This is a genomic window from Lysinibacillus sp. GW823-FHT06C08 (assembly GCF_058795135.1).
This window is the reverse complement of record NZ_JBXAHN010000007.1, coordinates 1-115,343: the sequence shown is the minus strand read 5'-3', so window position 1 is coordinate 115,343 and position 115,343 is coordinate 1. Positions and strand designations below refer to the sequence as shown.

Annotated in this window: 114 protein-coding genes, 8 tRNA genes and 1 other annotated feature (1 of these 123 running past the window's edge); of the genes, 32 read left to right on the top strand and 90 right to left on the bottom strand. The window is 37.8% G+C overall.

Annotated features, from left to right (window positions below):
- The 3 genes from AC1Q6O_RS16405 to AC1Q6O_RS16395 all read right to left on the bottom strand — a co-directional run.
- Positions 1-781, bottom strand: partial view of a S9 family peptidase gene (locus tag AC1Q6O_RS16405; RefSeq protein ID WP_342530693.1) — the 5' portion only. It extends 1,490 nt beyond the left edge of the window; the window shows 781 of its 2,271 coding nt (coding positions 1-781); the start codon lies at positions 779-781; its stop codon lies beyond the left edge, outside the window.
- A gap of 130 nt (positions 782-911) precedes the next feature.
- The gene (locus tag AC1Q6O_RS16400; protein WP_427422422.1) at positions 912-1,661 is read right to left on the bottom strand and encodes a TPM domain-containing protein; all 750 of its coding nucleotides are present in this window, start codon (positions 1,659-1,661) and stop codon (positions 912-914) included.
- The gene (locus AC1Q6O_RS16395; RefSeq protein ID WP_089986252.1) at positions 1,661-2,242 is read right to left on the bottom strand and encodes a LemA family protein; all 582 of its coding nucleotides are present in this window, start codon (positions 2,240-2,242) and stop codon (positions 1,661-1,663) included. The genes AC1Q6O_RS16400 and AC1Q6O_RS16395 overlap by 1 nt, the downstream gene beginning before the upstream one ends.
- 132 nt (positions 2,243-2,374) lie before the next feature.
- Between AC1Q6O_RS16395 and AC1Q6O_RS16390 the strand changes: the two genes are divergently transcribed.
- Positions 2,375-2,992: a spore coat protein gene (locus AC1Q6O_RS16390; RefSeq protein ID WP_008173231.1), complete on the top strand. Its 618-nt coding sequence runs from the start codon at positions 2,375-2,377 to the stop codon at positions 2,990-2,992.
- A gap of 54 nt (positions 2,993-3,046) precedes the next feature.
- On the opposite strand, the gene AC1Q6O_RS16385 is transcribed toward AC1Q6O_RS16390, so the two are convergent.
- The 4 genes from AC1Q6O_RS16385 to AC1Q6O_RS16370 all read right to left on the bottom strand — a co-directional run bounded on the left by AC1Q6O_RS16385 (position 3,047) and on the right by AC1Q6O_RS16370 (position 5,918).
- Entirely contained in the window at positions 3,047-3,769 is a 723-nt protein-coding gene (locus AC1Q6O_RS16385; protein ID WP_008173232.1) for an amino acid ABC transporter ATP-binding protein, read from the bottom strand.
- Positions 3,766-4,470, bottom strand: a complete 705-nt coding sequence (locus AC1Q6O_RS16380) for an amino acid ABC transporter permease (protein WP_036120219.1) — start codon at positions 4,468-4,470, stop codon at positions 3,766-3,768. The genes AC1Q6O_RS16385 and AC1Q6O_RS16380 overlap by 4 nt, the downstream gene beginning before the upstream one ends.
- A gap of 80 nt (positions 4,471-4,550) precedes the next feature.
- A complete protein-coding gene (locus AC1Q6O_RS16375) occupies positions 4,551-5,345 on the bottom strand; it encodes a basic amino acid ABC transporter substrate-binding protein (RefSeq protein WP_089986253.1) in 795 nt (264 codons plus the stop codon).
- Positions 5,346-5,843: 498 nt separating this feature from the next.
- Positions 5,844-5,918 (bottom strand) — tRNA-Arg (locus AC1Q6O_RS16370).
- Between the two features lie 317 nt (positions 5,919-6,235).
- On the opposite strand from AC1Q6O_RS16370, the gene clpP reads away from it, so the two are divergent.
- Positions 6,236-6,829, top strand: coding sequence for an ATP-dependent Clp endopeptidase proteolytic subunit ClpP (gene clpP, locus AC1Q6O_RS16365; RefSeq protein ID WP_008173241.1), 594 nt, complete (start codon positions 6,236-6,238; stop codon positions 6,827-6,829).
- A gap of 51 nt (positions 6,830-6,880) precedes the next feature.
- On the opposite strand, the gene AC1Q6O_RS16360 is transcribed toward clpP, so the two are convergent.
- The 14 genes from AC1Q6O_RS16360 to AC1Q6O_RS16295 all read right to left on the bottom strand — a co-directional run bounded on the left by AC1Q6O_RS16360 (position 6,881) and on the right by AC1Q6O_RS16295 (position 19,468).
- The gene (locus AC1Q6O_RS16360; RefSeq protein WP_008173242.1) at positions 6,881-7,138 is read right to left on the bottom strand and encodes an HPr family phosphocarrier protein; all 258 of its coding nucleotides are present in this window, start codon (positions 7,136-7,138) and stop codon (positions 6,881-6,883) included.
- Between the two features lie 113 nt (positions 7,139-7,251).
- A complete protein-coding gene (gene whiA, locus AC1Q6O_RS16355; protein ID WP_008173244.1) occupies positions 7,252-8,199 on the bottom strand; it encodes a DNA-binding protein WhiA in 948 nt (315 codons plus the stop codon).
- Positions 8,200-8,287: 88 nt separating this feature from the next.
- Positions 8,288-9,256 (bottom strand): gluconeogenesis factor YvcK family protein, encoded by a 969-nt coding sequence (locus tag AC1Q6O_RS16350; RefSeq protein ID WP_008173246.1) that lies wholly within the window; start codon positions 9,254-9,256, stop codon positions 8,288-8,290.
- 4 nt (positions 9,257-9,260) lie between these two features.
- Positions 9,261-10,154: an RNase adapter RapZ gene (rapZ, locus tag AC1Q6O_RS16345; RefSeq protein WP_008173248.1), complete on the bottom strand. Its 894-nt coding sequence runs from the start codon at positions 10,152-10,154 to the stop codon at positions 9,261-9,263.
- A gap of 9 nt (positions 10,155-10,163) precedes the next feature.
- The gene (locus AC1Q6O_RS16340) at positions 10,164-10,631 is read right to left on the bottom strand and encodes an NUDIX hydrolase (protein ID WP_008173251.1); all 468 of its coding nucleotides are present in this window, start codon (positions 10,629-10,631) and stop codon (positions 10,164-10,166) included.
- Positions 10,632-10,959: 328 nt separating this feature from the next.
- Positions 10,960-11,904 (bottom strand): thioredoxin-disulfide reductase, encoded by a 945-nt coding sequence (trxB, locus tag AC1Q6O_RS16335; protein WP_008173253.1) that lies wholly within the window; start codon positions 11,902-11,904, stop codon positions 10,960-10,962.
- Positions 11,905-12,135: 231 nt separating this feature from the next.
- Positions 12,136-13,659 carry a tetratricopeptide repeat protein gene (locus AC1Q6O_RS16330; protein ID WP_008173255.1) on the bottom strand — a complete coding sequence of 508 codons (1,524 nt, stop codon included), beginning with the start codon at positions 13,657-13,659 and terminating at the stop codon, positions 12,136-12,138.
- A gap of 90 nt (positions 13,660-13,749) precedes the next feature.
- Positions 13,750-14,367: a bifunctional phosphoribosyl-AMP cyclohydrolase/phosphoribosyl-ATP diphosphatase HisIE gene (gene hisIE, locus AC1Q6O_RS16325; RefSeq protein WP_089986254.1), complete on the bottom strand. Its 618-nt coding sequence runs from the start codon at positions 14,365-14,367 to the stop codon at positions 13,750-13,752.
- Positions 14,364-15,125 (bottom strand): imidazole glycerol phosphate synthase subunit HisF, encoded by a 762-nt coding sequence (gene hisF, locus AC1Q6O_RS16320; protein ID WP_090003048.1) that lies wholly within the window; start codon positions 15,123-15,125, stop codon positions 14,364-14,366. Before hisF ends, hisIE begins: the two co-directional genes overlap by 4 nt.
- On the bottom strand, positions 15,119-15,751 hold the full coding sequence (hisH, locus tag AC1Q6O_RS16315) for an imidazole glycerol phosphate synthase subunit HisH (protein WP_492401713.1): 633 nt from the start codon (positions 15,749-15,751) through the stop codon (positions 15,119-15,121). The genes hisF and hisH overlap by 7 nt, the downstream gene beginning before the upstream one ends.
- Positions 15,748-16,347, bottom strand: a complete 600-nt coding sequence (gene hisB, locus AC1Q6O_RS16310) for an imidazoleglycerol-phosphate dehydratase HisB (RefSeq protein ID WP_008173261.1) — start codon at positions 16,345-16,347, stop codon at positions 15,748-15,750. Before hisB ends, hisH begins: the two co-directional genes overlap by 4 nt.
- Before the next feature lie 4 nt (positions 16,348-16,351).
- On the bottom strand, positions 16,352-17,626 hold the full coding sequence (gene hisD / locus AC1Q6O_RS16305) for a histidinol dehydrogenase (RefSeq protein ID WP_492401710.1): 1,275 nt from the start codon (positions 17,624-17,626) through the stop codon (positions 16,352-16,354).
- 47 nt (positions 17,627-17,673) lie between these two features.
- Positions 17,674-18,303, bottom strand: a complete 630-nt coding sequence (gene hisG / locus AC1Q6O_RS16300) for an ATP phosphoribosyltransferase (RefSeq protein ID WP_036120252.1) — start codon at positions 18,301-18,303, stop codon at positions 17,674-17,676.
- On the bottom strand, positions 18,296-19,468 hold the full coding sequence (locus tag AC1Q6O_RS16295; protein ID WP_096364814.1) for an ATP phosphoribosyltransferase regulatory subunit: 1,173 nt from the start codon (positions 19,466-19,468) through the stop codon (positions 18,296-18,298). Before AC1Q6O_RS16295 ends, hisG begins: the two co-directional genes overlap by 8 nt.
- Positions 19,469-19,991: 523 nt before the next feature.
- Here AC1Q6O_RS16295 and AC1Q6O_RS16290 point away from each other — a divergent pair.
- Entirely contained in the window at positions 19,992-20,198 is a 207-nt protein-coding gene (locus AC1Q6O_RS16290; protein ID WP_492401708.1) for a hypothetical protein, read from the top strand.
- Between the two features lie 75 nt (positions 20,199-20,273).
- On the opposite strand, the gene AC1Q6O_RS16285 is transcribed toward AC1Q6O_RS16290, so the two are convergent.
- From AC1Q6O_RS16285 to lplA, 15 genes are all read right to left on the bottom strand, one after another.
- Positions 20,274-20,819, bottom strand: coding sequence for an acyltransferase (locus tag AC1Q6O_RS16285; RefSeq protein ID WP_008173273.1), 546 nt, complete (start codon positions 20,817-20,819; stop codon positions 20,274-20,276).
- 5 nt (positions 20,820-20,824) lie between these two features.
- Complete coding sequence (gene ppaX / locus AC1Q6O_RS16280) at positions 20,825-21,466, bottom strand: pyrophosphatase PpaX (protein ID WP_008173275.1); 642 nt, start codon at positions 21,464-21,466, stop codon at positions 20,825-20,827.
- Between the two features lie 13 nt (positions 21,467-21,479).
- The gene (lgt, locus tag AC1Q6O_RS16275) at positions 21,480-22,301 is read right to left on the bottom strand and encodes a prolipoprotein diacylglyceryl transferase (protein WP_008173278.1); all 822 of its coding nucleotides are present in this window, start codon (positions 22,299-22,301) and stop codon (positions 21,480-21,482) included.
- A gap of 45 nt (positions 22,302-22,346) precedes the next feature.
- Complete coding sequence (gene hprK, locus AC1Q6O_RS16270; protein WP_025116542.1) at positions 22,347-23,282, bottom strand: HPr(Ser) kinase/phosphatase; 936 nt, start codon at positions 23,280-23,282, stop codon at positions 22,347-22,349.
- A 122-nt stretch (positions 23,283-23,404) separates the two neighbouring features.
- Complete coding sequence (cccB, locus tag AC1Q6O_RS16265; RefSeq protein ID WP_008173280.1) at positions 23,405-23,722, bottom strand: cytochrome c551; 318 nt, start codon at positions 23,720-23,722, stop codon at positions 23,405-23,407.
- A gap of 51 nt (positions 23,723-23,773) precedes the next feature.
- Positions 23,774-24,616, bottom strand: coding sequence for a YitT family protein (locus AC1Q6O_RS16260; RefSeq protein ID WP_036120271.1), 843 nt, complete (start codon positions 24,614-24,616; stop codon positions 23,774-23,776).
- A 172-nt stretch (positions 24,617-24,788) separates the two neighbouring features.
- The gene (locus tag AC1Q6O_RS16255) at positions 24,789-26,018 is read right to left on the bottom strand and encodes an EAL and HDOD domain-containing protein (RefSeq protein ID WP_043989566.1); all 1,230 of its coding nucleotides are present in this window, start codon (positions 26,016-26,018) and stop codon (positions 24,789-24,791) included.
- A gap of 171 nt (positions 26,019-26,189) precedes the next feature.
- On the bottom strand, positions 26,190-26,834 hold the full coding sequence (locus AC1Q6O_RS16250; RefSeq protein ID WP_225316111.1) for a VTT domain-containing protein: 645 nt from the start codon (positions 26,832-26,834) through the stop codon (positions 26,190-26,192).
- 255 nt (positions 26,835-27,089) lie between these two features.
- The gene (locus AC1Q6O_RS16245) at positions 27,090-28,637 is read right to left on the bottom strand and encodes a fatty acid--CoA ligase family protein (protein WP_342530715.1); all 1,548 of its coding nucleotides are present in this window, start codon (positions 28,635-28,637) and stop codon (positions 27,090-27,092) included.
- A gap of 142 nt (positions 28,638-28,779) precedes the next feature.
- Positions 28,780-30,714: an FtsX-like permease family protein gene (locus AC1Q6O_RS16240; RefSeq protein WP_342530717.1), complete on the bottom strand. Its 1,935-nt coding sequence runs from the start codon at positions 30,712-30,714 to the stop codon at positions 28,780-28,782.
- Positions 30,686-31,462, bottom strand: coding sequence for an ABC transporter ATP-binding protein (locus AC1Q6O_RS16235; protein ID WP_008173288.1), 777 nt, complete (start codon positions 31,460-31,462; stop codon positions 30,686-30,688). The genes AC1Q6O_RS16240 and AC1Q6O_RS16235 overlap by 29 nt, the downstream gene beginning before the upstream one ends.
- A 12-nt stretch (positions 31,463-31,474) precedes the next feature.
- On the bottom strand, positions 31,475-31,900 hold the full coding sequence (locus AC1Q6O_RS16230; RefSeq protein ID WP_342530718.1) for a hypothetical protein: 426 nt from the start codon (positions 31,898-31,900) through the stop codon (positions 31,475-31,477).
- Between the two features lie 11 nt (positions 31,901-31,911).
- Positions 31,912-32,895 carry a sensor histidine kinase gene (locus tag AC1Q6O_RS16225; protein ID WP_008173291.1) on the bottom strand — a complete coding sequence of 328 codons (984 nt, stop codon included), beginning with the start codon at positions 32,893-32,895 and terminating at the stop codon, positions 31,912-31,914.
- Positions 32,895-33,599 carry a response regulator transcription factor gene (locus tag AC1Q6O_RS16220; RefSeq protein ID WP_008173292.1) on the bottom strand — a complete coding sequence of 235 codons (705 nt, stop codon included), beginning with the start codon at positions 33,597-33,599 and terminating at the stop codon, positions 32,895-32,897. Before AC1Q6O_RS16220 ends, AC1Q6O_RS16225 begins: the two co-directional genes overlap by 1 nt.
- Positions 33,600-33,699: 100 nt before the next feature.
- Positions 33,700-34,692: a lipoate--protein ligase gene (gene lplA / locus AC1Q6O_RS16215; RefSeq protein WP_342530721.1), complete on the bottom strand. Its 993-nt coding sequence runs from the start codon at positions 34,690-34,692 to the stop codon at positions 33,700-33,702.
- A gap of 144 nt (positions 34,693-34,836) precedes the next feature.
- On the opposite strand from lplA, the gene yhfH reads away from it, so the two are divergent.
- On the top strand, positions 34,837-34,962 hold the full coding sequence (yhfH, locus tag AC1Q6O_RS16210; protein ID WP_008173294.1) for a protein YhfH: 126 nt from the start codon (positions 34,837-34,839) through the stop codon (positions 34,960-34,962).
- 200 nt (positions 34,963-35,162) lie between these two features.
- On the opposite strand, the gene AC1Q6O_RS16205 is transcribed toward yhfH, so the two are convergent.
- From AC1Q6O_RS16205 to AC1Q6O_RS16180, 6 genes are all read right to left on the bottom strand, one after another.
- Positions 35,163-37,352, bottom strand: a complete 2,190-nt coding sequence (locus AC1Q6O_RS16205) for a YhgE/Pip domain-containing protein (RefSeq protein ID WP_090003043.1) — start codon at positions 37,350-37,352, stop codon at positions 35,163-35,165.
- A 130-nt stretch (positions 37,353-37,482) separates the two neighbouring features.
- Complete coding sequence (locus AC1Q6O_RS16200; RefSeq protein ID WP_008173298.1) at positions 37,483-38,055, bottom strand: TetR/AcrR family transcriptional regulator; 573 nt, start codon at positions 38,053-38,055, stop codon at positions 37,483-37,485.
- A gap of 121 nt (positions 38,056-38,176) precedes the next feature.
- Positions 38,177-38,704 carry a FixH family protein gene (locus tag AC1Q6O_RS16195; RefSeq protein WP_239355236.1) on the bottom strand — a complete coding sequence of 176 codons (528 nt, stop codon included), beginning with the start codon at positions 38,702-38,704 and terminating at the stop codon, positions 38,177-38,179.
- A 3-nt stretch (positions 38,705-38,707) separates the two neighbouring features.
- A complete protein-coding gene (locus tag AC1Q6O_RS16190; protein ID WP_008173302.1) occupies positions 38,708-40,096 on the bottom strand; it encodes a sensor histidine kinase in 1,389 nt (462 codons plus the stop codon).
- Positions 40,093-40,776 (bottom strand): response regulator transcription factor, encoded by a 684-nt coding sequence (locus tag AC1Q6O_RS16185; protein WP_008173305.1) that lies wholly within the window; start codon positions 40,774-40,776, stop codon positions 40,093-40,095. Before AC1Q6O_RS16185 ends, AC1Q6O_RS16190 begins: the two co-directional genes overlap by 4 nt.
- Complete coding sequence (locus tag AC1Q6O_RS16180) at positions 40,773-41,744, bottom strand: YncE family protein (protein WP_233301547.1); 972 nt, start codon at positions 41,742-41,744, stop codon at positions 40,773-40,775. The genes AC1Q6O_RS16185 and AC1Q6O_RS16180 overlap by 4 nt, the downstream gene beginning before the upstream one ends.
- Positions 41,745-41,908: 164 nt before the next feature.
- Between AC1Q6O_RS16180 and AC1Q6O_RS16175 the strand changes: the two genes are divergently transcribed.
- Positions 41,909-42,997, top strand: coding sequence for a glycosyltransferase family 2 protein (locus AC1Q6O_RS16175; protein WP_043989571.1), 1,089 nt, complete (start codon positions 41,909-41,911; stop codon positions 42,995-42,997).
- Between the two features lie 170 nt (positions 42,998-43,167).
- Positions 43,168-47,286, top strand: coding sequence for a collagen-like protein (locus AC1Q6O_RS16170; protein ID WP_492401704.1), 4,119 nt, complete (start codon positions 43,168-43,170; stop codon positions 47,284-47,286).
- 140 nt (positions 47,287-47,426) lie between these two features.
- Here AC1Q6O_RS16170 and hemY read toward each other — a convergent pair whose 3' ends face one another.
- The 3 genes from hemY to hemE form a co-directional block, all read right to left on the bottom strand.
- On the bottom strand, positions 47,427-48,848 hold the full coding sequence (gene hemY / locus AC1Q6O_RS16165) for a protoporphyrinogen oxidase (RefSeq protein WP_427422427.1): 1,422 nt from the start codon (positions 48,846-48,848) through the stop codon (positions 47,427-47,429).
- A 14-nt stretch (positions 48,849-48,862) separates the two neighbouring features.
- The gene (hemH, locus tag AC1Q6O_RS16160) at positions 48,863-49,783 is read right to left on the bottom strand and encodes a ferrochelatase (RefSeq protein ID WP_107922682.1); all 921 of its coding nucleotides are present in this window, start codon (positions 49,781-49,783) and stop codon (positions 48,863-48,865) included.
- A 148-nt stretch (positions 49,784-49,931) separates the two neighbouring features.
- Positions 49,932-50,981: a uroporphyrinogen decarboxylase gene (gene hemE, locus AC1Q6O_RS16155; RefSeq protein WP_096364806.1), complete on the bottom strand. Its 1,050-nt coding sequence runs from the start codon at positions 50,979-50,981 to the stop codon at positions 49,932-49,934.
- A gap of 413 nt (positions 50,982-51,394) precedes the next feature.
- On the opposite strand from hemE, the gene AC1Q6O_RS16150 reads away from it, so the two are divergent.
- Complete coding sequence (locus tag AC1Q6O_RS16150; RefSeq protein ID WP_008173317.1) at positions 51,395-51,910, top strand: antibiotic biosynthesis monooxygenase family protein; 516 nt, start codon at positions 51,395-51,397, stop codon at positions 51,908-51,910.
- A 57-nt stretch (positions 51,911-51,967) separates the two neighbouring features.
- Here AC1Q6O_RS16150 and AC1Q6O_RS16145 read toward each other — a convergent pair whose 3' ends face one another.
- Both AC1Q6O_RS16145 and AC1Q6O_RS16140 read right to left on the bottom strand, forming a co-directional pair.
- Positions 51,968-53,149, bottom strand: a complete 1,182-nt coding sequence (locus AC1Q6O_RS16145; RefSeq protein WP_008173319.1) for an ABC transporter permease — start codon at positions 53,147-53,149, stop codon at positions 51,968-51,970.
- The gene (locus AC1Q6O_RS16140; RefSeq protein ID WP_008173321.1) at positions 53,133-53,882 is read right to left on the bottom strand and encodes an ABC transporter ATP-binding protein; all 750 of its coding nucleotides are present in this window, start codon (positions 53,880-53,882) and stop codon (positions 53,133-53,135) included. The genes AC1Q6O_RS16145 and AC1Q6O_RS16140 overlap by 17 nt, the downstream gene beginning before the upstream one ends.
- A 104-nt stretch (positions 53,883-53,986) precedes the next feature.
- Between AC1Q6O_RS16140 and AC1Q6O_RS16135 the strand changes: the two genes are divergently transcribed.
- The 6 genes from AC1Q6O_RS16135 to AC1Q6O_RS16110 all read left to right on the top strand — a co-directional run bounded on the left by AC1Q6O_RS16135 (position 53,987) and on the right by AC1Q6O_RS16110 (position 57,311).
- Complete coding sequence (locus tag AC1Q6O_RS16135; protein WP_089987027.1) at positions 53,987-54,400, top strand: HIT family protein; 414 nt, start codon at positions 53,987-53,989, stop codon at positions 54,398-54,400.
- 149 nt (positions 54,401-54,549) lie between these two features.
- Positions 54,550-55,086 carry a tryptophan transporter gene (locus AC1Q6O_RS16130; protein ID WP_036120328.1) on the top strand — a complete coding sequence of 179 codons (537 nt, stop codon included), beginning with the start codon at positions 54,550-54,552 and terminating at the stop codon, positions 55,084-55,086.
- A gap of 133 nt (positions 55,087-55,219) precedes the next feature.
- The gene (locus AC1Q6O_RS16125) at positions 55,220-55,615 is read left to right on the top strand and encodes a YtxH domain-containing protein (RefSeq protein WP_036120331.1); all 396 of its coding nucleotides are present in this window, start codon (positions 55,220-55,222) and stop codon (positions 55,613-55,615) included.
- 157 nt (positions 55,616-55,772) lie between these two features.
- Positions 55,773-56,333: an HTH-type transcriptional regulator Hpr gene (locus AC1Q6O_RS16120; RefSeq protein WP_008173331.1), complete on the top strand. Its 561-nt coding sequence runs from the start codon at positions 55,773-55,775 to the stop codon at positions 56,331-56,333.
- A 176-nt stretch (positions 56,334-56,509) separates the two neighbouring features.
- Positions 56,510-57,055, top strand: coding sequence for a DUF3267 domain-containing protein (locus AC1Q6O_RS16115; RefSeq protein WP_008173333.1), 546 nt, complete (start codon positions 56,510-56,512; stop codon positions 57,053-57,055).
- A 70-nt stretch (positions 57,056-57,125) separates the two neighbouring features.
- Positions 57,126-57,311, top strand: coding sequence for a hypothetical protein (locus tag AC1Q6O_RS16110; RefSeq protein ID WP_008173337.1), 186 nt, complete (start codon positions 57,126-57,128; stop codon positions 57,309-57,311).
- 178 nt (positions 57,312-57,489) lie between these two features.
- Here AC1Q6O_RS16110 and AC1Q6O_RS16105 read toward each other — a convergent pair whose 3' ends face one another.
- Entirely contained in the window at positions 57,490-57,594 is a 105-nt protein-coding gene (locus tag AC1Q6O_RS16105) for a YjcZ family sporulation protein (RefSeq protein ID WP_004230765.1), read from the bottom strand.
- A gap of 143 nt (positions 57,595-57,737) precedes the next feature.
- On the opposite strand from AC1Q6O_RS16105, the gene AC1Q6O_RS16100 reads away from it, so the two are divergent.
- On the top strand, positions 57,738-58,715 hold the full coding sequence (locus tag AC1Q6O_RS16100; RefSeq protein WP_427071303.1) for a peptidylprolyl isomerase: 978 nt from the start codon (positions 57,738-57,740) through the stop codon (positions 58,713-58,715).
- Between the two features lie 87 nt (positions 58,716-58,802).
- Here AC1Q6O_RS16100 and AC1Q6O_RS16095 read toward each other — a convergent pair whose 3' ends face one another.
- The 4 genes from AC1Q6O_RS16095 to AC1Q6O_RS16080 all read right to left on the bottom strand — a co-directional run bounded on the left by AC1Q6O_RS16095 (position 58,803) and on the right by AC1Q6O_RS16080 (position 65,312).
- Positions 58,803-60,107, bottom strand: a complete 1,305-nt coding sequence (locus AC1Q6O_RS16095) for a methyl-accepting chemotaxis protein (RefSeq protein WP_090003267.1) — start codon at positions 60,105-60,107, stop codon at positions 58,803-58,805.
- A gap of 164 nt (positions 60,108-60,271) precedes the next feature.
- Complete coding sequence (gene yhaM, locus AC1Q6O_RS16090; protein WP_008173348.1) at positions 60,272-61,207, bottom strand: 3'-5' exoribonuclease YhaM; 936 nt, start codon at positions 61,205-61,207, stop codon at positions 60,272-60,274.
- A complete protein-coding gene (locus AC1Q6O_RS16085) occupies positions 61,204-64,092 on the bottom strand; it encodes an ATP-binding protein (protein ID WP_239355385.1) in 2,889 nt (962 codons plus the stop codon). The genes yhaM and AC1Q6O_RS16085 overlap by 4 nt, the downstream gene beginning before the upstream one ends.
- Before the next feature lie 5 nt (positions 64,093-64,097).
- On the bottom strand, positions 64,098-65,312 hold the full coding sequence (locus AC1Q6O_RS16080; RefSeq protein WP_239355384.1) for a metallophosphoesterase family protein: 1,215 nt from the start codon (positions 65,310-65,312) through the stop codon (positions 64,098-64,100).
- Between the two features lie 265 nt (positions 65,313-65,577).
- Here AC1Q6O_RS16080 and AC1Q6O_RS16075 point away from each other — a divergent pair, with 265 nt between their 5' ends.
- Positions 65,578-65,763, top strand: a complete 186-nt coding sequence (locus AC1Q6O_RS16075) for a YhzD family protein (RefSeq protein WP_008173354.1) — start codon at positions 65,578-65,580, stop codon at positions 65,761-65,763.
- A 46-nt stretch (positions 65,764-65,809) separates the two neighbouring features.
- Here AC1Q6O_RS16075 and AC1Q6O_RS16070 read toward each other — a convergent pair whose 3' ends face one another.
- Positions 65,810-66,592 carry an enoyl-CoA hydratase gene (locus AC1Q6O_RS16070; RefSeq protein WP_025117262.1) on the bottom strand — a complete coding sequence of 261 codons (783 nt, stop codon included), beginning with the start codon at positions 66,590-66,592 and terminating at the stop codon, positions 65,810-65,812.
- A gap of 139 nt (positions 66,593-66,731) precedes the next feature.
- Between AC1Q6O_RS16070 and trhO the strand changes: the two genes are divergently transcribed.
- Entirely contained in the window at positions 66,732-67,703 is a 972-nt protein-coding gene (gene trhO, locus AC1Q6O_RS16065; protein WP_239355383.1) for an oxygen-dependent tRNA uridine(34) hydroxylase TrhO, read from the top strand.
- A gap of 67 nt (positions 67,704-67,770) precedes the next feature.
- Here the strand turns inward: trhO and AC1Q6O_RS16060 are convergent, their stop codons facing one another.
- Positions 67,771-69,420: an FAD-binding dehydrogenase gene (locus AC1Q6O_RS16060; RefSeq protein ID WP_090003264.1), complete on the bottom strand. Its 1,650-nt coding sequence runs from the start codon at positions 69,418-69,420 to the stop codon at positions 67,771-67,773.
- A 403-nt stretch (positions 69,421-69,823) separates the two neighbouring features.
- Positions 69,824-70,063 (top strand) — a binding site (T-box leader).
- A gap of 159 nt (positions 70,064-70,222) precedes the next feature.
- On the opposite strand from AC1Q6O_RS16060, the gene serA reads away from it, so the two are divergent.
- Positions 70,223-71,830 (top strand): phosphoglycerate dehydrogenase, encoded by a 1,608-nt coding sequence (gene serA / locus AC1Q6O_RS16055; RefSeq protein WP_008173368.1) that lies wholly within the window; start codon positions 70,223-70,225, stop codon positions 71,828-71,830.
- A gap of 177 nt (positions 71,831-72,007) precedes the next feature.
- Here the strand turns inward: serA and AC1Q6O_RS16050 are convergent, their stop codons facing one another.
- From AC1Q6O_RS16050 to AC1Q6O_RS16030, 5 genes are all read right to left on the bottom strand, one after another.
- Positions 72,008-72,796, bottom strand: coding sequence for an HAD family hydrolase (locus tag AC1Q6O_RS16050; RefSeq protein WP_090003263.1), 789 nt, complete (start codon positions 72,794-72,796; stop codon positions 72,008-72,010).
- A 174-nt stretch (positions 72,797-72,970) separates the two neighbouring features.
- Positions 72,971-73,219, bottom strand: a complete 249-nt coding sequence (locus AC1Q6O_RS16045) for a DUF3006 domain-containing protein (RefSeq protein ID WP_043989579.1) — start codon at positions 73,217-73,219, stop codon at positions 72,971-72,973.
- Complete coding sequence (locus AC1Q6O_RS16040; RefSeq protein WP_008173373.1) at positions 73,206-74,393, bottom strand: MBL fold metallo-hydrolase; 1,188 nt, start codon at positions 74,391-74,393, stop codon at positions 73,206-73,208. Before AC1Q6O_RS16040 ends, AC1Q6O_RS16045 begins: the two co-directional genes overlap by 14 nt.
- 71 nt (positions 74,394-74,464) lie before the next feature.
- The gene (locus tag AC1Q6O_RS16035; RefSeq protein ID WP_239355382.1) at positions 74,465-75,811 is read right to left on the bottom strand and encodes a GntP family permease; all 1,347 of its coding nucleotides are present in this window, start codon (positions 75,809-75,811) and stop codon (positions 74,465-74,467) included.
- Positions 75,812-76,951: a glycerate kinase gene (locus AC1Q6O_RS16030; RefSeq protein WP_089987037.1), complete on the bottom strand. Its 1,140-nt coding sequence runs from the start codon at positions 76,949-76,951 to the stop codon at positions 75,812-75,814.
- 164 nt (positions 76,952-77,115) lie between these two features.
- Between AC1Q6O_RS16030 and AC1Q6O_RS16025 the strand changes: the two genes are divergently transcribed.
- The gene (locus AC1Q6O_RS16025; protein ID WP_492401694.1) at positions 77,116-78,195 is read left to right on the top strand and encodes a CdaR family transcriptional regulator; all 1,080 of its coding nucleotides are present in this window, start codon (positions 77,116-77,118) and stop codon (positions 78,193-78,195) included.
- A 39-nt stretch (positions 78,196-78,234) separates the two neighbouring features.
- Here the strand turns inward: AC1Q6O_RS16025 and AC1Q6O_RS16020 are convergent, their stop codons facing one another.
- The gene (locus AC1Q6O_RS16020; protein WP_008173379.1) at positions 78,235-79,740 is read right to left on the bottom strand and encodes a coproporphyrinogen III oxidase; all 1,506 of its coding nucleotides are present in this window, start codon (positions 79,738-79,740) and stop codon (positions 78,235-78,237) included.
- A 176-nt stretch (positions 79,741-79,916) separates the two neighbouring features.
- On the opposite strand from AC1Q6O_RS16020, the gene AC1Q6O_RS16015 reads away from it, so the two are divergent.
- Positions 79,917-80,285, top strand: coding sequence for a hypothetical protein (locus AC1Q6O_RS16015; protein ID WP_008173382.1), 369 nt, complete (start codon positions 79,917-79,919; stop codon positions 80,283-80,285).
- A 46-nt stretch (positions 80,286-80,331) separates the two neighbouring features.
- Here the strand turns inward: AC1Q6O_RS16015 and AC1Q6O_RS16010 are convergent, their stop codons facing one another.
- From AC1Q6O_RS16010 to AC1Q6O_RS15995, 4 genes are all read right to left on the bottom strand, one after another.
- A complete protein-coding gene (locus AC1Q6O_RS16010) occupies positions 80,332-81,240 on the bottom strand; it encodes a copper amine oxidase N-terminal domain-containing protein (protein ID WP_089987039.1) in 909 nt (302 codons plus the stop codon).
- A 119-nt stretch (positions 81,241-81,359) separates the two neighbouring features.
- Complete coding sequence (locus AC1Q6O_RS16005) at positions 81,360-82,022, bottom strand: ribonuclease H family protein (RefSeq protein ID WP_239355380.1); 663 nt, start codon at positions 82,020-82,022, stop codon at positions 81,360-81,362.
- Positions 82,023-82,152: 130 nt separating this feature from the next.
- Complete coding sequence (locus AC1Q6O_RS16000) at positions 82,153-82,500, bottom strand: YlbF family regulator (RefSeq protein ID WP_008173388.1); 348 nt, start codon at positions 82,498-82,500, stop codon at positions 82,153-82,155.
- 16 nt (positions 82,501-82,516) lie between these two features.
- A complete protein-coding gene (locus AC1Q6O_RS15995; RefSeq protein ID WP_089987041.1) occupies positions 82,517-83,659 on the bottom strand; it encodes a DUF445 domain-containing protein in 1,143 nt (380 codons plus the stop codon).
- A 189-nt stretch (positions 83,660-83,848) separates the two neighbouring features.
- Between AC1Q6O_RS15995 and AC1Q6O_RS15990 the strand changes: the two genes are divergently transcribed.
- The 4 genes from AC1Q6O_RS15990 (at position 83,849) to AC1Q6O_RS15975 (ending at position 87,460) form a co-directional block, all read left to right on the top strand.
- Entirely contained in the window at positions 83,849-84,052 is a 204-nt protein-coding gene (locus AC1Q6O_RS15990; RefSeq protein WP_043989580.1) for a YheE family protein, read from the top strand.
- 171 nt (positions 84,053-84,223) lie between these two features.
- Complete coding sequence (locus tag AC1Q6O_RS15985; protein ID WP_107922672.1) at positions 84,224-84,640, top strand: hypothetical protein; 417 nt, start codon at positions 84,224-84,226, stop codon at positions 84,638-84,640.
- Between the two features lie 458 nt (positions 84,641-85,098).
- Entirely contained in the window at positions 85,099-86,418 is a 1,320-nt protein-coding gene (locus tag AC1Q6O_RS15980; RefSeq protein ID WP_170844181.1) for a hemolysin family protein, read from the top strand.
- A gap of 133 nt (positions 86,419-86,551) precedes the next feature.
- Positions 86,552-87,460 (top strand): cation diffusion facilitator family transporter, encoded by a 909-nt coding sequence (locus AC1Q6O_RS15975; RefSeq protein ID WP_096364792.1) that lies wholly within the window; start codon positions 86,552-86,554, stop codon positions 87,458-87,460.
- 18 nt (positions 87,461-87,478) lie between these two features.
- Here AC1Q6O_RS15975 and AC1Q6O_RS15970 read toward each other — a convergent pair whose 3' ends face one another.
- Positions 87,479-88,219 (bottom strand): zinc ribbon domain-containing protein, encoded by a 741-nt coding sequence (locus tag AC1Q6O_RS15970; protein ID WP_237068884.1) that lies wholly within the window; start codon positions 88,217-88,219, stop codon positions 87,479-87,481.
- A gap of 63 nt (positions 88,220-88,282) precedes the next feature.
- Positions 88,283-89,212, bottom strand: coding sequence for a helix-turn-helix transcriptional regulator (locus AC1Q6O_RS15965; RefSeq protein ID WP_008173399.1), 930 nt, complete (start codon positions 89,210-89,212; stop codon positions 88,283-88,285).
- Positions 89,213-89,783: 571 nt separating this feature from the next.
- Between AC1Q6O_RS15965 and AC1Q6O_RS15960 the strand changes: the two genes are divergently transcribed.
- Positions 89,784-90,905, top strand: a complete 1,122-nt coding sequence (locus AC1Q6O_RS15960; protein WP_089987044.1) for a response regulator — start codon at positions 89,784-89,786, stop codon at positions 90,903-90,905.
- 53 nt (positions 90,906-90,958) lie between these two features.
- Here the strand turns inward: AC1Q6O_RS15960 and AC1Q6O_RS15955 are convergent, their stop codons facing one another.
- On the bottom strand, positions 90,959-91,606 hold the full coding sequence (locus tag AC1Q6O_RS15955) for a response regulator (protein WP_008173403.1): 648 nt from the start codon (positions 91,604-91,606) through the stop codon (positions 90,959-90,961).
- Between the two features lie 12 nt (positions 91,607-91,618).
- Positions 91,619-92,734, bottom strand: coding sequence for a GAF domain-containing sensor histidine kinase (locus tag AC1Q6O_RS15950; protein WP_239355379.1), 1,116 nt, complete (start codon positions 92,732-92,734; stop codon positions 91,619-91,621).
- A 183-nt stretch (positions 92,735-92,917) separates the two neighbouring features.
- On the opposite strand from AC1Q6O_RS15950, the gene AC1Q6O_RS15945 reads away from it, so the two are divergent.
- Both AC1Q6O_RS15945 and AC1Q6O_RS15940 read left to right on the top strand, forming a co-directional pair.
- Positions 92,918-93,343, top strand: coding sequence for a disulfide formation protein C (locus tag AC1Q6O_RS15945; protein WP_008173406.1), 426 nt, complete (start codon positions 92,918-92,920; stop codon positions 93,341-93,343).
- Between the two features lie 54 nt (positions 93,344-93,397).
- Positions 93,398-94,237 carry an RluA family pseudouridine synthase gene (locus tag AC1Q6O_RS15940; protein ID WP_036120414.1) on the top strand — a complete coding sequence of 280 codons (840 nt, stop codon included), beginning with the start codon at positions 93,398-93,400 and terminating at the stop codon, positions 94,235-94,237.
- Between the two features lie 48 nt (positions 94,238-94,285).
- Here AC1Q6O_RS15940 and AC1Q6O_RS15935 read toward each other — a convergent pair whose 3' ends face one another.
- Both AC1Q6O_RS15935 and AC1Q6O_RS15930 read right to left on the bottom strand, forming a co-directional pair.
- The gene (locus AC1Q6O_RS15935; protein WP_090003250.1) at positions 94,286-95,116 is read right to left on the bottom strand and encodes an aldo/keto reductase; all 831 of its coding nucleotides are present in this window, start codon (positions 95,114-95,116) and stop codon (positions 94,286-94,288) included.
- Between the two features lie 84 nt (positions 95,117-95,200).
- On the bottom strand, positions 95,201-95,371 hold the full coding sequence (locus AC1Q6O_RS15930) for a hypothetical protein (RefSeq protein ID WP_008173412.1): 171 nt from the start codon (positions 95,369-95,371) through the stop codon (positions 95,201-95,203).
- A gap of 394 nt (positions 95,372-95,765) precedes the next feature.
- On the opposite strand from AC1Q6O_RS15930, the gene AC1Q6O_RS15925 reads away from it, so the two are divergent.
- Positions 95,766-96,611, top strand: a complete 846-nt coding sequence (locus tag AC1Q6O_RS15925; protein WP_239355378.1) for a VOC family protein — start codon at positions 95,766-95,768, stop codon at positions 96,609-96,611.
- A gap of 36 nt (positions 96,612-96,647) precedes the next feature.
- On the opposite strand, the gene trmL is transcribed toward AC1Q6O_RS15925, so the two are convergent.
- Positions 96,648-97,121, bottom strand: coding sequence for a tRNA (uridine(34)/cytosine(34)/5-carboxymethylaminomethyluridine(34)-2'-O)-methyltransferase TrmL (gene trmL / locus AC1Q6O_RS15920; RefSeq protein WP_239355377.1), 474 nt, complete (start codon positions 97,119-97,121; stop codon positions 96,648-96,650).
- A 66-nt stretch (positions 97,122-97,187) separates the two neighbouring features.
- Positions 97,188-98,324, bottom strand: coding sequence for a tRNA epoxyqueuosine(34) reductase QueG (gene queG / locus AC1Q6O_RS15915; protein WP_089987047.1), 1,137 nt, complete (start codon positions 98,322-98,324; stop codon positions 97,188-97,190).
- Positions 98,325-98,383: 59 nt separating this feature from the next.
- Here queG and AC1Q6O_RS15910 point away from each other — a divergent pair, with 59 nt between their 5' ends.
- From AC1Q6O_RS15910 to AC1Q6O_RS15900, 3 genes are all read left to right on the top strand, one after another.
- Positions 98,384-99,073, top strand: a complete 690-nt coding sequence (locus AC1Q6O_RS15910) for a B3/B4 domain-containing protein (protein WP_090003248.1) — start codon at positions 98,384-98,386, stop codon at positions 99,071-99,073.
- 15 nt (positions 99,074-99,088) lie between these two features.
- Complete coding sequence (locus AC1Q6O_RS15905; protein ID WP_008173424.1) at positions 99,089-99,598, top strand: hypothetical protein; 510 nt, start codon at positions 99,089-99,091, stop codon at positions 99,596-99,598.
- 297 nt (positions 99,599-99,895) lie between these two features.
- A complete protein-coding gene (locus AC1Q6O_RS15900; RefSeq protein WP_008173426.1) occupies positions 99,896-101,482 on the top strand; it encodes a catalase in 1,587 nt (528 codons plus the stop codon).
- Positions 101,483-101,527: 45 nt separating this feature from the next.
- On the opposite strand, the gene AC1Q6O_RS15895 is transcribed toward AC1Q6O_RS15900, so the two are convergent.
- The 3 genes from AC1Q6O_RS15895 to nagB form a co-directional block, all read right to left on the bottom strand.
- Positions 101,528-101,929 carry a cytidine deaminase gene (locus AC1Q6O_RS15895; protein ID WP_036127356.1) on the bottom strand — a complete coding sequence of 134 codons (402 nt, stop codon included), beginning with the start codon at positions 101,927-101,929 and terminating at the stop codon, positions 101,528-101,530.
- An 18-nt stretch (positions 101,930-101,947) separates the two neighbouring features.
- A complete protein-coding gene (locus tag AC1Q6O_RS15890; RefSeq protein WP_008173429.1) occupies positions 101,948-102,856 on the bottom strand; it encodes a S66 peptidase family protein in 909 nt (302 codons plus the stop codon).
- Between the two features lie 282 nt (positions 102,857-103,138).
- Positions 103,139-103,852: a glucosamine-6-phosphate deaminase gene (gene nagB / locus AC1Q6O_RS15885; protein ID WP_239355376.1), complete on the bottom strand. Its 714-nt coding sequence runs from the start codon at positions 103,850-103,852 to the stop codon at positions 103,139-103,141.
- 186 nt (positions 103,853-104,038) lie between these two features.
- Here nagB and AC1Q6O_RS15880 point away from each other — a divergent pair, with 186 nt between their 5' ends.
- Entirely contained in the window at positions 104,039-104,785 is a 747-nt protein-coding gene (locus AC1Q6O_RS15880; RefSeq protein WP_008173431.1) for an arylamine N-acetyltransferase family protein, read from the top strand.
- Between the two features lie 40 nt (positions 104,786-104,825).
- Here AC1Q6O_RS15880 and AC1Q6O_RS15875 read toward each other — a convergent pair whose 3' ends face one another.
- The 6 genes from AC1Q6O_RS15875 to AC1Q6O_RS15850 all read right to left on the bottom strand — a co-directional run bounded on the left by AC1Q6O_RS15875 (position 104,826) and on the right by AC1Q6O_RS15850 (position 112,180).
- Positions 104,826-105,911, bottom strand: coding sequence for an S-layer homology domain-containing protein (locus tag AC1Q6O_RS15875; RefSeq protein WP_239355375.1), 1,086 nt, complete (start codon positions 105,909-105,911; stop codon positions 104,826-104,828).
- A 576-nt stretch (positions 105,912-106,487) separates the two neighbouring features.
- Positions 106,488-107,162 carry an ABC transporter ATP-binding protein gene (locus AC1Q6O_RS15870; RefSeq protein ID WP_089987053.1) on the bottom strand — a complete coding sequence of 225 codons (675 nt, stop codon included), beginning with the start codon at positions 107,160-107,162 and terminating at the stop codon, positions 106,488-106,490.
- A 2-nt stretch (positions 107,163-107,164) separates the two neighbouring features.
- Entirely contained in the window at positions 107,165-108,196 is a 1,032-nt protein-coding gene (locus AC1Q6O_RS15865; RefSeq protein WP_239355374.1) for an ABC transporter permease, read from the bottom strand.
- Between the two features lie 146 nt (positions 108,197-108,342).
- The gene (locus AC1Q6O_RS15860) at positions 108,343-109,149 is read right to left on the bottom strand and encodes a phosphotransferase family protein (protein WP_239355373.1); all 807 of its coding nucleotides are present in this window, start codon (positions 109,147-109,149) and stop codon (positions 108,343-108,345) included.
- Between the two features lie 113 nt (positions 109,150-109,262).
- Positions 109,263-109,655, bottom strand: a complete 393-nt coding sequence (locus tag AC1Q6O_RS15855) for a hypothetical protein (protein WP_008173440.1) — start codon at positions 109,653-109,655, stop codon at positions 109,263-109,265.
- A 1,304-nt stretch (positions 109,656-110,959) separates the two neighbouring features.
- Positions 110,960-112,180: a helix-turn-helix domain-containing protein gene (locus tag AC1Q6O_RS15850; protein WP_237068882.1), complete on the bottom strand. Its 1,221-nt coding sequence runs from the start codon at positions 112,178-112,180 to the stop codon at positions 110,960-110,962.
- Positions 112,181-112,315: 135 nt separating this feature from the next.
- On the opposite strand from AC1Q6O_RS15850, the gene AC1Q6O_RS15845 reads away from it, so the two are divergent.
- On the top strand, positions 112,316-113,611 hold the full coding sequence (locus AC1Q6O_RS15845) for a S8 family peptidase (RefSeq protein WP_089987056.1): 1,296 nt from the start codon (positions 112,316-112,318) through the stop codon (positions 113,609-113,611).
- A 401-nt stretch (positions 113,612-114,012) separates the two neighbouring features.
- Here the strand turns inward: AC1Q6O_RS15845 and AC1Q6O_RS15840 are convergent, their stop codons facing one another.
- From AC1Q6O_RS15840 to AC1Q6O_RS15800, 9 genes are all read right to left on the bottom strand, one after another.
- Complete coding sequence (locus tag AC1Q6O_RS15840) at positions 114,013-114,306, bottom strand: hypothetical protein (protein ID WP_089987057.1); 294 nt, start codon at positions 114,304-114,306, stop codon at positions 114,013-114,015.
- Positions 114,307-114,342: 36 nt separating this feature from the next.
- Positions 114,343-114,477: a hypothetical protein gene (locus tag AC1Q6O_RS15835; RefSeq protein WP_255319032.1), complete on the bottom strand. Its 135-nt coding sequence runs from the start codon at positions 114,475-114,477 to the stop codon at positions 114,343-114,345.
- 116 nt (positions 114,478-114,593) lie between these two features.
- A tRNA-Leu gene (locus AC1Q6O_RS15830) sits at positions 114,594-114,674 on the bottom strand.
- A gap of 47 nt (positions 114,675-114,721) precedes the next feature.
- Positions 114,722-114,795 (bottom strand) — tRNA-Cys (locus tag AC1Q6O_RS15825).
- An 8-nt stretch (positions 114,796-114,803) separates the two neighbouring features.
- Positions 114,804-114,878, bottom strand: a tRNA-Gly gene (locus tag AC1Q6O_RS15820).
- Positions 114,879-114,884: 6 nt separating this feature from the next.
- Positions 114,885-114,959, bottom strand: a tRNA-Gln gene (locus AC1Q6O_RS15815).
- 26 nt (positions 114,960-114,985) lie between these two features.
- A tRNA-His gene (locus tag AC1Q6O_RS15810) sits at positions 114,986-115,058 on the bottom strand.
- Between the two features lie 37 nt (positions 115,059-115,095).
- Positions 115,096-115,171, bottom strand: a tRNA-His gene (locus tag AC1Q6O_RS15805).
- A 13-nt stretch (positions 115,172-115,184) separates the two neighbouring features.
- Positions 115,185-115,258 (bottom strand) — tRNA-Trp (locus AC1Q6O_RS15800).
- Positions 115,259-115,343: the final 85 nt, after the last annotated feature.

Sequence of the window (115,343 nt, the reverse complement as noted above, 5' to 3'; positions counted from 1 at the left end):
CTACCGTTACGTTAGGATATGGCGTTAAATCTTTTTCCACAGAACCGTTAAAGGTTGTAGAATAAATATGGAAGTTTTCATCTCCACCTTTATCTTTCAAATAAAGTAAAGCATCATCCTTCCAAAAAAAACCTGCAATATCTCGATCCTTTGAGCTTGATACACGAACAGGCTCACTATTATCATTCATTTTTTTCACGAATACATTCGAGCGGTTCTCCCATTCAGAGGCAAATGTAATATAATTACCATCAGGGGAAAGTTCGTAGCCAAAATTCCCTGGATTTTTCATAAAATCTTCCACAGAAATTTCTTTTACTCCTTTATTATTGGAACCATTTTTTATATGTTTAACATTGTTAAGGAGTTTGCCAGCATCTTGTTTCGTAATAAAATCTGTACTTGAAGATACTCCCTTAAAGAAACCAAGCTTATTGGCCTTCTTTAAATACTCTGGTAGTGACTTTTCTTTTCCTTCTTTATTGGCAGCTCTAACTAAAATCCTAGCTGCTTGATCACGTTTAATAATAGCGCTTAAGTCTGAAATCTCTCCAGCCTTTACCCATTGATCCTTAATTTGTTGACGCATTGAATCAGAGCCATGCTGGAATGTTAAAGCTGTTACTGCTAAATCCAGAAATTCCTGTGCTGAAAGATGTTCCTCTTGTGCTAATACAACATTTGTTTCATTGGCAGCACGTACTTCTTGCAATGTTGCAGGAATAACCGTAGCAGTTGTTAAAATAATTGCTAATGATGCAGTTAAAAATCTTTTTTTCAAAATGATTCCTCCCTATATCAGTTTACGTTATATCGATAGTCGATATATTCAAATTATACCATTATTTGTATTTTTGTCAATATTTTCATATTAAAAGCGAACTAAATAATTAGCTCGCTTGTCGTTAGTATTAAAATTTTCGGCTTGCCCCTCCACCTGCTGAAGAGCCGCCACCAAACCCTCCAAAACCGCCACCACCTGAACGTCCGCCACCAAAGCCACCAGGATAACCGCCGTAGCCTCTCCCACGAGGTCCGCCTCTTCCGCCTTTTGAAAAAGAAGAAAAAATGAGGACTATTATAACGATGACAATAATGAGCCAGATGGGCATTCCTTCCTCCTCCTTTGCACCTGCAGGTAATTCACCATTCCAATTATGCTCTTCAGCTACAGTACGAAAGACCTCCGCATATGTAGCTAGAAAGGCTTGATCATTATCACCTTCACTTGCAAAGGGATAAAATGCATTATCTAAAATACGCCCTAATTTACCGTCTGGTAATGCTCCTTCTAAGCCTTGACCTACAGCTATCACCACATCATTTTGGCCTTCGCCCTGTCCAAATGTAGCGAGTATAAGGACACCATTATTTTTCTCTTTGTCCCCAATGCCCCAGGAACGAATCATCTTTGTCGCATACATTTTCGCCTCCTGCCCATGAAGGCTATCAACGGTTACGACCATGATTTCAGCACCTGTCCCTTTATCTAATTGCTCTGAATAATGGTTTAGCTCCTGTTTTACATCTAAAGATAAGACATTTGCAAAATCATGGATATACGTATTTTTCATTGGTGAAGGTATTGCTGCTTTCGTCATAGTCATGCTAAAAAGAAGCACTGAGCAAACGATAAGCAGCTGTATAATACAACGCTTCATCACTGTGTACCCGATTGACTAAAATCAATAGACGGTGCTTGTTCGGCACCCGCAGCGGCTTTAAAGTATTCTTTTTGTTCAAATCCAAACATCCCTGCCATTAAATTGCCAGGAAAGCGTTTAACATGCTTATTAAATTGTTGTACTTCATTATTATAATCCTCGCGCGCAACTGCCAAGCGATTTTCTGTGCCAGCAAGCTCATCCATTAACTGACGAAAATTTGCATCTGCCTTTAAGTTCGGGTAGTTTTCCACGACTACTAGTAAACGACTAAGCGCACCAGATAAAGCATCATTCGCAACAGCTTGCTGTTCAGGAGTATTAGCATTGCCCATTTGAGCACGTGCGTTAGTAATATCCGCAATGATCTGTTGCTCGTGATTCGCATACCCTTTCACAGATTCAACCAAATTGGGAATTAAATCGTAGCGGCGTTGGAGCTGGTTTTCAACTTGCGCCCATTTGGAATCTACATTTTCCTCAGCTGTTACTAAACTGTTATATTTAGGAATCAATACTAAGGCTAACACGATAAGAATGATAACAATTATCCCAATTGGTCCAAACCATTTCTTCATTTTCTAAAACCTCCTTGACTTGCATTTCCTTTTGTTAGTCTACATTTTTGCCTTTGCATTTATACCGTATGAAAATCATTTGGCTTGACATACTAAATACTGCATCAAAAATTATATGAGGAGGCGTTTTTTTTGTCACAATCGTTTTACAATGAATCATCATCCAATCAAACAAATTTCAATCAACAACATAGTCTAAATCATGGTGGACACGAAATGATGGACATGCATGAAGCAATTGGTGAAATTATCGCTGGTATGAACCAAGCGATCATTTTACGTCCACAAGTAAAGGATCAAGAATTACTCAGCATTTTGGATCGCCAATATAATTTTACATTGGGTATGTATAATACGATTGTTGAGTCCTTTAAAACAGGTCATGATCCATCTGTTCCTACGGGACGTTACCAAATGGAAACAGGCAATGACTTTAAATATGGCTTAACTCCAGGCCAACCAAAAAAACCAATGCAAAACGCTAATGAAATTAATGATGAAGCCATTTCTGGTTTCTTACTAGGCGCTCAAAAGGGAGCAGCAAAATGTATGACGGCTGCTGCAACAGAAACGACAAACCCTGTTGTTCGTCGTGTTGTTGCTGATAGTATTCCCAACTGCATTGAAATGGCCTATGAATTATCCATTTACCAAAATAAACATGGCTATTATCAAGTGCCTCAGTACTCTCAACAAGATATGCAAACGATGCTTAATGCATACGATACAACCTCTAATCCCCTTCATTAAAAATCAAAAGGCAGTCCATGGTGATGAATTCTCATCATGGACTGCCTTTTCTCATTATAATACTTTTCCTAAAAATGCTTTCGTACGTTCACTTTGTGGGTTTCCGAATAATTCCTCAGGCAACCCCTCTTCCACAATATAGCCACCATCCATAAAGACTACTCGATCACCAACCTCACGAGCAAAGCCCATTTCATGTGTGACTACAATCATTGTCATCCCTTCAGCCGCTAGATTTTTCATTACATCTAACACCTCTTTTACCATTTCAGGATCAAGAGCTGAAGTAGGCTCATCAAATAGAATGGCCTTTGGCTTCATTGCTAATGCACGTGCAATAGCTACACGCTGCTGTTGTCCACCTGATAGCTGTTCAGGATAATTATAGGCTTTACTGTCGAGACCCACCTTTTTTAACAGCTCATGCCCAAGCTCTTCAGCTTCTGGACGACTCATTTTACGAATTTGCATGGGAGCCATCGTGACATTATCGATGACGTTCATATGAGGGAATAAGTTAAATTGTTGAAACACCATTCCCACCTCTGCTCGAATCTCATTGATATTCGTTTTCGGATCATTGATCTTCACATCTTCAATATAAATAGCACCGTCCGTTACTTCTTCTAGCATATTAATGCAACGTAAAAAAGTACTTTTTCCTGAACCAGAAGGCCCAATGACACATACAACTTGTTTTTCTTGGATTTCATAATCAATCCCTTTTAATACTTCTAGCTTACCAAAATATTTGTGTAGGTTCTCAATTCTTATCATCTTGCTTCCCGCCCTTCTGCCTTACGAGGGACATAACTATTGCTAAATCGTTTCTCAATAAATGCAACAATCTTCGTTACACCATACGTTAATATTAAATATAGTAATGCAGCAACAATATACGGTTCCCAGAAACGGAAGCTTGCACCTGCAACAACTTTACTAGCATATAGAATATCTGGTGCAGCGATGACTGTTACTAGTGAGGAATCCTTTAATAATGCTATGAATTCATTCCCTAATGGCGGGATCATGCGTCTAAAGGCCTGCGGTAAAATAACCTTACGCATCGCTTGGTTATGTGTAAGACCAAGAGAACGAGCGGCCTCCATTTGCCCCTTTGCAATACTTTGGATACCTGCACGGAAAATTTCTGCATTGTAAGCAGCACAGTTTAAAATAAGCGCGGTAATCCCTGAAACCATATACCCTAAAGAATGTCCAAAAATGGTTGGAATAACGGCTAAGTGTATTAATAAAATTTGAACAAGCATTGGTGTTCCGCGGAATAAATCAACATATAATTTTGATGGCCAATATATCCATTTTTTACTTGATAATTTCCCTAGTCCTAAAAACAGTCCTAAAAGAATACCGCCAAAATAACCACTAAGTGTCAAAATAAGTGTTACGCCAATACCTCGTATAAACATATCTCGGTAGTTCCAGACAATGTCCCAGCGTAGGTCAAAGATGTCCATCCGAAAACCCCATTTCCCCTTTAAAGTTACATCAATTAAATGAGTCGCTAGCATACTGCTTGGCGAGTGGCATTACCATATTATTCGAAATCAGTACCTGTAATTTCTTTTAATTTACCGTTTTCTTTAATCTTTTTCAGACCTTCATTTAATTTATCTAAAAGCTCTTTATTCCCCTTTTGAACCATAAAGCCATAATATTCTTTTTCGAATGCGTCATCTTGAATGACTTTAATTTTTTGATCTGGATGCGCTTTAATATATTCGTATACTACCGCATTGTCTCCAATAGCTGCATCAACATTACCATTTAGCATTTCTTGAATTGCGATTGGCTGACTTTCAAAAGCCATAATATTTGTACTTGCTTCACCTTGTAGCTTTTTAGCTGCCATATGGCCAGTAGCATTAATTTGTACGGACACCTTTTTGTCTTTTAATTCATCTAATGATTTAATCTTTGAATCTTCTTTCACAACAATTAATAATTGAGATTCATAGTATGGCTCAGTAAAATCGAATGATTCTTTGCGCTCATCTGTAATTGTAATCCCTGAAGCACCAATATGTGTTTCACCGTTTTTAATTGTTTGGAAAACGGGTTCCCAACCAATATTATTCCACTCTACTTCGAAATTCATTTCATCAGCAATTGCTTTTAAAATATCGACATCAATCCCCACAATTTTCCCTTTATCGTCAACAGATTCAAACGGTGCAAAAGTTGCTTCTGTACCTACTTTATATACTTTCTTGCCATCCGCACCTTCTGAAGGTGTGCTACCAGAAGAGGCATTGTCCTTTGTGCCACATCCTGCAAGTGCTAAAGTTAGCGCTGCTATCATCATAAGTAACATCCAAGCTGTTTTTTTCATTGCATTTCCCCCTATTTCGATAATTTTCCATCCTGCGTATTATTTTTCGCAATTCGGAAATGTTAGACTATTAGGTCAATTATATTAATATTATAGTATTTGCACAACAACTTTTCGCATAAAACTAAATATTTTTTCATATTAATTAATGGTAAAACCATTTATATAGAAAAAATAAGCATTAATAACAAGATATCGAACCTAAAACTAATATATATACAATAGAAGCGATGTCAAATTTCGATAAATTTAAACAAAAAAAAAGAATCCCCTCAGAAAGGATTCTTTTTTCGGCTATTACTAGCCTTCACGGACAGTATGTTCACTAAAAAATAATTTGGAGTTGTTGCTTTCTTGAAGGTTTGAAAGGCATAAATAGGGGAATAATGCCAACTAGGACAGTATTCCCATTACTTTTCCTCTCTATCCCCACTAAGCAGGCTGCTAAACTACTTATTAGGAGATTGAGCTATTACAGTATATCAATATTCAGTAAAATGGCGCCCTCGGAGGGAATCGAACCCCCAGTGCAAGAACCGGAATCTTACGTGTTATCCATTACACCACGAGGGCAAAAAACACAAAAAAAAAGTACTCACCCTAGGCTTACGAAAAGCATGATGTAGATAATCCTCTTTTGAAGCATACCTGCAAAATAGTGTCCTGTACTTTCAAACTTATAACCTTACCTATTATACAAACGTATCACATATAATTCAACCATAGAATGCAAAAAGAATTTATTTTTTTTATTTTAATTAATTTCACTTTAGCAGGGTTAATATTTGACCTTCCCTGACTATAATGTGTATGATAAGGTTACAGCTGAAATAAACAATGTAGATTTCAGCAAAGGTAATCGAATTTAGTTTTTTGAAGGAGGATTTAACATGAATTTAATTCCTACAGTTATTGAACAAACAAGCCGTGGTGAGCGTGCATATGACATTTATTCACGTCTACTTAAAGACCGCATTATCCTTTTAGGAAGTGCTATCGATGACAATGTGGCGAACTCCATTGTCGCACAGCTACTTTTCCTACAAGCAGAAGATCCAGACAAAGACATTTCTCTTTACATTAATTCGCCAGGTGGATCAATTACGGCTGGTATGGCTATTTATGACACAATGCAAATTATTAAGCCAAAAGTTCAAACGATTTGTATTGGTATGGCTGCATCAATGGGAGCTTTCTTACTTGCTGCGGGTGAACCTGGTAAACGTTTTGCATTACCAAATGCGGAAGTAATGATTCACCAACCACTAGGTGGCGCACAAGGTCAAGCGACAGAAATTGAAATTGCTGCTAAACGTATTTTATTCTTACGTGAAAAATTAAACGGCATTTTATCTGAACGCACTGGTCAACCACTTGAAGTCATTGCAAGAGACACAGATCGTGATAACTTCATGACAGCTGAACGTGCAAAAGAATATGGTTTAATCGATCACATTATGCACCGTAGTACGGATAATAAATAATACTAAAAAGCCTCCCAGAAAATTACTCTGAGAGGCATTTTTATTTGTTTGTTAATCTTCATTTTCAATAATTGCAGCTAATGCTGTAACCGCTTGCTCGGCATCATTGCCTTCACTACTTAACGTTACTTCGGTACCTTTCGCAACCGCTAAGCTCATGACACCCATTATCGATTTGGCATTCACTTTTTTTTCATCTTTTTCTAGAAAGATATCCGCACTGAAACGATTGGCCTCCTGCACAAATAGTGCCGCTTGTCTAGCTTGTAGTCCTAATTTTAATTTAACCTGGACTCTTCTCTCGATCATTCTCAAAACTCCCCTTCACTACCGTTCATCTATTAGTTTTATCTTACCTTACTTACTAGCAAAAGAACAATAAGCGATTACGCATGACATTCATACCTGAAAAGTATGAAAACTTAACCACCTATTTTTTCACCGCGTCTTAATGCATCTGCTATTTCGTCTATTTTTCTTAAACGATGGTTGACACCTGATTTGCTGACGGTACCACTGGATACCATTTCACCAAGTTCTTTTAACGTAACATCTTGATACTCTACTCGTAATCGTGCAATTTCACGAAGCTTTTCTGGTAGTTGGTCAAGTCCAATAGAATTTTCAATAAATCGAATATTCTCTACCTGCCGTAATGCTGCTCCAATTGTTTTGTTTAGATTGGCTGTTTCACAGTTCACAATACGATTGACACTATTGCGCATGTCTCGCAATATCCGAACATCCTCAAATTTCATCATTGCCTGATGGGCGCCTACAATATTAAGGAAATCAGAAATTTTTTCCGCTTCCTTTAAATAAGTAACAAAGCCTTTTTTGCGTTCAATTGTTTTGGCATTGAGTTCAAATTCATTCATTAAATCCATCAATGCTTCACCATGTTCTTTATATAAAGAATAAATTTCTAAATGGTAGGCGGACGTTTCTGGGTTATTGACAGAGCCTCCTGCCAAAAATGCACCTCTTAAATAGGCTCTTTTTTGACCATTTTTTTTAATGAGCTTTCTTGAGATCGTATGATTAAATTGAAAGTCGTCTGAGATGATTTCTAAATCAATTAACAGCTCGCGCGCTCCTTCTCTTACACGGCAAATATATACGTTATTTTTTTTCAATCGCATTTTCTTACGAACTAGTAATTCCACATTGTACGGATACAATTTTTTCATAATCGTATATAGTCTTCTTGCAATTGCAGCGTTTTCAGTTTGCACGTCCAAGCTTAGTTGTTTATTCGCAAAGGATAATGAACCATTCATACGAATTAGGGCAGAAACTTCTGCTTTCATACAATGATTGTCCGCTTCTATTTGGGTTAATTCCTTTTTCGTTTCAGAAGCAAAAGACATATCACGCCCCCCTTTCAATCATAATTTCTATGTATATGTTCATCTTACCATATACAATAAACACTTTATGTTTCTATTATCGGTTCTCTTACCGATCATAAATACCGGCATAATCTACCAGCCACTCTGCAACATTCGTAGCATTATGTCGAACCGTACCATCTGATCGAATTGTAGCAATATCGCGTCTTATAACCTCTAATCCCATACTTTCAAGCTTTGCCACATCAAATGTCACTGGCTCTGCTCTTTCTTCTTTATACAATTCTTTTACTGGATTCGGCAATTCTTCATCATTAACTAAAATCGAATCAATAAAGGATGCGCCAACATGCTTATGTATGGCCGATACATGATCACCTGCTGTATAAGAAATGGTTTCACCTTTTTGTGTCATTAAATTACAAACATATATTTTTCTTCCTTTTGCTTTCACAACAGCTTCCCCAATCTCTTTGACAAGGAGATTTGGAATAATACTTGTGTATAAGCTTCCTGGGCCAATTAATATATAGTCTGCACGCTGAATTGCCCGAATAGCTTCTGGTAACGGTTGCACGTTTTCGGGTACTAAAAAAACGCGATCAATGCGTTTTGTCGCTGTCGGGACTTTTGATTCACCTTCAATGATTGAACCATCCTCTAACACAGCATGTAAGTTAATTTTTTTATTGGCTGCTGGTATTACACGGCCATGTACTTTTAATACCTTCCCCATCTCACTTATAGCATGGTTAAAATCACCAGTAATATCAGTAAGTGCTGTTAGCATTAAGTTCCCTAAGGAATGGCCACGTAAATCCTCTGACGCTGAAAAACGGTATTGAAACATTTGCTCCACTAGCGGTTCAATATCTGATAATGCCGCAATGACATTACGAACATCACCTGGTGGTGGAATATCATAATCATCTCGTAAACGCCCTGAAGAGCCGCCATCGTCTGCTACCGTCACAATAGCAGTAATATCAAATGGATGGTGCTTGAGCCCACGAAGTAATGTAGATAGTCCTGTTCCACCACCAATTACCACAAGCTTTGTTTGCTTTTTCCCCATTCACTCATTCCTTTCTACGATTAATATCACGATGCGTAATAACCGTATTCTCTTTGTTGGCTAAATAAGCCCCAAAAAACTCTGCTAAAGTTACTGAACGATGCTGACCACCTGTACAACCAAAAGCGATAACGAGTTGTGATTTACCTTCTTGTCGATAAAGAGGAATCATAAAGTCGAACAAATCCGTTAGTTTTTGTATAAGTATTTGCGTATCTTCCAAGGCTAAAACATAGGAGGAAACTTCTGTTTGAAGTCCCGTCTTTGGGCGTAGCTCTTCTACATAATACGGATTTTTAAGAAAACGAACATCGAACACTAAGTCTGCATCAATTGGCATACCATGCTTGAAGCCAAAAGACATAATGTTTACGGTAAAAATAGTATCTGCTTCACTGGCAAATTCTTTAACGATCTTTTCACGTAATTGCTTTGGTTTCATGTTAGATGTGTTATAAACAAAATTAGCACGGCCTTTTACTTCCGATAAAAGCGCTCGCTCTTGCTTTATACCATCTAAAGGTAAGCCACTTACTGCCAATGGATGGGCTCTTCTTGTTTCTTTATAGCGTCTTACTAATGTGGCATCATCTGCATCTAAAAATAAAATACGAGCTACAATGTCGCCTTCTTTTAGTATATGGTCTAACGCCCCAATAAGCGCATCAAAAAAGTTACCTCCACGCATATCCATCACTGCCGCAATACGTGTACTATTCTTTCCAGAATCTCTTAGCAGAGTTAAAAAAGTTGTAAGTAACGCAGGTGGTAAATTATCAATACAGTAATACCCTAAATCTTCAAAGCTTTGAATAGCTACTGTCTTCCCAGCTCCAGACATTCCTGTAATAATAACCAATTCATGTGTACTTTGTTGGCCTTCAACCACCACTGTCATGCAACTCCTTTATTGTTCTTTTGATATTTGTATTTTCTGATGAAGTAATTCAAAATTCGTTGTATAGTCAAACGTGCCATACTGAATACCTGATTGCGAAATAGCAAATTGTAAATTAGTGCGATCTCCTTCAGCCATTGGCAAATGTGCTAAATCCTCTACTGGGTGCCATGCAAGTTTACCTTCTCTAGTTTCTACAAACGGTATACCGTCTACATCCTTAGCAACAAATGTATAAAGCATCCATTCATCTACAACTTCATCATTTTCTTTAATGACCATCGTATAAACACCCTTTAGGTGTACATGTAAAGGTATAACATTTGTCTCTTCCTGAAATTCACGAATAGCAGCCTCAAAGATGGACTCACCGCTTTCCATTTTTCCACCCGGAGCAACGTACCAACCTCGTCTTGGTTTCTGAAGTAATAATACTTTACCGTCTTTTACGGCAATTAAATTTGCAATTCTTTGCATAGGCACACCTCTAATCACTTTTGCATTCTACTCTCCATTATAGCAAGACACAGCAAGATTTGTCCTCATTTACAACTCTCATACGTAGACATTTAACAATTTAGTTTTATCGAAGAATTTATTGAAAAAAAGCTCATGCTCTTTTCATGATCTATACAAATAAAAAAGTAGGTTGTTCCCACCTAATTGAGGCGGAAACAACCTACTAAACAAAATAAAAGGGGGATTGCTAATTACACTTTTAATCATACACCTTTTATATGTCATTCAAGTTACAACAATATTAAAACCACATTAAAATTGTATTTTTTTCCTTAAAATAGCCAAGTTATGCATTAATTTTCTCTAATAGCTCTTCTACATAATGCTGTACAGCTTGAGCTGCAATACTGCCATCACCAGTTGCTGTAACAATTTGACGTAGTGATTTTTCACGTACATCTCCAGCTGCAAAGATTCCTGGAATTGTTGTTTCCATATTATCATTTGTCAAAATATAACCAGCATCATTTAAAATACCTAAAGATTCAAATGGCTTTGTTAAAGGTAGCATACCGATATACACAAACACACCATCTGTTGTAAACTCTGATTCAGTTCCATCCACAGTTGATTGTAGTGTAACACTACCCACTTTACCATTAGCTTCATTAATTTCTTTTACTGTAGCATTCCAAATGAAATCAATTTTGTCATTTGCAAATGCACGATCTTGGAGGATTTTTTGTGCACGTAATTTATCACGACGGTGGACAATTGTTACTTTATCAGCAAAGCGTGTTAAATATACGCCCTCTTCTACAGCTGAATCTCCTCCGCCAACAACTACAAGATTTTTTTGTTTAAAGAACGCGCCATCACAAACTGCACAGTAGCTGACACCACGGCCGCCAAGTTCTTTTTCACCAGGCACACCCATTTTTTTATACTCTGCACCAGTTGTAATAATAATAGCACGTGTTTTATATTCTTTTGTACCTGATTTAATTGTTTTAAATTCTTCCCCGTCGATGATTTCTGTTACATCGCCATAGGCATATTCAGCACCGAATTTTTTAGCATGGTCAAACATTTTTGTAGAAAGCTCAGGTCCTAAAATTGTATCGAAACCAGGATAGTTTTCTACTTCTTCAGTGTTGGCCATTTGTCCACCAGGGATTCCTCGTTCAATCATAAGCGTTGCCAAATTAGCACGTGATGTATAAACAGCAGCAGTCATCCCCGCAGGACCTGCACCAATAATGACCACATCATAAATTTTTTCTTCCGACATAAATACTTCCCCCTAAACAGAATACTTTTTATCTTCATTCAACAAATAGTAGTGAAAGTGTAACGTCACCTACATATGATCCCAACTTACAATAGAGGGGATGAAGATAAACCATTGGCAACTAGCAAGGAGTAACACTCAAACGCAATGTTGCCAGGGCAAATTCTTGATAACGTTAGTATGTTCATCGTATGTGAAAGTATAAAGTTATTCAACTATGTTGCTCACACACTAATTATGACTGTCTGGTAAAAAAGCTAAAATTTCTTCAATATACTTCGATAAAGTGGCAACAGATACTCCATATTGTTGAGCTATTTCTTTTTTTGTCACCTTAAGCATTTGAGAAGATCTAAATAAATAATCATTTGCTCCTGCAATCGCTACAGGATTTGTAAAACGATAATTTTGAATTAAAGCTTGTTCACACAGGACAAACCACATTTGAAACATAGGTACAATCAATGATGATAATTTGCCATACTGCTCTAATAAAATTTCCGGCACATTTACAGCACGTAAAAAGCTGGCCTCTACTTTGTTTTTCTTATCAAATTCATGACCAAGTGCATAGGCTAAAAACAATTTCTCAAACGCACCGAATTGCTCGATATTGACCCATTTAGGATGGGCGATTATTTCTTGCTTATGAGCCGTATCCTTCAATAAAAATAAGCCAAAGATACGCTCACTTGAATAGCTACTTTCTAATTTTTCAACAATAAAATTTCGATCATGTTCCAACGCATCCAGTGCAAATTCGTTGTCTTGTTGGCGCCAAGGTTCAAAGCCCTCTTTATCTGGGTCTACCTCTAGCAGTTGACCCCAAGCACTTTTAGAAACTTCCTCATGCCCTGAAAAATAAGCAGCATGGGATAACCAGAAATAAAAACCTGCGTCGCCTACATAGCCTCTTTTTTGCATACTGCGCAACCATTTATAGGCTAATTCATATTGCCCTATTAAAGCTAATGTAGCACCTAGTTTATAACGATGCTCCCATGTATATGGCTGAATTTTAACAAGGATATTTAATAGCTCTTGCAAATCTTCTTCATTCTTTTCGTAATACGCAATCACCGTTAAGTTACAAAGTGCATGTAAGTTTCCCTTATTTTCACGTAGTACTGTATGTAAGAGAGCCTTCGCCTGTTCCTCTTCTCCAACATAAAAATAAGCAAGTGCAAGATTATTATAGGCCGACCAAAAGGCTGGTCGATCTTCAATTAAATCTTCTAAAATAGTAATAGCTTCAGGAAAGTCGCCCTTCTCCATATGTCGGCGAGCCTGTTCCTGACGATATAAATCCTCACCAGATCCTTCAAGCTCCTCAAATTCATCCTGCTCGAATGCGACAAATTCTAAAATTTCTGCTGCTTCATCTGCATATGCACCTTCAGGCTCTAGCTGCAAATACTCTTCAGCAAAGCGTTTTGCATCCTGCATGATGCCTACACAACCCGACACTTCCGCCATGTAAAAAATAATTTCCGGATTATCGGGGTCAATTTGATAGGAACGACGAAGCAGATCATACGCTTCTTCAAAACGTTGACCTTCTAACTCTACAATAGCAAGCTGCAAGATTATCATAGGATCATCTGGGCTAAGATCAACTGCACGCTGCAAATATTTATAGGCTTTATTCATTTGTCCACTGTTCATAGCTTGAATTGATTTTTTATAATAATAGTCGCCTGTTGGAATGAACGACACTATATTTGATTGGTTCTTATTTTGACGTTTCTTTTCCAATATATTTCCTCCGAAACAAGAAATAAGGAACGTATTAAACGTTCCTTTACACAGTAAACCCTATTATACCATACAATTAATAATATGCTGTTATTTCTCCTCGTGACGTTTTTTCAACACATGAAGAACATCATATATACTTACCTTTTGTTCTTGCAGTAATACTAGTAGGTGATAAATTAAATCAGCAGCCTCCCACTTTACTTCTTCTGCATCCCGATTTTTGGCCCCAATAACAACCTCTGTCGCTTCCTCCCCAACCTTTTTACAGATTTTATCGATACCCTTGTCAAATAGATATGTAGTATAAGCTCCTACAGGCATTTCCTGTTCTCGCTTTTCAATAACACTTACAAGTTTTGCAATCATTTCTACAGAGCCGACTTCAGCATTTTGCTGTACCACCTCTGTAAAGCAAGAAGTTGTACCATTATGACAGGCTGGACCATCTGGTAAAACCTCCACAACTAATGCATCTTGATCGCAGTCTGTTTTAATGGTGACAACCTTTTGTGTATGACCACTTGTCGCGCCCTTATGCCAAAGCTCTTGACGTGAACGAGAATAAAACCAAGTTTCACCTGATTCTATCGTTTTAACTAATGACTCTTTATTCATATAAGCCACTGTTAGTACTTCTTTCGTATTGGCATCCTGTACAACTGCCGGTACAAGACCTTTCTCATCAAATCGAATACGTTCTATCATCGTACTGCCACTCCTTTTTCCCGTAAGTATTCTTTCACTTGGGCTACGCTTGTTTCTTTATAATGGAAGATGGAAGCTGCAAGTGCTGCATCTGCATCAACTTCTTCTGCTAATACTTCGTAAAAATGTTCGGCATTTCCTGCCCCACCACTTGCAATAACAGGGACTGTCACAGCCTCTCGTACCGCTTTTGTTAATCCCAAATCAAAGCCAGATTTTTCTCCATCTTGATTCATACTAGTTAATAAAATCTCACCTGCTCCTAAGCGCACCGCTTCCTTTGCCCAGTCAATAGCTGACCAAGTAGTTTTGTTGCGCCCACCATGGGTATAAACCATCCATGTACCGTCCTCTTCACTATAGCGAGCATCGATGGCCACAACGATGCATTGGGCACCAAAGAAATCGGAGCCTTCTTGAATAAGGGCAGGACGCTCTAAAGCGGAAGTATTAACAGAAACTTTATCCGCACCAGCGCGTAAAATACGCTTCATATCATCCAACGTCCGAATACCTCCACCAACTGTAAAAGGAATCGCTAATGTGGCTGCACTTTGTCGAACTACATCTATCATTGTTTCGCGACCTTCATGTGAAGCAGATATATCTAAAAATACGAGCTCATCTGCCCCTTGTTCATCATAGAATTTTGCTAGTTCCACTGGGTCACCAGCATCACGAATGGATACAAATTGTATCCCTTTTACAACACGGCCCTCCTTGACATCTAGACAGGGAATAATTCGTTTCGTTAGCATGCTTTCACACCTTTCAGCCATTGCTCCAATAAATATACGCCCAGCTCACCTGATTTTTCAGGGTGAAATTGCATCCCTGTCACGGAACCTTTCGTTACAATACCGGGAACTCGTACGCCACAATAGTCTGCATAAGCAACAAGCTCAGACTCCTCAATATGAGTGGCATAAAACGAATGAACGAAATAGACATGCTTTGCAGGGGCACTATTTTCTAACCAAGCAGGACGATTCGCCATCACCAATTGGTTCCAGCCCATATGTGGCACTCGATATGCCCGCCCCTCATTTGTTCCACTAAATCGCTTAATTTGTCCTTTAAAGAAACCTAAGCCATTTGTTGATGTGACCTCATCACTTTGTTCAAATAATAATTGCATCCCTAAACAAATGCCTAAAAGAGGGCGATTTTGGCTTTGGGCTTTTATTAGATAACGATCTAATTTAGTCTCTGCTAAACGCTTTCTAGCATCCGGGAATGCCCCAACTCCTGGTAATAGTAATGCATCTGTAGCATCTAGCTTCTGTTCATCAGCTGTCACAACCACCTCACAGCCCAGTCGATTTAATGCTTGTAACACGCTAAATAAATTCCCCATACCATAATCAATCACACCTATTTTCACGTTAACAGCCCCTTAGTCGATGGTACTCCTTTAACACGTGGATCAATTTCTACGGCAGCATCAATCGCTCTAGCTAATGCTTTAAAAATCGCCTCAATGATATGGTGCGTATTATGTCCATAGGGTACAATCACATGTACATTCATTCGTGCTTCCAAGGCAAATTTCCACAAAAACTCATGCACTAATTCTGTATCAAAAGTTCCCACCTTTTCTTTTAAAGCGGGCACACGGTATTCTAAGTGTGGACGATTCGAGCAATCAACCACCACCTGCGCAAGTGCATCATCCATTGGCACAAATGCCGTTCCATAGCGTTTAATGCCCTTCTTATCGCCAAGTGCTTCTCGAATTGCTTGCCCTAACACAATGCCAAGATCCTCCGTAGTATGGTGATCATCGATATAGGTATCCCCATTCGCATGGATGGTCCCGTCAAAAAGACCATGCTTGATAAATAAATCCAGCATATGGTCCATAAAACCTACGCCTGTTTTAATGTTTGCCTTCCCTTCACCATCTAAATTGATAGCTATTGAAATTTGCGTTTCATTAGTTGTTCGCTCTACTTGTGCAAATCGTTTCTTTTCCGTCATTGTATTATTCCTTCTTCCATCCGCGAGATTCCACCGCACGTGCATGCCCCTCTAAACCTTCCATACGTGCGAGACGGGCAATTTTTGGTGCATTGTCTTGCCAAGTTTTTTCACTGTAATAAACAATACTTGATTTTTTCACAAAATCATCTACGTTTAAGCCACTAGCAAAACGTGCTGTACTATTGGTTGGTAACACATGATTGGTCCCCGCAAAATAATCACCAACAGGCTCTGAACTATAACGACCAATAAAAATACCACCTGCATGCCTTATTTGTTCAGCGATCGCCTCAGCATTATTTGTCATAATCTCTAAATGCTCCGGTGCTAATGAATTAATCGCTTCCACTGCATCTGATACTGTTTCAGCTACATAAATGACCCCAAAATTTTCGATTGAAGCACGGGCCACTTCTTGACGCGGTAAAATCTCCAATTGCTTTTCAACTTCTTCAGCTACCTTTTTGGCCAATTGCTCTGAGGTCGTGACGAGAATAGCACAAGCTAAAGGGTCATGTTCTGCTTGTGATAATAGATCTGCAGCAATTTCGTCTGGAAACGCAGTGTCATCAGCTAGTACTGCAATTTCGCTTGGTCCCGCAATCATATCAATTGCAACCTCTCCAAATACCTCCCGTTTAGCAAGGGCTACAAAAATATTTCCTGGGCCTGTAATTTTATCGACTGGGGCGATGGTCTCTGTGCCATATGCAAGAGCAGCAATCGCTTGTGCCCCACCTATTTTATAGATTTCATCAATCCCTAAAAACTGAGCCGCCACTAGGACACCTGCTGGTAGTCTTCCATCGCGGCCTGCTGGTGAAGCAATCACGATTCGCTTCACACCAGCTACCTGTGCTGGAATCACATTCATTAGCACGGATGATGGGTATGCTGCTGTACCGCCAGGAACATATAACCCTACTGCATCTAGAGCTGTTACACGTTGTCCTAGCCAAGAACCGTCTCCAAGCTCTAAGCGATAGCCGTGTCGTGACTGTTGTTCATGATAAAGGCGAATATTCTTGGCCGCTTCTGCCAAATCCTGATAGAGTTGTTGGTCAAGATCATTTACGGCTTTTTGTATTTCTTCCTTTGTGACCTGCAAGCTTGTAGGCATATATCCGTCCCACCGCTCTGTATAGGCACGTAATGCTATGTCTCCCTGTGTCCTGACATCTGCTAGCACCTGTCTTACAACTGTTAACTGTTCCTCATTTCCTCCTTCAAGTGGTCTTTTTAAGGAAATACCCTTTGCTAGTTTTGCTATTTTCATACAATTAAACCCCTTCAGTTACTCATATGTAGCGAGATATGATTACTTTATTGTTCATTCACACACTTCTTTAGTCGCCTTACAAGGTCAATAATACGCTCACCTTTCATGCGATAACTGACTGGATTGGCAATTAACCGAGATGAGACAGCCGAAATAAATTCATATTCCACTAAGCCGTTCTCTTTTAATGTGCGTCCTGTAGAAACAATATCGACAATTCGATCAGCTAAGCCAATCATAGGAGCTAATTCAATAGATCCATTAAGCTCAATGATTTCGACTTGCTCCCCAATGCCTTTATAATATTTCATCGCAATATTCGGATATTTCGTTGCAATTCTAGGAGCAATCTCATTCATCTCTGTATGGGGTAAACCCGCTGATGCGATATAGCAATTACTAATTTTTAAATCCAGTAATTCATGTACCTCTCTCTGCTGCTCTAACAAAACATCCTTCCCAGCAATACCGATATCCGCTACACCATGTTCAACGTAAACAGGTACATCCATTGGCTTTGATAAAATAAAACGAATTTTCTCTTCTGGTATTTCAATCATTAATTTACGCGACATTTCGACCTCTTCTGGTAAATTAAATCCTGCCTCTAATAGCATTTGGTAGGCTTCTTCAAAGATTCGCCCCTTTGGCATTGCAATTGTTAATTCATTCACCGCCAACTTCCTCCTGTCCAACTACAACTACTTCAGTAAAGTGTGCTAAAAAGGCTTCTTCATCGACTAGGCTACTACGCAACTGTAAGGTAGCAAATTTTCCTGCTCCTCGTAATGTGTTTACCTGTAATAAAGCTGCCTCAAATTGTTCTTCCTCAAACAGCACAACAGTTGCTTCTTGCTGCCCCTCTGATTGTCCATTTAATGTTTCCAATAAACGATCGACACGAATGCTAAAGCCTGTCGCACCAGCTTTTGATCCAAACACCTCTAACAATCCATCGTAACGGCCACCATTTCCTAATGGAAAACCACTGCCTAAGGCAAATATTTCAAAAAGCATACCTGTGTAGTAACTCATATGACTCGAAAGTGTAAAATCAAACGTAACATAATCAGCTAAGTCAGCCATCTCCAATAGCTGAGCAAGCTGTTGCATATATACTAATGCATCATTTTTGCGAACATATTGTTCAATATCACGAATATCCTTCACATCCATTGCTTCTTCAATAAACTGGAGAAGAGCATCCGCTTTAGCTTTCGGTAAATTAAATGACTCTACCGCTTCTTCAAATCCAACATAATTTCGCTGGACAAGTAAAGTTCTGAGTGTAGCTTGCTGTTCAATACTCTCTGTGTAATCTTGTAAAATGCAGTTTAGGATTCCTGCATGCCCAATCGTCACTTTAAACGCTACTAATTGTAAGTGTTTCAAAAGCTCCATTGCTGTCACTATGACTTCTGCATCAGCAAATACGGATTGGTCGCCTATTAATTCAATGCCCATTTGATCGAATTCTGCTGGTCTCCCACCTTCTGCTTCTTGTGCACGAAAAACACTTGCGAAGTACGCTAAACGTTGAGGAATCATTTCTTTCAATAATTTTGAAGTGGCCACCCGAGCAATGGGGGTCGTCATATCCGGTCGTAGCACTAATGTATTTCCTTGACTATCCACAAGTTTAAATAAATGAGTATCAGCGATCGCGGAAGCTTTTCCGACTGTATCAAAATATTCAACAGCTGGCGTTTTGATAAACTCATATCCTCTTTTACATAAGAAATCTTTGCCAGTCTGTCTTACTGCTTCAACTTTTTCAAAGATCTGCGGAAATGTATCACGCATTCCAAGTGGTTTTTCAAACATTTTTATTGACGACATATGAACACTTCCTCACATTCACTTTAATTCACTAGAGTATTAGAGAATTAGATTATGAAAGAATTCTAACTTATTTCTTTTCAACAGTCAACGCAATTCCCCTTAATTATCTAAATCTTTAATTTACTTTTCATTTGAATAATATAGAGAGGCAAGAGGCAAGTTGAAGAAAATCTACAAACTTAAAGATTGAGAATGAGAATATGTCTAAAATGTGACAAGCAAATCATGGACGCTGTTAACTTGTCTGTAAAAAATTGATAATGATTCTCGAGTGGACTGAAATATCGACAACTCCATCATCTATTCTCAATACGACCCATTATAAAATTATATCAATATAACTTAATAGCCATGTAAAATTAAAATGATTCTCAATCTCATTATCAATAAAATTACTATACTATCAGTATTTACGATGATTATTACTCTCATTCTACTTTTACTTTTACAATTCAAAATCCTTCATATAGAATAGCATTAATAAATAAAACAACAGTTATAATACACATTGGAGGGATTTATGATGGCATGTCCATTCATACAACTTAGTGAGCAAATGATCGTTAGTATTTGTAAGGGAGATTTTTATCCTGGTGATAAAATTACACTGCATACAACAGAAGATATTGATGGTACTGCAATCAAATCAACTTTCGTTGAATCAACTTGCTTAGGCGATCATAGTAATTGTGAATTCAAATCAGAATATGATGCTGTACACGCATAAATCGGCTTCATAATACTAAAAACAAAAGCTACTCCCAAAAATTGTTGGGAGTAGCTTTTTAAACTTATTGAACGTTTATTGTTTTTTAGGTGTACACCATTGCACAATTTCATGACGCTTACGCTCTGCCATTTGCTCTGCTGTATAAATAATTTGCATCGGGTTTCCTCCTGCTAGGCAACCAGCCGGCACATCCTTATGTACAAGAGTAGCGGCCGAAACAATGGCGCCATCTCCAATTGTCACACCAGGTAAAATGGTAGAATTCGCACCAACCATTACTTCATGACCAATATGAACATCCCCTAAACGATATTCCTCTATTAAATATTCATGGGCTAAAATGGTCGTATTAAAGCCAATCACTGTATTATCTCCAATAAAAATACGTTCAGGATACATAGTGTCTGGCATAACCATTAAGGCTAATGATGTTTTTTCACCAATGGTCATTCTTAAAAATGTTCGATAAAGCCAGTTTTTCACACGTAAAAATGGTGTGAAGCGTCCAATTTGAATGATAATGAAACACTTCATCACCTTCCAAAAGGACACCGTATCGTAGATTTTCCAAAGAGAATTCGCCCCTTCGACACGGTAACGTTCTGTTTTACGCGCCATCTAACTTACCCCTCTTTCACAATATCCAATAAATCCGTCATATGATGCAAAATAAATTCCGGTTGATACTGCTGTAAGTACGCCTCGCCTTTAATCGCCCAAGCGACACCAGCTGCTCTGACTCCTGCACGATGTCCGGCTTCTATATCATGCGAATTATCTCCAATCATAATGGCATCAGCTTTGTCGACACCTAGACGTTCCAATGCAAGTAATACTGGTTCAGGATCGGGTTTCACATTTTTCACATTATCTGTTCCAATACGCACATCAAATAGGTGAGTTGCTCCAAGGATAGATAGCCCGCGATCAATCGTATCATTCCGTTTTGTCGAAACAATCGCCAATAATATTCCTTGCGCTTTTAATTGCTCTAATGTCGAAACAACATCAGGGTATTGACTAACAAGTTCATCATGATGCTCTAAATTCCAAGCTCGATATTTGGCTATTAAAGCTTCCTCTTCACCTGGTGCAATGTCATTAAATGTCTGCTTGAGGGATGGACCAATGAATTTCAAGCAATCTTTTGGCGAAAATTGCCCGGGAAATCTCTCATTTAAAACATGCATAAATGTTTGAATGATTAATTCATTTGTATTCAGTAAAGTTCCATCAAAATCAAATAGTAGTGCCTTTACAGCCATATGTTACATCCCCTTATTTATTATCTAAGTATTTCATGGCTGGTTTAACCTTTATTCTACGATAAATAATGGCCCCAAGACCTACTACAATACTTATAATAGATACAATCTGTGCTGAGCGTAAATCACCAACTAGGTAAAGACTATCTGTACGCATGCCTTCAATGAAGAAACGACCAATAGAATACCAAATTAAATAACTGAAGAAAATTTCCCCACGATTTAAATTTACCTTACGTAATACTAGTAAGATAATGAGCCCTATTAGATTCCACACGGATTCATACAAAAACGTAGGATGTACATAAGTACCTAATTCTTCAATATACATTTGATTGATAATCCAATCTGGTAACATTAAATTTTCTAAAAATTCCTTTGATACAGGACCACCATAAGCCTCTTGATTCATAAAGTTGCCCCAGCGACCGATAATTTGTCCAATTAAAATACTAGGCGCTGCAATATCCGCTACTCGTAAAAAGCTTACATTTTTAATACGAGTAAATATGTAAGCCGTCACAAATGCACCTATTAACGCACCGTGTATAGCAATACCGCCATTCCATATCTCAATGATTTTACCTGGATTTTCACTATAGTAATCCCAGCGCATTGATACATAATAAATGCGCGCACAAATGATGGAAATCGGAACCGCCCACAATAATAAGTCTGCCAAAAAATCTTCAGGCAATCCTCGTTTTACAGCCTCTCGTTGGCCCACCACATACGCTAAAATAATACCCGATACGATGAGCAATCCATACCAACGGACTGGAATTGGCCCTAAGTGAAAGGCAATCGGGTTAATTTGTAAAAGTAATAAATCCATCTTTTGCTCCTCTCCAACTATCTGTTACCAAAGAACGGTTAACTTTTAATCATCTAATACATCGTTTGACGAAATAACTTCATCTAAACGTCTTGAAAATTCTTCAGCCGCATTTACACCCATTTTCTTCAATCGATAATTCATCGCTGCCACTTCGATAATTACAGATACATTTCGTCCTGGCCTTACAGGAATTGTTAATTTCGTCAATTCCGTATCAATGATTTTCATCTTTTCTTCTTCTAAGCCTAATCGATCATACACTTTTTGAGGGTCCCAAATTTCCAGCTCAATAATAAGTGTAATACGTTTATACGGGCGGACTGCACTTGCACCAAATAGTGTCATAATATCAATAATGCCGATGCCTCGTATTTCCAGTAAATGCTCTAAAAGAGGAGGTGGACTACCAATTAATAAATTTTCTGATTCTTGTCGAATCTCAACACAATCGTCGGCTACTAAACGGTGACCTTTTTTGACAAGCTCAAGAGCTGTTTCACTTTTACCTACGCCACTTTTACCAATAATCAGTATACCAATGCCATACACATCAACAAGGACACCATGTGCAGCTGTCATTGGTGCTAAACGACCCTCTAAATAGTTCGTCAATCTACTTGAAAACTTGGTTGTTGTCATATGTGTTTTAAAAACTGGAACATGCTTTTCGTTGGAAGCTTGAATCAGCTCCTCAGGTACTTCTAAATCCCGAGAAATTATAATTGCAGGTGTATCCTGAGAACAAAGTAAGCGCATCCGCTCAAGCTTGATATCTGTTGGTAACATTTCAAAAAACGACAGCTCTGTTTTGCCAAGCAATTGTACTCTATTGGCTGGATAATGTGTAAAATACCCTGCCATTTCAAGTCCTGGTCTTGAAATATCACTTGTCACAATTGTTCTGCCGATTCCTTCCTCACCTGCTAATAACTCTAACTTAAATTTCTCCATAACATCTCTCGTTAATACTACGACCAATGAAAAAGCCTCCAATCAATGGATAAGGTTCTCCTTATTTTAGCATGTCTATGTATAAAAGAAATGTATTTACTCTTCACAAAAAAAACTAGCGGCTCTCCAGTCCGCTAGTTTTTGAAGTATTATTTTTTAGTAGCTAACCATTTAGCAACTGCTTCAGCATCTGCGCCTTTTACAATTCCTCCAGGCATGCCACCTTTACCATTATTAATAATATCTAAAATTTCCGATTCTGATAAACGAGAACCTACATCGTTTAATGCTGGTCCATTGGCACCTTGTAGCTCGCCACCATGACATGTCACACATGATTTCATTGCGATAGCTTCTCCATCTGGAGCAGTGGCACCTTCATTGTTAGTTGCCTCTTTATCTCCGCCTCCACAAGCTGCTAAGAAAATTGCTGAACCGAACACTAATGTTAACATTGCTTTTTTCATTAGTACCCCTCCTCATAATAGATAATACCTTACGCCGCCATTATACCAAAATTATGCACGTTTGAAACCTTCTCCTAATACCTCATAGGCATCCGAAACGATGACAAACGCTGATGGGTCAACGCTTTTAATGAGTTGTTTCAGCTTTGTGAATTCTGTCTGATAAACAACAACCATAAGAACTGGTCGTGCCTCTCCTGTATAGCCCCCAAATGCTTGTAACTTAGTTACACCCCGATTGACTTCTGCATAAATGGCTTCACGTACTTCATCTTGTTTCAACGTAATAATATAGACCATTTTGGATTGGCTAAAACCTAGCTGAATAATATCAATCGTTTTGGTTGTTACATAAAGTCCAATTAGGGCATACAAACCTTTCTCTAAATCAAAAACAACTGCTGCACTAATCGCTATGATTCCATCTATTAACAGTACACTTGTACCAAGCGTTAATCCAGTATACTTCGTAATGATTTGCGCTAGTAAATCAGTGCCACCAGTAGAAGCATTCCCTTTAAAGACCAGTCCTATTCCTAATCCCACTACAATTCCGCCAAAAAGAGCTCCAAGCAAAGGATTGTCCGTCCATGGCTCCCAGCTATTTGTTAGCAAGACAATAAACGGTAATGTAATCGTACCAATAAATGATTTAATGCCAAATTTTTTGCCGAGTAATAAAACACCAGCAATAAATAGTGGAATATTAAAGGCATATTGTACAATACCCGGATTCCAGCCAAATAACCCATGCAAAATCGTACTAATTCCACTTACCCCTCCGGAGGCAACCTGATTTGGTAATAAAAAGACATTAAAACCAATAGCAATTACTGCTGCTCCTACAATAACATACACATAGTCCACAATGTTTTCCCTAACATCATGTTTCATTTCCCCACGCCCACTTCAACTATCAGAATTTTTTTAAGACGAGATGATTATAGCAAATACTTTATACATTGAGAACTTCATCTTGATGAAGAGATTAGCTATTGTAGAGGATAAAAATAAGCTATCTTATACGAATGTAAGATAGCTTTTTGTACGAAATATTGGCACTTACTTAAAATGATTTTTCTGCCCATTCCATTGCCTCATAATATAGAAGATCCATATCATTAAGCGGGATATTTAATTGAGCACCTAGCTCCTCTAATCGGGGCCAATCCAATTTGCCTAGAGCGATACTAAATTCTAGAAATGGTGTCATCTCTGTTTCATGCCCTAAAATTGTATTTGTAATATCTTCTGAAAATGGTAGCTGATGTAATATGCTGCTCATAGGTCTTTGCAGTAATGTGTCAATGAGCGAAAACATACCTACAAGGAAATATTCCGAAAAATTCTTTTTGTAAGACAGCTTCGCTAACTTCTCACAAACTTTTGCTCGAAACAAGGACATACACATCACTTCTTTGAAAAGATCTGAATCCGCATCAATATCAATTTCTCGCATCGCTAATAGATAAATCCATTTTCGTAAATTGGATATACCTAATAACACGATTGCTTGTTTAATGGAGCGTACTTTAGATTTTGAACGCTTAGAAGAATTATTGATCATTTGTAATAATTTATACGTCAAAGAAATATCTCGTTCGATATTTTCTGCTAATAATTGAATATTTGGTTCTTCTTCTTTTAGCAAGGAGATGATATGAATATACTGAATCGTATTAGCAGGTATATCTGTTGCTTTTATAATTTGAGGTTGTTCAAAGAAATAGCCTTGAAATAAGACGTATCCAGAAGACTTAGCCACTTCAAATTGATGACGAGTCTCTACTTTTTCAGCGAGCAATTGAATATGTGGATAATTTCCCTTTACTTTATTTTCAATCTCCATTCTTTTAACCATCGATGTTGCTAGAAAATCTACTTTTATATAATCAACTTGTTCAAATAATTCATCATAGATTTCAACATGTTCATCCATAATAAAATCATCTAACGCAATTTGAAATCCATATTTTTTTAGCTCCACCACCCGTTTCACTAATTGTGATGTCAGTGGAACATCCTCTAAAATTTCAATGACAACTTGTGAAGGATTTAAAAATTCATGAATGGAGCTCATTAATAAGTTATCAGTAAAATTAACAAAACCTGGCTTACCTTTTGTTACTTCTTCAAAACCAATTGAAAGAAATGAGTTCACCAGTACATCAATAGTTGCTGCATCTGAATCAACCATTGGAAAGGCATTAACGTTTTTGCCACGATATAATAATTCATATGCAACGACCTGTTCGTGAAGATTAAAAATAGGCTGCCTGCCAATAAATACTTCCATTTCGTTGCCCCCATTTCTCCACATTCTAGTAATTAATAGTATAGCATTTTTTACGACCTGATGCTTATACTTCAATATAATTTATCATCATCATTATAGATTTACTAGTTCTTTTTTCTACCTAAAAAAAGACAGTCCCAGTGATGTGGCATCACGTTAGGACTGTCCAAATTATTTGCTAACTTTGGCTTTTATCGCACCAATTACTGCTGGAACGACAGAGATAAAAATAATCAATATAAGCACAACTGAGAAGTTATCTTTAATAATAGGAATATTACCAAAGAAATAACCAAGTAATGTACAGCTGAATACCCATAAAATAGCACCTAAAATATTATAAAGTAAGAAGTAGCTATAATTCATTTTACTTGCTCCCGCTACGAATGGGATAAATGTACGAATAAACGGCATAAAACGGGCTATTACAATTGTTTTTCCACCATGTGTATTGAAGAATTTTTCAGCTGCTTCCATACGTTCTTTTTTTACAACTCTTCCGAGAAGGCTCTTTGGAGGAATCGACGTTCCAACTTTATGACCAATATGATAATTCATTGTATCACCTAAAATGGCCGCTGCTAAAAATACTGGTATTAATATCCACATATCAAAGGCTCCCATTGCAGCAGCCAATGTACCACTTGCGAATAGTAATGAATCACCTGGTAAGAATGGGAAAATAACGACGCCTGTTTCTACAAAAACAATGGCAAATAAAATAAGATAACTCCAATTACCAAAATCACGAATGATTTCTTCTAAATGCACATCGATATGCACAATAAAGCTTATTAACTCCTGAATGAGTTCTATCATGTTTTTGTATGCTCTCTTTCAATAGTATTTTTACCTAAAAGCTTTGACGTAGCCTTACATCAAAGGGTTCCAGTTTTGTACGTCTTTTTACATTACTTCCTCACTATATGACAAGCTATTGAAAAGTATGTAGAAGATTTCACAAGTTTGATTTTATCACTTACAGATAACTTACCTCAACTGATTTTACTATTATACGAATAATGTACACAAAAAAAGAGCTACCATTTTTCAATAGTAGCTTTTTTCGCTTTATACTTTTTCTTTTAAGGAACGGCGAAGTATTTTTCCAGTCGTATTTTTAGGTAATTCATCCATAATTTCAATGACCTTAGGCACCTTATATTTCACCATATGCTTACCACAATACGATAGAAGATCTTCCGTCGTAGTGGCCGCCACTTCTTTTAATACCACATATGCATGAACTGCCTCTCCTAAGTTAGGATCAGGGAATCCAACTACCGCTGCCTCTACAATGTTATTATGGGCAAACAATACTTCCTCGACCTCTCTAGGATAGACATTAAAGCCTCCTACAATGATCATATCCTTTTTACGATCGACAATATAAAAATAGCCTTCGTCATCCACTCTTGCTAAATCGCCTGTATAGAGCCAGCCATCACGGATTGTCATTGCCGTTTCCTCTGGCATTTTATAATACCCCTTCATTACGTTAGGGCCACGTACTATTAACTCTCCAACCTCCCCAACAGGTACTTCCTGACCGTTTACATCGACAACTCTATTTTCCACATTGCTAATCGATGTACCAATAGATCCAGCTTTACGGTCACGATCCAAAGGATTAAAACACGTCACAGGTGATGCCTCTGATAAGCCATATCCTTCTGATACACGCACATTAAATTTCTGCTCGAAATTATGTAATAGTGCAACTGGTAAAGATGCTCCTCCTGAAATAGCTAAACGAATTGTCGAAAAATCTTCAGGATTGCCTTCAGGTAATTGGTATAAGAAATTATACATAGTTGGTACCCCAGCAAAGACTGTTGCTTTTTGCTCTCGCGCTAAAGCAAAAATTTCTGTAGGGCTAAATCTAGGTGCTAGTAAAACTGTTGCTCCACTTAATAATGGCGCGTTTACAACAACTGTTAAAGCAAAGACATGGAATACAGGTAATGTGGCAATGACACGATCCTTTTCTTGGATATCTAAATAATGGGCAACATCACGCGCATTTGAATAGACATTTTCATGCGTAAGCATCGCTCCTTTTGGAGTGCCAGTAGTGCCCGAAGTATATAAAATAATAGCATTGTCATCATCTGCCACTTTAACAGGTTGTAAAGATTGAGAAGTATTCGCGATGATTTGTGTAAATAAATGAGTTTTTTCTTGCGCACTTGGTGATAAAGCTGCTACTTTTTCCGCTATATCTGCCGTTGTTTCACAAACTACAAATGCTTTAACCTGTGGAAATGCTTGTACACCTTTCTCCACCAATGGTAGTAAAAGATCCAGCGCAATAACTGCTTTTACATCGCCATTATGCAAAATATAAGAAATTTCATCTGGTGTATAAATAGGGTTAACAGGAATTGCCGTTGCCCCTAAACGCATTGTTGCATACAAAGCAATTAAATAATGTGGTGTATTGCCGAGTAAAAACGCCACATGATCCCCTTTTTCAACACCCAAATCTTGTAATCCCTTTGCAAAACGACCAACTGTTTGCTCGAATTCTCCGTATGTCGTATCTTTCCCCATAAAATGATACGCAACTTTTTCCGGCTGTTCTGTTGCCTGTTGACGAACACGTGAAACTAAATTCAATTACACCATCCCCTTATCGTATAAAATGAATCGTTATTCAGTAATATTATATAAGAAATATATGTAAAAAACAATCAGTCTTTTTATTTCATGTCATAAATTACGTTAAATAATTCATTTTTTTCTCTTTTAAACAAATACATTACGAACGAATATGAGAAATGTATCGCCAACGAATTAAATAAAAATACACTACTTGAATTAATACAAAAAAGCCAAAAGCAAAGAATACTTCTTTTACAATAGAAATATTCGCGATATCTTTCAAAATGCCCTGTACCATTAGAAACGCAAAGGCACTGTGCATCATAGCAACGCCCCATGGCAAGAAAAATTGAGGAAATAAATGGCGGTTAACAAGCTTCTTTAACTCTATCTCCGTTAAACCCATACGCATTAAAACATCAAATTTACGCTTTTCTCTCTCTAGTGATGTATGCAATTTGAAATAGATAAAGCTTCCTGCAGCCAGTAAGAATACGGTAGCTACTAGAACTCCCACTAATGTAAATAATGAGTAGGTAGCTAATATATAAGAATAATTTAAACCGGCATTTTCAAAGTAGAATGGACTGAATTTATCCTTTTTAAGAAAATATAAATTGGATTCTAAATAATCGATGTCCTTACCGACTTCCTTCGTTTCCATCCACTGTGGAATAACAAATGTAAATAAATGATAGCTTGGTTGAATAATGTTTTTCTCAGAAATAGGAAGAATAAGCTTTGCAAAATCCTCATCACTAATAACGATCGAGTTTACGCTTACAATTGAACCAGGAAACACAATCTTAGGATAAACACTATCAATTGTAATTGGTATCGAATTTTCTTCAAGCACTGTATGCACAACTCTATTTTTTAATTTTTTTAGTGAATCCTCTGAATAAGGAATAAATACCGCTTCACCGGGACCAAGATTTAGAAGTGGATAACTATAGGAAGATAGCAAGACATTCATATCGGACTCACGAAAAACCTCTACTTCATTTTGCGTGAAAGAAGATGTTTGCTTAACAACAACAAAGCGGGACAGCTGATAGGATAACCCCTTCTCTTCTAATTGCAGACGCAAAGAATTTATATGCTCTCGCTCAAAAGGATTATCAATATCCCCCTTATAAACTAAGCCCAATGGATTTAAACGATCATATTGGGTTGTGTAAGAAGACATTGTCGCTAATACACCTACAGATAAAAATGCGAGTGTGGACACCATAGTAACGACAAAAAACATTTTCACATTATCCATCATAATATGAGTTTGCTCAGCTAGTGAGAGCAGACGATAGCGTTGCCAATGAAATTTACGTTTACCACGTGCTAAGTCTAAAAAACACGGGACAGAATCGCTGAAAAAATAATAAGTACCAAATGTTGCTGAAAATGGTATTAATAGCGTTAGTCCTATTAAAGACGTATGTCCTACAACAAACGCGAGAATATAAGTCCCTAAAATTAAAGTAATACCGTATATAGCCCGAATTTTGGAATAAGTTGTTAAACTATTTAAATAATCGCTACCTTTAATTAGATCTCGTAATTTCCTCTCTCGTGTAAAATATACACTAATAAAAGAAATGACGACAAAGGCACTTGTGAATACGCCTATTGTGAGTAGGAATGGCTGCCAGGAAACATACAATGGTAATTCATCCAAATGTAAAATTTCTCGCACAATCATGAAAAAGAATTTTGAAAAAGAAAAGCCAAAAACAATTCCTACAATGATGGAGCCTGCCCCAATAATCATTGTCTCAAGAAAGACAAGTTTATTCATCTGACGCTTTTCCATTCCTAGATGCAATAACATCGCAAATTCATGTGATCTAGCCTCTAAAAAGGCACTCATAGAATAATATAAAAAGAATAATGTAAAAAGGACGAGTACAATTTCAGCACCCACCATGCCAATAAGTGATACTTCTCCTAATATTCCGCGTTCAATATCAGGATGAAACATCAGCATTGAATAGATAAAAAATACAGCCACAGAAAAAAAGCTCGCCATGAAAAAGGCACCATATATCCGGCTGTTCCGTACGACATTACGGTAAGCGAATTGTCGAAAGGTCACCTACTTGCCCTCCTCCTAGTAAGCTCAAAACATTTAATATACGTTGGAAAAACATTTGACGACGGTCATCTCGATAAATTTCATTGAAAAATTCGCCATCTTTTATGAATAGCACTCGATCACAGTAACTTGCTGCAATTGGATCATGCGTTACCATCACAATCGTCGTGCGTTTATCTTTATTTACTTTCGTTAAAAGTTCAAGTACATCTCGTGAAGAATTCGAATCTAAATTACCTGTTGGCTCATCTGCTAAAATGAGACTCGGATTATGAATAAGTGCTCGACCTATGGCGGTTCTCTGTGCTTGTCCACCCGAAATTTCATTTGGACGCTTATGTAAGAAGGGCGTCAAATCTAACTTATCGACAATATTAGCCAGCCGTTCCTCCATTACCTCTAACGGTTGCTGGTCCAATGTTAACGGCAACACAATATTCTCCTCAACTGTTAGCATATGCAGAAGATTGAAGTCCTGAAAGACAAAGCCTAGCTGCCTTCTTCTAAAGTAGGCAAGCTCTGTTGCATTAAGCTTATGAGGGTTCATGCCATCTAAAATTATCTCTCCACTTGTTGGTTCATCAATAGTAGAAATAATATTCAATAATGTTGTTTTACCACTTCCGGAAGGGCCCATAACTGCTAAAAATTCGCCTTCTTCCACGTCAAAGCTCAATTGATTTAAGGCACGATGTGTGACCTTGCCTTCATAAACTTTTGTCACATCTTTAATTTGTAATATAGGCATGCTAAATTCACCTTATTTCTTCATTAATTCTAATGATTGCGGTAAAAGCCACTGTAATACAATTTCAAAGCCGATTTGAAAATGGGGCTCTGTTAATTCTAAAACGGACTCTTCCGCTACCAAACTAAAACAATGCTCTCCTATAATGACATCCCAGGCATCCATTTCTCCCTCTAGAATTTCACCATATACAGTGTAATGTCCACTATACATAATCTGTTGACCATCGACAGGAAACGCATTTAATAATGTTGGTTGTTGTAAGTTTAACCCAAGGATATTTGAAAAATGCAGTAGTTCTTCATTTAGCACTTCATTTGCCATGACGAAATTTTGATAAGATACTTGATCGCCCTCTTGCAAATGTGTCATAAAAAGAGACTTTGTTTTCTCTTTATCGATATTTAATAGCCAACCTTCAATGCTTACTTCTGTCATCCTAGCTCCCCCTAATTTGTAAAAGTCACTGTAACAATCGTCCCTTTTCCTACCTCTGATGAAATAGCCAATTCATGTCCAAGCTTCTCGCAAATTTCCTTGGCTAAATAAAGGCCCATCCCAGTAGACTCCCCTGTTTTCCGTCCATTTTCACCAGTAAAAAAGGCCTTCGTAACACGTGAAAGGTCAGAAGCTGGAATACCGATTCCCTCATCGCAAATGGCTAGCTGTACATAATCATCCTTTTTAATAGCAGAAATGACTATTTTTTTATTGGCTTCAAATGTGTATTTCACTGCATTGGTTACAAACTGACCGAGAATGAAGCGAAGCCATTTCGAATCACTCGCCACAATAAGATCATCTTCAATATGAATTTCAGGGAATACTCTTTTCGTAATAAATAAACGTTTATTCTCATTAACAGTTGCAGTCACTATGGACTTTAATGCAACCTGTTCTACTTGCATATCATCTTCGAAGTTTTCTAATCGTGCATTTACAAGCACCATGTCTAAGCCTCTACGTAAACGATCAATTTCCTCCTGCACATTTTTCTTATCCAGCGGACGATCATCCTGCAGCAATAACTCAATGACAGATATGGGTGTTTTCATCTGATGCACCCACTGATTCATAAATTGATCATGACGTTTTTGACTAGCGTATAATGAATGCAGCTCATGTTGATAGAGTCGATATAGCTCATGCATATATTTCTCTGTTTGCATTGCTTCTGGCGTTTTGGCGTTTTTTTGTAACACATCCTCCATTGCTGTTGGTAGCTGGGATATTTTCAACAAATAACGTTGCCGCATTAAATAGCGAACAAGTAAAAATGAACAGAGCAGTACAAGACTGATACAGAAGGAATATATAGCTGTATCGATATTTCTGAATCCATCTAGTCCATATAAGACCATGATGAAGCCAACTAATAAGAGCTGAAATACAATAAATGATGCATAATCACGTAAAAATAATTTCCAGCCCACTATAATTCACCCGCACTCAATATGAATCGATAGCCTGCGCCACGCACAGTTTCAATAGTTGATGCAATTTGATAATCAGCTAATTTTTTACGGACGCGAGTCATATTAACATTCAACGTATTTTCATCGACAAATGCTTGATCATCCCAGAGTTCCTCTAATAGTTGCTCCCGTGTTACTACTTTCGGGGCATTCCCCATAAGCAATTCTAAAATAATGCACTCTTTTTTCTGGAGTGGGATTTCTAATTCATTTTTATGCAGCTCCATCCTCTCTAAATGAAGAATAAGCTGCCCTTGCTTAATTGTCCGCTCCTCTTGCCTTGTAGCATACTCCCCATATGTACGACGCAAATGACTACGAATTTTAGCCAAGACAATTTCATAATTAAAGGGCTTTGTAATAAAATCATCGCCCCCATTTTCAAGTGCAAAAATTTGGTCCATTTCCCCTGAGCGAGCAGAAATAAAAATAATTGGACACGTTGTATGTTGACGTAGCTGACGGCACCAATAGTAGCCATCATATGAAGGTAAATTTATATCAAGCAGCACCATATGTGGATTAAATGCTGTAAATTCTTCTATAAGATGATCAAATTCTTGAATGGTTTCAACCTCGTATTGATATTTTCTAAGCGTTTCCGCTAGTAATGATGCAATCTTCACATCATCTTCAACTATGAATATTCGATGCTTTTCCATATCAACACTCCTTTCTAACTATATTGTATCAAAAAAAGGTTCGACGACATAATTGTCAGCGAACCTTTAGGCTAAATCATTACATGAAATCGAACTTTTCTTAATAAATTAATTGTAAAAAGTCTTCTGTTGAAATTCCACCAAAATATGTAGGAATATCAATATCTGCTAATGCTTCTGCTATAGCCGTTCTATCATGGTTTGTCCCAACTAGGCGTTGTTCTATATCAGTCATATCCCCTACACCAAAGAAATCACCAAAAATATGTGCCTCTTCGATGACACCATGATTAACTTCAAGGCGAATATCAATGCCTCCTGTTGGGAAACGGTGCGTCTTTTGAATATTAAAGCGCGGTGATTTACCATAATTCCATTCCCATGTTTGATAACGTTCTGCTGAAAGCTTATGAATATTTTCCCAATCTTGATCCGTCAGTTCATAATAACGAATGTTTGCTTCGCCACCGAAAATGGATTTTAAAATTTCAAGACGAAATTCTTCTATCGTCATCTTCTCTTTTAAAAACTCAGAAATGTTTGCTACTCGGGAGCGAATGGATTTAATTCCTTTAGATTCAATCTTATCCTTTTTGACTTTTAAGGCTGACACAACGGCATCTATTTCAGTATCAAACATCAACGTACCATGACTGAACATACGGCCTCGTGTAGAAAACTGGGCATTTCCAGAAACTTTACGACCCTCTGCAAGAATATCATTACGTCCTGAAAGCTCTGCATTCACACCCATTTTTGCCAAAGCATCTACTACTGGCTGCGTGAATTTTTTATAATTCATAAAGCTATCGCCATCATCGTTTGTAATAAAACTGAAATTAAGATTTCCTAAATCATGATACACGGCTCCACCGCCAGACAAACGGCGAACAACAATAATGTCATTATCTTCTACATAATCCGTATTAATTTCTTCAATGGTATTTTGATTTTTACCAATAATGATGGACGGCTGGTTAATATAGAAAAGTAGCACTGGCTCCTTTTCAACATCCATTGTTTTAAGTAAATACTCCTCAATAGCAAGGTTAACACGCGGATCATGGATCACTTTATTATCAACGAAAATCATAGTTTACGTTTCCTCCTTCACAAAATATCCATATTTATTTTAACGCAAATTAGGCGTTTTGTGTTGACGAAAAGCATCTGTTATAATACACTAGTAAATATCAGAACAGTAATAGTACAGATGAACTTAAAGGAGGAGTCCACAATGTTAGAAAACGTAGTTGAATTTTTCAAGAATTTGCCTGCTAAGCAATGTACAGAGTGCGGTGAAAAAATTGAAGAACAAAGTGAATGCTACTGCAACACTTGTGAAAAATGTAACCACCTATAAGCATTTGCCTATTCTGTAATTGTCATTTACGTGCCCCACACGTAGTCATAATGATAACTTCATCATATTTTATGATGAACCTTTAATTAAATCTCTTACACTTACAAAACAACAGCTGATACGCTCATATCAGCTGTTGTTTTTTGGCGTTTAAAGACAAAATAAAGCACCCACCTCAGTTGGTGAGTGCTTCAACTATTTTAGTTTTCCTCAGCTATTTTAGAGTAACGTTTGTTATGCAGTAGCATGAAATAACCGAATGTGATGGCTAAGAATGCTACTAAGAAGCCAGCTAAAACTCCATAGTTTTGCATTAAGAATGACGTATCGCCAGTAGAAATGCTTGTTTTAAATGCTTGAACCGTATAAGTCATCGGTAATAGTTTGTTAAATACTTGTAATGGTGATGGAATTAATTCAAGTGGGAAAGTACCTGCACTTGTTGTTAATTGCAAAATCAATACAACAATTGCCATGAAACGTCCTGGATCACCAAAGATCGAAACTAGCATCTGGATTAATGCTAAAAATACATAGCTTGTTAATAATGCTGTTAATATAAAGTGGCCCATGTTATTTACTTCAAGTCCTAGACCCCATTTAACAATAACTACTGTTAGTACTGTTTGCACTAAACCTACGACTGCTAAAACAGTCACTTTACTTGTGAACCAAGATGCACCATTTTTTGGACGAATAGCTGGTTCAACAAGTGGGAACACAATTGAAATTAATAATGCACCTACGAATAAACCTAGAGAAATAAAGTATGGTGCAAAACCTGTACCATAGTTAGGAACATGGTTGACTGATTCTTTTTCAACTTCAACTGGACTACCTACCATGTCGTAAGTGTCTTGATTAGCTTTTACTTCATTTGCTTTTTCACTTGCCTCACCTAATTTGCCTGATAATGTAGACGTACCGTCAGCAAGTTCTGTAGAACCATCTGCAAGTGTTGCTGAACCTTGTGCTAGCTCACCAGATTTTGAAGCAAGGGTAGATGTACCTTGATTTAATGTCGTTGTACCATTCGCTAATTCATTTAAACCAGATGCCAATGTTTTAGAGCCTGTTACAGCTGTATTCACACCCGCATTTAGTTCCCCTAATTTTGCAGCTAATGTTGCATTACCTGCTTGTAGACCTTTGGCACCTTCCACTAAAGCATTACTTTTTGCTGTTAGTGCATTAGCACCTGCTAGCACCTCAGCTTGCCCTGCTGCAATTTGACCTGCACCTGAGCTTACTTGATTAGCACCAGCTTGTAATTTTTCTGTACCTGCAGATAATGATGTTAAACCGTTGTGCACACTAGCACTACCTGCTTGTAGCTCTGCTAATGTTTGCTTTAATGCCGCTGCTTGTTCCTCTGGCATTGAAGCCATCATTGTTTGTAACTGGTTGGATAACGCTGTAATACCTGCTTCTACCTTAGCAGAACCAGCAGTTAATTGGTTCGCTGCACCATTTAATGCACCTGCATTTTCAGCAATAGAAGCTGCACCTGCACTAATTTGTTGCTGTTTATCATTTAAAGTGTTTAAACCTGCCCCAACTTTAGCAACACCTTGTGTATATTGTGATAATCCTTGCTCAAGGCTAGTTGCACCATTGGCAGCTTGCTGTGCACCTTGTTGTAATTGTACTGTACCATCTTGAAGTTTAACTAAACCACTAGATAAATCATTCGCACCTTTTGCAGCATCTCCAGCACCTTTTGTTAATTTATCTGTACCATTTGATAGTTCAACTGTACTTGATGCTAGCTGTTCAAGATAACCTTTTAAATCTTTTGCACCGTTCGCAACTTTTTGGGCACCTTCATCAAGCTTATTAGAGCCATCTGCGGCTTCTGTAAAGCCATCACCAAGCGTTGCAATAGAATCAAATAATTTTTCAGCGTAAGTTGCTGAAACTTGTGAATTTACTTCTGCACGGACACGATCCATTGCAGTCTCACCAATTTGTGCACCAAGGAAGTTTAGCCCTTCGTTTGGAATGTAGTTCATAACCAATTTTGATGGTTTGTCATCTAATAATGTTGTAGCATGCTCAGAGAAATTTGTTGGAATTTCTAGAATCATATAATAATCACGGCTATTTAAACCTTTTTCGGCTTCTTCTTTTGAGACCTCTATAAAGTTAAACTGCTCGCTATCTATCAACTTATCAACTAAGGTGTCCCCTAAGTCTAATTTTACGTCATCCATCTCAGCACCAGTATCCTCATTAACAACAGCTACTGGAAGATTAGGAAGCCCTGCATAAGGATCCCAAAACGCCCATAAAAACATACCCGCATACATTACTGGAATAAATAATACAGCAATAATGGAAACAAGCATTTTTCTTGTTTTAAAGATCTTCAGCCACTCAGCTTTAATCATATAATATCCTCACTCCTAAACTATTTGACCGAAAACGTCATTCGGTCATTTTTGTTCAAAAAAATATAAACCCTTCAACCTTTGCAAAAAGAACACTTGATTCGACACTTTTGTGAGTATCCAAATCGAATCAAGTTAGAATTAAACCTCGAAAGATTGTCTCCTTGAAAAGATTAAGAATCTTCTCTTCAGGGATCACATCACCGTGTAACTCATGCCAATCGACAACAAATGCAAGATAGGCCTTTAATAGTAAGTAACTAACCAGCTCTGCATCACAATCTCTAATTTCACCTTTATTTATACGTCGCTGAATTAACTCTGCAACATACGATAAAATTTCTGTCTCGATGCGTAGGAGCACCTGTTTAACAGCTGGTGTACGTAGTTCTTTTTCTTCCTCTATTAACTTCGCAAATAAAAGATGTTTTTCACGGAACTGTAGCATTTTCATTAAAGCATTATGTGCATTATCCATAAAGCTTGCTGATGCATCCAACACTGCATCCGCTTCACCCTTCATCTCTCGAACTAGTGACATAGCAATTTCCTGAAATAAAATCTCTTTATTTGCAAAGAATGTATAAATCGTACCTTTACCGACATTAGCTATCTTTGCCACTTGCTCCATTGTTGTTGCTTTGTAGCCAAACAATGTGAAAGATTTTGCAGCTGCTTCAAGAATTTCCTGCCTACGATCCATTAGTAACACCCTTTCTTGTTAGGTTATGTACATCAAAAGTACACTTTCATAAAAATGACCAGAAAACCATTCCGGTCATCTGGTCATTATCATATTCCTATTTTAAAAAAATTGCAAGTGTTTAATGATGATTTTCTTCATCTTTTTTTTCTTCAGTCTGATCAGTGTCGTCAGAAGTGCCATTATCATGGTTCATCATGTTATTATCCATACTGTTATTGCTCTTTTCATCTTCTGGCAAAACTTGTGTCATATCGGGACTTCCTGCAAGAATTTCTTGCTTAGGCATGTTATGAACACCATTTGCTGTTGTATGCGCATACATATAATAAACCCCATCATGATCAAATGTAGTTGCCGCTTTATATACACCATCTTTGTCTAATTTTCCATCAATCATTTGACCTTCATCACGTTTCCCTGATTCCCACACTTCAAACTCTACTACTGCGTCATCGACATTTTTACCACCCTGCTCAACATGTGCTGCTAGCTCAATTGTTTCATTAAGTGGTACTTCTTTTGGTGTTAAAATTTCAACTTCTGGTATTTGTGGAACTTCTGGCTCCGGTAAAGCCTCTTCTTTTTTTTCTCCACAGCCTACCAATAAGGCAGGAACCGCAATTAGTGCAAATAACCATTTTTTCATTTTTTAATCCTCCATTAATGGCAATGTAATCTTAACGATTGTGCCTTTTTCAATAATACTTTTTATTTCCAATCTTCCCTGTAGCTGTTTTAATAATTGCTCTACAATCGATAAACCTAGTCCACTACCGCCATCTGCTCGACTCCGCGCCTTGTTAACACGGTAGAATCGCTCTGTTACGTGTGATATATCCTCTTGTGGGATGCCGATTCCATAATCTTTGATGGTGATTTGTGCACTTCCATTCTTTTCAAGAGCAACCATTTCAACCTTCGAATTTTCATACGAGTAATTAATAGCATTTTCAATAATATTTATGAAAATTTGTTTAAGCTTTACCTCATCCGCTTGAATAATTAAGGCATCGTCCACATCTAAATGTAATGTTATGTTCTTTTTATCAGCTTGATGTGTTAAGATTTTTTGAACCTCTCGTAAAGTCTCTCCCAGAGGAATTGGATACACTACTATGTCTGTTTGTTCATTTTCAGTTCTGGCAAGTTGAAGTAATTCGTTCGTCAACCTCTCCATTCGATTAGCCTCACGAACAATAAGCTGAATCGTTTCCTCTTTTTGATTTTCTGTGATGATGCCATTTTGCATTGCTTCACTATAGCCCTTTACATAGCTAATTGGTGTTCGTAACTCATGAGAAACAGTCGCTAAAAATGTTTTTTGTGCTTCATCCTCTTGCTGGATTGCCTCTGCCATTTTATTAAAGGTGCTTGATAATTTACCGATTTCATCTCGTGAATTTACAGGTACACGTGTCTCATAATTCCCGTAGGACATCTGTTCCACCGCAAGTTGCAAATCGTTTAATGGTCGCATAATATGCCGAATACCTTTATAAATTAAATAGCTTACAACCACTAAAAAAATGAAAGCACTAATAAATAACAGAATCACCCCACTATTAGCTAATTCACTAATTTTGGCTAGAGGGAAATAAATGTAAATGATTCCTTCTAATCTATTTTGATCGACAAGGGGCAAGACGACAGAAATTAGCTGTCGATCGAAACGAGGTTCATAGCCAATTTTTTGCACATAACTACCAGAAAGTAATTTCTGTCTTTCTTCAGGTCCAATTAATGTTTCATAATCTATATCAAATGGAACACAGGCACTTAATTCACGTGGATTTCTTACCGCAAATATATTTAAATTTGAATAATCGTTAAAACGTTCAATGTCTGCAATAAATTCATCCGTTACCTTTCCATTGTTATACATTGTCTGTAGCTTTAGGCCAACCTCAACCATTGTATCTTCCGTATCTTGTACATATAAGCGTTGGTATAAAAAATTCGTGAGGACATACATAAAAACAACAGTAATAATTAAAAATGCAAAAATTAACAACCAAATACGTGTGGCTATCTTTTTCATTCGCCAGGATCAAAGCGGTAGCCGACTCCCCAGACCGTTTGAATATGTGCAGCCGCTTCCTTTCCAAGCTTGATGCGTAAGGTTTTTATATGAGTGTCGACAGTTCGAGTCCCACCTACATAATCAATATCCCAAATGCGTTCTAATAATTGCTCACGTGTATAGGCATTTCCAGGATTTTTCATAAATAAATGGAGTAGTTCAAATTCTTTTAAAGTAAGGGGGATACTTTTTCCATCGACCGATACTTTACGTGCTATTTCATCTATTTTAATGGGACCAAATACAACATATTTTTGTTGTAGCTCTGCAATATTTGCACCACTTCTTCTTAATACTGCGTAAATTCTAGCGACTAGTTCATCATGTGTAAATGGTTTAACAATATAATCATCACCACCAAGTGTAAGACCCTTCACTTTGTCATCATTGGCGTCACGTGCTGTCAGGAATATAATCGGAACATTGGACATAGCCCGTATACTTTGACACACAACAAAGCCATCCTCATGCGGCATCATTACATCAAGCAGCACTAAATCAATTTTCTCACGTACAATTATATCGTATGCCTCAGTACCACTTGCAGCAGTAAATGTTTCAATATCAGAGTTATTGAGCATCATTTCTATTAGGTTCCGCATATCTTGCTCATCATCAACTATTAATACAGTTGTCATTGTTTTTCCTCCCTTACTAACAGCTGAAAAGCACCTTTCCCGACATCAACTGTTTTTTCTTTCTGGCCATCTTTTATAAAGTGTAATTTGTGATCGTCATAGCCAGCGACAACAATATAGTCTTTAAATTGATTGACCACAAAAGGGTTTGCCCCTACTTCCTGCTGCCATTTTATATGACCATCAAAGTCAGCAACATATAACTCATTATGACCATGACTTACAACAAGTACAGCATCCTTTGTCTTTTTTAACCCTACTGGCATCAATGGCATGTTTATTTCACCATGCAATTGACCACTGCTCAAATCATATTTTTTAACCGAACTATTTGGCTTACTTCCTTCTCCATGGCCACCTATCCAAAGTTCATGTGTCTCGTCTACAATGGCTATTCCATGTGAAGATTTTTGTATCGGCCACTCCTGTTCAATTTGTAAATCTTTCATATTTAAAACAGATAATTTTGTATCTTTAAAATTTATCACATACAGCTTATCCTTATACGATGCCATTGACATAGGATAATTACCTATCCGCTTGGAGGCCAACACGTTTCCTTCATGATCAAAGCTTGTCACTGTATTAGTTTTACTATTCGTTATAAAAAATTGCTTGATATTGTCATCATAATACACATTCGTTGTACCAACCTCTACTTTTTGAGAATAGAGCTTTTCTCCAGTTGATAGTGTATAGACATCAATGGTATTTAATTGGTGTCCGTATAAGAGAACTTGATCATCTCCTAGTAATGTTGCCCCTGAATAAGCTCTATCAAATAACCACTTCGCTAATACATGGCCATTTTCATCAATAAAGTCTAATGATGGCTCTTGAATATTTAATGAAGCTATAAAATTTCGATCACGCTCAATCGATTCATAAGATTTTTCAGTACAACCCGCTAACCAAACTATTTGTAGTAAAGAAAAAATGAAGAATGCCCATTTTTTCAACGTTATCACCTCTGCCCCTTTACTATACTTCACAATTGTGAAATTCGGGTGAAACTTGAAAGGTAAATTTATGACAAACCATAAAAATACATTTCACAATTTAATTGTATTCATCCAGCCAATACTTCCTTCTATACATATACTACAAGGATAATGGTAAGGAGGAATAAAATGTGGTTTCCATCAGCTTATGTATGATTGTGAAAAATGAAGAAGATGTCATCGGTAGATGTCTTGAATCTGTTAAAGGTTTAGTAGATGAAATCAATATTGTAGATACAGGTTCAACAGATCGTACAAAACAAATTGTTGCTCAATTTACAGATAGAATTTTTGATTTTGAATGGATCCATCATTTTGCCGCTGCCAGAAACTATTCCTTTCAGCAAGCAACGATGGATTACATTCTTTGGTTAGATGCAGACGATGTTTTTTTAGAAGAAGATCAAGAAAAATTTAAGGCGTTAAAGAGTTCTCTTTCCCCTACTATTGATGCCGTTTCAATGAATTACAATCTCAGCTTCGATAGTGAAGGAAATGTAGATGCTTTAATAAGAAGAAACCGACTAGTAAAGAAAGAAAAAAGCTTCCAATGGATTGGTGCTGTTCACGAATATTTGGAAGTAGGTGGCGAATTAATAGAAAGCGATATAGCGGTTAGTCACTTACCATTAACTCATGACCATTCACGTAATATTACGATTTATAAGACATTAGTTGAATCTGGTGAAATATTATCACCACGAGATACATTTTATTTTGCCAATGAGTTATTAGATCACAGTCAATTTGAAGAAGCCATTTACTATTACGAATTATTTTTAACGTCAAAGCTAGGCTGGGTGGAAGATAATATTCGTGCTTGCTTTAAATTAGCGGATTGCTATTCGAATTTAAATGATCCAGAAAACAATTTTAGTGCAATATTAAGAAGCTTTGAATACGATGTACCCCGCCCTGAGGCCTGTTGTCGACTAGGTTATCATTTCATGGAGCAATATAAGAATTATGAAGCTATTTTCTGGTATGAACAAGCACTTATCATTAAACAAAATCCTAACGCTCCTTTTCAAAATAAAAGCTTCTCAACTTGGCTTCCTCACCTACAGCTTTGTGTTCTATTTGACCGTCTACAACAATACGAACTCGCAAACGCACACAATGAATTAGCCGGCTCCTTTATCCCAAACGACGCAAAGGTTTTACACAATAAAAAGTATTTCGAGCAAACTTTAAAGTCTAATCAGACTGATTCCCAGTAATTCTAATCGCTAGAATAAATAGGACAAAAAATTACCCATTAGTATTTAGCAGGTCATTATGAATCTTCAAGTTTTATTAACAAACCTACTATTTACTATTAGTAAATAGTTATGTGTCTACCTCCTCTATCAATTCTCGGAATACGATATTTGAGAGAGGAGGTGAGACTTTGCATTTTGGAAATTATTTAAAACGAGTATGTAGTAAATGTAATTCTTTTCCTTGTTGTTGTAGAACTGGGCCTATTCCAAGTTGTCCAGTTTGGCCTGTAAAACCTACCGGAACTACTGGTGGTATTACAGGGGCTACGGGTGTTACCGGTGCTACGGGTGTTACCGGTGCTACGGGTGTTACCGGTGCTACGGGTGTAACTGGAGCTACTGGGGCTACTGGTGTAACTGGAACCACTGGTGCTACTGGCGCTACGGGTGTAACTGGTGTAACTGGAACCACGGGTGTAACTGGGGCTACGGGTGTAACTGGGGCTACTGGTGTTACCGGAGCTACGGGTGTAACTGGAGCTACCGGTTCTACTGGAACTACTGGTTCTACTGGCGCTACGGGTGTAACTGGAACCACTGGTTCTACTGGTGTTACCGGAACTACTGGGGCTACTGGTTCTACTGGTTCTACTGGCGCTACCGGTTCTACTGGAACTACAGGCTCTACTGGTGTTACCGGAGCTGCGGGTGTAACTGGAACTACTGGGGCTACTGGCGCTACTGGCGCTACAGGTGTAACTGGAACCACTGGTGTAACTGGGGCTACGGGTGATATCGGAGCTACAGGCTCTACTGGTGTTACCGGAGCTACGGGTGTAACTGGAGCTACCGGTTCTACTGGAACTACTGGTGTAACTGGAACTACTGGCGCTACTGGTTCTACTGGCGCTACCGGTTCTACTGGCGCTACCGGTTCTACTGGTTCTACTGGTTCTACTGGCGCTACGGGTGTAACTGGAACCACTGGTTCTACTGGTGTTACCGGAACTACTGGTTCTACTGGTTCTACTGGTTCTACTGGCGCTACCGGTTCTACTGGAACTACAGGCTCTACTGGTGTTACCGGAGCTACTGGTGTAACTGGAACTACTGGCGCTACTGGTGTAACTGGGGCTACCGGTTCTACTGGAACTACTGGCTCTACGGGTGTAACTGGAACTACTGGCGCTACTGGAGTTATCGGAGCTACAGGTGCTACTGGCGTTACCGGAACTACTGGAACTACTGGTTTTACTGGTTTTACTGGCGCTACAGGTGTAACTGGAACCACTGGTGTAACTGGAACCACAGGTTCTACTGGCGCTACTGGTGTAACTGGGGCTACCGGTTCTACTGGAACTACAGGCTCTACTGGTGTTACCGGAGCTACGGGTGTTACCGGAGCTACGGGTGTAACTGGAACTACAGGCTCTACTGGCGCTACTGGTGTAACTGGGGCTACCGGTTCTACTGGAACTACTGGCTCTACTGGTGTTACCGGAGCTACGGGTGTAACTGGAACTACTGGCTCTACTGGCGCTACTGGTGTAACTGGGGCTACCGGTTCTACTGGAACTACAGGCTCTACTGGCTCTACTGGTGTTACCGGAGCTACGGGTGTAACTGGCGCTACTGGCGCTACTGGGGCTGCCGGTTCTACTGGAACTACTGGTGTAACTGGAACTACTGGTTCTACTGGCGCTACTGGCGCTACTGGTGATATCGGAGCTACAGGCTCTACTGGTGTTACTGGGGCTACCGGTTCTACTGGAACTACAGGCTCTACTGGTGTTACCGGAGCTACGGGTGTAACTGGGGCTACTGGTGATATCGGAGCTACAGGCTCTACTGGCGTTACCGGAACTACTGGAACTACTGGCGCTACTGGTGTTACCGGAGCTACTGGTGTAACTGGAACTACTGGCGCTACTGGCGCTACTGGTGTAACTGGGGCTACCGGTTCTACTGGAACTACTGGCTCTACTGGTGTTACCGGAGCTACGGGTGTAACTGGAACTACTGGCTCTACTGGCGCTACTGGTGTAACTGGGGCTACCGGTTCTACTGGAACTACAGGCTCTACTGGTGTTACCGGAGCTACGGGTGTAACTGGAACTACTGGCGCTACTGGCGCTACTGGGGCTGCCGGTTCTACTGGAACTACAGGCTCTACTGGTGTTACCGGAGCTACGGGTGTAACTGGAACTACTGGCGCTACTGGTGATATCGGAGCTACAGGCTCTACTGGCGTTACCGGAGCTGCGGGTGTAACTGGAACTACTGGCGCTACTGGTGTAACTGGAACCACTGGTGTAACTGGGGCTACTGGTGATATCGGAGCTACAGGCTCCACTGGTGTTACTGGGGCTACTGGCGCTACTGGCGCTACCGGTTCTACTGGAACTACTGGGGCTACTGGGGCTACTGGCGCTACTGGGGCTACTGGCGCTACTGGCGCTACTGGTGATATCGGAGCTACAGGCTCTACTGGCGCTACCGGTTCTACTGGCGCTACTGGCGCTACTGGCGCTACTGGTGTAACTGGGGCTACTGGTGTTACCGGAGCTACGGGTGTAACTGGAACTACTGGCGCTACTGGTTCTACTGGTGATATCGGAGCTACAGGCTCTACTGGCGTTACCGGAGCTACAGGCTCTACTGGCGTTACCGGAACTACTGGAACTACTGGTTCTACTGGCGCTACCGGTTCTACTGGAACTACAGGCTCTACTGGTGTTACCGGAACTACTGGAACTACAGGCTCTACTGGTGTTACCGGAGCTACGGGTGTAACTGGAACTACTGGCGCTACCGGTTCTACTGGAACTACTGGCTCTACTGGTGTTACCGGAACTACTGGAACTACAGGCTCTACTGGTGTTACCGGAGCTACCGGAGCTACCGGTGTAACTGGAACTACTGGCGCTACGGGTGTAACTGGAACCACTGGTGTAACTGGGGCTACTGGTGATATCGGAGCTACAGGCTCCACTGGCGCTACTGGCGCTACCGGTTCCACTGGAGCTACCGGTTCTACTGGAACTACTGGGGCTACTGGCGCTACTGGCGCTACTGGCGCTACTGGCGCTACGGGTGTAACTGGAACCACTGGTGTAACTGGCGCTACGGGTGTAACTGGGGCTACTGGTGATATCGGAGCTACAGGCTCTACTGGTGTTACTGGGGCTACCGGTTCTACTGGAACTACAGGCTCTACTGGTGTTACCGGAGCTACGGGTGTAACTGGAACCACTGGTTCTACTGGTGATATCGGAGCTACAGGCTCTACTGGCGTTACCGGAACTACTGGAACTACTGGAACTACTGGTTCTACTGGCGCTACAGGTGTAACTGGAACCACTGGTGTAACTGGGGCTACTGGCGCTACCGGTTCTACTGGCGCTACTGGCGCTACTGGCGCTACGGGTGTAACTGGGGCTACTGGTTCTACTGGTGATATTGGACCTACTGGTTCTACTGGTGTTACTGGTTCTACGGGGGCTACTGGGGTTACTGGAACTACAGGTGTAACTGGAACTACTGGTTCTACTGGCGCTACTGGTGTTACTGGAACTACTGGTTCTACTGGCGCTACTGGTGTTACCGGAACTACCGGCTCTACTGGAACTACAGGTTCTATAGGCCCTACGGGTGTAACTGGAGCTACTGGTGCTACTGGCGCTAATGGTATAACTGGAACCACAGGTTCTACGGGTGTAACTGGAACTACCGGGGCTACTGGCGCTACAGGAGCTACAGGTACAACTGGGGCTACGGGTACAACTGGGGCTACTGGTATTATTGGAGCTACCGGGGCTACTGGACCTGCGTTTACTGAAGGATTCTCTGCCTTTAAAAACACGTTGGTTGTTAGTGGATCTACTTCAATCACTAACTGGAGTGTCGCGTCACCATACTTTACAACACCTGCATTCAATCCAACAACTGGCATATTCACTGTACCAACTACAGGTAGATATTCCTTTGAAGCAACCATTAACTACTCCACTACTGCGGCCATTAGTGTTACTTTAGGAGGGGGAATAAACCCATCATTTGCAATTAGGCAAAATGCTACAACAAATTTAATTAGTGGCTTGTTCCCTGTACTAAACGTCAATGTGGCACTTGTATTAACTTTACGAGCAGTTCTTGGAAATGGCACAATCACTTTAGCAGGAGAAGTGAATTTAAATGCTGGAGATACGATTGATTTGTTCTATGAAGCCAATGGATTGACTATCTCTCTTACACTAGGCGGAGCTAACTCTGGTGGTATCGTTTGGTCATGTCATCGAATTTCTTAGAACTAGGTTATCTAGAAAATTGGATGTATAGATGTAGAAATAGCAAACTAAGAAATAGTTAGTTTGCTATTTCTTTTTGTCTTTTGAACTTACTTCAAAAAAAATAGTACAAACATAATGTTTGTACTATCGTGCTTCTACTAACAAAAAATTTCCGCCAACACTTCATCGGCAACATGTTTACCTTGTTGCACACATTCTGGGATGGATATTCCTTCGAATGAGCTACCTGCCAATTTTACAGTTGGAAAATGTTCTCGTAATTCCTGCTTTATCCGTTGGACCTTCGCCTCATGTCCAACGGTGTATTGTGGCATCGCATTTTTCCAACGTGTAACTACTGTCGTTATTGGTTCTCCATCTATACCGATAGTTTTATTTAAATCCTGTAGCACTGTTTTTTCAATCTCAGTATCTGATAATGCTACAATCGCCTCGTCACCCACTCGACCAATATAACTACGTAATAACACATAATCATTAGGTGAGGTACCCGGCCATTTTCGATTCATCCAAGTACATGAAGTGATTGAAAAATCACTATTTCGAGAGACATAAAATGAGAGTGCGTCTAAATCACCAAGCTGGTCCTTTTTAAATGCCATTGTAACGGTTGCGATAGTGGCAGCTTTCATTGTCCCTAGTTCATTTAACAAATTATACTTACTGAACATCTTATCTGCACTATTAAAGGGTGTAGCAATAATGACCGCATCCGCTTTAATATGTGAGAAATTGTTTAGCATTACATGTACAGACCCATCTTTTCCATGCTCAATTTCTTCGACCTTGACACCTTTCATCACTGTCCCAGGAAGTAGAGATTCCTCAATACTTTCGATTAATGTTTCAAGCCCATTACTAAAGGTTTGAAATATCCCTTTATTTTCATCAATAAAATCATTACTTAAGAAATTTGTTCCAGCCTTTTTCATCCCTACTAATAAGCTACGATATTTTTGCTCTAGATGATAAAGCTGCGGGAAAGTTGAGCTCATGCTTAATTGCTCAATATCACCTGCAAATGTCCCTGCTAGTAATGGTTCCACTAGATTTTCAACAACCTCTGCGCCAAACCTTCTTCTAAAAAATGCCCCCAATGGTTGATCATCGTCTTGTGCTGAGCGGGGGATAAAAAAATCACCTGCCGCACGAACTTTACCGCTTAGTGAAAACAAGCCTGATGTAATAAATGATGAGATATGTGGCGTTTCTCCTGATAAAAGATGGCTTGGTATTGGGTATAACTGGCTTCCGACAGCAACATAGTTGGGTCCTGCGTTACTTGTCATGATTTTTTGTTCAATACCGAGATCTTTTGCTAAAGCATTTACATAATTTTCACGGTCAAAAAAAGATTCTGGCCCACGCTCAATAATAAAACCATCTTTTCTTAGTGTTTGAATTTTTCCGCCAAGACGTAATGACGACTCGACAAGTACGATATCTAATGGCAATTCTTTTGTGCTTGCTTGTTTTTGCATATAGAACGCAGCTGTAAGGCCCGTAATACCACCACCTACAACAACTACCTTTCGTCTTTTCTGAGTCACCAACATCATCACTTTCTTTTCGCTTAGCTTAATTTTTTATAAATTGCATCGACCATCGCATCAATAAATAAAGGATGTGTATTTGGCATCGACGGACGATAATATTTTGCGCCTAGTTCATCACAAACGACTTTACATTCAAAATCATTATCATATAACACTTCTAAATGCTCTGTTACAAAACCTACTGGCGTATAAACAAATGAACGGAAGCCTTTTTCTTCATAAAGCTCACGTGTTAAGTCTTGAACATCTGGACCAATCCAAGGCTCTGGTGTCTGTCCTGCTGATTGCCAGCCGACCTCAACGTTTTTCAAACCAGTTGCCTCTTGAATAAGTCGAGCTGTTTCAATTAATTGATCCTCATAAGGGTCACCTAAATCTTTAATTTTTTCAGGAAGTGAATGAGCTGAAACGATTAAACATCCTGTTTCACGTTCTTCTTCAGACATTGACTTAAATGTATCATTAATTTGTTGTTTCCAATACTCAATAAATTTAGGTTCATCATACCAAGATTCTACTGATGTAATCGTTAAGCGATCTCCTGCTGCTTCCACAGCACGGCCATTATAAGATTTAATAGAGAATGTTGAGAAATGAGGAGCTAAAACAATTGATACCGCTTCTTTGATGCCCTCTGCCACCATTTGCTCTATTGCGTCTTCAATAAATGGATGAATATGCTTTAAACCAATAAACAATTTATATTCTACAGCACCCTGAACTTCATTTAAACGTGCACATAACGCTTCAGCTTGTGCCTGTGTTGCTGCTGCTAAAGGAGATAAACCTCCAATTGCTTCATAGCGACTACGTAAATCTTCTAAATGCTCTTCCGAAGGTTTGCGACCATGACGAATATGTGTATAGTAAGGTTCAATATCCTCTTCTTTATAAGGTGTCCCGTATGCCATTACCAATAAGCCTTTAACTTCTTTCATTACCCTTTTCACCTCTAAAATTGTTTTATGTTTTTATACATTATGTGATAAAAAGAAGCTGTCCAATCTATGATGTTGGACAGCCCCCTTTCTATGATGAAAATTTCGTACATAGAAAAGGACATATTTCACATTTGAATCCGCTTTTTTAAGAACGAGCTTGAATTTGTTGTGCACTATATTCATGAATAAGTGTCGTTAAACGCTTTAAGACCTCTGGATCAACCTCTGGGAAAACACCATGACCTAGGTTAAAGATATGACCTGGCATTTCTAAACCTTGATCGATAATATCCTTAGTTCGTTTTTCAATGACTGACCAATCTGCCAATAATAGCGATGGATCAAGGTTACCTTGGACTGGTTTTGTAATACCATTCGCGCGTGCTTCTTTTATTGGTAAACGCCAGTCTAAGCCGACAACATCAATCGGTAAATCATTCCATTCCTTCGCTAAATGACTTGCCCCGACACCAAATTGAATCAATGGTACATTTTCTTTTTGTAATTCCGCAAAAATTCGCGTCATAATTGGTTTTATAAATACACGGTAATCTTCCACATTTAAAGCGCCCACCCAAGAATCAAATACTTGGATTGCTTTTGCACCAGCTTTAATTTGGGCAGTGACATCTGCAATAATCATGTCAGCCAGTTTATCCATTAATGCAAACCAAGCTTGTGGTTCTGACACCATAAATGACTTTGTTTTGTTATAGTTTTTAGAAGGACCACCTTCAATCATGTAGCTGGCAAGTGTAAATGGTGCTCCAGCAAAACCAATCAACGGGACATTTAATTGCTCTTCTGTCAAGATTTTAATAGTCTCTAATACAAATGGTGTATGCTCTTTAGCATTGAATTCACCTAAATTATCAACATCTGCAACTGAACGAATTGGATTAGAGATAACAGGACCAACACCTGCTTTAATTTTTACATCTACGCCAATTCCAGGAAGAGGTGTGACAATATCTTTGTATAATATAGCTGCATCAACATTGTAATTTTCTACAGGTAGACGAGTGACATATGCACATAGCTCAGGTTGATGTGTAATTTCTTCTAATGAATATTTTTCTTTGATGGCACGATATTCTGCCTGAGAACGTCCTGCCTGACGCATATACCATACTGGCGTGTGTGTAGTTTTTTCTCCACGAGCAGCACGCAGAAGTGTATCGTTAAAAGTTGTCATGAATAATTCCTTCCCCTCGATAAATTCATTACTATCCATACGCCCTGGCGTAATTGTGTCCAGATTTCTTGCTCTTTACTCTTCTCTTCAAAATCTGCAATATCGACCAGAGGCTTTATCTTGAATCAGTGGGTTCACCACTCTCTATAGCGGAAAGAGTCTTCTGTGTTTTATACTTCGATTTCAGTACAAAAAACCTTTGCTGAGTCAAGAAAAAAATGTATTATTTATTCCTTTATTATTGATATCCGTTTCCAATAGTAAACGCTTCCTCTGTTATTGTATAGTTTTCCTAGTGAAATGTCATAAAATTGTTCATTCTAGACAGATTCTTTTTGGACAAAGCGTTAGACTTATGCTGAAAAGGGTATAATCACGCTATAATTAGTAAGATTCATAAGGAGGATAAATTGATGAATATTTATTTAACTTCTGGTACTGGTGATTTTTTAGAACAACTGAAAAATAAGTATCCAAATGAGCATATGATCTTAATTCATGGAGAGGGAAATTCTGTATTAATTCATGAAACAGAAGGGAAATCTGTTTTTGCCACACCTCGCAAATTTGAAGTGTTAGATTCGGTAAATGAGCTAGAAGAACGTGGATTCTTTGTTCTTAATAATATTCCTGTAACAGATGAAGGACGCCCTGTTTTCGAGCATCGCTTTTTACAACGTTCACATGCCATTGAGGATGAGCCAGGCTTTGAGTCCTACAGATTACTTCGTCCCATCAAGGATGACACTTATATTGTCATGACTCAGTGGCATGGACCACATTCATTCGAAGCATGGAAAAGCTCTAAAGCCTTTGAAAACGCACATGCAAAAAGAGATGATTCCAGTGGTGTAAATCAGCAGAACATCTTCTCGGCAGCTTCCTATGTAACAACTTATAGTGCTATGCCAAAAGAGGATACAGAATAGATCTACAACAAATAAAAGCTCATCTTCTCAGCACAGGCTGGGAAAATGAGCTTTTCATTATTTAGATACTTTCGCAGTCAATTCACTAATTACTAAAACAATGACAACTACAATATAAAACATCGGCTGTGTAATCGCACATAATCCTACGATGATCGCTTGTGTAATCATAGCTAGACGTACAATTTGCTTCACAGCTAGTTGACGAGCATTATCCGGCAACGGAAACAGCATGTCCATGCGGAATTCCCCACTTGAAAGTAATGCTTGTTTTAATTGGATAGTCGTTGCAAAGCTTAGTGCCGCGGCAACAATCCATGTAACTATTGGAATGTCTACAAATGCTGCAATTACTGCTGAAATGGCCGTAAGACGGAGCCATAAATAAAAATGATCATCTGTACGGACAAAGGTGCGAAATACTAAATACTTTTGAGCGTTATTTTTACCATATGGAACGAATTTATAGAGCCAGTCCATCCAGCCTCGACGTCGGATGCTTCCATGTAAATGGGGTACATCTGTAAAATAATTTGCGAAACGATAAAAGCTCATCATTCGATTTTGCTCAAGCTTTACAAAATGTTCGTAAGGTACTGGTTCTCCTACAGATTTTTTTCTAAAGACAATAATATAAATAACACTTATGACTGTAGCAACAATTGATAGGAGCAACTGAGCTTGCAGCCCCATATAAACAGCGGCAGCAAATATTATTGCTCGAATCAGCCTGTCCACCCAAACCATTTGACCACGTTCACTATATCGATAGCTGAATTCTCCTCGTACACTTATATATTTCAGCACAATCACAAGTAGGAATATCGACCAAATGTCAGCCGTTGTTAAATCCGTCACTGCTTTTAATAGTGGAATACTAACAATGTAGACGATCGCTACAATCCAAACCTGAGACCAAAATGTCCAAGCCAGTGCCTTGCTAAAATACAGCGACATTTTTGACTCTAGGGGCAATAGGTACACTTGGTCTGGCTCTCTCAAAAGCGTAGTAGGGCGACTAAAGGCTAATAAAACGCCTATAAAAACAGCAATAAGTATTTCAGCTGGGAAATCTGTCTGTACAACTTTCAACCATTCACTATATTGGTAGCCTCCTGCTCCAATTAGAAATACAAGTACAATGGCAATATGCCCTGTAAAAATAAATTGCATATATTTTTGTACTTCTCCTATATAATGCATGAAGCGAGAGGACCATACATCACGCAAGTTCTTCATGGTCCCGCTCCTTTGTCATTGCAATATATAGATCGTCCAATGTTGCATTGGGCATCGCAAATGTTTGTCGCAAATCTGCCATCGTTCCTTGCGCTCGAACTCTTCCCTCGTGCAATAATATAATTCGATCACAATGCTTTTCGGCAGTCGATAAAATATGCGTAGACATTAATATGGAAGCACCTTCTTTTTTCTTCTCATCCATTTGATCTAATAATGATTGAATTCCGAGTGGATCTAACCCCACAAAAGGCTCATCAATAATATAAAGACTAGGATTCACTAGAAATGCACACATAATCATAACCTTTTGACGCATTCCCTTTGAAAAATGTGATGGGAACCAGTTTAATCTTTTCTCCATTCGAAATTCCTTTAAAAGTACTTCAGAACGAGCATCTAGAGTTGCCTTATCAATACCGTAAGCCATAGCTGTTAATTCTAAATGTTCCCTCAATGTTAGTTCATCGTAAAGCACAGGGGTTTCAGGGATATAAGAAAAGGCTGTACGATACTTGTCCGTATCTTCCTTTAACGTTACCCCATTAAGGTAAATATCCCCTTCTTTTGGCAACATTGTTCCTATTATATGTTTAATCGTTGTACTTTTACCGGCCCCATTCAAGCCAATTAAGCCAACAAGCTCTCCTTTTTCAATAGTAAAAGATAAATCTTTAATAACAGGTTTTCTTGTATATCCGCCTGTCACATGCTGTACCTCTAATACTGACATAACCTCACTCCTCTTCTTGTTTTATATTTTATCAAAAATTAGCAAATGATACAGGTTTGAGTATGATAGAATGAATTTACATATACGATAAGGGGGAAATTCTCATGAGCGATTGCCTATTTTGCAAAATTATCGATGGATCCATTCCAAGTACAAAAGTGTATGAAGACGATCATGTCTATGCATTTACAGACATTTCACCAGTTGCAAAAGGTCATACTTTACTAATTCCAAAGCATCACTGCCAAGATCTATACGAAATGCCAGAGGATGTTGCACGCAACTTATATGCTGCGGCACCGAAAATTGCGAATGCCATTAAGGCAGCGTTTGAGCCAATCGGTTTGAATACGATTAATAATAATGGGGCAGCGGCTGGACAAACTGTGTTCCACTATCATCTACATTTTATTCCTCGTTATGACGAAAAAGAAGGCTTAGGTTTAGTTTGGCAAACACAAAAATATTCACCAGAACAATTGACTGAAGTGGCAGAAAGTATTAAAGCCAACCTATAACGTTTTTTGTAATATATTAACATTTTAATAACCCACATACTGATTGCAAATATAAAAATTTTAGCGTACAATCACAAATAAGTTTCGCTAACGGTCAAGAGGACACGTTGGGAAACTAATAGATTAGCTCAGTCGAGGAGAGATAAAAAATGAATACAAAGAATTTAGTATTAATGGCCCTTTTAGTTGGGATCGGTGCGGCACTATATGTCGTTACACCAGGAATGATTAACGGCATGAAACCCGATTTCATGTTAACAATGATGTTTATTGGCATATTATTGTTTCCTACAGTGAAAGAAACGTTTTTACTTTCGCTAGCAACAGGTGTACTTTCAGGTTTGTTTACAACATTTCCTGCCGGTCTAGTTCCAAACATTATTGATAAAGCTGTAACAGGCTTTGTGTTTTTAGCTGCTGTAATTGTTCTAAAAAAGATAGCAAATAGTTTCGCTGTCTCTGCAGTTTTAGTTGGTTTGGGTACTATCCTATCAGGTACGGTCTTTTTAGCAGTGGCACTTTTTGTTTTCAATGCAAATGTAGGTGCAACGTTTGCGATGCTCTTTATTGGGGTTGTCCTTCCAGCGGTAGCATTTAATGTCGTTGCTTTTGCTATTATTTATCCTATTGTTGCAAAATTAGTGAAGCGCTCTAAATTTGTGACTGCCATTTCTCAGATTTCATAAATACTAACTTTAAAATAATCGAAAGAAACTGAACGGTGATGCTCTATCACTTGCTCAGTTTCTTTTTCTTTTTGTATTTATGCAATTCATGGTTTAATAGTAGTTAATCATGACAAGAAATGAGGTATATAATATGAAAGCAAAACCATTTTTAATTGGACTAGCAACAGGTATTATTGGTGGAACAGTTGCTGTGCTGTTCTCAACCCCACAATCAGGCCAGCAGTTACGCTCAACGTTAAAACAAAATGCAGACCAAACAAAAGGTATGCTCCTTGATGTTAAACAACAAGTAGGGACTGTGAAACATTCTGTCAATACATTAACAAACGAAGTTAAAAATAATATCCCACAAATAATAAATGATTTAAAACAAACAATTACGACTTTTACAGAAGAAATAGAGCCAAATAAAAATAATTTGCAACAAGAATTAGATGCTTTACAGAATTCGATAAGCGAAATCGAGAAAAACATTGCACAATTCACAGAAAACAAGAAAAAACCGCAGGAAAAAATTAGCGACTAAAGTCCTTTCTAGATGCTAATTAATCTATTTTTTCATCAAAAACTATTGCTATAATATTATTTTTTAACCACTTTTCAATTTTTTAATTTTTCTAACTTTAAACTTTTTTTCTTTACTGCTATAATATTTTTAAAAATGTGAAAGAAAGCAGTAGGTGATGGTTTTGTCAGAGGAATTATACACACAAAAAGAAGCAATGCTCTACAGTCAAAGAATCGCGCAATTATCGAAAGCACTATGGAAAGCGGTTGAAAAAGATTGGCAACAATGGATTAAACCATATGATTTAAATATTAATGAACACCATATTTTGTGGATTTCCTATCATTTAAAAGGAGCCTCTATTTCTGATGTAGCAAAGTTCGGAGTCATGCATGTTTCTACAGCATTTAACTTCTCCAAAAAATTAGAAGAGCGAGGCTTCCTTAAGTTTTCGAAGCGAGATGATGATAAGCGTAATACGTATGTTGAGCTAACTGAAGCTGGCACAGAGCTTATTGTAGAGATGAATAAAAACTACCATAATACTTATCATTCTGTATTAGAAGGATCATTGGCCTTAAAAGACTTATACGGCCGTTTCCCAGACTTTTTAGACGTAATGGCTGTCATTCGAAATATTTATGGTGAGGATTTCATCGATATTTTTGAACGCTCCTTTCAGCATTTCCGTGATTCCTTTGACACGCTTGAAGAACGTCCAACTGTAAAAGGATAAAATAAGGCTATCGTACAGATATTTTCCTGTGGGTTCTAACTGTTCATTCAGAAATAAATCATGTGAAAGGAGGTATTTCAGAAATATTTCTGAAGTACCTCCTTTCTCTTGCATTCTAAGACAATTCAATTTACATTAAATAGGACACTTCCTATTTTCGGAGTTGATAATAAACCATGCATTGTTGGAAAATTTTAAATCTTGAACATCATTACGGCACTACGCGTATTATTATAATGGGCGTTATTACTTTCTTATCCGTTTTTTCAGTATCGTATGTGACGTTTAATTTATTCAACGAGGAGCATTATACAGATCGTTTATTCTGGCTCTTTGTAATAGCTGTATTAACACTTTATCCGGTTCACAAGTTTTTACACTTTCTCGCTCTTTACGATTTACGCCAGCATCTTAAATTGCGTGTCCGTACGCAATTTTATCTAATTCCAGTATTACACATGCGTATTCGTGAACCTTTATCCAAAAACCGTTATATACTAGCACTTCTTACGCCATTTATCGTTCTTAATACTAGTATTATAATAGGTACTTGGCTACTACCAGCATACACACATTACGGTACTTTGCTGTTAGCGTATCATTGTAGTCTATGTTTGATTGATATACTTTACGTGAAATATTTATTGAATTCACCAAAAAACTCACAAGTTGAAGAAACACCGAAGGGCTATGAAATTTTAGTTCCACCAACGGTTCACTAAATTGCTTGTACTTGTTTTTTAACGGCGTTCTTTGTTATGCTATTACTATTGAAAGAGGGGAGGAATAGACTTGCTATTAATGATTGTAGTTCTATTCTCGGTATTCTATTTATTTCAAATTAACCGTATGACATATGCTCTATGTATGCGACGTGAAATTCCCGAAGAAAACCAGCCAAAAATATTCCGAACTATAAATATACTTATTACCATTTTACTTGTCTCATTTTATATTGAAATTTTATACGCAGTATAACAACTGAAAAGTAAAATACATTCACATCCGCATGCGACAAGATAAGTTGAGTCCCCATAAAACAACTTACTCAAACCATTACTAATGGCTTGGATCTCTGGCATGCAGCGTGAATGTCTAACACTGTTAAGAAAAGCTAAGAGTTAATGGAGCTCTTAGCTTTTCACTGTTTTATTAATTAGTATAGGAACGCTGCACCAACGATAATTAATAAAATAAATAACACAACTAATAAAGCAAAGCCTGAGCCGTAGCCACCGCCACCGTATCCTCCGTTGCCCATAACTTCACCCCCTTTCTTTTCTATATCCTATGCGCTTCAAAAATTGAAATATAGGCAATACTCAAGGGGGAACCATTTTGTTTTTAAAACGTTTATGTTATAGTAAAAAATGGACGAAACCATGTTAGGAGAGAATATCCACTATGAAAAAAACAGTTTTATCTTTAACTTTAGCTGCTTCTGTTTTAGCGCTCGGTGCGTGTAGCGGCGGAGATAGCAAAGCAATCGTTACTTCTAAAGTTGGCGACATTTCAGTTGCTGACTTTAATGAAAAAGCCAAATCTTTAACAGGCTCATATGTATTACAACAATTGGTGACTGAAAAAGTATTGTCTGACAAATATGAAGTAACAGATAAAGAACTTAAAGAAGCTTATGATACTACAGCTTCACAATTTGGTGATGGTTTTGCACAAGCACTTGCTGAAAGTGGCTTAACAGAACAAGGCTTTAAAGATTCTTTACGCGTGCAACTTCTTCAAGAAAAAGCTTTAAAAGATCAAGCTATTAAAGAAGAAGATGTGAAAAAATACTATGAGCAAATGAAAACAGAATTAAATGGTCGTCATATTTTAGTAGCAGATGAAAAAACAGCAAAAGAAGCCATTGAGAAAATTAAAGGTGGCGCTAAATTTGCTGATGTAGCAAAAGAGTACTCTACAGATACAGCTTCTGCACAAAATGGTGGGGAGCTTGGTTGGTTCTCTGTTGGTTCAATGGTTGATGAGTTTAACGATGCTGCTTATGCCCTTGAATTAAACACTTTAAGTGAGCCAGTAAAGTCTAGCTTCGGTTATCACGTAATCGAAATTACGGACAAGCGTGACGTGAAAGATGTTGGTGCTTTTAAAGATGAAGAAGAAAAAATTCGTACATCGATGTTAAGTAAACTGAACCAAACAGGTGAAGCGCAAACTATTCTAAAAGATATCGTTGCGAAAATGGCAAAAGATGCTAATGTTAAAACTTCTGATAAGGATTTAAAAGATTCCCTAGAATTCTTTACTACAACAAGTGAAGAGCAAGCTAAGGCAGCTGAAGAAGCAGCTAAAAAAGCAGAAGAAAATGCTAAGGAAGAATCTAGCGACAAAGCAGAAGATACAGATAAAGAATCTAAATAATGAGGATGATTGACCTTTTCCATTAAAGGAGCAATATCCTCAAAAAAAGGGAGCATCTTAAAATACAGATGCTCCCTTTCTCTTTTGCTATTTTACTTTAAATTGGCTTATTTCGGCTTGTAAGTCATTCGACATCGTCTGGAGGACATTTGCTGCACTTGCAATTTCCTCGTTAGAAGCCGTTTGCTGCTCAATAGAGAGCGCGATATGCTGTATACCTGAAGAGGTGCTATTTGCAATACCTACAATTTCTTTCGTGGCATAATCGGTTTGGCTGGCCTTCTCATTTACACGCAATACTATATCGGTAACTTCCTTTGTACGATGGCTAATTTGTTGGAGATATTCTACAATATTTTTAAAGGCACCGCCTGTTTGTTCAACAGCCTCTCGCCCTTCCTCTACAAATTGTGTACCACTATTAATAGCATAAACTGCGCTTGATGTTTGGCTTAAGATATCATCTACTAATGTTCTAATATTGTCAGCAGCCTTCCCAGATTCCTCAGCTAGTTTTCTTACTTCATCGGCGACAACCGCAAATCCTTTTCCTGCTTCTCCTGCACGTGCTGCCTCAATGGAAGCATTCAATGCAAGTAAATTTGTTTGATCCGTAATGCTTGTAATGAGTGCCACAATTGTACTAATTTCCTTCGATTTTTCCCCTAATGCATTGACAACCTCTGTTGATTGGTGAACAGATTCATTAATAGTATTCATTTTTCCAATCGTTTGTTCAATTAACTGTAATCCTAAATCGGCCTTTTGGTTCGTTTCATTCGCTATATCCGCAACTGCCTGTACTGCGGATGAAGCATAATCCATATCTTTGGAAATTAAGTTAGCAGAATCAGATAATAAGTCCATTTGCTGCAATTGACCTTCCGCGCTAGCGGCAATTTCTCGAATTGCAACAGAGATGGTTTCAACTGTATTACTACTTTGCTCTGTAATCGTAGTAAATTCATTTGTATAAGCAGAGACATCCGTAGATGCTTTATTCGCCTTTTCAATAACTGAGCCGATTTGCTCTAACATATGATTAAATTCAGTCGATAATTGACCAATTTCATCTTTCAATTTATCATCTATACGTACTGTCAAATCGCCATCCGCAGCTTGCGTCATTGCTTTTAACACACGCTTTACACGCTTTAAGACGATATATCTTGTACATAAAGAAATAATTACTGTCCCAATAAATAGCGAAATAAATGTATTGATGGCAACACCTGCGCTACCATTTAACTCCACTACCTTTTCGATTTGTTGGCTAACGAACTCAGAAATATGTGAGCTAATAAATAAACTGATTCCAATAGCTAGTATCATTTTGAAAATCAAACTTTTCCAAAACTTTATTTTACGTGAAACAAGTCCCTCTTTATCCATTGTTTTTCCCCATTCCTATAAATTCTTCCTATATTCTAAAATAAATACAGTATTGGTACAATGGATAGGTACTGAAATTCCGCAGATATATAATTAGACTTATATAAAAGCTCGCCCACACAGTTATTTAGAAACGAAAATTTCACAAATAATGTGTTGAATGATTAAAATGTTGGCTTATAAAACGATCGGTTATCCAGAGGGAATAGTCGCTCTGTAAATTCACCAGGTGCCGTTTTACCTAATGCTCTAGTCAACATATTCATCTTAGCATCGATGTTATCAATATAATGTAAAATTTCTGCTTCTTGAACCATCGGCTTTTTTGGACTACCCCACTCTTCCTTGCCATGGTGAGATAATACCATATGCTGTAAAAGCATCACTTCTTCACCTTCGATTTCTAGCTCACTAGCAATCTTAGCAATTTCATTCACCATAATCGTAATATGTCCTAACAGGTTGCCCTCCACTGTATATGTCGTGGCAATAGGTCCAGACAGCTCCACAACTTTTCCAATATCGTGCAAAATAATACCTGCATATAACAGGTCTCGATTAAGAGTCGGATATAAATCAGCAATGGCTTTACCTAGTTTTAACATGGACACCATATGATCTAATAAGCCAGAAGCATAATCATGATGATTTTTAGTTGCCGCTGGAAAAACTAATATGGCGTCCTGATGTTTTTTAATGGCTGCTCTCGTCATACGTGAAATATTTGGATTTTTAATATCAAAGAAAAATTGATTCAACTCTTCAAATAGTTGTTCCTTTGGTGTTGCAGAGGAGGGTACTAAATCATGAATGGCAATTCCTTCTTCTGGCTTTGCCACACGAATGGCTTTGATGCGCAATTGATTTTTCCCTCTGTAGTCGTGAATTTCTCCGCCGACACGTACAATGGCTTCAGCATGATACATCTTTTCATGATCCTCATTTGTATCCCAAAGCTTTGCCTCAATATCTCCACTTTTATCTTGTAATATTAGCGACATAAATGGCTTCCCAACAGTAGTAACTCCTTTTGTCGCTTGTTTAATTAATAAATATTGATCAACTGCTTCTCCAACCTGGAGCGTTGTAATTCCTTTCATGTTGACGCCACTCCCCTTTCATTTGCTAGTGCTCCTACATCAATAATTTGCTCTTTCGGCCAATGTTTGAGCATTTCGTCATGGCAAGTAAAATATAAAATTTGACGCTCATATCCTACTTCTTTCATTAATTGTACCATTTTGTCTGTACGGTTTCGATCAAAATGGACAAACGGATCATCCATAATAATCGGGAATGGCGCAGAGGTCATCAACGTTTGGGCAAGTGCCATACGTAATGCCATGTAGGCTTGCTCCTTAGTCGCCTGTGATAATTCAACCATTTGATAACGAATTCCTGCCACATCTTTCGCAATAAAGTAGCCCTCTTCATGAATCGTAAGTTGATCGTAGCGCCCTCCAGTAAGTAATTGGAATATCGCATTAACCTTCGATAAAACATGTGGTAATTTTTCTTCTCGAAGACGAAATAATGTTTCATGAATAGCAGTCGCCACAGCTTTTTTCGTTGCCCAATGCTCAATCAATTGCTGTAACTCCGATTTTTCTTGTTCAAACTGTTGAAGCATTTGGCCATATTTTTCGTCATTTAATAACTGTTCCTTTTCAATTTGCAAGGCAGCACGATGTTCAAGACATCGGTCTATATCCACTTGCAAAGACGTTTGCTCCTGCTCTAAAACACGCATATTCTCCATAACAGAGTCCTCTATTAACTCATCGTGTTCAGATAAATTCAACGAGACTAGTTGAGCCAGAACCGTTTGAAGCTCTGTCGTAATTTTTCTCTGCTGCTCAAATTGCTCATATCTCTCATAATAATCTCGTTCGTTTTGCACCTGTGCTTCGTTCAATAGCTGTGTCATATCAGCGGTATAACGATCTATTCGTGTTTGTCCACTTTGTAGTTTAATCTTGATGTCAGCTAGCTGCGCTTGTGCTTGCTGCACTTGTTGTTGCTGTTGCTGCGCTTCCAGGTAGGCTGTGCGCAAATACATATATATTTCATGTTCATTATAAATTTCATTTAGTACTTGTTGAAGCTGTTCATAAAGGCCATTCTTTTCATCCTGAATTTCTTGCAAAAGGCTAATGGAACCGTCCCTTTTAACCGCCAGTTCTTGCACATTTCGTATGCGCATAAATAACTCTGGCATTAACGTTCTAGCGATCGTACCTTGTAAGCGATAGCGTTTTAAAAATTGCTGCAATGACTGCGTAGTTTCCTCACTCTCTAACTCTGCTTGCTGAATTTTATATTCCAATTGGGCATACTGCTGCTCCTTCTCGCTTTGCTGGTCATTGACATGTAACCAGCGATCTTCCAATTTTTGTTTTTTTAGGAGTATAGTTTGTACAGTCATTTCATCTTGCTCTAATTGTCGTAAGAGGTGACTATTTTCTTTATTGGGCGCCTCTGTGGTTTGTCTAACAAACTTCATCAACAATATTGTTATGATTGTTAAAACTACACCAATAATGGCCACCGCCACATTTTTTTGAATAACCCCATAAACAAATGACAATACACCAATTAATAAAATCATCCAAGAAAAATAATTAGGCTGCCTTTGTTTAGTCCGTTGCGATTTGGCAGCACGCAATTGCTCAAGCCTCCGCTTTTGTTGAGGCCACTGTGCTAAAATATGTTCTTCTTCCTTTGTTAATGACTCCTGGTTTAACCTTTGCTTTTGTTGCGTTATGGCATCTAATTCTTGATGGATTTGCTCTAGCGAACGTAAATGAAACTTTAGCTCATCCTCCGCCTCTTCTAGCTTTTGTAATTGCTGTTGAAATTGCTGTTCCTGCTGTAAGGATACTGTTTCTCCAAGAAGAATGTTCTGTGCCTCTTTTTCTTGCACACCTAATAAACGAAACTGCGTATCAATTTCTTGCTCCAGCATAAAGAGATCATCTCGTAAGTTTTTCTCCTTCACGATCAACTGATGCCATGTTGCCTCCTTTTGCATAAGGCGGCCCATTTCATTTACGGTTTGCTCATTCACAGTAGCTAGCACTTTTTCCTGTAGCAATTGATATTGTTCTTTTAATTGCAGCAACTGCTGACTTTCGTGTAAAAGACGGTCCTTTGCTTGTTCATATCGTCTTACACCTTCTGCTGGAAATTGAACATATTGATCATCCCCTAATGCTTGCTGCAACATCTGTTGTTGCTTGATAAGAGGAAGGGCCTGCTTTTGAACCGTTAAGTATTGCCATTGCTGTTGTTGCTTTTTTTGAGTGGCATAAAGTTTCTCTAGGTTTTGCTCAAGAAGTTGCAATTGTTGTAATTTATCCTCAAATGTTTGGATCTTACCTTGCTCGAGTCTAATCGTTCGCTCCAATTGCTTTAACTGCTCAATTTTTTGATTAATTACTGGAACTTTACCTGTTTTCTTAAATAACTCGTTCGCTTCTTTATCCATTTTTTTCTCAAGAGCAGACAGGTGCTGGATACCTGTTGTGCCAGAGGAGAGGAGAAGATGTGTTAATTCCTCCTCTGACATTTTTTCAATGCCTTGAAGCTCATGCAAAGAAAATGAAAAAATAGATTCAAAGGATGCTCTAGAATAGCCATATAAAAGCTTAGCTAACAACTCCTCCTGTCCCGTTGTACCATCTTCAAGATAAACAGTAACATCACCTGCAGCCTTGCCTTTCACACGCTCAATAATGCAGGAACCATAAATAGGGTGTAATAGTGTCAGTTGACCACCAAACTTCGTCGATGCTTTTGGCTCATATTTGCGCTGAGTCTGCTGCCTTGTTGGAAAGCCAAAGAGCATCTGTAAAACAAATTGCTGAATCGTTGTTTTTCCTGCCTCATTTAAACCATAAAAAATTGTAACGCCTTCATTTAAGGGAATTGTCAGGTTTTGATGCTTACCAAAGCCATAAATTTGTAGTTTTTTGATTGTTAGCATGTGCATCACGCCCTTTGAATTTCTTCCGCCAATAGTGACTGTGCGTTGTGCGTTAAATTCTTTATATCCTTTTCAGATAAAGGCTCGATCAGTCTAGCACCACCAGCATACTGGTACAAGTCTTTTAGTATATCCTTCCAGTCAGTACTATCCCATTGCTCCATTAAACTTACGACTGATTGCGTAGCAGCAGAACATTCACCGTGAATTGAAGGTTTTTGTAACACCATTTTTTGTACCCAGCACATTGGCTCAATCCCTTCTTCTGCCTCGCGAATAGTCTCCAGCCATGCGTCCACCGTCGCATGCTCAAACAAGGCCTCTGTTTGCTCATCAATATTTTTTAAATAAAGCTCCACTACCGTCGCTCCCAATGAAGTTCTATTGACAGCAATTGCTTCCTCGCATCTTTTAAGTAATTCATTAGCATGGACGATATTCGTACAATCCACCTCTATTGTGTTATAAACAATGGTGGAGGTAGGAATAAAATCAAGTTCACATGCTGTTTGAGATAAAGTTACATCATAGCAACCTTTTATTCCTTGTTCTTTACGATGACGGCTTTGAATATTGCCTGGATAAACGATAGGAGGGTTTTCATGTAAGAGCTGTCGTTTATGAATATGCCCCAACGCCCAATAATGATAGTTCCGTTCAAGTAGTTGCTGTTTTGTAAATGGAGCATATAAAGCGTGTGAAGTATCGCTTGCCTCACTGCCATGCAGCATGCCAATATGAATTGCATGAGAATCTTGAGCGATTGGATAAGTATCAATAACCGACTCCTTTAAGTGGCGTTCACTATAGCTGAAGCCGTATATACAGACTTGCTGACCGCGGATTTTCAACTGGACAACACTCGTCTCAGCCGGTAATTCATACACATTACTTGGTAAAGAAAAACGTGTCCAAGTTCCTTTTAAATGATCATGGTTCCCATAGCTAATAATTACAGGAATATTGTGTTGAAAAAGTTTCTCCATTGCCTCTTGAAATTTCCTTTGGGCTTGTAAACTGCGATTTTCACCATCGTAAATATCTCCGACAATTAATAAAAAGTCGGGCTGCTCCTGAATGGCCTTTTGAATAATTTTATCAAAAGCATCAAACGTACTTGATCGAATCTCCTTCAAAATGTGTTCAGGTAAGCCAAATAAGCCCTTAAATGGACTATCTAAATGTAAATCTGCCATATGGAAAAAACGAATTGCTGACATCCAATCACCCCAACTATAGATAATTCCCACCTCAGTTAGTTACTACAAACTATCAACCAAAGCAGTCATATGATTACAAAACCGAATATTTGTTCTATTTTATCATACTTCCCTATTTATGAAAAATGGTAATGCTTAAAAAAAAAGGTCGACTTACTTTTTCCACAATTTTCGTAATTTATCAAATAGTTTACTAGTTTTACCGTGAAGTTTATAAATCTTCTATGTATAATAGATATATATTTAAATAAAGGGTGGGGTTTGTATGGAGAATTACCGTTTCACAGCTTTCGAAAAAACAGGGGAAACATTGTTTGATGAAACATGGACATTTGAAAATGATGAGGCTGCTAAGTTAAATGGCCAACAACAAATTGAAGAAAAAGGTGTTGCCAACAAAACTCATCGTCTTGTAAACGCTTCAGGTAAATTAATTTTATTCCATGTTTAATAATTGAGAAAAGGCACGTAGGATATCTACATGCCTTTTCTTATTTTTATTTCCCTACAAAGACAGGTGTTCTTTTCTCTACAAAGGCATGAATTCCTTCTAAATGATCTGTCGATTTACGCATGGTTGATTGACCTTCCGCTTCCATTGCAAGGATATTTTCGAGCTGTGCTAAATTTTGAGCGTGTAAAATATTTTTTGTCGTAATCATAGAAGAAATAGGTGAGGCAAGCATTTTACCAACAAGCTGATCTGCCATTGCAAAGACAGTACCATCAGGGGCTATATAGTCGATTAATCCTGCATCTAATGCTTCTTGTGCTGTAAGGACCTTCCCTTCCCAAATCATTTGTTTCGCTTTCACCGTACCGACACGTTCCTTCATAAAGAAGTGACCACCTCCATCTGGAATGAGTCCTATGCCTATGAAATTCATAGCTAGCTTACTCTTTTCACATGCCACAACAATGTCTGCCCCTAGTGTTAAACTAAAGCCTAGACCTGCCGATGCACCATGAACTGCCGCAATGACTATCATTGGTAGCTGATAATAGGCCTTAACGATGCGTGTAAGATATACCATCGCTTCGTCAATATTTAGAGGCTTATTTGAATCAAGCATCGCCTTAATATCGCCTCCAGCAGAAAAGACCTTCCCTTCTCCACGAATAACAAGTACTTGTATATCTTTTTCCTGTTGCAAAGCCTCAAAGCATTCAGCTAGTTCTCGCATCATAACGTCATCCATCGCATTCATCGCCTGAGGACGGTTTAAAGTTAACGTTGCACGGCGATCTAACATTTCTAATGTAATCGTTGAAAATTCCATCTCCATTACCCCCAAATATGAATAGTCATTCACTATGTACTATTCGTGTTTTTTTAGAAAACTCCTTCTCCGCTAAACAAATTCGCTTTTGTTATGCTATATTAAAGGACGAATATTGTTATAAAGGTGGTTACACATTTTGACGCAAAAAGACTATCGTATATTACTTTATTATAAATATGTTACGATTGAAGACCCTATAGCATTTGCTGAAGAGCATTTAGCATTATGTCAAGAACTCGGACTTCTTGGCCGCATTTTAGTTGGTAATGAAGGAATTAACGGAACTGTTTCGGGAACTATTGAACAAACAGACGCTTACATGAATCATATGAAGGTAGATCCTCGATTTAGCGATATTATGTGGAAAATTGACGAAGCTGATGGGCATGCTTTCAAAAAAATGCACGTTCGCCCTCGCCTCGAGATTGTTCACTTAGGTTTAGAAAATGATATTAATCCATTAGAAATAACAGGGGAATATTTATCTCCTAAGGAATTTATGGAACAAATGCAAGAAGAGAATACGATCATTATCGATGCACGGAATGACTATGAATTCGACCTTGGTCATTTTAGAGGCGCTATTCGACCGGATATTGAAAATTTCCGTGACCTACCAGCATGGATGGAAACACATAAAGAAGAATTTGTGGATAAAAAGATTTTAACTTACTGTACTGGTGGAATTCGTTGTGAAAAATTCTCTGGTTGGTTAAAACGTGAGGGCTACGGAAAAAGTGTTGGTCAATTACATGGTGGTATTGCCACATACGCAAAAGATTCCGAGGTAAAAGGTCAACTCTGGGATGGGCAAATGTTTGTTTTTGATCGTCGTCGCAGTGTGCCAATTAATCAAGTGGAGCATGTAATTATCGGAAAAGACTATTTCACAGGTGAGCCTTCCGAACGTTATACGAACTGCGCAAATCCCGAATGCCATAAATTAATGCTATGTGAAGAAAAGCATGAAGACTTTTATATGCGTAGCTGTTCTGATGAATGCCGTCGTGCCAAACGTAACTTCTTCGTTGAGGAGCATGGCTGGACGGTAAATCAAATCGAAGAGCAAATCGCTAAAATCGCAGATGTCCAAAACACAAATTCATGATAGACGTCACTCCATTACTTGGCGACAAAAAGAGCATCGTTTATGACGATGCTCTTTTGTACTGGCATTAAACTTCTGCTAAAAAACGTCCTACCTGCCTACCACTAAATATACAGCCACCAACAAACGTTCCTTCTAAAGCGCGGTAGCCATGAACACCACCGCCTCCGAAGCCGCTTACTTCCCCAGCAGCAAATAGTCCTGAAATAGGCTGACCATCCATCCCTAACACTGCCCCATTTAAGTTTGTTTGTAAGCCACCTAAGGTTTTTCTTGTTAAAATATTTAATCGTACCGCAATTAAAGGCCAATTTTTAGTGTCTAAAATTTTATGTGGCTTAGCAACACGTACTAGCTTATCCCCAATATAATTTCTAGCACCGTGAATGGCGTTCACCTGTAAATCTTTTGTAAACTTATTATCCATTTCTCGATCCCTTGCTAAAATTTGCTCTTTAATTTTCATGAAATCGAGTAAATCATTGCCTGCTAGTTTATTCATTCCATCTACTAGTTCTCTTAAATCATTTGCAATCACAAAATCCTCACCATGGTTTTTAAAGGCTTGGATTGGAGCAGGTGGTCCGGGCATGATTCTTTTTAAAACATCACCAATGCTTTTGTTTGTTAAATCAGGATTTTGTTCCGAGCCAGATAGAGCAAATTCTTTTTCAATAATTTTTTCCGTTAAAATAAACCAAGAATAGTCATAGCCTGTTTTTTGAATCGTTTCTAGTGTACTGAGTGTATCGAATCCAGGGAAATTAGGCGCATGAAATCGGTTACCTTCTGCATCAAACCATAAGGAGGAGGGGCCTGGCAAAATTCGTATTCCATGATTAGGCCAAATCGGATCCCAATTTTTTAATCCTTCTGTGTAATGCCACATACGATCACGATTCACAATACGACCTCCTGCATGCTCTGTAATTTCCAGCATTCTTCCATCTACATATGCAGGGACACCACATACCATATTTTTAGGAGGGGTCCCTAATCGTTCAGGCCAATTTTTTCTCACTAAATCGAAATTCGCCCCGATACCCCCACTTGCCACAATAACGGCTGCAGCCTCATAAGAAAATTCTCCGACTCCTAATCTTGAGCTTTTTTCCCCTCGACTAATAAAGGTTTCTGCTAGTATTGTTCCACTTATCCCCATAATCCTTCCGTCTTGCTGAATAAATTCATCCACACGATGTCGTGGTTTAAATTCAATATAGCCTTCTTTTATGGCCTTTTTGACTTTATCCACAAATGGCTTAACAATGCCTGGACCTGTTCCCCATACAATATGAAACCTCGGCACTGAATTTCCATGTCCACCAGCAAGAGAACCACCCCGTTCTGCCCAGCCAACAATAGGAAAAAATTTAATCCCCTTTGACTTCAACCAATCATATTTTTCACCCGCAGCAAAATCGACATAGGCCCTCGCCCATTTATATGCCCAGGAATCCTCATCTTCTAAACGATCAAAGCCTGCTGTCCCTAACCAGTCCTGCCATGCCAACTCCTTACTATCCTTAATGCCGAGTCTTCTTTGTTCAGGAGAATTTACTAAAAATATGCCACCAAAAGACCAAAATGCCTGTCCCCCTAATGAATTTTCAGGCTCTTGATCTACTAGAAGTATTTTTTTCTTTGCATCGACTAACTCGCAGGCTGCCACTAAGCCTGCCAGTCCGGCACCAACTATTGCAACATCGTATTTCATTACTACACCCCCAAATCAATCATCCTTAATTTAAATTCTTCTTTCATAGTCTATTTACCTTCTAAAAATCAAAGTTTTGTCTAAAATGTGACAAGGTAAAATGTTCGTTTTCTTTCATGAAGCAAACTAGTTCTAACATAGAACAATTAATCAATACCATTTAATTGCCATATAATATTTTCGCTATAAACTTCATGGAACCTTGATACAATCAGTCTTTTTAAATATCGTTAACGCTTTCATTGTACACCCCTAAAAGACGAACATTATCAAACGATAATACATAAAATGTTCGTGTATTGGTATTTTTCAGACTTTTGAAGTCAATGTTTTTTTAGTTTTTTAGAAATATCGTTGACAAAGGTGAACAATAGGGATTATGATGTTAACAAATTTAATCATAAAAAATATAACGACGGAGACACACTAGTCGAAAGAAAATCCAAAGAGAGCTGATGGTTGGTGCAAATCAGTGATTTCTACGATAATAGTTCCACTCCTGAATAGTTAAGCTGAACCATCTAAGTAAGCTTATCCGTCTCATGCACGTTACGCATATTGCTAAGACTGCAAGAATAAGTTTTTCTAGCAGTGATTAAGGGTGGTACCGCGAACCAAGTTTATACAGCCTTTCGCCCCTTACAACACAATAACTGTGTTTGTAAGGCGTGAAAGGCTTTTTATATTGCTTTCGATTCGGAAAGGAGATTGTTTGCATGCTGTAAGAAGTTAGAATTTTACAAATTTCAGACTATCGTAGATAAAACCACAATTAACATTTATTAAAAAGGAGCTAATTATAATGATTACTGCCACAAAAACAATTAACGTATTTATCGCTGACCCACTAAGTGAGGATGGGATTTTTCCATTACGCCAGGAACAAGATTTAGATTTAAACATTATCGTAGACACTGGCCTAGCACCAGAAGAATTAATCGCTAAAATTGCAGATGTAGACGTGTTACTTGTTCGTTCACAAACTACTGTGACACGTGAAGTAATTGAAGCGGCAAAAAGCTTAAAGTTAATTGGTCGTGCTGGTGTAGGTGTCGATAATATTGACCTTGCTGCTGCCACTGAGCATGGTATTATCGTTGTTAATGCTCCAGATGGTAACACAAACTCAGCTGCTGAGCATACAGTCGCCATGATGACATCACTTGCACGTCACATTCCACAAGCTTTTAATACATTAAAAAATGGGAAATGGGACCGTAAATCTTATGTTGGAGTAGAGCTAAAAAACAAAACTTTAGGTGTTGTAGGCTTTGGCCGAATCGGTGTTGAAGTAGCTTATCGTGCAAAAGGTCAACGTATGAATGTTATGGCATATGATCCTTTCCTAACTGATGAGCGTGCAAAAGAATTAGGTGTCACAAAGGCGACAGTGGAAGAAATTTGTCAAGCAGCCGATTTCATTACTGTACACACACCACTTCTTCCTGAAACACGTAATCTTATTAATAAAGAAAAGTTTGCGATGATGAAAGATGGCGTACGTATCATTAACTGTGCACGTGGCGGTATTATTAATGAGGACGATTTGTATGATGCTATTGTAGCTGGTAAAGTAGCAGGTGCTGCACTGGATGTATTCGTATCTGAACCAGCGACAGACCATAAGCTGCTTACTTTGCCTCAAGTAATTGCAACACCTCATTTAGGTGCATCTACGATTGAAGCACAAGAGTCTGTAGCTGTTGATGTATCAAATGACATTATTAAATTTTATAAAACAGGTACTGTAACAAATCCAGTGAATATGCCATCTATTCCGAAAGAGCTTCTGGCACAAGTTGAGCCTTTCTTTGAATTAGCGGAAAAACTTGGTTCATTCTTATCACAAGTAACAACAGAGCCTGTAAAAGAAATCAACTTATCTTATGCTGGAGATGTAGCAAACTATGATGTCCGCCCATTAACATCAAATGCATTAAAAGGTTTATTAGCTAAAAATCACGGTAATCATGTGAATGATGTCAATGCTCGCTACCTGTCTGAGCGTATTGGCATGAAAATTATCGAACATAAAACGACAACGGCTAAAGGCTTTACAAGTTTAATTACGATTGAAATTATTACTGCAAATGAAACACATACCGTAGCTGGTACATTATTAAATGGCTTAGGTGCTCGTATCGTCAAAGTAGAGGACTATGTTGTAGACGTTATTCCACAAGGTCATCTTCTATATATTAAAAACACTGACAAACCAGGTGCAATTGGTCGTGTAGCCACTAAACTTGCAGAAAAGGAAATCAATATCGCCACTATGCAAGTAGGTCGTGCCCAAGTTGGTGGGACAGCGGTTATGATGTTAACGATAGATAATGTTGTAACAGATGAAGATTTAGCATTTGTGGCACAGCTTGAAAATATTGATGAAGTAAAAGCTATTAATTTATAATAAGCAAAACGAAAAGCAGGGAGTTTTTACTCTCTGCTTTTTTAAATACACTTTAAAGGGTAAGCTAGTGAGCATCATGATATTGGTGATAGCTTTTCCATTCATATGCTTAGCATAAAATATAAAGTATTCCAAACAAAAAAATGTACTGCATCCATGAAGGAGCAGTACATTTCTTTAAAGTTTTTCCACTAGTTGTAATAAGTCTGTCAAAGAGACTATCTCATACGTAGGTGTCACAGCTCCATTGGCCCTATTATTTTCGCGATTAATCCATACGTTTCGCATCCCTACACGAGAGGAGCCTAAAATATCAGTATTGAGATTATCGCCAACCATAATTGCCTCATCTGCTGTAATGCCTACACTTTCCATTACATGCTCAAAAATAGAAGCGTCAGGCTTACCTTTTCCAAAGTCTCCTGAGATAATAATATGATCAAAGTACGGAGTTATTTCTGGCGTAATTTTCAGCTTTAAATTTTGCAAACTAGGTGCGCCATTAGTAAGTAAAACAAGCTTGTACTTCCCTTTCAATTCGTCTAACACAGGAAATGTATCTTCATATAAAAATGGGGAGGCCTTACGCTCAGCTACAAAGCGTTCTCCTAGTTCTGCTCCGAATTTTTCATCCTCTATACCAAGAGCAGCTAAACCTTTTGTCCATGCTGCCGCACGATAGCCCGGAACAAGTCCCTTCATTGTTTGGAAAGATTCAGTCGGGTCATCAAAAGTTCCCCATAGTCCTTCGAAAGGATTAATGCCAATTAATACGGTATAGTCGTATGTTTCATAGCCTTCGTATAACGCACGAGCCTCTTGACGAACTGCGTCCTCTAGCTCAGTAGAATTCACATTATGTATCGTAGCAGCATAGTCACATGTTTTTTCAAAAGCAGTTTTTACTGATTTTTTATCCCATAGTAATGTATCATCTAGATCAAAAATAATAGTGTTTATCGACATTTTATCCGTCCGCTCCTAGCTTTTGATTAATACTATTATTTTAGCATATTTTCAAAATATTTAGGATAACAAATTATGTCCAATTCCCCTTAAATTCCATCCGTCTACAGGACTTTTCTGATTCAAAATAAAAACAAGCTGTGGATAACTTCCTCACAGCTTGTCATCTATTATTTATTGATGTTTATGACGTAAACGGTCCATTAAATTCTGGATATCGGCTTTTTTTTGTTCTGTTTCTTCCCTTAAAATATCAATATGGTAAATGCCATCTATTTCTTCTATCTGTACACGATCCCCAACAACGACAGGCTTATTCATAGCTGACTGTAAAATAATAATTTGTTCTTCTTCCTCAGGATACTTTAAAAAAACAGCATAACCGTCTTCCATACGATCTAAAGTATATTTAGTCGAGCTCACTAACAAGTTCCCCTTTCTCATTCCGTAATTGCGCAGCATCTCCATCGTTTAGCCATATCTGTTTAGTAGTCCATTTTAAATAATTATCCCCTTCACGAGCATTAGCCCCACTAGTAACATACACGATTTTACCAGGCTGTAATGATAGATTAGGAAAATTAAAAACTTGATTTCCTTCCAGAGAAATAAGCTGCCAATTGTTTAACGAAACAGCTTGTTGACCATTATTTTTAATGCCTACAATTTCTGTTACTAAATCTTTGCTGACGATCTCAACAGCTGTGGTAGGTAAAACAGTGGATGGAGTTTTTGGAGCTACCGCTCTGGAAGCTTCCTTTCCATTCACCGTGTAGTTTACCCCATCTGTTGCCACCATAATCGTTCCTGATTCAGCAGTAGCATAGATGTTACTGCCCATTGCTTGCAATCGATCCACTACTTCTGCATGAGGATGTCCATATTTATTATCTTCACCATAGCTTAATATAGTGACTTCTGGCTTCACTGCACGAATGAATTCTTCTGAGCTACTTGTATTAGAACCATGATGTCCTGCCTTCAGAATAGTAGCTGTCACATCATTTTGCATCATTTCTTTTTCTAATGCTATGCCCGCATCCCCCGTTAATAAAAAGGATACGTTGCCATAAACTACTTTTAAAACAATCGAAGCATCATTATTATCCGTTGCATGTTCATTTGCATTTAAAACCTTCACCGTTACATCCTTATCAAATTCAATAAGGTCCCCTGTTTTCGGCACATAATAAGGTATATTTTTTTCATCAATCGCCATCAGCATTTCTTCAAAAGTTTGAGAGGTATGTACTTTGCCCGAATCATAAAATTGCTCAATAGGGATTGCCTGTAACACTGGAATGAGCCCACCTATATGGTCAGCATCGGGATGTGTTGCCACTACCCGATCAAGTTTGTTCACACCAAGTTCGTTTAAATAAGAAACTACCTGCTGTCCTGCCCCTTTCACACCACCGTCTATAAGCATTGTTTTCCCATTCGGCGATTCAATTAATATGGAATCTCCTTGTCCCACATCAATAAAATGAACTCGCATCTCATGGCCAGCCGTTACAGGCACTTGCTCTGTCTTAACTGCTTCTGTACAGCCTGCTAATAAAAAAATACAAAGGAGTACTACTATTAATTTTTTCATGTGACTAACTTCCTTTCTATCTTCCTATTATACAAAAAAGAGAGCTTACCATGGGCAGCTCTCCCTGTACTTTAAACAAATATCCACCATAAAACCATTGTAATTATGATTGTAACAATGCCTTGTAATAATGTTGCAACCGTTTGTGCCTTATAGGCTTGAGTTACTTCCATTCCACTATACTGTGTAATTACCCAGAAGAAACTGTCGTTTACATGACTAACCGTCATTGCACCAGCTCCAATGGCCATTACTACTAATGCTAACGGGACAGCTCCCTCAACGCCAAGTGTCACGAGCATTGGTGCAACTAGAGTAGACGTAATAACAAGCGCTGTCGTTGAAGATCCTTGGGCAGTTTTTAAGGCAGCAGCTACTAAAAACGGCACTAGCAGGAATAAAGTACCTGACGCAAACATCCCCAAATCCATTTCCTGTAGCATTTCTCCAACACCAGCATTTTTAATAACGGTCCCAAATGAACCGCCCGCTCCTGTAATAAGTAAAATGGGAGCGGCTTCTTTTAAACTCTCTCCAATCCAACCCGTTAAGGTCGTTTCACTAATTTCAGGTAATAATAAAAAGGCAGCAGCCACCCCTAAAAATAAAGCTACCGTTGGTGAACCTAAGAACTTAAAGATCGTATTGAATGTTGATTCGGGATCCCCTACTAACGATGCTATCGAACCAAGTCCAATTAAGACAATTGGGAGGACGATTGGTAAAAAGGCTTTAAAGGTTGAAGGCATTTTGCCAAAGGATTTAATGACTTCCTCATAGTCTAATGCCTCTACATCATCTTCAGGTACTCGAATTTTGGTTGCAACTTTCACGGACCACATATAGCCTACAAATGTAGCCGGTATAGCTACTAATAAACCAATGACAATAACTGTCCCTAAATAATCAGCCGCCCCAATATTTCCTGCTGCTGCGATGGGACCTGGTGTGGGTGGGACTAATACATGTGTCGCAAATAAACCCGTCGCTAAAGCTACTGCCATTGATGCAATCGTTACGTTAGCCCGTTTAGCTAATGATTTTTGCAAACTCGATAAAATAATAAAACCCGAATCACAAAACACTGGGATGGATACGATGTAACCAATTAAGGACATCGCAAGTTGTGGACGTTTTGGGCCGACGATTCGTAAAACTACTTCTGCCATTCGATAGGCAGCGCCTGATTTCTCTAATATTAAACCTATAATAGTTCCAGCGATAATCACTAAGCCAATGCTCGTCATTAAACCACCGAAACCAGTGTTAATACTTTCTACCACTGTTAATAATGACATTCCTGAAGCAATTCCGACGAAGAAGGCACTCATTAATAATGCCAGAAATGGGTGTAGCTTTAATTTGGCCGTGCCCAATACAACAAACAATACCCCGATTAAAATAATAATGAACAACATCTAGTCAGCCCCCTTTTGTATGTAAAGCTCAAAGATTCTCTTAGTTTTTAACCGAATAAAACGAGCGGGTTCTTGCATTGCCTGCTGAGTAGTAATCTCCTCATCTACTAATGTTTCTACAACGCTAAAATACTTTTGAAGTGCAGGCTTAGCCGTACTATCAATGTCTCCCGATAATAAAGCTGCATCTATATGTGCTAGCGCTGCGGCTTTCGCAACCCCTAATGGAGCCTTACCATGTAATGTTTGGAGATCCGATTTCCCTTCTCCCGTTATTACTAACTGTGCGGCTGCTAAATGATCCTGTAACTGGACAGCATCTATGACGATATCAATTCCTGCATGAAATGTCCCTTTTAAAAATGCGATTAACGCGCCTCCCAATCCTCCTGCCGCTCCCGCTCCTTGATAATCATGCAATCGAATAGAAAATTGTTGTTCCACGATATCTGCAAAATGCTTTAAACAGTTATCAAAATGCTTGACTTGATCGTCCCGCACACCTTTTTGAGGACCAAATATAGCTGTTGCCCCTCGTTCACCAATGAATGGATTATCCACATCACAGGCAATGGTAAATATCGCTTCTGTTAATCTAGCATCCAGTCCACTTACATCGATTGCAGTTAACTTCAGTAGACTTGAAATTCCATCTTCTAAATCTGAGCCATCTTCCTTTATGAATCGCACACCTAATGCCTTGAGCATGCCAATCCCTGCATCATTTGTGGCACTTCCACCTATACCGATAATAAATTTTCTAAAGCCTCGGTCCAGAGCAGCCTTAATTAATTGGCCAGTACCATACGTTGTAGCAAATTCAGGATTTTTTTCATTGTCTTGTAGCAGCATGATGCCAGATGCCTGAGCCATTTCAATCACACATGTTTCTTTATCACCCAAAACACCATATTGTGCCTGTATATCTCTTCCTATTGGATCTAATACATCCACTGAAAAATATTGACCATTCGTAGAGGCAATAAGCGAATCAAGTGTCCCTTCCCCACCATCTGCAATTGGTAGAATTATAGTTTCTATTGATGGATCTGCATCCAGAATTCCTTTCTGCATGGACCTCGCTACTTCAACTGCTGACAGAGTACCCTTGAAGGAATCTGGACTAATAATGATTTTCATAAAATACCTCCACTTATGTCGTCCATTGATATTTACGTAAATTTTAAATCCCTAAGTTAAGCGCTTACAAATTATTATAATGACAATAAATTCAGAAAACATTATAATAAATGTACAATTTATCTGTGCTATAACAGACTGTTTTTTATCCGAGGTGTATAAACATGTTGACAAAAAAATTAGCAGAAGATATCGTACATCAAACAATGTTGCGCTTACGTCACAATATTAATGTCATTAGCCCTACTGGTGTTATTTTAGCCTCTGGAGACAAGATGAGAGTGGAGGATATTCACGAAGGTGCGGTTTATGTAGCACAAACAAAAAATACGTTGATTATTAATGAAGACAATATAGAGTTGTATCCCAATACAAAGCCTGGCATTAATATGCCTATTATGTATCAGGATGAAGTAGTAGGTGTGATTGGTATTACTGGAGATTCAGAAGACATGCTTGAAATCGCCAATCTTGTTCAATTAACGACAGAGATCATGACACATCAAGCACTCGTTGAGTCTAAAAGCGAGTGGCAACGGAAGAATAATGACTACATATTCGAGGCACTCGTTCATGGAAGTAAGCTGGATGCTACGTTAAATAAACGAATTCAGAAATTACCCTTCTCACTAGTAGCACCCTTCCAAGTTATTTTAGTGAGTTTACATGAAACATCTTATTTAGAAAGTACGATACCCTTCTTTTTTGAGGATTTATTTTATAGACAGCCCATTCTAGCTGGACATAGCCAATTACAGGAGTATTATATACTGCTAACCCATTGTCAGGAACAAAGCCGTCAATCTATCATAAAAGCTCTCAGAAAGAAAAAACAAAAACTACCTTCCTTACAAATTGGTATTGGTCCAGTTGTCCAGCAACTTTCACTACTTCCCTATAGCTATCAGGGAGCTAGGACAGCACTCGAATTCGGTAACGTCCATAACGAGATTACCTTTTTTGAGGATGTAGAGTTATTTTCTCTTTTTAAACATCGTGAATCAGAGGAGGTACAAGCTTTTCATCACCGAATCCTTAAAAATATCAATGCAAAACAGCTGGAAACATTACAATCGTTTTTTGATTGTAATTTACAGTTAAAGCTTTGTGCACAGCAACTAAACATTCATCGCCATACACTTACTTATCGATTAAATAAAATAAGAGAGTTAACTGGCTATGATCCACAATATTTTGAAGATGCAGTGATCTTGCAAATGGCTTGTACATTACGAACTCTATAAATAGTAAAGGCAATCTGAATCACTCAGATCGCCTTTATTTTATAGTTTGTATAGCTCATCTAACAACTCGATTTTTTTCCCAATAGCCTCTTCAAAGGTCATAATATATGCTGCAGGATCTTTTGGGTTGTGGAATTGCGTAATTTTTCCTGTTTCAGGATGAACAAATTTAGAAGATGCGCCACAACCAATCCCTAAAATTGTCTGTACCTCTTCCATGATCACAATATTATAAATACTCTCTTCACCAGCTTTACTATAGCCGACATTTTCGAGATTACCTAAAATATTTTTTTGGCGATATAAATAATATGGAACATAGTCATTTTCCTTTGTCCAATCTTGTGCCATTTGCATCATTTCAGCGACCGTATCACGATCCGCTACTTTATATTTATCTTTATTGCGAGTCATTTCAGATGCACGTTTAAATGATAATGTATGGACAGTTAATGATTCAGGCTGCATCTTAGCCGATTCCACTAACGAATGCTGAAATTCCTCAATACCTTCATTTGGTAAACCAATAATGAGGTCCATATTAATATTGTTCATACCGGATTCACGAGCTAGCCAAAATTTATCAATTGTTTCTTGAACTGTATGATGACGACCAATGGCCTTTAATGTTTCATCTGTATAAGATTGTGGATTTACACTAATACGATCAATTCCCCATTTTTTAAGCACTTCTAATTTTTCAGGTGTAATCGTATCTGGTCTTCCTGCTTCAACGGTAACCTCTCGAATTGTTTCAGGGTTCGGGAAGGATTCATACATCGTTTGATATAAGGCGTCCATTTCATCAGCTTCAATGGAAGTCGGTGTACCGCCCCCCCAATAAATAGAGGTGATTTTCATATTATTGTCCTTGAGCCATTTTCCCATTTCACGTAATTCAATATGCAAGCCATCTAAAAATGTATTTACACGACCTTGCTTACGATTACTTCCGATCGCATAGGCTGGGAATGTACAATAGGCACATTTCGTTGGGCAAAATGGAATGCCAATATATACACTAATCTCTTGCCCAATTTGATCAATATCTGGAATGGTTACTAATTGTCGTTCCACGATATCCTTTAAAAGTGCTACCTTCTCCTTAGACAGGCGAAAATCTCGAATTAATAACTCAGCAATTTCTTGATCCCCTTTTCCTTCTTTTCTAAACTTGTGATAGAGCTTAGTCGGACGGACTCCTGTTAGAATCCCCCATTGCTGATGTACCCCTGTATGCTGCTCAAGAACATCTAAGAATACATGGGATAATGCTCGTTTCATTCGAATATTGAGCTCACGACCTGTTGCAGCTGATTCGTATTGGATGCTGTAATCATTTGTATATTGTTGTCCATCTACAGTCAATATCGCTTTTGTAGCTATTGAAAAATTCTCTCCAACGTCGTACGTAAATGAAACCGACATATCAGCTTCCTCCGGCTCCACTCGCAGCTTGGAATCCTCAAAAAATAAATTCGCTATATGATTTAATACGCGAATCCAATCCTCAGGATATTTTTGATCTATGTGAATCATTTTCATATTGTTTCGCTCTCTTCTTTTCTTATTCCATATATATTGCAGATTTTAGTTTAACAAATTTCTATGACTATAAGCAAAGTAACAATAAGAAACATCAAGAAAACAGAATATTCAGTCTACATGTAGACAAACTATTTTTTTGTCATTATAATTTCTTACAAAAGGTGGTGTTGATAGTGTTTCTTTTAAAAAATAGTAATCGTCCATCCATCTCGAGCTTTATTCATCAAGTAGAAGTAGCATTTCACCATTTTGACTTAGCGCGATGTGATGAAAAAACATTATATGTCACCGTATTATTTAAATATGAAACATATAATGTGATCTGTGACTTTATCTACATCATTGACCAACAAGAAATGTACGGAGCTATTTCTATCAACAAGCACTACGAGAAAGCTAGGGCATTTGTTAAACAGCACTTCCAGCAATTTTTATTGTATTCAGATGAAATGATATTAGCTAAAAATTTTATGAGTACGGTTTCTTTCAAGCAATGCCTGCAGCAATTTGCCAAAAGATATCCTTCCAGAATAGTTTCTTAAAAAATAAAACTAGTATGCCACAAAAGTTGGCATACTAGTTTCAAATTTATTTCAAAAATTCTTCAATGAATTCAACAGGGACATAAGTTTTCGTGTCTTTCAACGTTGGTGCCACTGACAAAGTGCGTAATGATTTGTTATAACCAAACGTTTTATCTCCACGTGTGATTGTATAAGATCCATTGCCCTTTGTTAGGATAACCGTTTTACCTTTTGATTCTACTTTAAAGCCAAGCTTTTCTGCAATGCTACGTAATGGCACCATTGTTGTTTCTTCTACCATATAAAAATCTGTGGCGATAATTTTATTAATTTCCTCATCTACTGGATTCAAAGAACTTTCCGAATTGTCATCTAGAACAATCACTTTCGATGGTGTTGTTTGTGCTGGAATACTCTTAGTGGATGCTGTATAGAAAACAGCTAAATGCTTCTCTGCTAAATCTTTTGACGTTACTTTTTCACCTTTTGCATTAAGTAGTTCCGTTTCTTTACCAATATTTAATTTTAAAATATCATATGTGTTTGTTAAATCCTCAAAGAAATAATCCACTTCTACAAGCCCAACTTCTTTTGAATCTACAATGACAATCTCTGGATTGAATTGCGGTGGGTAGATATATTTTTGTGGTTGATTGGCAAAAGTGTATGCCTCTACTTTATCCCCTTCTTTAAGCTCTACTTTTTTACCCGTATTATCATACACAGGAGTATCTTTTGTAATTTCTAGTACATTTGTTTGCTCTCCGTCTTTAACAGTGTAATATGTAATGTCTTTAGCAACACGAACATCTTCAACTGTTCCATGTGTTTGATTGAAAATGTGTACTGGATCAATTTGGATTTGCGGAACTTCAACTTCATCCTTCTGCTCATTTGCCGAAGCAACAGGTATGACAACACTTCCCATTAATAATGCAGACAAAGCTGCTGGTGCTAATTTTTTCATATACATAACAATCTCTCCTTATTGTTTGGGTTCATAGTAGTAGTAGTTTCAAAATGGAAAAAGTTTCATTACCTATAAAGAATTTAAAAAAAGAGGTGACAGTAACTACCGACACCTCTTTCGATTTATTCTTTTACAAGTTCGCTCAAGCCTGTAATATCTATACCATTTAATGCTTGTGTAGCAAGCCGGTCTGCTTCTGAATTGTCCTTACGAGCGATTAGCTGATAGTCCGGTTGTATAGTAAGTTGTGCTAATTTGGCATCAATCTTATCTGCCCAACCTACTAGATCCTTTTCTAATGCTGCCCATTCCCCACTTAATTGATTGATAACTACTTGGGAGTCTCCTTTAATTTGGACAGGTAGATGATGGACATTTAGTAATTCTAGCTCCACTAAACCTAAATAAAGCGCAGCATACTCTGCTTCATTATTAGATTTAAGTTCGGATGAAAAAGCATTTTTTCTTAAACGATAGGGCTTGCCATTTTGTTCATAGTAAATAGCACATCCAAACCCTGCCTGTCTTGTCCCCCTATCAAAACCTCCATCGAAATAGACAATAATATTATGCGGCTCTGTATCTATTTCTTTTAAATAGGCTTTTAGCTCTTTTAATGTCCAACTTGTATCTTGACGATCTAAACAATGAATGGACTTGACTCTTCCGGTCTTTTCCATATCCTCAGCTAGTAATAGCGCTTGCGCTGCAGGCATTTCTTCAGAACGTAAAACAGTTGTTGCTCCCTTCGGTGTTTTATAGGTCCATTCAATGAATACATGCATAGTTATAACCTCCAATACAATTGACTGGTGTATATAAAGTAAAAACGTGCTCCGGTTAGCGGATACACGTTTTCCTCTTACTTGTATATGTGCAATTTCTCAAACAATTATTCCTTACGATATGGATGATTTATTGAATATCTTCATATAGGCCTTGAATTGGCTTTATTAAAATACGATTCACTTCTTCAATGACTTTACTTAACTTCATTTCTGCCTCAAGCATAGCTGAAATCTTTTCATTTTGCTGCACAAGCTGAGATGCCTTTTGAGCATAAACAAGCTCATCCTCCAATAAATCTTCTCCAGCTAATTGTTTCTTTTGTAATTCAATTTGAATTTTACGGAAGTTTTTAAAGACATTTAACGCCTCTTCATCACTCTTTACAACTTCAACCGCCGCTTGTAAAGCCTCAAACTCTGGAGTCTTACGGAATGTTGCCTCTAGCGCATTAATGTCATTATAAATATTAACCATTTATACAATCTCCTTTTTAAATAAAGTAAACAATTAAACCTTGCACAATTCCAATCAATCCACCAAGAACTGCACCTAATACGGTAATCATTTTAAATTCACGTTTTGAAATACCTAATACAAGTTCCTCTAATTTCTCTACAGGGAAAGAGTCAACCTGCTCACGAACAACTTCTTGTAAATTTAAACGTGTAAGTACATCCTCTAGTTTTTCCTCTGCCTTGACAAAAGCTTTTTCAATCGCCTGTGGGATGACCGAATTTTTCATCCATTCATTTCCTTCAGGCCAATAATAAGAAATTGATTGATTTAAACGTTCAGCGACAGCTAATTGCTCTTTTACATACATTTGTAATTTCGACAAAATTGGATCAAACTGCATGTCTTGTAAAAAGTCCATCGCTGGTCGATCTTTTAATTTTTCCCATTCTTGTGTAAATATTTTTGTTAATAATGTTGACGTACCCGGAGCTTGTAAAAACTTGACGAGCTCACGTTGAACTTTTCCTACAAGGGACGATGAATCACCTAAAAACATATTGATCATACCACCAAATGATCCTTTTGATGATAAGAAATCATCAATCATTGCTTTAATTGTCATTTCACCTTCTGGTGATAAAAAGTAATCCTCGCCTTTTTCTAGTATATGACTGACTGCTACAGGAATCTTGGCATCAAGAGTATCCTGCATATCTGAAGATAGCAGTGTACGAATTGATTTTGTTGATAGTGTATTCTTCACTGATGCAAATTGTCCCTCAACAATTGCTTCAACTTTCTGCTCAATCGTAGCTGGCATATGAGCAAACCCTGCAATATTTAACCAATCTTGAATCGTTTTATCGTTTGTAAAGATGGTTTCCTCTACTTTCGTTTGCACAAACTGTTCAACCTTTTCCTGAATATCCTTCGAGAAAAATTTCTTTCTAAACGTTTCAGGAGTTAATAAATAATTTACAACGGTAAGACCAAGCTGTTTTGCTAATTCATCACGTCGTTTTGGAATAAGTCCAGGTGTAAAAGGAACGCGCCAGTTTTTAATATATATTGCGTTATGTGGACGAAAAAGCATTTTAATGGCTAGGTGATTGGTAACGCCTCCGATTGCTGCGCCAATAATTGCCATAAAAAGTAATGTCACTATAAAATTGTCCATTAGTATCCTCTCATTTCAGTTGAATTCACGATTGGCGTTTTATGTCGCCTTCTGCACTTATTATAGCAGAGCAATGATTTCCAACGAAAGAAATACCCCCTTTAGATTTCAGTATAAAAGTGAATAGTTGCAAAATGACCATTATCCTTGAATAATATGAACTACATACTATAGAAATGAGGTTGGATGATGATTCAACATTTCAGTTTTAAGTCATTATTTGAAAATACTCAACTTCCAGGATGGACTGTTTCATTTTTTTATCAGCGTGAACGCTACTCTGCTGAATATTTAAAAGACGGCACTATTCAATGGACAGGACCAACACCACCAAATGAAGAAGATGTTAAAAAAATGATTCATGAGCTAATGCTATTCCATGTGTATGATTAAAAAACATAGTAATTTTTTCGCTTAATTCCCCGATAAAAATACCTATATTTACTATATATAGCACGTCCTTTATGCTAATTATGTTGATACATGTTGAAATTCCTATATATTTCTTATACATTAGGGTTAGCAATTTAATAGTATATGTTTTTTATGCAGGGGGCCATTTCAATGAGTAAAGTCACGCTTTCAGATGACTTAAACAGTTATCAGTCAAAAGCATTAATACGTGTTAAAGTAAAAGAATTTTTTTCAGAATTTTCCGCGAAAATATTCGAACTAGCTGACGAAGCTGGTAAATTAGATCACAAAAAATTTGAAGCCATCTCTGGCATTAATGGCGATTTCTATTACGAATATTGTAGTCAACTTAAAGGTTTCTTTGACTCGTCTGCTAGCACTTTTGGTAAAAAGTCAATTAAAACAATGTACTTTACTTATAACGGTAAAAATTACATTTTGACTCAGCAAGGTATCACAGAAAAAGCACCAATATCTATAGCACCATTTACGGGTAATTTACCTTTGAAAGAATCCTTTCATGATGTAGAGAAGGCATGTTTAAAATTACGTTTCCAACAGGAATAAACTTAGAAGGAGCAGTCACATCAAAGACTGCTCCTTCTAAGTTTTTTCACAAAAAAAGGAAAGTCTCAATTGATGATCGAGTCTCTCCTTTAGCTATTAAAAATAATTCATTTAAAAAAATCCGCAAGTAAAAGCAATCTTGAGATTTTTGACGTGTCGTATTATATAAGATGCAAAATGCTTCTTTCCCTAAACAAACTATCTTTGCTCAATTTAAGTTAGCATATTGCAATCACGTTTACAATCACTTTGCTTTTGAATCTAGCTACTTTTTACATGGATAGAATATGAACATAAAAAGTTGTTGTCAATATTTGTGTTTTTCTATTAAATAATTTATTATTGAAACATCCAACAATTTTTTAAATCATAGGAGGTGTACACTTTGTTTACTTCCCTCATTTGGGCGGGAACAAAGGAATTATTTGGACGGAGACATATTGGAGATAACCATTAGGTTGGCGGCATTCGCCCTACTAATTATAATGACAGGATTTTTCGTTGCAACAGAATTTGCAATCGTTAAAGTGAGAACTACCCGCATTGATCAATTGCTCGCAGAAGGGCATAAGAAGGCGAAAAATGCAAAACGTGTTGTTTCAGATTTAGATGAGTACTTATCTGCATGTCAGTTAGGTATTACCATCACTGCACTTGGTTTAGGTTGGTTAGGTGAACCTACATTTGAAATTATTTTGCACCCAGTGTTTGAATTTCTAAATTTGAATGGTAGTATAACATCTATCCTTTCATTTATAATTGCATTCTCAATCGTAACGTTTATGCATGTTGTTATTGGGGAATTGGCGCCAAAAACATTAGCCATCCAAAAAGCAGAACTTGTCACATTAAACTTTTCTGGTCCATTAATTTTATTCCACAACATTACGTATCCAGTCATAAAGTTATTAAACGGGTCTGCCCGTGGCTTAACTGGCCTTTTTGGCTTAAAAATGATGTCGGAATCAGAAGTAGCTCATACAGAGGAAGAACTACGTATGATTTTATCGGATAGTTTAAAGGGTGGAGAAATAAATAACTCAGAATATGAATATGTAAATAGTATTTTTGAGTTCTCAGATCGTCTTGCAAAGGAAATCATGGTTCCTCGAACAGAGATTGTCGGCATTGAAAAAGAACTGACAATTAAAGAGGTATTTGATTTAATGGGTGTTGAACAATATACTCGTTATCCGATTATTGACGGCGATAAAGACCATATTATTGGTTTAGTTAATATGAAGCATTTATTAACCGCTTACATTAAAGACCCGAAAAATGGGGATAAACCAGTTATTGACTATATGCAACCAATCATTCGAGTGATGGAAACAACGCAAATTAACGATTTATTACTCAAAATTCAACGTGAACGTATTCATATGGCCATTTTAATGGATGAATATGGCGGAACATCTGGTTTAGTGACGATCGAAGATATTATTGAGGAGATTGTCGGCGATATTCAAGATGAATTCGACGAAGATGAAATCCCAGAGGTACAAGAAATAGCAGATAATCATTTTATTTTAGATGCCAAAATGCTTCTTGAAAATGTAAATGATATGCTAGGTACTGACATAGAAGATGATGATATTGATACTATCGGTGGTTGGTTTATGACAAAACGCTTCGATGCAGTCGAAGGAGACAGCATTCAGGAGCAAGGTTATGAATTTATTGCAAAAGAATTAGATGGTCACCATATTTTATACTTAGAAGTTCTGAAGTTACCTGAAAGTGATTTATCAAATGAATTTGACGCTGTTACTGAGTAAGATTCATAAATATGGACTTTTCCTCACACCTTATATAGGTGGGAGTTAATACCGTGATAATAGATATAAACGACTCCCTTTTAAATAGGGGGTCGTTTTCTAATGTCCGAAAATTTTGCGAGGGGGAAACAAAATGGAGCTCTATACAAATTTACGTGAAGGGGAAAAAGGCGCTTGGTTATCCATTGGTACTTATTTAATCTTAAGCTCCATCAAACTAACGATTGGCTATATCGGTACCTCTGAGGCGTTAAAGGCAGATGGTTTAAATAACACCACGGATATTATCGCTTCTATTGCCGTCTTGATTGGCTTACGCATTGCTCAAAGACCGCCCGACTCCAATCATCAATATGGGCATTTGCGTGCTGAGACCATTGCCTCTTTAGTAGCATCATTCATCATGCTTGTTGTTGGTCTCCAGGTTTTAATTAACTCTTTAAAAAGCTTATGGGCACCACCTGGAACAACTCCTTCCCTCTTAACAGCATTTGTAGCAATAGGTAGTGGAGCTGTCATGTATATCGTTTATCGCTATAATTTGGCACTATCAAAAAAAATAAAAAGCTCCGCTGTCAAAGCAGCCGCCTTTGATAATCGCTCAGATGCATTTGTCAGCATCGGCACAGCAATAGGTATTTTTGGTGCAATTTTTGGTTTTCCCATTATCGATTCTCTAACGGCTCTTATCGTTGCCTTTTTAATTATTAAAACAGCAGTAGAAATTTTTTGGGAGGCTGTTCAAAGTCTTACAGATGCATTTGATATCGATGAAGTGGAAACGTTATCAGTCCTAATTCGTAATGTGGACGGTGTGATCGAGCTCTTAGACTTTAAAGGCCGCGCTCACGGTAATATGTATTTTATCGACATAACCGTAACGGTTGACCCCTATTTAAATGTTTTTGACAGTCACCGCATTACTGAAGAAATCGAACGTACCATCTTGCGAGAAAATCGTTTTTGTCAGGTTCTCGTGCATATCGAACCTCATATTGAAATAGTTCCCCCTCCAAACGATGAAAAGTCTCCTACCAATTGATTGGTAAGAGACTTATTTTTATTTAATAGCGATATAAACTTCCACCTGTGCCTCTTGTGGGTTTGCACAACGTTCATCATACAATTCAAAATCACCAGTATATGTTCGTTCTACCTCAGAATTTGCAAACCATGCCCAAATTTCTTGCCATGTTTGGATAACAATCTCCGGCATTTTTCCTTTCTGTGATGTGAATACTAAATATTTGGCTGCTGGAATAGTCTTGATGACTAAATCAGAATGTGCTGTGTTCAATGAGGCTTCTACACCAAGTGTTATGGAATAATTGCCGTTTACATCGGTTTCATAATCTGAATACAAACCGTATACGCTTTGATTATCCAACTTAGATAGTTGGTCAACAATAGTTTGCTCATAAAAATCATGCCATAATTGCGGGATTTTGGCTTGCGCTGTCATTTCATTGGCATTGCTTGTTTCCGTCGAAATTCCTATTATTTGGAATTCCTCTCTTTTTATAATTTTTGGTTCTGACCATTCTTGTTTTCTCCATCTTTTTAAGTTTGGCAAAAAAGATGTAAGCATATGACGGGCCTCGTTTTCAGGCATACCATCTTCCTTTAGATGTGGCACACAAATGTTAATCATTGCTTCAACGGTTAAATCAGGTTGTTTAAAACTCCCCTCCTCATAACAATATGTACAATAGTCTTGATTTTTGTGACCTTCTTTTTCCGTTCCTAATAAAGCCGCATCTGTTAGAGGCATTCCACAGCTTTGACAATAGTTTTGCATCATGTTTGATTCCACCCTTCGCTTTATTTGTCCTTACTATAGCAAAGGAAACCTGACAACTGTCTGTCAACTATTATCTGGATTTTTATATAATTGAACAATTTCCTGCGCACGTTTTTGAAGTATGTCCCTTATGTGTGGTGGTTCAATAACTTTTATGCGATTGCCAAAACTAAGTAAAAAGCCGTACAGCCACTCATCCTCTGGTATAGATATATTAATTTTGGCCTGCTTATGATCAACAAATTCTACTCCAAAGGATTCTTCCACTAATGTCGTCACAGCCATATCAAAACTAATTACTAAATCCACTACGTTTTCTGGCTGATACCATTCTTTCCCCCATGGAAGTTCACTTAAATTAATTTCCTTCCGCTCATAGTGTAGATCTTCTTGCATTAAGTTTTTAATTCTTGCCAATTTAAAGAGACGAAAGTCCATTCTTAACGTGCAATAGCCATATAAATACCATGTCTTCCCTTTTTGAACCAATGTATGCGGTTCAACTACTCGCCTTGTTAACTCTCCATGTGTCGTCGAATAAGTAAAGCTTACACAGTGCCTATTTTCTATAGCACTTTTTAAAATCGTAATATGTTCCTTAAAAAGTATATTTGGCCCCCATGGACTCAGATCTATAAATAGGTGGTCCATCGATTGTTTGACATGATCATCTGCAATACTTGTTAGCTTTTCAAGAACAGCTTCTGCATGAGAATCTTCATAGGTAGTCAAAGCACTTTTAATGGCAATTGTCAGAGATGTAAGCTCATCCTTTGTTAAAATCTGTTTATCCACACGATATCCATCTATCAAGCTAATTCCTCCGTGCACCCCTTGTTGGCTAATAACCGGTACCCCTGCACAGCTAAGTGTTTCAATATCTCTATAAATAGTACGAACCGACACATTAAATACTTCTGCTAATTCTTGTGCGGTAACCTTTTTTCGATTGATTAATATCATTATCATTGTAAGCAGACGCTCTAATTTCATAGCGAAGCCCCTTTCTTCATAGATCTTATTTTTTTCTCAGCAAAATGCATTTTAATTACTATCATCCTATATTTTTAAGTATTTTTTAAGTACTTTTTTAGTTTTATTTAAGACAAATGTACTATAATTACGCCTGATTAATTATTACAATCATTATACTATTTTTACAATATAAGAAAAAATATTACTTTTTAAAGTCGATCTCTTACAGCTTTATGTTCCTACTAAATATAAACTATTTCAATTTTTTATAAGAATAGTTTGATACATAAACGCCTAAACAATTATTTCAATTCTCTTAACACAAATAAATAACTTCTTTCTTCTATATAATGAACGGCGAATACTTTCTAAGAAGGGATTTGGCGTGATGTGACACCCCCACAGGATTACTAACTCTCGCCTGTGGAAGACCTACTATAAATTGCTTTATTTTAGTATCAAATTTTTAATAGAGAAAATTAAGTGATTTTAACTTTTCATGCCCTTCAGTATATATAGAAAGCCTTTTCAACCAAAATGAACTAGAGTTTAATGGTTTTCAATTTAATTGTAAAAAGGAGAGTTTGATGTGATTCGAGCCGTTTTAATAGACAATGAACCTTTAGCTTTACACTATTTTCAAAATAAACTACAAGTATTTCAGCAAATACAAATTATTCAAACCTTTACAAGTGTAGAAGTATTTCTTAATGAGCTACCCTCGATAGAATTTGAGGTTCTATTTTTAGAGGTAAAACTCAACGAACTTTCTGGACTTGAAGTAGCGGACATTATTAAAACAGAGCGTCCACATGTCAGTGTTGTTTTTATTACTTCCCATCATGAATTTGCTTTACAAGCTTATGAAATTGGTGGACTTGATTATTTATTAAAACCCATCAGCCATGCTCGTTTAGAAAAAACAGTGACTCGTATTGAGCATGAATTTTCTATACAGCAGATGCTTCAACAGGCAACTCAAACGTTATTAAACGTACAATGCTTTGATCAATTTGCTGTTTATAGCAATAAAAGCTTAGTAGCATTTAAAACTGAGAAGACGAAGGAATTATTTGCTTATTTTATTTTGCATCCAAATATTCCTATTCACCGAGATTATTTAATTGAAATTCTTTGGCCAGATTTAGATTATGTAAGAGCCAAATCAAATCTTCATACAGCTTTGTCGTACTTAAGGAAAACATTAAATACGATTGGCTATGAAAACTGTATTGTTTTTTCAAATAAATACTATATCTTTGAAAAACCAAGCCTCGTGTGTGACTTATATGATTTTCAAAAACTTCATGAGGATTTTTCACGATTAGAATTTCCTTCTATTTCTTTAATTCATCAATGTCTAGCAATTTATAAAAATGGTTTATTTGTATTTGATGATTATGAATGGGCAAAAGCCTATAAGGATAGATTAACGAAATCATACATAGAGTTATTAGAAAAAGGGTTCCAAACTACAGTCTTTTCAGATACTGATAAAGCCATAGAATTTTTGCATGCTTTATTAGAATATGATCCCTATAATGAACAAAAACTTGAGCACTATTTATACACATTAATTCAGGCAGGTCTTCATGAGCAGGCGCACAAAATTTTCCTAACGTATAAACAAAAACTAAAAGAGGATTTAGCATTAGCTCCAAGTTCTACTTTATTAGAGATATCAAAAAAGTTGTTTGTGGAAAGTAAATAACCAAACTAAAAACGACGAGCTCCTACAATATTGTAGAAACTCGTCGTTTTGCTTTAGCTACCACTACCCTCTGTCAAACCATGTTTAACCGCATATAGAGCAGCCTGGGTACGATCTTGTACTTGTAATTTTGTAAATATATTAGAAATATGAGTTTTAACTGTTTTTTCTGTAACAAATAATGAGGATGCAATTTCTCGATTACTTTTCCCTTTTGTAAGCTCTGCCAGCACATCCTGCTCACGAGGTGTCAATGGATTTAACGAATGCGGGGCATTCTGTGCCTCCTGGCGATCCATTTCAAGCGTCGTTGTAGCCTCTGGGTGTAATGTATTTTCGCCACGCATAATACGACGAATAGATAAGACCAATTCATCTGGCTCAATATCTTTCAATTGATAGCCTGCTGCCCCAGCCTCCATTGCAGGGACAACATGGTCCCGATCTGAAAAGCTTGTCAGCATTAAAATCTCTATTTTTGGAAATTTTGCTTTAATGCGCTTTGTCGCCTGTATGCCGTCCAACTCAGGCATCACTAAATCCATTAAAATAATGTCAGGTTGGATACTTTCTGCTAATGATACGGCTTCATGTCCATTTTTCGCCTCTCCAACAACCTCAATATCCTTTTGTGTCTTTAAGAAAAACAATAACCCTCGACGCACTACGTGATGATCGTCTGCAATTAATACACGTATCATGTCCTCTCCCCCTTAGTATGGCAAGCGGATCAGTAGCTCCGTACCTTTGCCCATTTCACTTACCCAGTCGGCAGTGCCACCCACTGATTTTGCACGGTCCTTAATGGATTGTAAGCCCATTGACAGTAGCTTCGTATTATTGTCAATGACAAATCCTCGTCCCTCATCGCGTATAACTAATAAAATATCTGTAGACGTGACGGTAATATAAAGTGCTGCCTCTAAAACACCTGCATGGCGTCTCACATTATTTAAAGCCTCTTGAGCTACTCGAAATAATGTCTCTTCAATCCGCGATGGAAATTGTAGGACTCCTGAAACCATAACATGTAATTTTAAGCCAAGCATCTCAGCATATACTTTTATCGCTTCCAGTAGGCCATTTTCCAATCCCTTTGGTCGTAGCTGCCAAATCAATGCCCGCATCTCTGTTAGCGCATCCTGAGTTAAATGCTGTATCTCTTTAAATGTTTCTTTCACATCGCTATCCTGTGTCATTTCAATTCCAGCCCTCGCCGTTAGCGTAACCGAGAATAATAGTTGATTGACTGAATCATGTAAATCTCTTGCTAGACGGTTGCGTTCCTTTACAAGGGCCATTTCTTGCTCTTGTTTCGTCAGTAAAATTCGCTTTATAGCAGAACCCATCTGAAATGCTACCGACTCCAATAGGGCTAACTCCTGCTCTGAAAAGCGTACCGTATCCTTTGAGGCAACATTTAATACACCAAAACGTTCTTGTCCAGATTGAAGGGGCACTGTGGCATGATGGGTGATTCCTTCATGATCCCCAACATTAGCTGCAATGGCACTTTCAATGCGTTGACATTCAATGATATTAGATGCCTTTTTTAGCTCCTCATTACGATAGCGCGATACACACCAACAGCCACCTTTTTTTAAATAATGACAGTTGTTAAATTCCAATGCCTCAGGTAAATTTTCATGAACAACAAGCTCCGAGCGTCCCTTTGCGTCAATAAAAAAGATCCAGCCTGTTTCAAAATTCGTGCCATTTAAAAATTTGATAAGGGCCCCTTTTAGCATCGTAACAATTTCAGTTTCTTCATTTAATAGCTCTGCAATTTCCTTTAATATACTTATATTGGAATGCTCATTTTCCTTCACGAAAACACCTCTTCTTTAGCATTACTATTGTTAATGATACCATTAAGGCATTAGGGTCGTCTTCATTAGCCGTTCATACTTTAGACTGAAATTATCGTCCTTATTTTGCGTAAGTTAATTTACATATAAAACTAGAACAACTATAATCGTACAAGTAGTGTTTTTATAAAGGGGAGAATCGATATGTCTAAAAAAGAGGAAAATGGCTTATTATTTATATGGATAGTTTCTGCTGTAGCTACACTGGGTTCATTATACTTTTCTGAAATTCGTCATTATGAACCGTGTAAATTATGTTGGATACAGCGTATTTTTATGTACCCTATCGTCATTATGGCCACTGTAGCCTTCATACAAAAAAATGCTCGTATTGCTGTCACAACAGCGGTTTTCTCTGTTATCGGAGGCTGTATCTCACTCTATCATTACGGCATTCAAAAGCTTAGTTTTTTAGCGGATAATGCCCCTTCTTGTGGCGCCGTATCATGTACAGGACAATATATTAACTGGTTAGGCTTTATTACTATTCCATTTTTAGCATTAACTGCATTTATTTTAATTGCAGGGGCAAGCTTCTATTTAATAAAAGCTACAAAAGCTGCAAAATAATCAAGAGACCGTGTTCTACCATTGGAATACGGTCTTTTCTACGGAGGAAGATTAATGTTTCTTTATACATTCAATGAAGATCACTTAACGATTGAGGAACTGTTACGTAATCATTGGCGACTAGGCAAAAAGCTCGTCCATGAACTACGTATGGCAAAAGCTATTACTTTAGAAAATGATGAGCTTGTTCAATGGAATACTCCTTTACAAGTCGGCACTATAGTTAAATTTACATTCCCAATCCCAGCATCTAGCTATAAACCAACCCCTGTTTGTGCGATTGATATAGTTTATGAGGATGATCATTGCTTAATCGTATCGAAGCCAAAGGGTATGGCAACGCACCCTAATGATGACCGAGATACCCATACATGTATGAACCACGTTATGGCACATATTCAACAACAAGGTGGTATGTATGCAGAGCATGTCCATCGACTAGATAAAGGGACACAAGGTTTATTACTCGTAGCCAAGCATCCTTTAGCGAAATCAATTTTTGACCGGATGATTGAAGAAAAATCTATTATTCGGACGTATGCGGCAGAAGTACAAGGAAATATACGCTCCTCATCAGGTACCATTTCCGAATCTATTGGTAAAGATCGACACCACGCATCTAGACGTGTCGTGTCCAAAACTGGACAGCATGCAGTGACACATTATGAAGTTGTTTCACGCTATAAAAATTCCTGTGTGGTCCATTTGATTCTTGAAACGGGTCGAACACATCAAATTCGTGTCCATTTAGCCTATATCGGCCATCCTATTATTGGTGATACTATGTACGGTGCAAGAGAAACGGTTAGTGATGACTATGAACTCCATGCTATCCAATTAGAATTTGACCATCCATTTTTAAATAAACGCATTACAGTCAAGGACGAGCAATAATCAAAAATCCCGCTTCTCTATTACGAGAGCGGGATTTTTTTAATAGAACTAAAAATCAAATTTAAAATGATCAGGATCTTGCCCAAATCGTTGATTACTATTTAATGACGCTATCTTATCCATTTGAGTCTGTGTTAATTCAAAGTCAAAAATCTGAGCATTTTCTGCAATTCGACTAGGTGTCACCGATTTAGGAATAATCAATGTGTCATTTTGTAAATGCCAGCGTAACACTACCTGAGCAGCCGACTTGCCAATCTCCTTGCCAATTTCTACGATAGTAGAATCATCAAGTACCCCACCTCGTCCTAACGGTGACCATGCAGTAACTGCAATCTGATGTTCATGGCAAAATGCGCTTAATGCTTGTTGTTGTAAATATGGATGCATCTCCACCTGATTAACCATTGGAGCAATATTGGCCTTTGCCAGTATTTTTTCTAAATGATGCTCATGATGGTTCGACACACCTGTTGCACGAATTAGTTTTTCATCATATAGGCGTTCAATGGCACGATAGGTTTCCTCAAATGTTTCTGGAACAGCCCAATGAGTCAAATATAAATCTACGTAATCCATATTAAGTTTCTTCAGCGATACTTCAAAAGCGCGTAAGGTTTCATCATATCCTTGGTCATTATTCCATACTTTTGTGGTAACAAAAATATGTTCACGTGGTACACCTGAATGACGAATAGCTTCTCCTACCTCTGCTTCATTCCCATACAAAGATGCCGTATCAATAGCTCGATAACCAACCTTCAGCGCTGTATCGATGGATTGTAATGTTTCTTCATGATCTGTCATTTTATAAACACCTAAGCCGAAGCGAGGCATTTTTACTCCATTTGATAATGTTTTCGATGATTGTAAATTCACGAATCACCACCCCTTTCTTTTTCCTAGTACCATTATACAAAAAATTGGATTTAAGAAAAATAAGGAAGCTACTGTTCTTCACCACTATTCATCCTTTTCCTCGATACTTTCCAATTGAATAGGGTCGGCAATACGCTCATCCTCCGCAAGCTCTAGACCATCACGTAAATGTTCCATTTGTTTGCCCAAATCTTTTAATTCCTTCATATCTCTCGCCATCGTACCATTTTCAATGTTTGGCACTTTTTTTTTCATATGAATCACCTCCTTAATAGTTTTCCCGATAACTATACGTTTGAACCATTTCTGACATATTTTATTCAGGTATGTCGTTTCATTTTCATAGTAGATAGGCTATACTAAATAGAGATGTCTTTATTACATGAGGAGGGTTACTTCCATGAAACTATTATTAATCATTGGTGTAACAGTTGCTTTCTTAACAGCTATTTTTACTGCTGGGTACGAAGGCGATTACAAAGCGGATAAATAATACCTCGAGAAAATCACTAAGCATTAGATGTGCTTAGTGATTTTCTTTTTTTGTCGAACAATAACATTCCTTACTTGACTTTCGGCTATTATTAAAATAAACTAACTTACATAAAGTAACTAAATAAATAAAAATAACTTACTGGAGGTATTCTATATGCATTTCCATGAAAAACCTAACACATATGTAACAAATGTTGAAATAAAAGTAAGCGATCTACAACGTTCTTTAGCATTTTATCAAGACGTCATTGGCTTCAACGTTTTACACCAAGAATCACATAAAGCTACTTTAACAGCGGATGGACATACTGCACTATTAACAATTGTCCAACCAAACACAGTGGAAGAAAAACTGAACAGGACGACTGGACTTTATCATTTTGCACTACTCTTGCCAACTCGTCGTGATTTGGCAAATATTATCACGCATTTTCATGAAAAAGGAGTATATCTTGGGGCTTCTGATCATGCTGTCAGTGAAGCACTCTATTTAAATGATCCTGATGATAATGGTATTGAGGTATACGTAGATCGTCCTGAAAATGAATGGGGATGGCATATGGATCAAGTGCATATGGTGACAGAGCCACTAAATATTCGATCGATTTTAGAAGAAGGTAACGGAAATTGGAATGGCCTTCCTGCTGGTACAGTCATGGGACATATTCACTTATCTGTTTCTAACTTGGCAGAAGCTGAACAATTTTATACAAATGGCTTAGGGTATGATATTGTGGCGCGCTATGGTTCTCAGGCATTATTTATTTCTACAGGGCGCTATCACCATCACATTGGCCTAAACACTTGGCACTCAGAAAATGCCCCAAAGCTTGGCGAAAACCAAGTAGGCTTAAAAACGTACTCACTGCGTTTAGATAATGAAGAACAAGCATCAATAATGAAAGCAAACCTTCGTGCAATGGGTGCACCTGTTATCGATATGGACGGTGGATTCCAAACCGAGGACCCAGCTGGAAATGTCGTATTATTAAAACTTTAGTAAAAAGCAGTTCTCACAATTTGAGAACTGCTTTTATTAATGTAAACCTGGATATCCTTGTTGTCGTAATGCCTCATATATAACAATCGCAGCCGTATTAGATAAGTTGAGTGAACGGACATGATCACTTTGCGGAATACGCAAGCACATATTGCGACGTTCATACGCAAATTCTTTCGGCAGTCCTGTTGTTTCTTTCCCAAACATAAAGTAAATGTCACGCTCCTTATCACTAAAATCATGCGTGGTGAATGGCTCATCACTATAAGTTTCGATTAAATATACGTCACCATCTTTAGCATACGCTATAAAATCATCTAGTGAATCATGATAAACAACATTCACACTATGCCAATAATCTAAGCCTGCCCGTTTTAGCATTTTATCGTCGGTTGAAAAGCCTAGTGGACGAATTAAATGTAATGAAGTATTTGTACCAGCACAAGTGCGAGCAATATTTCCTGTATTCGCTGGAATTTCTGGTTGATATAAAACGATATGCAATGGCATAACGATACACTTCCTTATTGTCATAATTTCTTTTAGTATTACTCATTTAGTCGAGTTGTTTTTTCTTCATTCATCATAAAAAAACTGCAAACCTTTGTGAATTTCATGCAATACTTCTTCGTCCTGCTCATTAGCCTCCGCATCATATAAGGCAGACTTAGCCTGTTCTCCGCCTATCTTACCTAAAGCCCATGCTGATGTGCCTCGAATGACTGGACGATCATCGTTTTTCAAAAGGTTGATAAGATCTGGAATAGCCGCTTCCTCTTTAAAATGAGCAAGGGCGAGGATCGCATTTCGTTGAATGGGCTTTTTACCTCGCCATGAACCAGAAACGTGGCCAAATTTTGCCTTAAATTCTCTATTAGAAATCGTTAATAGTGGTGTTAGTAATGGCTTGGCAAGCTCTGGATCTGGCATAAATTCTTCATGAATCCAATTAATTTTCCCTTTATTTTTGGGACACACAGTCTGACATGTATCACAGCCATAGAGACGATTACCAATATGGTTACGAAACTCATCAGGAAGTGTTCCCTTCGTTTGAGTGAGGAAGGCAATACAACGTTGTGCATCCAATTGCCCTCCTTGGATTAATGCACCGGTTGGACAAACATCCAAGCATAGGCGACATTCCCCACATTCATCCTCCATTGGCTTATCTGGCGAGAATGGAATATTGGTAATAAGCTCCCCTAAATACACATAAGACCCGAATTCAGGTGTTATAATCGAACAGTTTTTACCGCTCCAGCCTATGCCTGCACGTTCTGCTACTGCACGGTCTACAAGTGCACCTGTATCAACCATTGACTCAATACGAACACCTTCGACACGCTCCTCAAGCCAAGCAGATAATAACTTCAAACGTTCACGTATTGCTGTATGATAATCGACTCCCCATGAAGCACGGCAAAATATCCCACGTCTTGCTCCCCTTTTGCCAATGGGTGCATTTTGCATACGTGAGGGATAAGCAACCGCGATCGAGACAATACTCTCTGCCTCATTTAATAAATGCAGGGGTTCGGTACGTTTTTCAATATCACTTTCTTCAAAGCCAGACTGATAGCCAAGCTCCTGCTGACGACGCAGTCGGTTTTTTAATTCTGTAAAGGGAGCTGCTGTTGTAAAACCTATTTTATCAACGCCAATGGATATTGCATATGCCACAAAGTCGCGTTGTAGGTCATGTATGTTCATTTTATTTCCAACTCCTTACATGGTACAATAATAGAAATAGATAAAGTAGGTGATGTTCTTTGGAAATTTCCATTAACGAATCTCTATTAACACAACATCCCGAGCTAAAAATCGGCATTATTCATTATACCAAAATTGTTGTAGCAGAATCCCCTCAAATGATTAAAGGTCGGATGCAATTGTATCAAGAAAACCTTTTTCTGGACATGCAGGACCTTCCAGTGAACCAGCGTGAGGGTATTGCGGAATGGCGAGCACTATGGAAACAGCTAGGTGCCGATCCAAATCGTTATCGTCACTCAGCAGAAAGCCTTATGCGTCGAATTAGTAAACAAAACTATTTAACACCATTTCATTCTGGTGTAGATTTAAATAACTTCTTCTCTCTTCAATATGAAATTCCGATTGGTCTATATGATGTAGCCCTTATGAAAGGGTGCGTAGAAATATCTCTTGGCCACGAAGACATTGGTTATGAGGGTTTAAATGGTCGTTTTAATACGTTTAACAAAATCCTCTATAGCCGTGATGAAAAGGGAGCGTTTGGTTCTCCATTTGTAGATTCTAAACGGACAGCCGTTACAGAGGATACGACTGAGGCGCTCCATATTTTTTATCTTAGACCATCACTAACACATGAAGCAGCGAATGACCTTTTGGCGTCAGCAGGCAAAATGTTTAACCAAATTCATGGTGGTGACTATCAAATTGCCCTCTTGTCAAATAATGCACCATCTACAATACTATAAAAAGGACGTGTTTTCGTGATCAATCTTGCAGAAGCTGTTAAACTAAAAAGTATTTTAGGAAAGAAAACGCAAGAGCTTATTAGTGAATTACATCGTAGTGCTTTTGTGACAGTAGAAAAGGGACAGGCTCCTAAAACAAGTAACCGTGCACTCTCCCTTATTGAAGCCGAATTGGCTCAAGTTCGTGTAGATACGCGTACGCTAGATCGTTTAGTGTATGAAGCAAACATCCAAAACACAGTAGACTTTAAAGATCAGAAACTAGCACTAGTGGAAGCTATCGAATTAGCTACACAGCTGCGTGCTGAGGCTGAACTATGTAAAGAATTTAGTATGAGGGAAAAAGAAAGTGTTCGCTTTGGCTATGGTGATGGTGCTATGTTATACGAGATTGCATTATATGAGCCAGATGACTATAGAGAACGCGCAATGAAGCTCGAAAAACAGGCACATAAACTATCCAATCTTATTAATTCAAAAAATTACAGCATACAACTTAACTTTGATGATTCCCGTTATTTCTAATCTCGGGGCGGTGAGACTCCAAACCGAGTTGGATGTGCTGTTTTCAAATTTAGCTATTCGGCTAATTCAATAAAAACCAATAACAAGTTACCTGTTACTGTATGACCGATGACTAATGACCAACTATAGGTAAAGGCCATACTCAAAAAACTTGATTCCATTTGAAAACGCCATCCAAGGCTCTCCTACATCTATGTATGGAGAGCTTTTTTATCAGCAAATATGTAAAAATTCCCTATGTCTAGATTGCCCCTTTCAAGGACAAAATGGAAGTATCTCTTGGAAAGGGGTCATACTATGACGCAGCAAAATGATTCAACACATGAGCAAGATACAACATTGACAAATCGACAGGGGCATCCCGTTACTAACAATCAAAATTTACGAACGGTTAGTAATCGAGGTCCTGCAACACTTGAAAATTATGATTTTCTAGAGAAGATAAGTCACTTTGACAGGGAGCGAGTCCCAGAACGAGTTGTTCATGCTCGCGGTGCTGGTGCACATGGTTATTTTGAAACATACGGTGTAGTAGGCGATGAACCAATTTCTAAATATACCCGTGCAAAAGTCTTTCAGGATAAAGGAAAAAAAACACCTGTATTTGTGCGTTTTTCAACGGTTATACATGGTGGACATTCGCCTGAAACATTACGTGACCCACGAGGCTTTGCGGTAAAATTTTATACAGAAGATGGCAACTGGGATTTAGTAGGCAATAATTTAAAAATCTTCTTTATCCGTGATGCAATGAAATTCCCTGACATGATTCATGCATTTAAACCTGATCCTATTACTAATATTCAAAACGTTGAACGTTTCTTTGATTTTTGTGCTAGCTCACCAGAATCTTTCCACATGGTAACATTTGTATATTCACCTTGGGGTATACCCGCTAACTATCGTATGATGCAGGGCTCTGGCGTCAATACGTATAAGTGGGTTAATCACGAAGGTAAAGGGGTTCTAGTCAAATATCACTGGGAACCACTTCAGGGCATTAAAAATTTAACACAAAAAGAAGCAGAAGAAATTCAGCAGAAAAACTTTAATCATGCCACACAGGATTTATATGATGCGATTGAACGTGAAGAATTTCCTGAATGGGAGTTACATGTTCAAATTATGGAGGATGGTCCACATCCTGAGCTTGATTTTGATCCATTGGATGACACAAAGCTTTGGCCAAACGATCAATTCCCATGGTATTCAGTCGGTAAAATGGTATTAAACAAAAATCCTGAGGACTATTTTGCAGAGGTAGAACAAGCTACTTTCGGTACGGGCGTACTGGTCGATGGTTTAGATTTCTCCGATGATAAAATGCTACAAGGTCGTACATTCTCCTATTCAGATACACAGCGTCACCGTGTGGGAGCCAACTATCTTCAATTGCCAATTAATGCGCCTAAAAAGCGTGTAGCAACCAATCAAAGTGGTGGGCAAATGATGTATAAACGAGATTTAGCACCTGGTCAAAATCCACATATTAATTATGAGCCGTCCATGTTAAATGGCTTAAAGGAAGCAGCTCAGGATGGTAAGGAATATACTCCTTATGTTGAAGGAAACCTTGTTCGAGAATCCATTGATCGTCAAAGTAATACAAAGCAAGCTGGTGAAACTTACCGTAACTTTGAGCAATGGGAGCGCGATGAGCTGCTTGCCAATTTAATTCGTGATTTATCGGTCTGTCATATGGATATACAAAATGCAATGATTGCACTAGCGGAAGAAGCAGATGAAGAATATGGTCGTTTGCTAAAAGAAGGGTTGCATAAGGCTAGAAAGGAATCTTCTCCTTCAAAGCCACTTGGCAATATTGGTGGCGATCATGCCCCTCAGGATGCGATAGATAAAGGACATAATGCCGAGCCTTATTAAATCACACCAAAAAGACATTACATATTTTTGTAATGTCTTTTTGCATTATTGTTCATAGGCCTTATACCAGTGATATGGTTGTATCTCTTTTAACGTTTTAAATATTAGTGAACCGTCTGAATTCGTAACTGCTGCCTTCACATTCTCTCCCCAATAAAAGAGTCTTTCTTGGCAGACCCCACAAGGTGTGAGGACTACGAATTTAGATTTTTCATTTTCTCTAGCAACACAAATCGAATGTGTCACCTTTGTATTCAATTTATGCGCCTCTAAAATAGCACCCGTTTCCATACATAATTCAGTTGCTGCATTGATGACCTCTGGTGCGACACTAGTTAAAATATGCCCGTCCTCAGAATATAAAGCGGCCGCTCCGCCCCATCCTGAGGGATATCTTTTCTCCACTAATTGGACAGCTGCTTCATAGAGCTTTTTCTCAATATCCATATCATCAATCCCCCACAGTTAATATACTCCTGGTAATATCTTCAACACTTTTCCCTCTGCATCTAAATACGCATCTACCCCAAGAGGAATGCCTATATTCGTTAATTCATGTCCTATTTTAAAACCTGCCACAACAGGAATGCCTAAGTCTCCAAAATACTCTTTCATTAAATTATTTAGTGCTGCATCATCCGACTCTGTTTGTGTAAAGGAGCCAATGACAACACCTGCTAGCTGCTCAAATTTCCTAGCTTGCTTTAATTGCTGTAGCATCGAATCAATGTTAGGAATCGATTCAGCTAACTCCTCTATCAATAAAATCTTACCTTCTGTCTGTATCTCAAATTTAGTACCTAATGTGCTGACAAGACGATAAAGATTTCCTCCTATTAATTCACCGCGTGCCACCCCACCAGCAATTGTTATTAAAGGAGAAATTGATTCCGTATATTGTATTTCGATAGGGGAAAATAATTGTACAAACATTTTCTTCGATAGTTCATCCATTGTATTAGCAGCCATTAGCATAGGTCCGTGGAATGTTACTAAATTAGCGTACTCATTGATGGCACAATGCAAATAGGTAATATCTGAAAAGCCCCAGAAAATTTTTGGATTTTCCTCTAATAGCGTATAATCAATTTTTTCAGCTATTCGGGCAGCGCCATAACCTCCCTTTACACAAAAAATCGCTTTCACTTCAGGATTTTTAACCATTTCATGAAAATCAGCTAACCTGATTTCATCACTTCCCGCTAAATAATCATGCTTGGCATGGATGGTATCCCCTACGATATAGCGAAGACCCAACTCATCTAAAAAAGCTAATGCGTCCCCAAGCTTTTCAGATTCTACTAGACTCGATAGGGCAACTACACCTACTACATCTCCCTTTTGTAAACGTGGTACGGTATTTTTCACGTTCATTCCTCCTTTATTTTTCTAATGCTGTCTCTAAGTTAGTGCGAAGACATTTAGCTATTATTGCATCTTCTTCCCATCATTCTATACGGTTATTTTCTACTTAAGAAGAAACGATCGACATTCTGCAATTGCAACCTTCAGACATTTAGACATACCCTTCAACAAGGGTGATTTAATTGTTATTGTAGCAGTAATTTTTGGGAGCGTATATCCATTGCTCATCCGTTTTCAGGAAAAAACAAGAAAGCAAAGTCTTCAGTCATAAGAAGACTTTGCTTTTTATTGTTAATTTGTGCCGCCATAAATAATCGTCACGTTAGGATGTTTCAATAATTGACTTGCAGGGAAATCTTCTGTTATATGGCCACTTTTCAATTTTTGAATGGCCGCCAGCTTCTTTTCACCAAAGGCAATCAGGACAATTTCCTTCGCCTTCATAATGGATTGAATGCCCATCGTAATCGCATGTGTTGGGACTTCGGCTTCGTCATCAAAGTAAATCGCATTTTCTGTTCTTGTTGATGTCGTTAATTCGACAATATTTGTCATAGAATGGAACGGAGTACCTGGCTCATTAAAACCTATATGACCATTTACGCCAATTCCAAGAAGCTGTAAATCAATACCTTCTACCGCATCAATTCTTGCATCATATGCCTTGCATTCAGCAGCTAAATCCTCTGCCTCACCATTTGGCAAATGTATATTTTCTTGTTTAATATTTACATCATTAAATAAATTATTGTGCATAAAAGTCCAGTAACTTGCAGGACTTGTTCGCTTAAGACCTACATATTCGTCCAAATTAAAAGTTTGTACATCCTTAAATGATACTTGACCAGCTTGATGTCGGGCTACTAATTCTTTATACATTCCTACAGGTGAACCACCAGTTGCTAATCCTAGCACACTATTTGGCTTCTTCTGTATTTGCTCTAAAAAAATCTTTGCGGCCATTTCGCTCATTTCGTCATATGTATTGACTTCTATCCATTTCATTTTCCTTATCATACCTACCTTAAATTCTTATTCATTAACTATATTGTAAAAAATTTCACTTTATAGTAGCTAATATATTAATTCTACAAGTTATTTAGCTATTTTTCTATCATTTCCCTCGTAATATTATGCGTGTATTCTGTTGCTGTTTCGGTTATGTTATTAATAAGGAAGTGAGGCGATTTTATGAATGCACAGATTCAGCAATATTTACAGCATATTCAATTTCAAGGAACTTTAGAGCCTACTGTCCAACTACTAGGACAGCTACAGACAAAGCATCTATTGACTATTCCCTATGAAAATTTAGATGTTGCCTTGAACCTCGGTATCTCATTCTCTATTCCTAATTTATTTCAAAAGATTATTGTTGAGCGACGTGGTGGCAATTGTTTTGAACTAAATATTTTATTTAGCTGGCTTTTACGGGAGCTAGGCTTCTCAGTTACCAATCGCTATGCTCAGTTTTGGCGCAATGTTGAAGAACATATGCCTCCTGAAGATATACCCATGCATCAGTTATTACTAGTAAAGGATGCGAAGCAATCCTATATTTCAGATGTAGGCGTTGGTGCTTTAGCGCCTTGTAAACCAGTACCATTAATAGCCGGATATAAACACCGAGAAGGTCGAGAATTATATAAAGTAGAGTATGATGAAGAAAATGGTTGGATGCTTTTTGAGCAAACCAAACAGCAATGGCGTTTGCTCTATTGCTTTCATGATGATGCAAATGATGCAAAATTTGCCCCACGACTCTCCAAGCAAAAAAATAAAATCGCCATGATTCGAACGGCTCGTGGTCGTCACACGATGATGAACAATGAATTTAGAATTTACGAAGGACCATCCTTAACTACCTATACAACAAACACCGAGAAGGAATGGCAGCAAGCATTACAGCGCTTTTTTCATATTTCTATACAACAATAAAGGAAAGCGAGTCCATCAGTGGCTTGCTTTCCTTTTCTGATTATTTCATTGTTCGATTGAGTAATTCAAACACAACTATATCATTGTGTAGCTCCTTGATTAAACCAATTTCATCTACGAAATAATAAGTTTTTATCACATCACTAAATTTTGACCTTTTCTCTACTATTATTACACCCGTATATTGCACTTCACCAGCTTGTACTGTGCTATTAGTTGATTTTACAGTTACTCTTTCTCCTGCAGTAACCCCTGGATCATCTTCATGTAAAATAACACCTATTCTAAGTGGTAGTTCCATATATAAATCATAATGTGTGTTAGCTTCACTTGCAATGGCTTGACCATATGCACGATCATGACCATATAAAAGCTCATCAGCAAGTGATTGTCCTGTACTTACATTTTTGACTGTCCATACATCATTTTTACCGTCGTGTTGCTCATATTGATAGCTTAAAGTATAACGCTTATTGTCGCTTAAAGAATAATGGGCATACGTATAAACAAATGCCGGGTCCTTTAGCAAATTGGGCTTAGAAAGAGTCAATGCTCGTGCCAAAAATGCTGAGAAGTGTGCACGTGTAACAGGGTCATTAGGCTTAAATGCACCACCCTCATAGCCCCTTATTAAATGATTATGGGCCAGTGTTAAAATTTCTTTATAACCACGTGTCTGCTCCGTCACATCTGTAAAATAATAAGAATCTGAGCCTTTTAATTGAAAGGCTCTATTTAGCACAATAGCCATTTCTCCTCTAGTAATCGGCGCGTCTGGATTAAATGTATGAGCTGCATCGAATATCCCTTTGTTTTGTACAGCAGCTATTTCTTTGTAATATTGATTAGCAGTTGTTACATCTTGATAGTGGGGGTTTTCTATGTTGATTGTGTTTAGTCCTAAAGCACGTGTGAGCATGACAGCTACTTGTGCTTTCGTAACATAGTCATTCGGCTTGAATAACTGATTCGAATAACCCTTCACAATATCCTGCTCCACTAAATAATGTATTTCTGTCATCAAGGTATCATCCGTTAAATCTTTAAAACTGGCTGCCTGCACTTCCTTCGGTATTAAGCCAATCGTTATCAGGATCAAACATACTAATTTCAATATGTTCCTCACATTATCCCTCCTCCATCGATTCTTTACCCATAAAGACGTTTAATTATGCTTAAAATGAAAAAAGACTCTACTGAAAGAGACTTTATGCGTTATTTTTATGTTGAATTAATCCGATTCCTAGACCAGTAGGATCCACCAAATAAGCAAGATAAAAGTCATCAAACTCCATTTTCTCACGCAAAATAGTAGCCCCGTTCCTTGTTGCCTATTCGATAACTTCATCAGTTGCATTTTGAATTCGTGTACCAAGTGGATAGTCACTTGGACCTTTACTAATGCCACCATTAACCCCAATTTCGCTTTCTTGCCCAGTTGTCACTGGCCTAATCTCAATTCGGGGCCGCTACCTCCCAGCCAAACAACTTACTATAAAAGCTGCCGTTTTCTTAGGTTACTGACTATTTAATTCCAAGCTAATTACTCTTCCCAAACATATCCCTCCTTTTTATTTTTGCATAACAAATAATTCAACAATTAATTGGATTTTCCTTCCTAATAATCCTATAAATTTGCATGTCACACACATTTAACCTAAATGTTACACAAGGCTCCCTATTAGTTGGAGCCTTGCTTATTTTATAACACGACACCATCGCTCATTTTAATAATACGATCTGTATAAGCCAACATTTCTTCGTCATGCGTCACTAATAATGTTGTTATATTTAAAGTTTTTGTTAATGTTCTTAATAACAACATAATTTCTTTAGAGCGCTGTGAATCTAAACTTGCTGTTGGCTCATCTGCAAACAATACTTTTGGTTGATGAATAATGGCACGAGCAATCGCTACACGTTGCTTTTCTCCACCTGACAAGGAAGAAGGATAAGCATGTTGACGATGAGCTAACCCAACTAACTGTAATAAACGATTTACTTCATGCTTTTTCTCATGTTTCTTCAGTGGCGACCCAGCAACGTCCAACATTAATAGCAGCTGCTCCTCAACGGTAAGAAAAGGTACTAGATGTGCAAACTGAAAGACAAAGCCAAATTTACTTGCACGCAGCCCTCGTACCTGTTCCTCGTTCATAGCCGTTAAATTATGTCCCTCAAAAAGGATTTGTCCATCTGTTGCTGGTTGTAGTCCAGCAGCTATAGTTAATAACGTGCTTTTCCCTGAACCAGATGCACCTACCAATGCGGTAATTTCTCCTTCTTTTAAGGATAAATTAATGCCTTTTAAAATTTCCTCTTCGACATCACCATTTTTAAACGTTTTTCTTACTTCATCAATCGTAAATAACGTCATGACTAAGCCTCCCCCTGGTGTATTGCTTGTAACGGTTCGATTTTTTTAATTTGTAGACCTGACAGTGTAGCTCCCACAAAACCAATGACAAGGAACACTAACGATAGTTGTATTGTTGTACCTAGGTTTAACGTAAACGGCATCTCCTTTGGCGCAACTATATTGAATAATTGACTAAGGCTGACTGATAATACTAATGAAAAGGCAGTAATAATCACCATCTGTGTCCAGATCATGTTAAATAACCTACTTGTTTTTAATCCAATCGCCTTGAGAATGCCATATAGTCCAATCTTTTGTACATTCATCATATAGAAGAAAATAGCAAATAACATACCACTAATGACAACTAAAAACCAAATTATCATATTTAAAGACATCTGTTCCGCACTGTAACTCGGAATAGCATTCAGAAATTCTTTATTCCTATAAGACTGCAGTCCCTCAAATTCCTTAGCCGTATTTTTGGGAACGAAAATTAATTGCATATCCTTTACCCGATACATTTCCTGATAAGCCTCTTTACTTATATAAGCAACAGGTGCATGGCTATATTTCTTTTGCTCCACAAAGCCTTTCACTATAAACTCGCCACTATATTGATTGTTCGTTAATATATCTCCAACCTTAATTCCTTTATCCTGTAGCGAGCTGTCTAACAGCACCTCACCATGTCGTACATTTCTAAATAGTGTTGATTCCGTCGACGTGACAAAGGCCACACTTTGCTGTTTATCATCCTGATCACTTAAAAAGCCCATTTGAATAGAAAAGGCAACTGCCTCCTTCTCCTCAGTCATGACTTCCTGTTGTAGATCGCTAGAGATTCTCGAAAGATTAAACGTCCCATCTGCATCCTCCGTCATGTAAAATTGTCCTTGAGGTAAATCTTTTATTAAAGCTGCATTATCCTGTGACAAACCATTCGCCAAACCTGAAATAATAAACGTTAAAAAACTAACTAGGAAGATGATGGAGCCCAAGATTAAAAACCGCACTTTATTTTTCTTCATTTCTTTCCAGGCAAGATTCATCCTTAACCCCTCCATTACTTTGATTATCCTTAGCTTAAAATTGTTACATGAACAGAGCATGAACTAATCGTTAAAAATGTAGGGGAAAACAAATAAACCGCTCTGAAGGAAAGTAATTTATCCTACAGAACGGTTTATATCTTCATCTAAAAAAACTCATATAATCCATTTTTAAAGTAATTGTACTCGTTTTGATTAATTAATTTTCTCCCATACCCTTCATAAAATATCTGCCTGTCTCTTTCAGTTTCAAAGGCTTGTGGTTTAGGTCTTACAGCTAGCGCAAAATCGTATCGTGGGTCACCGAATGCTCCACCACTCCAATCAATAATACCCGATATTTTCTGATTATGAACGAGAACATTATCGATTGTAAAATCACCGTGTATGAATGTTTGCTGAATAGGTTCAGGTTTATTCCCTTTTAAGTCATCTAACAACTTTGACGTACCATCTACCTCAAAATTTTTTAGATTAAACTCTGCCTGACCCAACATATCATCGATCCAAACCCCAACTGCTCCCTCCTTTATTTCCAGTGGGCATGGCATCGAATGAATGGCTGAAAGGACCTTTCCATAATGAAAGATGATTGCATGCCTGTTTTCCTCTTTGGTTTCATTCTCTAACGCCTGTCTAATCGTGCTACCCTCTATATATTCCATCAATGCCCATGCCTGATTGTCTAAAGGTTGTTCAACAAAACAATATAAACGAGGGATAGGTAATGTAGAATTAGATAGACATTTTAGAACAGTCGCTTCTTTCTTTAACCATGAGCCATATTGCTTTCCTTTTGTTCTCTTTAAAAAGAAAGTGCCTCTTTCAGAAAAAAGGATTCCAACATCTGATGTATGCCCCTGTCTTGGAAAAGAAATATGGGTAACTCCACCAACATAATCGACTATTTCTTTAGGTATTTCTGTAAGATGTATCGGCTTCAACCTGATCACCACCTAGTTAAAAAGTTAGAACAAATATTGTAATAAAAAAACAGTTCCAATCGTTTACCTAAATAACTTTAGCATTTCAATAGTTTTCTTTTAATCTTATCCGTTTTATACGTTTATAGTGTTTTTATATACTTTATGATGTTGCTGATATTTTCAGAATTATATTCCGCCTCTGATAAAAGATAGTATCCACTTTTCGAAAAATCAATATGACCCAGTAAACTTTTTAAGTATGGAGAAATTAAAACCAAAATGCCATCGTTTTCTAATAATTCCTCTGGAGATTCAAATCCATGAGTAACTTCTACGTTAAAAGAACTCAAATGATTTTCTTTCAATGAATTTTCTATGCTTTTTTTTAATCTCGTTGACCTTTTCTTCAAGAAGAATCCTTCTCTATCTAAACCAGTGGCAAATCCCCTAAAACCCATTGCTAATTTCGGATAAATATAAATCGTTTTAATTATGAGCAACCCCTTCAAAAAAAGATTTATAACTCTCTCCATACCAATCCTATTATTTCCATTTTAACATATAAAAGAAAGGAATATATATTGTCACTACTATATCAATTGCTCCCCTTAAACGTTTGTGCAGCACATAATTTCACATAATTATGTTTGAAGTACTGTCCTACATGGTGGAAGTGATGTTGTAGTAGCAAGGAAAACAAAAAAGACTCCACACAATTAAGTGTGAAGCCTTAACTATGTAGCATTCTCTGTTGCTAGTATAGGATACAGGTGGTCGAGACAGAGAATGCATTAAAAAGCCTTATATTTCAAGGTATTCTATCTGACGTGTGTAAAATTGGTGTAAAGTAATTTGGCAATGTAAATCTCAAAAGTACATACTTTTCTTTAAAAGTGATATGCCTCAAGATAAGTTTTTTCACTAATTACATCTTGCCGCCGTGAGGTGAAAGGTATTATCTTCTCTTTAACAGTATATGAAGATAGTTCGGTATATCAAAGTTTTTTTCAAATTCTGTTTGTAACATCTTTAACGAGAATTTATCCTTTTTCATTGAATTGCGGTAACAAAGTGTTAGCTCTTTGCAGGCGCACTTTTAGCAGAAATTAATTACCCAGTAATGGAAAAGTAACAATTAAATACATTACCCACACTCTACATACGTAGAGTGTGGTGGTGCTAGTGGGTTCAATACCGCATTCATTTCTGCCAATTTACTGCTTGATAAGCTCTAAACTTTTTGAGGCTACATCATTCTATACCATCGTCAATCAACATTATTTGATTGAAAGTTATTGAGCAATGCATGTACTTCATCTGTTGATTTCATGTTCATCAATTGATATCTTACATTGTCCTTCATGTTACTTCTCCGCTCTTTTCAACAACTCATGGTTTTTCATTTACAGAACGCTTCCCTGAAAGTGCGAGTGTCAGGTCAAAATCAGCTATCAGGTTTCTTAACACCTACTTGACTCCTTCTTCATCAACCAAAGGCAATCCATAAATATAGGAGACCTACCAGTACTGTCCTTGCCCTAAGTCAATTGGCGTTTAATCTCTTTAATGCGAGAATTATGCCCGCTGAGGCTCAATATAAAGCCTACCAAAGTACATGCTGCTACGTGTATCTTATGGGCAATTTTTCAGTTGCGAAGTGCCTCACATTTCGAGTTTTGAAAAACACTGTTCCTCAATCATAAGATAGAGCCACTACCTTCTACCACTCTGGCCTTTTATAAAACCGGTGGATGAATTGGAACAGATATAATTATTACTGCAGCACTCAGTATTAAAATTGATAATCCAACATTTTTCTTCATATTCACACTCTCCTTTAAATTTCAATAAATTGCATAGCTTTCTCGAACTGCTTTTCTTGTCGATAATACTCTCCCAATAAATTAGAAAATTGTTGGTGCATTTCTTTTAATTCTTCATTATCTGCTGTAAATGGAATTAACCTCCCTTCTAAAAAATCCATTGCTTTCTTTTTTTCTTCTCCTAGCAAATATAAATAAAAAGTAGCAAATAAATTAAAACTTATTTTTTTCTTATTTTTTGCTTCTTCCTTTAGAATAGTAAAGGTTTTTATACTTTTTTCCGTTTGTCCTAAGCGAAATTGTGTAACACCTAAATTATATAAGCAAAGCAGATAATGATCACAGTTCTTTGACATTAAAGAAGCGCTTTTTTCAAAGTAAATTAATGCATTTTCATATTCCCATCTCATTTGGTACAAATCCCCCAAATTGTGATATATAGCAGGTAATAGCTGCTGTTGCTGTAATAGCTCCACATTTCTCACTAAATGTTCATAGATTTCGATTGCTTCGTGAAACACTTTTCCTCGAGAGTAATTGAGTGCCAGAGACATTAATGTATAAATAATTCTTTTAAAATTAAATTGGTCCTTATAGAATTGAAGAGCTTTTTTCCCATAAATAATTGCTTGGCTTGGTTCTTCTAACCGCCCTTTTATTAAAGCGAAATGATAGTAAAACTCTCCTTCTAGTGACCCTAGTTCTGGATGTATTTGAAGTATTTGAGTTAGTTCTTTAGCTGCTTCCTCATATTTACCTTTTGTAATTAAAACTAATGCATAATAATATGAATGTAAATACCTTTCATGTTGGGAAAAATTTTGTCGGTGGGCATTTAGCCATCTTAATTGATTGTCTGCTAATTTATGCTCTTTAACAAACACATAATAACGTAACTTATAAAGTTCATATAAATAAATAGATTCTGTAAAACCTATTATTTCTTCATATTCTTTTAATCTGCTCATTGTCTCTTTTACTTTCTCATTCTCTAGGTAATTTATATGTTTTTGTAAATCATTTAATAGGCAAATAATATTTTGTTCGTTATTCTCTACATCATGAATACTAATATTTAATCGTTCTAGCAGTAGACGTATTGTCTCGCTATTTGCTTCTTTATTATTATTCTCAATTTTACTTAAATGAGGAATCGAGCAAATCCCCATTGCCACTGAATTCTGTGTCATTCCTAGCTTTGTACGATAGTACTTAATTAATGAACCTATCTTCATTTTCATAACCTCCCGTATCGAATGACTATATTTTACATTTATTATAATCATAATTTTCCCAATAATCAAAAAACCTAAATTATGGTAGATTCAAATTGTAGTACTATAACTTAATTTGAAAAGGGGTTGGGATGAATGAAAAAAATGAAAAGTACGTTGCTAAGTCTTTTGATTGCAGGATCAGTAATAAATCCGGTGTACGCAACAGCGATGAATAGCGAAGATAGCTCAGGAAACGACGGTGGTCAGGAGAAATTCCGTGTTTATGTTGAGGCAAACAAAAAATCAGAAAAATCAACATTAAAAACTCAATATTCTGCTCGTTGGGAATTAACAGAGAACGGATTTTCAACTGATATGAATGAAAAACAATTCGAAGCATTACAGAAGAATAAAAATTTCACAGTTACAAAAGTTCCTATCGTTACATTAGATACGATAGGTTTGGAAGACGATAGTATGGTAGAAAATGAAACCCTGGATTTGGTAACTTCTTTAAGAGCTTCTCAACAAATACCTTGGGGAATTAAAGCAATTTATAACAATGATACTTTAACATCTACAACTGGAGGAAGTGGCATTAATATTGCCGTACTCGATACGGGTGTAAATACTTCTCATCCTGACCTTGTCAATAACGTAGAGCAATGTAAAGACTTTACAGGTGCGACAACACCCATTAATAACAGCTGTACAGATAGAAACGGACATGGTACACATGTTGCTGGTACGGCCTTAGCTGATGGTGGAAGCGATCAAGCAGGCATTTACGGTGTAGCTCCAGATGCTGATCTTTGGGCTTACAAAGTGTTATTAGATAGCGGCTCTGGATACTCAGATGATATTGCTGCTGCTATTCGACATGCAGCAGATCAAGCAACAGCTACTGGTAGCAAAACAATTATTAGTATGTCTCTAGGTTCTTCAGCGAATAATAGCCTCATTTCAAGTGCTGTCAATTACGCATACAGTAAAGGAGTTCTAATAGTAGCTGCAGCTGGTAATTCAGGCTATGCGCAAGGAACAATTGGTTATCCGGGGGCATTACCAAATGCAATCGCCGTTGCAGCTTTAGAAAATGTACAACAAAATGGGACTTATCGTGTAGCTGACTACTCTTCACGTGGTTATATATCTACAGCTGGAGATTATGTAATCCAGGAAGGTGATATTGAAATCTCAGCTCCTGGCTCATCAGTTTATTCTACATGGTATAATGGCGGTTATAATACAATTAGCGGCACATCAATGGCTACCCCTCATGTCTCTGGTTTAGCAGCAAAAATTTGGGCTGAAAATCCGTCATTGTCTAACACGCAACTACGTTCTAACTTACAAGCGAGAGCAAAATCAGTAGATATTAAAGGTGGTTATGGAGCTGCTATAGGTGATGACTACGCTTCAGGATTTGGATTTGCTCGCGTTCAATAATTTCAAAAGGTGAAGCATACTAACATTAGTAATACAAACCAAAGCTATGGTTTGTATTACTATTTTTTTGGTTCTAAACGTATTCACCAGTACCCCTAATACCTCCAAGTAGTATTATAGCTTCGCTTGTTATACGAGATCTAAGTCCCAACCAGCCTCAAACAAATTTCTACAGGTAGGGGTGAACAGGTAGAATTATTGAAAGGCACTTAATGTGCCTTTCAAACTTCACTAATTAAAATCATGAATAAATTCTTTTAACAATATTTTAAAGTAATCCAGATATCCCTCATTTAAAATGCTACTAGGAATATGTGTAGAATAGTCAATATGATTTACAAACTTAAATTCTTCTTTATCATACTTTCCTATTTCTTCGGTTTTTAGAGTAGTAGTAAATATTATTTGATTACGGAGTATGTTTCTGTTTTTTTAGTAAACAGACTATCAAAAAATAAAGTTCCATTTGGATCAATACTTTTATATTTTTCATTCATGGAGAATAAAACATTAGAGATAACTTCTTTTTTAGTTGAAATACCTTTGTCCTTTGCAATTTCAAACATAGTAATAATTGATTCTAATTCTCGTATTTGTTCATCTAGTTCTTGTACTTTACTCTCAGCATCTTCTGCATTAAATAATTGCTCTTTATAAAATAACAGTGATTCTAAAGAAATCTCGTCAACGAACATTATCCCATAGTTTACTTACCTGATTACACGAACCAGTCAAATCATTGAAGTTATATAGTAACTAATATCATTACTATCTGTTCTAAAATTCATCAAGTATAATAAAGCTTTAGTTTCATACTCGCTTCCAATACCTCTATTCTTTTCTGTAGCTTGAATAACATAGCTCATTCGTTAGCCCCCCTTTTCATGGAAGAATATTCAATCTTAATGTATACAGTTTTTCTACAAATTTTCAACATAAAAAAAGAACCCTTGAGTTATCAAGGATTCTTTCACTTTTTAGATACCGGTGGTCGGGGTCGAACCGACACTCCAAAGGAACACGATTTTGAGTCGTGCGCGTCTGCCAATTCCGCCACACCGGCATAATGGAGATAAAAAAAATCGGATAAACCGATTAGCAGTAAAAATATGGAGGCGGCAACCGGATTTGAACCGGTGATAAAGGTGTTGCAGACCTGTGCCTTACCACTTGGCTATGCCGCCATCATACTTGGAGCGGAAGACGAGGTTCGAACTCGCGACCCCCACCTTGGCAAGGTGGTGTTCTACCACTGAACTACTTCCGCAATAAATGGCTGGGGTACCTGGATTCGAACCAGGGCATGACGGAATCAAAATCCGTTGCCTTACCGCTTGGCTATACCCCAAAAGATAATTATATATAAAAATGGGGGGCGACTGATGGGAATCGAACCCACGAATGCCTGAACCACAATCAGGTGCGTTAACCACTTCGCCACAACCGCCATAATTAATATTATTTTGTTTTATTTTAAAGTTAAATGGGGCGACTGATGGGAATCGAACCCACGAATGCCTGAACCACAATCAGGTGCGTTAACCACTTCGCCACAACCGCCATAAAATTTAATTGGCAGGGGCAGTAGGAATCGAACCCACATCAAAGGTTTTGGAGACCTCTATTCTACCGTTAAACTATGCCCCTATTTGATAAAAACTGGTGGAGGGGGACGGATTCGAACCGCCGAACCCTAAGGAGCGGATTTACAGTCCGCCGCGTTTAGCCACTT

Bases quoted from the DNA above. Each gene is read 5' to 3' on its own strand.
- AC1Q6O_RS16400 (WP_427422422.1), bottom strand. From the start codon at position 1,661: ATGAAGCGTTGTATTATACAGCTGCTTATCGTTTGCTCAGTGCTTCTT.
- AC1Q6O_RS16395 (WP_089986252.1), bottom strand. From the start codon at position 2,242: ATGAAGAAATGGTTTGGACCAATTGGGATAATTGTTATCATTCTTATC.
- AC1Q6O_RS16385 (WP_008173232.1), bottom strand. From the start codon at position 3,769: ATGATAAGAATTGAGAACCTACACAAATATTTTGGTAAGCTAGAAGTA.
- AC1Q6O_RS16380 (WP_036120219.1), bottom strand. From the start codon at position 4,470: ATGGACATCTTTGACCTACGCTGGGACATTGTCTGGAACTACCGAGAT.
- AC1Q6O_RS16375 (WP_089986253.1), bottom strand. From the start codon at position 5,345: ATGAAAAAAACAGCTTGGATGTTACTTATGATGATAGCAGCGCTAACT.
- clpP (WP_008173241.1), top strand. From the start codon at position 6,236: ATGAATTTAATTCCTACAGTTATTGAACAAACAAGCCGTGGTGAGCGT.
- AC1Q6O_RS16360 (WP_008173242.1), bottom strand. From the start codon at position 7,138: ATGATCGAGAGAAGAGTCCAGGTTAAATTAAAATTAGGACTACAAGCT.
- whiA (WP_008173244.1), bottom strand. From the start codon at position 8,199: ATGTCTTTTGCTTCTGAAACGAAAAAGGAATTAACCCAAATAGAAGCG.
- AC1Q6O_RS16350 (WP_008173246.1), bottom strand. From the start codon at position 9,256: ATGGGGAAAAAGCAAACAAAGCTTGTGGTAATTGGTGGTGGAACAGGA.
- rapZ (WP_008173248.1), bottom strand. From the start codon at position 10,154: ATGACAGTGGTGGTTGAAGGCCAACAAAGTACACATGAATTGGTTATT.
- AC1Q6O_RS16340 (WP_008173251.1), bottom strand. From the start codon at position 10,631: ATGCAAAGAATTGCAAATTTAATTGCCGTAAAAGACGGTAAAGTATTA.
- trxB (WP_008173253.1), bottom strand. From the start codon at position 11,904: ATGTCGGAAGAAAAAATTTATGATGTGGTCATTATTGGTGCAGGTCCT.
- hisIE (WP_089986254.1), bottom strand. From the start codon at position 14,367: ATGATAGAACGTATTCGATTTGATGAGAAAGGTCTTGTACCGGCAGTT.
- hisF (WP_090003048.1), bottom strand. From the start codon at position 15,125: ATGCTAACGAAACGAATTATTCCCTGTCTAGATGTCAAGGAGGGCCGT.
- hisB (WP_008173261.1), bottom strand. From the start codon at position 16,347: ATGACGGAAAAGAAACGATTTGCACAAGTAGAGCGAACAACTAATGAA.
- hisD (WP_492401710.1), bottom strand. From the start codon at position 17,626: ATGAAAATAGCAAAACTAGCAAAGGGTATTTCCTTAAAAAGACCACTT.
- AC1Q6O_RS16295 (WP_096364814.1), bottom strand. From the start codon at position 19,468: ATGTCGTCAATAAAAATGTTTGAAAAACCACTTGGAATGCGTGATACA.
- AC1Q6O_RS16290 (WP_492401708.1), top strand. From the start codon at position 19,992: ATGATGGCATGTCCATTCATACAACTTAGTGAGCAAATGATCGTTAGT.
- AC1Q6O_RS16285 (WP_008173273.1), bottom strand. From the start codon at position 20,819: ATGGCGCGTAAAACAGAACGTTACCGTGTCGAAGGGGCGAATTCTCTT.
- ppaX (WP_008173275.1), bottom strand. From the start codon at position 21,466: ATGGCTGTAAAGGCACTACTATTTGATTTTGATGGAACTTTACTGAAT.
- lgt (WP_008173278.1), bottom strand. From the start codon at position 22,301: ATGGATTTATTACTTTTACAAATTAACCCGATTGCCTTTCACTTAGGG.
- cccB (WP_008173280.1), bottom strand. From the start codon at position 23,722: ATGAAAAAAGCAATGTTAACATTAGTGTTCGGTTCAGCAATTTTCTTA.
- AC1Q6O_RS16260 (WP_036120271.1), bottom strand. From the start codon at position 24,616: ATGAAACATGATGTTAGGGAAAACATTGTGGACTATGTGTATGTTATT.
- AC1Q6O_RS16255 (WP_043989566.1), bottom strand. From the start codon at position 26,018: ATGGAAGTATTTATTGGCAGGCAGCCTATTTTTAATCTTCACGAACAG.
- AC1Q6O_RS16235 (WP_008173288.1), bottom strand. From the start codon at position 31,462: ATGCCTATATTACAAATTAAAGATGTGACAAAAGTTTATGAAGGCAAG.
- AC1Q6O_RS16230 (WP_342530718.1), bottom strand. From the start codon at position 31,900: ATGACAGAAGTAAGCATTGAAGGTTGGCTATTAAATATCGATAAAGAG.
- AC1Q6O_RS16220 (WP_008173292.1), bottom strand. From the start codon at position 33,599: ATGGAAAAGCATCGAATATTCATAGTTGAAGATGATGTGAAGATTGCA.
- lplA (WP_342530721.1), bottom strand. From the start codon at position 34,692: ATGATTTTCGTTGATAATAAAGTGATCCATGATCCGCGTGTTAACCTT.
- yhfH (WP_008173294.1), top strand. From the start codon at position 34,837: ATGTTAGAAAACGTAGTTGAATTTTTCAAGAATTTGCCTGCTAAGCAA.
- AC1Q6O_RS16205 (WP_090003043.1), bottom strand. From the start codon at position 37,352: ATGATTAAAGCTGAGTGGCTGAAGATCTTTAAAACAAGAAAAATGCTT.
- AC1Q6O_RS16200 (WP_008173298.1), bottom strand. From the start codon at position 38,055: ATGGATCGTAGGCAGGAAATTCTTGAAGCAGCTGCAAAATCTTTCACA.
- AC1Q6O_RS16195 (WP_239355236.1), bottom strand. From the start codon at position 38,704: ATGAAAAAATGGTTATTTGCACTAATTGCGGTTCCTGCCTTATTGGTA.
- AC1Q6O_RS16190 (WP_008173302.1), bottom strand. From the start codon at position 40,096: ATGAAAAAGATAGCCACACGTATTTGGTTGTTAATTTTTGCATTTTTA.
- AC1Q6O_RS16185 (WP_008173305.1), bottom strand. From the start codon at position 40,776: ATGACAACTGTATTAATAGTTGATGATGAGCAAGATATGCGGAACCTA.
- hemY (WP_427422427.1), bottom strand. From the start codon at position 48,848: ATGATGTTGGTGACTCAGAAAAGACGAAAGGTAGTTGTTGTAGGTGGT.
- hemH (WP_107922682.1), bottom strand. From the start codon at position 49,783: ATGAAAGAAGTTAAAGGCTTATTGGTAATGGCATACGGGACACCTTAT.
- hemE (WP_096364806.1), bottom strand. From the start codon at position 50,981: ATGACAACTTTTAACGATACACTTCTGCGTGCTGCTCGTGGAGAAAAA.
- AC1Q6O_RS16150 (WP_008173317.1), top strand. From the start codon at position 51,395: ATGAATATTTATTTAACTTCTGGTACTGGTGATTTTTTAGAACAACTG.
- AC1Q6O_RS16145 (WP_008173319.1), bottom strand. From the start codon at position 53,149: ATGAAGAACTTGCGTGATGTATGGTCCTCTCGCTTCATGCATTATATA.
- AC1Q6O_RS16140 (WP_008173321.1), bottom strand. From the start codon at position 53,882: ATGTCAGTATTAGAGGTACAGCATGTGACAGGCGGATATACAAGAAAA.
- AC1Q6O_RS16135 (WP_089987027.1), top strand. From the start codon at position 53,987: ATGAGCGATTGCCTATTTTGCAAAATTATCGATGGATCCATTCCAAGT.
- AC1Q6O_RS16130 (WP_036120328.1), top strand. From the start codon at position 54,550: ATGAATACAAAGAATTTAGTATTAATGGCCCTTTTAGTTGGGATCGGT.
- AC1Q6O_RS16125 (WP_036120331.1), top strand. From the start codon at position 55,220: ATGAAAGCAAAACCATTTTTAATTGGACTAGCAACAGGTATTATTGGT.
- AC1Q6O_RS16120 (WP_008173331.1), top strand. From the start codon at position 55,773: ATGGTTTTGTCAGAGGAATTATACACACAAAAAGAAGCAATGCTCTAC.
- AC1Q6O_RS16115 (WP_008173333.1), top strand. From the start codon at position 56,510: ATGCATTGTTGGAAAATTTTAAATCTTGAACATCATTACGGCACTACG.
- AC1Q6O_RS16105 (WP_004230765.1), bottom strand. From the start codon at position 57,594: ATGGGCAACGGAGGATACGGTGGCGGTGGCTACGGCTCAGGCTTTGCT.
- AC1Q6O_RS16100 (WP_427071303.1), top strand. From the start codon at position 57,738: ATGAAAAAAACAGTTTTATCTTTAACTTTAGCTGCTTCTGTTTTAGCG.
- AC1Q6O_RS16095 (WP_090003267.1), bottom strand. From the start codon at position 60,107: ATGGATAAAGAGGGACTTGTTTCACGTAAAATAAAGTTTTGGAAAAGT.
- yhaM (WP_008173348.1), bottom strand. From the start codon at position 61,207: ATGAAAGGAATTACAACGCTCCAGGTTGGAGAAGCAGTTGATCAATAT.
- AC1Q6O_RS16085 (WP_239355385.1), bottom strand. From the start codon at position 64,092: ATGCTAACAATCAAAAAACTACAAATTTATGGCTTTGGTAAGCATCAA.
- AC1Q6O_RS16080 (WP_239355384.1), bottom strand. From the start codon at position 65,312: ATGTCAGCAATTCGTTTTTTCCATATGGCAGATTTACATTTAGATAGT.
- AC1Q6O_RS16075 (WP_008173354.1), top strand. From the start codon at position 65,578: ATGGAGAATTACCGTTTCACAGCTTTCGAAAAAACAGGGGAAACATTG.
- AC1Q6O_RS16070 (WP_025117262.1), bottom strand. From the start codon at position 66,592: ATGGAATTTTCAACGATTACATTAGAAATGTTAGATCGCCGTGCAACG.
- AC1Q6O_RS16060 (WP_090003264.1), bottom strand. From the start codon at position 69,420: ATGAAATACGATGTTGCAATAGTTGGTGCCGGACTGGCAGGCTTAGTG.
- serA (WP_008173368.1), top strand. From the start codon at position 70,223: ATGATTACTGCCACAAAAACAATTAACGTATTTATCGCTGACCCACTA.
- AC1Q6O_RS16050 (WP_090003263.1), bottom strand. From the start codon at position 72,796: ATGTCGATAAACACTATTATTTTTGATCTAGATGATACATTACTATGG.
- AC1Q6O_RS16040 (WP_008173373.1), bottom strand. From the start codon at position 74,393: ATGAAAAAATTAATAGTAGTACTCCTTTGTATTTTTTTATTAGCAGGC.
- AC1Q6O_RS16035 (WP_239355382.1), bottom strand. From the start codon at position 75,811: ATGTTGTTCATTATTATTTTAATCGGGGTATTGTTTGTTGTATTGGGC.
- AC1Q6O_RS16030 (WP_089987037.1), bottom strand. From the start codon at position 76,951: ATGAAAATCATTATTAGTCCAGATTCCTTCAAGGGTACTCTGTCAGCA.
- AC1Q6O_RS16025 (WP_492401694.1), top strand. From the start codon at position 77,116: ATGTTGACAAAAAAATTAGCAGAAGATATCGTACATCAAACAATGTTG.
- AC1Q6O_RS16020 (WP_008173379.1), bottom strand. From the start codon at position 79,740: ATGAAAATGATTCACATAGATCAAAAATATCCTGAGGATTGGATTCGC.
- AC1Q6O_RS16010 (WP_089987039.1), bottom strand. From the start codon at position 81,240: ATGTATATGAAAAAATTAGCACCAGCAGCTTTGTCTGCATTATTAATG.
- AC1Q6O_RS16005 (WP_239355380.1), bottom strand. From the start codon at position 82,022: ATGCATGTATTCATTGAATGGACCTATAAAACACCGAAGGGAGCAACA.
- AC1Q6O_RS16000 (WP_008173388.1), bottom strand. From the start codon at position 82,500: ATGGTTAATATTTATAATGACATTAATGCGCTAGAGGCAACATTCCGT.
- AC1Q6O_RS15995 (WP_089987041.1), bottom strand. From the start codon at position 83,659: ATGGACAATTTTATAGTGACATTACTTTTTATGGCAATTATTGGCGCA.
- AC1Q6O_RS15990 (WP_043989580.1), top strand. From the start codon at position 83,849: ATGATTCAACATTTCAGTTTTAAGTCATTATTTGAAAATACTCAACTT.
- AC1Q6O_RS15985 (WP_107922672.1), top strand. From the start codon at position 84,224: ATGAGTAAAGTCACGCTTTCAGATGACTTAAACAGTTATCAGTCAAAA.
- AC1Q6O_RS15975 (WP_096364792.1), top strand. From the start codon at position 86,552: ATGGAGCTCTATACAAATTTACGTGAAGGGGAAAAAGGCGCTTGGTTA.
- AC1Q6O_RS15970 (WP_237068884.1), bottom strand. From the start codon at position 88,219: ATGATGCAAAACTATTGTCAAAGCTGTGGAATGCCTCTAACAGATGCG.
- AC1Q6O_RS15965 (WP_008173399.1), bottom strand. From the start codon at position 89,212: ATGAAATTAGAGCGTCTGCTTACAATGATAATGATATTAATCAATCGA.
- AC1Q6O_RS15955 (WP_008173403.1), bottom strand. From the start codon at position 91,606: ATGATACGTGTATTAATTGCAGACGATCATCACGTAGTGCGTCGAGGG.
- AC1Q6O_RS15945 (WP_008173406.1), top strand. From the start codon at position 92,918: ATGTCTAAAAAAGAGGAAAATGGCTTATTATTTATATGGATAGTTTCT.
- AC1Q6O_RS15940 (WP_036120414.1), top strand. From the start codon at position 93,398: ATGTTTCTTTATACATTCAATGAAGATCACTTAACGATTGAGGAACTG.
- AC1Q6O_RS15930 (WP_008173412.1), bottom strand. From the start codon at position 95,371: ATGAAAAAAAAAGTGCCAAACATTGAAAATGGTACGATGGCGAGAGAT.
- AC1Q6O_RS15925 (WP_239355378.1), top strand. From the start codon at position 95,766: ATGCATTTCCATGAAAAACCTAACACATATGTAACAAATGTTGAAATA.
- trmL (WP_239355377.1), bottom strand. From the start codon at position 97,121: ATGCCATTGCATATCGTTTTATATCAACCAGAAATTCCAGCGAATACA.
- queG (WP_089987047.1), bottom strand. From the start codon at position 98,324: ATGAACATACATGACCTACAACGCGACTTTGTGGCATATGCAATATCC.
- AC1Q6O_RS15900 (WP_008173426.1), top strand. From the start codon at position 99,896: ATGACGCAGCAAAATGATTCAACACATGAGCAAGATACAACATTGACA.
- AC1Q6O_RS15895 (WP_036127356.1), bottom strand. From the start codon at position 101,929: ATGGATATTGAGAAAAAGCTCTATGAAGCAGCTGTCCAATTAGTGGAG.
- AC1Q6O_RS15890 (WP_008173429.1), bottom strand. From the start codon at position 102,856: ATGAACGTGAAAAATACCGTACCACGTTTACAAAAGGGAGATGTAGTA.
- nagB (WP_239355376.1), bottom strand. From the start codon at position 103,852: ATGAAATGGATAGAAGTCAATACATATGACGAAATGAGCGAAATGGCC.
- AC1Q6O_RS15880 (WP_008173431.1), top strand. From the start codon at position 104,039: ATGAATGCACAGATTCAGCAATATTTACAGCATATTCAATTTCAAGGA.
- AC1Q6O_RS15870 (WP_089987053.1), bottom strand. From the start codon at position 107,162: ATGACGTTATTTACGATTGATGAAGTAAGAAAAACGTTTAAAAATGGT.
- AC1Q6O_RS15865 (WP_239355374.1), bottom strand. From the start codon at position 108,196: ATGAATCTTGCCTGGAAAGAAATGAAGAAAAATAAAGTGCGGTTTTTA.
- AC1Q6O_RS15855 (WP_008173440.1), bottom strand. From the start codon at position 109,655: ATGGAGAGAGTTATAAATCTTTTTTTGAAGGGGTTGCTCATAATTAAA.
- AC1Q6O_RS15850 (WP_237068882.1), bottom strand. From the start codon at position 112,180: ATGAAGATAGGTTCATTAATTAAGTACTATCGTACAAAGCTAGGAATG.
- AC1Q6O_RS15845 (WP_089987056.1), top strand. From the start codon at position 112,316: ATGAAAAAAATGAAAAGTACGTTGCTAAGTCTTTTGATTGCAGGATCA.
- AC1Q6O_RS15840 (WP_089987057.1), bottom strand. From the start codon at position 114,306: ATGTTCGTTGACGAGATTTCTTTAGAATCACTGTTATTTTATAAAGAG.
- AC1Q6O_RS15835 (WP_255319032.1), bottom strand. From the start codon at position 114,477: ATGAGCTATGTTATTCAAGCTACAGAAAAGAATAGAGGTATTGGAAGC.